Annotated in this window: 93 protein-coding genes, 4 pseudogenes and 1 riboswitch (1 of these 98 running past the window's edge); of the genes and pseudogenes, 42 read left to right on the top strand and 55 right to left on the bottom strand. The window is 64.0% G+C overall.

Annotated features, from left to right (window positions below; translation table 11 throughout):
* Nucleotides 1-274 precede the first annotated feature (274 nt).
* Genes F1735_RS01435 through F1735_RS01420 form a run of 4 tightly spaced genes read left to right on the top strand, consistent with a single transcriptional unit; the run spans nucleotide 275 to nucleotide 4,101 of the window.
* Nucleotides 275-1,375 (top strand): aromatic ring-hydroxylating oxygenase subunit alpha, encoded by a 1,101-nt coding sequence (locus F1735_RS01435; protein WP_167235250.1) that lies wholly within the window; start codon nucleotides 275-277, stop codon nucleotides 1,373-1,375.
* Between the two features lie 9 nt (nucleotides 1,376-1,384).
* Nucleotides 1,385-2,290: a DMT family transporter gene (locus F1735_RS01430; RefSeq protein ID WP_167235249.1), complete on the top strand. Its 906-nt coding sequence runs from the start codon at nucleotides 1,385-1,387 to the stop codon at nucleotides 2,288-2,290.
* A gap of 24 nt (nucleotides 2,291-2,314) precedes the next feature.
* Nucleotides 2,315-3,241 (top strand): DMT family transporter, encoded by a 927-nt coding sequence (locus tag F1735_RS01425; protein WP_229505578.1) that lies wholly within the window; start codon nucleotides 2,315-2,317, stop codon nucleotides 3,239-3,241.
* Nucleotides 3,242-3,249: 8 nt separating this feature from the next.
* Nucleotides 3,250-4,101 (top strand): sulfurtransferase, encoded by an 852-nt coding sequence (locus F1735_RS01420; RefSeq protein WP_167235248.1) that lies wholly within the window; start codon nucleotides 3,250-3,252, stop codon nucleotides 4,099-4,101.
* 27 nt (nucleotides 4,102-4,128) lie between these two features.
* On the opposite strand, the gene F1735_RS01415 is transcribed toward F1735_RS01420, so the two are convergent.
* The 6 genes from F1735_RS01415 to polA all read right to left on the bottom strand — a co-directional run bounded on the left by F1735_RS01415 (nucleotide 4,129) and on the right by polA (nucleotide 10,787).
* The gene (locus F1735_RS01415) at nucleotides 4,129-4,872 is read right to left on the bottom strand and encodes a hypothetical protein (RefSeq protein WP_167235247.1); all 744 of its coding nucleotides are present in this window, start codon (nucleotides 4,870-4,872) and stop codon (nucleotides 4,129-4,131) included.
* Nucleotides 4,873-4,992: 120 nt separating this feature from the next.
* On the bottom strand, nucleotides 4,993-5,265 hold the full coding sequence (locus F1735_RS01410) for a beta/gamma crystallin-related protein (RefSeq protein ID WP_167235246.1): 273 nt from the start codon (nucleotides 5,263-5,265) through the stop codon (nucleotides 4,993-4,995).
* Nucleotides 5,266-5,342: 77 nt separating this feature from the next.
* Nucleotides 5,343-5,609 (bottom strand): beta/gamma crystallin-related protein, encoded by a 267-nt coding sequence (locus F1735_RS01405; protein WP_167235245.1) that lies wholly within the window; start codon nucleotides 5,607-5,609, stop codon nucleotides 5,343-5,345.
* Nucleotides 5,610-5,830: 221 nt separating this feature from the next.
* Complete coding sequence (locus F1735_RS01400) at nucleotides 5,831-6,580, bottom strand: ZIP family metal transporter (protein ID WP_187362569.1); 750 nt, start codon at nucleotides 6,578-6,580, stop codon at nucleotides 5,831-5,833.
* Nucleotides 6,581-6,747: 167 nt separating this feature from the next.
* The gene (locus F1735_RS01395; RefSeq protein ID WP_167235244.1) at nucleotides 6,748-7,995 is read right to left on the bottom strand and encodes a DUF4382 domain-containing protein; all 1,248 of its coding nucleotides are present in this window, start codon (nucleotides 7,993-7,995) and stop codon (nucleotides 6,748-6,750) included.
* Nucleotides 7,996-8,042: 47 nt separating this feature from the next.
* The gene (gene polA, locus F1735_RS01390; RefSeq protein ID WP_167235243.1) at nucleotides 8,043-10,787 is read right to left on the bottom strand and encodes a DNA polymerase I; all 2,745 of its coding nucleotides are present in this window, start codon (nucleotides 10,785-10,787) and stop codon (nucleotides 8,043-8,045) included.
* Nucleotides 10,788-11,242: 455 nt separating this feature from the next.
* On the opposite strand from polA, the gene F1735_RS01385 reads away from it, so the two are divergent.
* The 3 genes from F1735_RS01385 (at nucleotide 11,243) to F1735_RS01375 (ending at nucleotide 13,453) form a co-directional block, all read left to right on the top strand.
* Nucleotides 11,243-11,647 (top strand): hypothetical protein, encoded by a 405-nt coding sequence (locus F1735_RS01385; RefSeq protein WP_167235242.1) that lies wholly within the window; start codon nucleotides 11,243-11,245, stop codon nucleotides 11,645-11,647.
* A 76-nt stretch (nucleotides 11,648-11,723) separates the two neighbouring features.
* Nucleotides 11,724-12,683, top strand: coding sequence for a homoserine kinase (locus F1735_RS01380; protein ID WP_167235241.1), 960 nt, complete (start codon nucleotides 11,724-11,726; stop codon nucleotides 12,681-12,683).
* The gene (locus tag F1735_RS01375) at nucleotides 12,680-13,453 is read left to right on the top strand and encodes a BPSS1780 family membrane protein (protein WP_167235240.1); all 774 of its coding nucleotides are present in this window, start codon (nucleotides 12,680-12,682) and stop codon (nucleotides 13,451-13,453) included. The genes F1735_RS01380 and F1735_RS01375 overlap by 4 nt, the downstream gene beginning before the upstream one ends.
* Nucleotides 13,454-13,492: 39 nt before the next feature.
* On the opposite strand, the gene F1735_RS01370 is transcribed toward F1735_RS01375, so the two are convergent.
* The 5 genes from F1735_RS01370 to F1735_RS01350 form a co-directional block, all read right to left on the bottom strand.
* Nucleotides 13,493-15,802: a UvrD-helicase domain-containing protein gene (locus tag F1735_RS01370; protein WP_167235239.1), complete on the bottom strand. Its 2,310-nt coding sequence runs from the start codon at nucleotides 15,800-15,802 to the stop codon at nucleotides 13,493-13,495.
* A 130-nt stretch (nucleotides 15,803-15,932) separates the two neighbouring features.
* Nucleotides 15,933-17,909: a M56 family metallopeptidase gene (locus tag F1735_RS01365; RefSeq protein WP_167235238.1), complete on the bottom strand. Its 1,977-nt coding sequence runs from the start codon at nucleotides 17,907-17,909 to the stop codon at nucleotides 15,933-15,935.
* Between the two features lie 278 nt (nucleotides 17,910-18,187).
* A complete protein-coding gene (locus F1735_RS01360) occupies nucleotides 18,188-20,935 on the bottom strand; it encodes a class III lanthionine synthetase LanKC N-terminal domain-containing protein (protein ID WP_167235237.1) in 2,748 nt (915 codons plus the stop codon).
* A gap of 8 nt (nucleotides 20,936-20,943) precedes the next feature.
* On the bottom strand, nucleotides 20,944-21,318 hold the full coding sequence (locus F1735_RS01355; protein ID WP_167235236.1) for a hypothetical protein: 375 nt from the start codon (nucleotides 21,316-21,318) through the stop codon (nucleotides 20,944-20,946).
* A gap of 76 nt (nucleotides 21,319-21,394) precedes the next feature.
* The gene (locus F1735_RS01350; RefSeq protein ID WP_167235235.1) at nucleotides 21,395-21,838 is read right to left on the bottom strand and encodes a hypothetical protein; all 444 of its coding nucleotides are present in this window, start codon (nucleotides 21,836-21,838) and stop codon (nucleotides 21,395-21,397) included.
* A gap of 226 nt (nucleotides 21,839-22,064) precedes the next feature.
* On the opposite strand from F1735_RS01350, the gene F1735_RS01345 reads away from it, so the two are divergent.
* Nucleotides 22,065-22,574 (top strand): DUF4240 domain-containing protein, encoded by a 510-nt coding sequence (locus tag F1735_RS01345; protein ID WP_167235234.1) that lies wholly within the window; start codon nucleotides 22,065-22,067, stop codon nucleotides 22,572-22,574.
* Nucleotides 22,575-22,613: 39 nt separating this feature from the next.
* On the opposite strand, the gene F1735_RS01340 is transcribed toward F1735_RS01345, so the two are convergent.
* The 9 genes from F1735_RS01340 to thiC form a co-directional block, all read right to left on the bottom strand.
* The gene (locus F1735_RS01340) at nucleotides 22,614-23,720 is read right to left on the bottom strand and encodes an S-(hydroxymethyl)glutathione dehydrogenase/class III alcohol dehydrogenase (RefSeq protein WP_167235233.1); all 1,107 of its coding nucleotides are present in this window, start codon (nucleotides 23,718-23,720) and stop codon (nucleotides 22,614-22,616) included.
* 88 nt (nucleotides 23,721-23,808) lie between these two features.
* Complete coding sequence (locus F1735_RS01335; RefSeq protein ID WP_167235232.1) at nucleotides 23,809-24,219, bottom strand: response regulator; 411 nt, start codon at nucleotides 24,217-24,219, stop codon at nucleotides 23,809-23,811.
* 2 nt (nucleotides 24,220-24,221) lie between these two features.
* The gene (locus tag F1735_RS01330) at nucleotides 24,222-24,806 is read right to left on the bottom strand and encodes a hypothetical protein (protein ID WP_167235231.1); all 585 of its coding nucleotides are present in this window, start codon (nucleotides 24,804-24,806) and stop codon (nucleotides 24,222-24,224) included.
* Nucleotides 24,807-25,115: 309 nt separating this feature from the next.
* Nucleotides 25,116-25,751 carry an ANTAR domain-containing response regulator gene (locus F1735_RS01325; protein WP_167235230.1) on the bottom strand — a complete coding sequence of 212 codons (636 nt, stop codon included), beginning with the start codon at nucleotides 25,749-25,751 and terminating at the stop codon, nucleotides 25,116-25,118.
* 35 nt (nucleotides 25,752-25,786) lie between these two features.
* Nucleotides 25,787-26,434, bottom strand: coding sequence for a thiamine phosphate synthase (gene thiE, locus F1735_RS01320; protein WP_167235229.1), 648 nt, complete (start codon nucleotides 26,432-26,434; stop codon nucleotides 25,787-25,789).
* 20 nt (nucleotides 26,435-26,454) lie between these two features.
* Nucleotides 26,455-27,192 (bottom strand): bifunctional hydroxymethylpyrimidine kinase/phosphomethylpyrimidine kinase, encoded by a 738-nt coding sequence (gene thiD, locus F1735_RS01315; protein ID WP_167235228.1) that lies wholly within the window; start codon nucleotides 27,190-27,192, stop codon nucleotides 26,455-26,457.
* A gap of 17 nt (nucleotides 27,193-27,209) precedes the next feature.
* A complete protein-coding gene (locus tag F1735_RS01310; protein ID WP_167235227.1) occupies nucleotides 27,210-28,013 on the bottom strand; it encodes a thiazole synthase in 804 nt (267 codons plus the stop codon).
* Between the two features lie 17 nt (nucleotides 28,014-28,030).
* Nucleotides 28,031-28,249 (bottom strand): sulfur carrier protein ThiS, encoded by a 219-nt coding sequence (thiS, locus tag F1735_RS01305; RefSeq protein ID WP_373888449.1) that lies wholly within the window; start codon nucleotides 28,247-28,249, stop codon nucleotides 28,031-28,033.
* Between the two features lie 2 nt (nucleotides 28,250-28,251).
* Nucleotides 28,252-30,165 carry a phosphomethylpyrimidine synthase ThiC gene (gene thiC / locus F1735_RS01300; protein WP_167235259.1) on the bottom strand — a complete coding sequence of 638 codons (1,914 nt, stop codon included), beginning with the start codon at nucleotides 30,163-30,165 and terminating at the stop codon, nucleotides 28,252-28,254.
* Between the two features lie 80 nt (nucleotides 30,166-30,245).
* A riboswitch (TPP riboswitch) is annotated at nucleotides 30,246-30,352 on the bottom strand.
* A 148-nt stretch (nucleotides 30,353-30,500) separates the two neighbouring features.
* Between thiC and F1735_RS01295 the strand changes: the two genes are divergently transcribed.
* From F1735_RS01295 to F1735_RS01265, 7 genes are all read left to right on the top strand, one after another.
* Nucleotides 30,501-31,637 (top strand): MGDG synthase family glycosyltransferase, encoded by a 1,137-nt coding sequence (locus tag F1735_RS01295; protein ID WP_229505577.1) that lies wholly within the window; start codon nucleotides 30,501-30,503, stop codon nucleotides 31,635-31,637.
* A 19-nt stretch (nucleotides 31,638-31,656) separates the two neighbouring features.
* Nucleotides 31,657-32,256, top strand: a complete 600-nt coding sequence (locus F1735_RS01290) for a hypothetical protein (RefSeq protein ID WP_167235225.1) — start codon at nucleotides 31,657-31,659, stop codon at nucleotides 32,254-32,256.
* Nucleotides 32,257-32,323: 67 nt separating this feature from the next.
* Nucleotides 32,324-35,134 carry a valine--tRNA ligase gene (locus tag F1735_RS01285; protein ID WP_167235224.1) on the top strand — a complete coding sequence of 937 codons (2,811 nt, stop codon included), beginning with the start codon at nucleotides 32,324-32,326 and terminating at the stop codon, nucleotides 35,132-35,134.
* 268 nt (nucleotides 35,135-35,402) lie between these two features.
* Complete coding sequence (locus F1735_RS35465; RefSeq protein ID WP_187364116.1) at nucleotides 35,403-36,200, top strand: hypothetical protein; 798 nt, start codon at nucleotides 35,403-35,405, stop codon at nucleotides 36,198-36,200.
* Between the two features lie 106 nt (nucleotides 36,201-36,306).
* Entirely contained in the window at nucleotides 36,307-36,756 is a 450-nt protein-coding gene (locus F1735_RS01275; protein ID WP_166870354.1) for a DUF2147 domain-containing protein, read from the top strand.
* A gap of 7 nt (nucleotides 36,757-36,763) precedes the next feature.
* Nucleotides 36,764-37,441, top strand: coding sequence for a hypothetical protein (locus F1735_RS01270; protein ID WP_167235223.1), 678 nt, complete (start codon nucleotides 36,764-36,766; stop codon nucleotides 37,439-37,441).
* Nucleotides 37,442-37,512: 71 nt separating this feature from the next.
* Complete coding sequence (locus tag F1735_RS01265; RefSeq protein ID WP_187364115.1) at nucleotides 37,513-37,884, top strand: VOC family protein; 372 nt, start codon at nucleotides 37,513-37,515, stop codon at nucleotides 37,882-37,884.
* A gap of 205 nt (nucleotides 37,885-38,089) precedes the next feature.
* Here the strand turns inward: F1735_RS01265 and F1735_RS01260 are convergent, their stop codons facing one another.
* From F1735_RS01260 to F1735_RS01240, 5 genes are all read right to left on the bottom strand, one after another.
* Nucleotides 38,090-39,556, bottom strand: coding sequence for a radical SAM protein (locus F1735_RS01260; RefSeq protein ID WP_167235222.1), 1,467 nt, complete (start codon nucleotides 39,554-39,556; stop codon nucleotides 38,090-38,092).
* Nucleotides 39,553-40,317, bottom strand: coding sequence for a prolipoprotein diacylglyceryl transferase (locus F1735_RS01255; RefSeq protein ID WP_167235221.1), 765 nt, complete (start codon nucleotides 40,315-40,317; stop codon nucleotides 39,553-39,555). Before F1735_RS01255 ends, F1735_RS01260 begins: the two co-directional genes overlap by 4 nt.
* Nucleotides 40,314-40,550: a hypothetical protein gene (locus tag F1735_RS01250; RefSeq protein WP_167235220.1), complete on the bottom strand. Its 237-nt coding sequence runs from the start codon at nucleotides 40,548-40,550 to the stop codon at nucleotides 40,314-40,316. The genes F1735_RS01255 and F1735_RS01250 overlap by 4 nt, the downstream gene beginning before the upstream one ends.
* Before the next feature lie 101 nt (nucleotides 40,551-40,651).
* A complete protein-coding gene (locus F1735_RS01245; RefSeq protein ID WP_167235219.1) occupies nucleotides 40,652-40,879 on the bottom strand; it encodes a hypothetical protein in 228 nt (75 codons plus the stop codon).
* A 58-nt stretch (nucleotides 40,880-40,937) separates the two neighbouring features.
* Nucleotides 40,938-41,393 carry a YaiI/YqxD family protein gene (locus F1735_RS01240; protein WP_167235256.1) on the bottom strand — a complete coding sequence of 152 codons (456 nt, stop codon included), beginning with the start codon at nucleotides 41,391-41,393 and terminating at the stop codon, nucleotides 40,938-40,940.
* Nucleotides 41,394-41,600: 207 nt separating this feature from the next.
* Between F1735_RS01240 and F1735_RS01235 the strand changes: the two genes are divergently transcribed.
* On the top strand, nucleotides 41,601-42,020 hold the full coding sequence (locus F1735_RS01235) for a hypothetical protein (RefSeq protein WP_167235218.1): 420 nt from the start codon (nucleotides 41,601-41,603) through the stop codon (nucleotides 42,018-42,020).
* A gap of 59 nt (nucleotides 42,021-42,079) precedes the next feature.
* The gene (locus F1735_RS01230; protein WP_167235217.1) at nucleotides 42,080-42,274 is read left to right on the top strand and encodes a hypothetical protein; all 195 of its coding nucleotides are present in this window, start codon (nucleotides 42,080-42,082) and stop codon (nucleotides 42,272-42,274) included.
* Between the two features lie 117 nt (nucleotides 42,275-42,391).
* Here F1735_RS01230 and F1735_RS01225 read toward each other — a convergent pair whose 3' ends face one another.
* From F1735_RS01225 to F1735_RS01215, 3 genes are all read right to left on the bottom strand, one after another.
* Nucleotides 42,392-42,985, bottom strand: a complete 594-nt coding sequence (locus F1735_RS01225) for a putative adenosine monophosphate-protein transferase Fic (protein ID WP_167235216.1) — start codon at nucleotides 42,983-42,985, stop codon at nucleotides 42,392-42,394.
* Nucleotides 42,975-43,136 (bottom strand): YhfG family protein, encoded by a 162-nt coding sequence (locus F1735_RS01220; protein ID WP_167235215.1) that lies wholly within the window; start codon nucleotides 43,134-43,136, stop codon nucleotides 42,975-42,977. The genes F1735_RS01225 and F1735_RS01220 overlap by 11 nt, the downstream gene beginning before the upstream one ends.
* Before the next feature lie 339 nt (nucleotides 43,137-43,475).
* A complete protein-coding gene (locus F1735_RS01215) occupies nucleotides 43,476-44,045 on the bottom strand; it encodes a DUF4291 domain-containing protein (protein ID WP_167235214.1) in 570 nt (189 codons plus the stop codon).
* 144 nt (nucleotides 44,046-44,189) lie between these two features.
* Between F1735_RS01215 and yidD the strand changes: the two genes are divergently transcribed.
* A complete protein-coding gene (yidD, locus tag F1735_RS01210; protein ID WP_222852924.1) occupies nucleotides 44,190-44,651 on the top strand; it encodes a membrane protein insertion efficiency factor YidD in 462 nt (153 codons plus the stop codon).
* 1 nt (nucleotide 44,652) lies between these two features.
* Here the strand turns inward: yidD and ruvB are convergent, their stop codons facing one another.
* The 10 genes from ruvB to tyrS form a co-directional block, all read right to left on the bottom strand.
* Nucleotides 44,653-45,717, bottom strand: coding sequence for a Holliday junction branch migration DNA helicase RuvB (ruvB, locus tag F1735_RS01205; protein WP_166870337.1), 1,065 nt, complete (start codon nucleotides 45,715-45,717; stop codon nucleotides 44,653-44,655).
* Nucleotides 45,718-45,906: 189 nt separating this feature from the next.
* Complete coding sequence (gene ruvA / locus F1735_RS01200; protein ID WP_166898459.1) at nucleotides 45,907-46,485, bottom strand: Holliday junction branch migration protein RuvA; 579 nt, start codon at nucleotides 46,483-46,485, stop codon at nucleotides 45,907-45,909.
* A 20-nt stretch (nucleotides 46,486-46,505) separates the two neighbouring features.
* Complete coding sequence (gene ruvC, locus F1735_RS01195; RefSeq protein WP_167235212.1) at nucleotides 46,506-47,042, bottom strand: crossover junction endodeoxyribonuclease RuvC; 537 nt, start codon at nucleotides 47,040-47,042, stop codon at nucleotides 46,506-46,508.
* Between the two features lie 60 nt (nucleotides 47,043-47,102).
* The gene (gene purH / locus F1735_RS01190; protein ID WP_167235211.1) at nucleotides 47,103-48,674 is read right to left on the bottom strand and encodes a bifunctional phosphoribosylaminoimidazolecarboxamide formyltransferase/IMP cyclohydrolase; all 1,572 of its coding nucleotides are present in this window, start codon (nucleotides 48,672-48,674) and stop codon (nucleotides 47,103-47,105) included.
* Nucleotides 48,675-48,781: 107 nt separating this feature from the next.
* Entirely contained in the window at nucleotides 48,782-49,015 is a 234-nt protein-coding gene (locus tag F1735_RS01185; RefSeq protein WP_054266301.1) for a helix-turn-helix domain-containing protein, read from the bottom strand.
* A gap of 94 nt (nucleotides 49,016-49,109) precedes the next feature.
* Nucleotides 49,110-50,135 (bottom strand): tRNA dihydrouridine synthase DusB, encoded by a 1,026-nt coding sequence (dusB, locus tag F1735_RS01180; RefSeq protein WP_167235210.1) that lies wholly within the window; start codon nucleotides 50,133-50,135, stop codon nucleotides 49,110-49,112.
* A 287-nt stretch (nucleotides 50,136-50,422) separates the two neighbouring features.
* Nucleotides 50,423-51,085 (bottom strand): histidine phosphatase family protein, encoded by a 663-nt coding sequence (locus F1735_RS01175; RefSeq protein ID WP_167235209.1) that lies wholly within the window; start codon nucleotides 51,083-51,085, stop codon nucleotides 50,423-50,425.
* A gap of 45 nt (nucleotides 51,086-51,130) precedes the next feature.
* Nucleotides 51,131-51,796: a YbhB/YbcL family Raf kinase inhibitor-like protein gene (locus F1735_RS01170; RefSeq protein ID WP_167235208.1), complete on the bottom strand. Its 666-nt coding sequence runs from the start codon at nucleotides 51,794-51,796 to the stop codon at nucleotides 51,131-51,133.
* A 48-nt stretch (nucleotides 51,797-51,844) separates the two neighbouring features.
* Entirely contained in the window at nucleotides 51,845-52,291 is a 447-nt protein-coding gene (gene dtd, locus F1735_RS01165) for a D-aminoacyl-tRNA deacylase (RefSeq protein WP_167235207.1), read from the bottom strand.
* Nucleotides 52,288-53,553 (bottom strand): tyrosine--tRNA ligase, encoded by a 1,266-nt coding sequence (gene tyrS / locus F1735_RS01160; RefSeq protein ID WP_167235206.1) that lies wholly within the window; start codon nucleotides 53,551-53,553, stop codon nucleotides 52,288-52,290. Before tyrS ends, dtd begins: the two co-directional genes overlap by 4 nt.
* Nucleotides 53,554-53,725: 172 nt before the next feature.
* Between tyrS and F1735_RS01155 the strand changes: the two genes are divergently transcribed.
* Both F1735_RS01155 and F1735_RS01150 read left to right on the top strand, forming a co-directional pair.
* On the top strand, nucleotides 53,726-55,090 hold the full coding sequence (locus tag F1735_RS01155) for a M23 family metallopeptidase (protein WP_167235205.1): 1,365 nt from the start codon (nucleotides 53,726-53,728) through the stop codon (nucleotides 55,088-55,090).
* A gap of 87 nt (nucleotides 55,091-55,177) precedes the next feature.
* Nucleotides 55,178-56,290, top strand: a complete 1,113-nt coding sequence (locus F1735_RS01150) for an anhydro-N-acetylmuramic acid kinase (protein ID WP_167235204.1) — start codon at nucleotides 55,178-55,180, stop codon at nucleotides 56,288-56,290.
* 51 nt (nucleotides 56,291-56,341) lie between these two features.
* Here the strand turns inward: F1735_RS01150 and erpA are convergent, their stop codons facing one another.
* The 6 genes and pseudogenes from erpA to rplM all read right to left on the bottom strand — a co-directional run bounded on the left by erpA (nucleotide 56,342) and on the right by rplM (nucleotide 60,387).
* Nucleotides 56,342-56,704 carry an iron-sulfur cluster insertion protein ErpA gene (gene erpA / locus F1735_RS01145; RefSeq protein ID WP_054266294.1) on the bottom strand — a complete coding sequence of 121 codons (363 nt, stop codon included), beginning with the start codon at nucleotides 56,702-56,704 and terminating at the stop codon, nucleotides 56,342-56,344.
* Between the two features lie 155 nt (nucleotides 56,705-56,859).
* Nucleotides 56,860-56,970 (bottom strand): annotated as a pseudogene (locus tag F1735_RS38180) (FxDxF family PEP-CTERM protein); the annotation flags it as partial.
* A gap of 114 nt (nucleotides 56,971-57,084) precedes the next feature.
* Nucleotides 57,085-57,795: pseudogene (locus F1735_RS38175) on the bottom strand (DUF3466 family protein); the annotation flags it as partial.
* Nucleotides 57,796-58,098: 303 nt separating this feature from the next.
* Nucleotides 58,099-59,136 (bottom strand): N-acetyl-gamma-glutamyl-phosphate reductase, encoded by a 1,038-nt coding sequence (gene argC / locus F1735_RS01135; protein WP_167235202.1) that lies wholly within the window; start codon nucleotides 59,134-59,136, stop codon nucleotides 58,099-58,101.
* A gap of 414 nt (nucleotides 59,137-59,550) precedes the next feature.
* Nucleotides 59,551-59,943 carry a 30S ribosomal protein S9 gene (gene rpsI, locus F1735_RS01130; protein ID WP_054266290.1) on the bottom strand — a complete coding sequence of 131 codons (393 nt, stop codon included), beginning with the start codon at nucleotides 59,941-59,943 and terminating at the stop codon, nucleotides 59,551-59,553.
* Between the two features lie 9 nt (nucleotides 59,944-59,952).
* A complete protein-coding gene (rplM, locus tag F1735_RS01125) occupies nucleotides 59,953-60,387 on the bottom strand; it encodes a 50S ribosomal protein L13 (protein WP_054266289.1) in 435 nt (144 codons plus the stop codon).
* Nucleotides 60,388-60,716: 329 nt separating this feature from the next.
* Here rplM and F1735_RS01120 point away from each other — a divergent pair, with 329 nt between their 5' ends.
* From F1735_RS01120 to F1735_RS01105, 4 genes are all read left to right on the top strand, one after another.
* Nucleotides 60,717-62,156 carry an alpha/beta fold hydrolase gene (locus F1735_RS01120; RefSeq protein ID WP_373888448.1) on the top strand — a complete coding sequence of 480 codons (1,440 nt, stop codon included), beginning with the start codon at nucleotides 60,717-60,719 and terminating at the stop codon, nucleotides 62,154-62,156.
* Between the two features lie 14 nt (nucleotides 62,157-62,170).
* Nucleotides 62,171-62,902 (top strand): ABC transporter ATP-binding protein, encoded by a 732-nt coding sequence (locus F1735_RS01115; RefSeq protein WP_167235201.1) that lies wholly within the window; start codon nucleotides 62,171-62,173, stop codon nucleotides 62,900-62,902.
* Nucleotides 62,899-64,083: an ABC transporter permease gene (locus tag F1735_RS01110; RefSeq protein ID WP_167235200.1), complete on the top strand. Its 1,185-nt coding sequence runs from the start codon at nucleotides 62,899-62,901 to the stop codon at nucleotides 64,081-64,083. The genes F1735_RS01115 and F1735_RS01110 overlap by 4 nt, the downstream gene beginning before the upstream one ends.
* Nucleotides 64,084-64,149: 66 nt before the next feature.
* Nucleotides 64,150-64,572, top strand: coding sequence for an OsmC family protein (locus F1735_RS01105; protein ID WP_167235199.1), 423 nt, complete (start codon nucleotides 64,150-64,152; stop codon nucleotides 64,570-64,572).
* A 164-nt stretch (nucleotides 64,573-64,736) separates the two neighbouring features.
* On the opposite strand, the gene coq7 is transcribed toward F1735_RS01105, so the two are convergent.
* The gene (gene coq7 / locus F1735_RS01100) at nucleotides 64,737-65,381 is read right to left on the bottom strand and encodes a 2-polyprenyl-3-methyl-6-methoxy-1,4-benzoquinone monooxygenase (protein ID WP_167235198.1); all 645 of its coding nucleotides are present in this window, start codon (nucleotides 65,379-65,381) and stop codon (nucleotides 64,737-64,739) included.
* A 28-nt stretch (nucleotides 65,382-65,409) separates the two neighbouring features.
* Complete coding sequence (locus tag F1735_RS01095; protein ID WP_229505576.1) at nucleotides 65,410-65,895, bottom strand: hypothetical protein; 486 nt, start codon at nucleotides 65,893-65,895, stop codon at nucleotides 65,410-65,412.
* Nucleotides 65,896-65,993: 98 nt separating this feature from the next.
* Here F1735_RS01095 and F1735_RS01090 point away from each other — a divergent pair, with 98 nt between their 5' ends.
* The 12 genes from F1735_RS01090 (at nucleotide 65,994) to F1735_RS01035 (ending at nucleotide 81,014) form a co-directional block, all read left to right on the top strand.
* On the top strand, nucleotides 65,994-66,773 hold the full coding sequence (locus F1735_RS01090; RefSeq protein WP_166893154.1) for an ABC transporter ATP-binding protein: 780 nt from the start codon (nucleotides 65,994-65,996) through the stop codon (nucleotides 66,771-66,773).
* A 3-nt stretch (nucleotides 66,774-66,776) separates the two neighbouring features.
* Nucleotides 66,777-67,973 (top strand): ABC transporter permease, encoded by a 1,197-nt coding sequence (locus tag F1735_RS01085; protein WP_167235197.1) that lies wholly within the window; start codon nucleotides 66,777-66,779, stop codon nucleotides 67,971-67,973.
* A 330-nt stretch (nucleotides 67,974-68,303) separates the two neighbouring features.
* Complete coding sequence (locus tag F1735_RS01080; RefSeq protein WP_167235196.1) at nucleotides 68,304-69,194, top strand: ABC transporter ATP-binding protein; 891 nt, start codon at nucleotides 68,304-68,306, stop codon at nucleotides 69,192-69,194.
* 11 nt (nucleotides 69,195-69,205) lie between these two features.
* A complete protein-coding gene (locus tag F1735_RS01075) occupies nucleotides 69,206-72,772 on the top strand; it encodes an ABC transporter permease/M1 family aminopeptidase (RefSeq protein ID WP_167235195.1) in 3,567 nt (1,188 codons plus the stop codon).
* 77 nt (nucleotides 72,773-72,849) lie between these two features.
* Nucleotides 72,850-73,086, top strand: a complete 237-nt coding sequence (locus tag F1735_RS01070) for a hypothetical protein (protein ID WP_167235194.1) — start codon at nucleotides 72,850-72,852, stop codon at nucleotides 73,084-73,086.
* Nucleotides 73,087-73,105: 19 nt separating this feature from the next.
* The gene (locus F1735_RS01065; protein ID WP_167235193.1) at nucleotides 73,106-73,537 is read left to right on the top strand and encodes a hypothetical protein; all 432 of its coding nucleotides are present in this window, start codon (nucleotides 73,106-73,108) and stop codon (nucleotides 73,535-73,537) included.
* Between the two features lie 202 nt (nucleotides 73,538-73,739).
* Nucleotides 73,740-77,198 (top strand): response regulator, encoded by a 3,459-nt coding sequence (locus F1735_RS01060; protein WP_167235192.1) that lies wholly within the window; start codon nucleotides 73,740-73,742, stop codon nucleotides 77,196-77,198.
* Complete coding sequence (locus F1735_RS01055; RefSeq protein ID WP_167235191.1) at nucleotides 77,198-78,025, top strand: CheR family methyltransferase; 828 nt, start codon at nucleotides 77,198-77,200, stop codon at nucleotides 78,023-78,025. The genes F1735_RS01060 and F1735_RS01055 overlap by 1 nt, the downstream gene beginning before the upstream one ends.
* Nucleotides 78,022-78,636: a chemotaxis protein CheB gene (locus F1735_RS01050; RefSeq protein WP_167235190.1), complete on the top strand. Its 615-nt coding sequence runs from the start codon at nucleotides 78,022-78,024 to the stop codon at nucleotides 78,634-78,636. Before F1735_RS01055 ends, F1735_RS01050 begins: the two co-directional genes overlap by 4 nt.
* Nucleotides 78,633-79,811, top strand: coding sequence for a hybrid sensor histidine kinase/response regulator (locus F1735_RS01045; protein ID WP_167235189.1), 1,179 nt, complete (start codon nucleotides 78,633-78,635; stop codon nucleotides 79,809-79,811). The genes F1735_RS01050 and F1735_RS01045 overlap by 4 nt, the downstream gene beginning before the upstream one ends.
* Complete coding sequence (locus F1735_RS01040; protein ID WP_167235188.1) at nucleotides 79,808-80,410, top strand: hypothetical protein; 603 nt, start codon at nucleotides 79,808-79,810, stop codon at nucleotides 80,408-80,410. Before F1735_RS01045 ends, F1735_RS01040 begins: the two co-directional genes overlap by 4 nt.
* Before the next feature lie 79 nt (nucleotides 80,411-80,489).
* A complete protein-coding gene (locus tag F1735_RS01035) occupies nucleotides 80,490-81,014 on the top strand; it encodes a hypothetical protein (RefSeq protein WP_167235187.1) in 525 nt (174 codons plus the stop codon).
* Between the two features lie 61 nt (nucleotides 81,015-81,075).
* Here the strand turns inward: F1735_RS01035 and F1735_RS01030 are convergent, their stop codons facing one another.
* Entirely contained in the window at nucleotides 81,076-81,690 is a 615-nt protein-coding gene (locus tag F1735_RS01030) for a TetR/AcrR family transcriptional regulator (RefSeq protein ID WP_167235186.1), read from the bottom strand.
* A 112-nt stretch (nucleotides 81,691-81,802) separates the two neighbouring features.
* Here F1735_RS01030 and coaE point away from each other — a divergent pair.
* The 3 genes and pseudogenes from coaE to F1735_RS01010 form a co-directional block, all read left to right on the top strand.
* Nucleotides 81,803-82,408: pseudogene (gene coaE, locus F1735_RS36245) on the top strand (dephospho-CoA kinase).
* A 3-nt stretch (nucleotides 82,409-82,411) separates the two neighbouring features.
* Nucleotides 82,412-83,566 carry a pantetheine-phosphate adenylyltransferase gene (coaD, locus tag F1735_RS01015; RefSeq protein WP_167235183.1) on the top strand — a complete coding sequence of 385 codons (1,155 nt, stop codon included), beginning with the start codon at nucleotides 82,412-82,414 and terminating at the stop codon, nucleotides 83,564-83,566.
* Nucleotides 83,567-83,663: 97 nt separating this feature from the next.
* Nucleotides 83,664-84,029, top strand: a pseudogene (locus F1735_RS01010) (alpha/beta fold hydrolase); the annotation flags it as partial.
* A 12-nt stretch (nucleotides 84,030-84,041) separates the two neighbouring features.
* On the opposite strand, the gene F1735_RS01005 reads toward F1735_RS01010, so the two are convergent.
* The 6 genes from F1735_RS01005 to F1735_RS00980 form a co-directional block, all read right to left on the bottom strand.
* Nucleotides 84,042-84,761, bottom strand: coding sequence for a GNAT family N-acetyltransferase (locus tag F1735_RS01005; RefSeq protein WP_373888447.1), 720 nt, complete (start codon nucleotides 84,759-84,761; stop codon nucleotides 84,042-84,044).
* A gap of 93 nt (nucleotides 84,762-84,854) precedes the next feature.
* Nucleotides 84,855-85,244 carry an SMI1/KNR4 family protein gene (locus tag F1735_RS01000; protein ID WP_167235182.1) on the bottom strand — a complete coding sequence of 130 codons (390 nt, stop codon included), beginning with the start codon at nucleotides 85,242-85,244 and terminating at the stop codon, nucleotides 84,855-84,857.
* A gap of 128 nt (nucleotides 85,245-85,372) precedes the next feature.
* Nucleotides 85,373-88,048: a DNA topoisomerase III gene (locus F1735_RS00995; protein ID WP_167235181.1), complete on the bottom strand. Its 2,676-nt coding sequence runs from the start codon at nucleotides 88,046-88,048 to the stop codon at nucleotides 85,373-85,375.
* A 282-nt stretch (nucleotides 88,049-88,330) separates the two neighbouring features.
* Nucleotides 88,331-88,795, bottom strand: a complete 465-nt coding sequence (locus F1735_RS00990) for a DUF494 family protein (protein ID WP_167235180.1) — start codon at nucleotides 88,793-88,795, stop codon at nucleotides 88,331-88,333.
* Between the two features lie 76 nt (nucleotides 88,796-88,871).
* Entirely contained in the window at nucleotides 88,872-90,002 is a 1,131-nt protein-coding gene (gene dprA / locus F1735_RS00985) for a DNA-processing protein DprA (protein WP_167235179.1), read from the bottom strand.
* Nucleotides 90,003-90,009: 7 nt separating this feature from the next.
* Nucleotides 90,010-91,113 (bottom strand): LysM peptidoglycan-binding domain-containing protein, encoded by a 1,104-nt coding sequence (locus F1735_RS00980; protein WP_167235178.1) that lies wholly within the window; start codon nucleotides 91,111-91,113, stop codon nucleotides 90,010-90,012.
* Nucleotides 91,114-91,396: 283 nt separating this feature from the next.
* On the opposite strand from F1735_RS00980, the gene def reads away from it, so the two are divergent.
* Nucleotides 91,397-91,939, top strand: coding sequence for a peptide deformylase (gene def / locus F1735_RS00975; RefSeq protein WP_167235177.1), 543 nt, complete (start codon nucleotides 91,397-91,399; stop codon nucleotides 91,937-91,939).
* Nucleotides 91,940-92,142: 203 nt separating this feature from the next.
* The gene (gene fmt, locus F1735_RS00970) at nucleotides 92,143-93,099 is read left to right on the top strand and encodes a methionyl-tRNA formyltransferase (protein WP_167235176.1); all 957 of its coding nucleotides are present in this window, start codon (nucleotides 92,143-92,145) and stop codon (nucleotides 93,097-93,099) included.
* 20 nt (nucleotides 93,100-93,119) lie between these two features.
* On the opposite strand, the gene F1735_RS00965 is transcribed toward fmt, so the two are convergent.
* A complete protein-coding gene (locus F1735_RS00965; RefSeq protein ID WP_167235175.1) occupies nucleotides 93,120-93,359 on the bottom strand; it encodes a BrnA antitoxin family protein in 240 nt (79 codons plus the stop codon).
* A gap of 257 nt (nucleotides 93,360-93,616) precedes the next feature.
* Between F1735_RS00965 and metH the strand changes: the two genes are divergently transcribed.
* Nucleotides 93,617-97,375: a methionine synthase gene (gene metH, locus F1735_RS00960; protein ID WP_167235253.1), complete on the top strand. Its 3,759-nt coding sequence runs from the start codon at nucleotides 93,617-93,619 to the stop codon at nucleotides 97,373-97,375.
* 110 nt (nucleotides 97,376-97,485) lie between these two features.
* Here the strand turns inward: metH and F1735_RS00955 are convergent, their stop codons facing one another.
* On the bottom strand, nucleotides 97,486-98,658 hold the 3' portion of the coding sequence (locus tag F1735_RS00955) for an EAL and HDOD domain-containing protein (RefSeq protein WP_167235174.1). Its footprint extends 108 nt past the window's final position; 1,173 of the gene's 1,281 nt are visible here — the last part of the coding sequence; its start codon lies beyond the right edge, outside the window — the gene reads right to left on this strand; the stop codon is at nucleotides 97,486-97,488.

The raw sequence follows: 98,658 nt of genomic DNA, 5'->3' as shown, positions 1-98,658 counted from the left end.
AGCGACATCGGTCCGTGTGTCATTCTCGCGTCCAAATATCAAGAGTAAACGCCTTTCTCGGCGAGTTTACAAGCAATATTTACAATCTTTGCTCACCGCGACGTCCCAGCCTTCATGCAATCGCCCTACATTCGCGCGCCGGAGCGAGACGGCAGAGCCTGTTCCGCGCTATAATCGCCGGTTCTGTCCGAAATACCGTATTCCGTCCCTAAAAATACTGGTCTTTGGATTCTTTCTCTTCTTTAGCTGATGCACATATAAAAGGGGGGTTGGGATGTCCGATCTGGCTACCCACGCCAAGCTGGCGCGCTCATGCGCGCAGCTTCCGGTAGATGCTTACTTTGATGAAGCGCTGTTACAGCGCGAAATGCAGCAATTGTTCCAGCATGGCCCGCGCTATGTCGGCCATACGCTGATGGTGCCCGAAACGGGCGACTTTGCCACGCTCGCTTCCGAGAATGAGGGCCGCATGCTGGTGCGCAACGGCAACGGGATCGAGGTCCTGTCGAACGTGTGCCGCCACCGCCAGGCGCTGATGTTCAACGGACGCGGCAACGCGAACAATATCGTCTGCCCGCTGCATCGCTGGACTTACGATCTCAAGGGTGAGCTGATCGGTGCGCCGCACTTTCCGGAAACGCCGTGCCTGAACCTGTCCAAGACCCCTCTGCAGGAGTGGAACGGGCTGCTGTTCGAGCAGAACGGCTACAACGTCATGGACCAGCTCAAGGGCTTGTCGGTGGCGAAGGATGTCGATTTTTCGGGCTATCTGTTCGACCACGTCGAGGTGCAGACCTGTAACTACAACTGGAAGACCTTCATCGAAGTCTACCTGGAGGATTACCACGTCGAGCCGTTTCACGCGGGCCTGGGCGGCTTTGTCAGCTGCGACGACCTGCGCTGGGAGTTCGGGCGCGATTACAGCGTGCAGACGGTCGGCGTGAACCGTGGCCTGGGCAAGGCCGGCTCGCCCATCTACCAGCGCTGGCAGGAACAGGTGCTCAAGTTTGGTGGCGGCGTGCCGCCCGATAAAGGCGCGATCTGGTTCACGCTGTACCCGAACATCATGGTCGAGTGGTATCCGCACGTGCTGATCGTCTCGACCCTGTGGCCGGACGGCCCGCAAAAGACGCGCAACGTGGTCGAGTTCTACTACCCCGAAGAGATCGTGCTGTTCGAGCGCGACTTCATCGAGGCCGAACGCGCCGCCTACTTCGAAACCTGCATCGAGGACGACGAAATCGCCATGCGCATGGACGCCGGGCGCCGCATCCTGCTCGCGCGCGGGGTCAACGAAGTCGGCCCCTACCAGTCACCGATGGAAGACGGCATGCAGCATTTCCACGAGTGGTACCGCAGTAACCTGGCGCTGTAGGGCGCCGATTTGGCCGCGCTCTGGATCCTGCTGGCGAGCTTTTTGTTCTCGCTCATGGGCGCGGCCGTCAAACTCGCTTCGAACGAGTATTCGGTGGCCGAAATCGTGTTCTATCGCGGCCTGGTCGGCATCATCCTCCTGTATTTTTTCATCCGCCACCAGGGCGGCAAGCTGCGCACCGGGCACCTGGGCGGCCACCTGTGGCGCGGCGCGATCGGCGTGGTGTCGCTGTGGATGTGGTTTTACGCGGCCACCAAGCTGCCGCTGGCCACCGCCGTCACCCTCAATTACATGTCGCCCATCTGGACCGCCGTGGCCATGATCGGCTTGGCCTGGTGGCAGGGCAAGGAGCGCATCGCCCTGCCCCTGCTGGCGGCCATTGCGGTCAGTTTCGGCGGCGTGATGCTGGCCCTGCGCCCGGCTTTCGAAGCGCAGCAGTGGTTCGGCGCGCTGATGGCGCTGGTCTCCGGCATGCTGGCCGCCGTCGCCTACACCATGGTGCGGCGCCTGAGCCGCGCCGGCGAACCGGAATACCGCGTCGTCTTCTACTTCTTGGCCGTGAATATCGGCGCCGGCGTGGCGGGCAGCCTGCTGCCGGGCGGCTCGCCCGACGGCGCACCCTGGCATGCCCATTCGCCGCGCGGGGCGGCCCTGCTGCTGTTCATCGGCGCCTCGGGCGTGTTCGCCCAGATGGCGCTCACGCGCGCCTGGCGCACCGGCAAGGTGCTGGTGGTGGCCAACCTGCAATACACCGGCATCGTGTTTTCCAGCGCCTGGGGCATCCTGATCTGGCACGACGTCTTCGACTGGCATGTCTGGCTCGGCATGGTGCTGATCCTCGCCTCCAGCGTGGCCGCCACTTTTTATAATACCGTCACCGAAAAGCGCGCCGCGGCGGCCCGCGCCGCTACGTGACAAGGAACACGTAACAAGGAACCAATGGCAGCAGCACTGTGGATGTTATTTGCCAGCTTCGCCTTCGCCGCCATGGGCGCGGCCGTGAAACTGGCCTCAAGCACGTATTCAACCTCCGAAATCGTCATGTACCGTGGCCTGATCGGCACCGTCATGCTGCTGATCATGGTCAAACACCAGGGCTTGAGCCTGCGCACGGTGTTCATCAAGGACCATCTGTGGCGCAGCTTTGTCGGCGTGGTGTCGCTGTGGATGTGGTTTTTCGCGATCGGCAAACTGCCGCTGGCCACCGCCGTCACCCTCAACTACATGGCGCCGATCTGGATCGCCGCGTTCCTGTTCTGCGCCGGCTGGTGGCGTGCCAAGGACCATGTGGAGTGGCCGCTGGTCCTGGCCGTGATCATGAGCTTCGTGGGCGTGACCCTGGTGCTGCAACCGGCGATCGCGGCCAACCAGTGGCTCGGCGGCGCGGTCGGCCTGCTCTCGAGCGTGATGTCGGCGATGGCCTACATGCAGGTGCGGCGCCTGGGCCAGCTGGGCGAGCCGGAGTTCCGGGTGGTGTTCTATTTTTCCGCGATGACCGCGACCGCCGGCCTGGTTGGCACCCTGCTCGAAGGGCGCGCCGCCGCCGTGCCGCTGTTTACCGCGCACAGCCTGCACAGCGCCGCCCTGCTGCTGGCCATCGGCGTGTCGGCCCTGTTCGCGCAGATCGCCATGACGCGCGCCTACCGCATCGGCAAGGTGCTGGTGGTGGCCAACCTGCAGTACACCGGCATCGTGTTTTCCAGCCTGTGGGGCATGTTGCTGTGGGGCGACAAATTTACCTGGACCGTGTGGCTGGGGATGGCGGTGATTCTTGTGTCGGGCATCGCCGCGACGTTTTACAATACCCGCAGCACGCCGCGCGGCGCCGCCGTCAGCAAGACCGATCCCATCGCAAGCGAACTTTAAGGACGCCCATGTACACGACACTCATTTCCGCAGCCGACCTGGCCGGCCATATCGACAACCCGGCGTGGGTCATCGTCGACTGCCGCCATGACCTGATGAACCTGTCCGCCGGCCGTGAAGCCTACGCCGCCGGCCACCTGCCGCACGCCCTGTTCGCCGATATCGAAACCGCGCTGTCGGGCGCCAGGCGCGGCGCGGACGGCGCGTTTCGCGGGCGCCACCCGCTACCGCTGCGGGCCGACCTGGTCGCCACCCTGCGCAACTGGGGCATCGACGACGACACCCAGGTCATCGCCTACGACGCGCACGGCGGCATGTTCGCCGCGCGCCTGTGGTGGATGCTGCGCTGGATCGGCCATCCGGCGGTGGCGGTGCTCGATGGCGGCATGGCGGCCTGGCAGGCGGCGGGCCTGGCGCTGTCGAGCGACGCCCCGGCGCCGAAAACCGGCAGCCTCACCGAAGGCGCGCCGCTGGTCGCCACCGTATCGGCGGCCGACGTGCTCGATAATGTCAAGACCGGCAACAAGGTGGTGCTCGATGCGCGCGCGGCCGACCGCTTCCGCGGCGAGAACGAAACCATCGATCCGGTGGGCGGGCATATTCCGGGGGCGAAGAATCACTTCTTCAAGGATAACCTGGGGCCGGACGGGCGCTTCAAGGATGCGGCCCAACTGAAGGCCGAACTGGCGCCGCTGGTGGGCGATCCGCACAAGGCCATCATGCAGTGCGGCTCGGGCGTGACGGCCTGCCACAACCTGCTGGCGCTGGAAGTGGCGGGCTTGCCGGGCGCCGCGCTGTATCCGGGCTCGTGGAGCGAGTGGTGCGCCGATCCGGCGCGCCCGATTGCCACCGGGACGTAAAACCAGTCCGGCGCGCCTGACCCAGCCTCAGTCGCCGCCGCAGCCACCGCCGCAACCAGCGTCGCCCGCGGCGGCGCCGCAGTGCGCATCGCTGCCGCCGGCGGCGCGGTCCCCAGGCGCGCTGCGCTGGCGCGCATGGCGCCGGTATTCATCTTCGGTGACCAGGCCGGCCGCCAGCAACAGCGCTGGGCGCAAGCTCTCGGCATAGGCCGGCATGGCCGCCGCGCGCCCGCGCGCGTCGAGGGCGACCGAGGCCACCTCGCCGTTGAACAGGAGGTAGCCGCAGCCGCCCGGCATGGCCAGCACGCGGTCCAGCGCGAACAGGCGCGGCAGGTTGGGGCCGGCCACCGGCATGCGCTCGCTGCGGCGCGCCCGCACCAGGCACACCGCCAGCGCGCGCCCCATGCCGCCGCTCATGTCCTGCGCCTCCACGTGCGGGATGACGCGCCCGAAGTGCTTGCGGCAGAACGCGTTCAAACCGGTCGGCGAGAGGCGCATCCAGGCGTGCCACACCGAGTCGGCCGCCATCGAGGGCAAGCCGCACGGCAGGCCGGCGTCGCGCACGCAGTCGAAAAACGCCATCAGGCCTTCGGCGGCGCGCGCGAAAAAAAAGGCATCCTGTGGGATGCCTGGGAATTCGTGTTGCGCCGTGCGCTTCCAGAAGGGGTAGAGCGTGGCCGGAAGGTCGGCCATCCGGGCCCGGTGCGGCGACTGGTGCGTGAGCCGCGCGGCGCGGAAAGTGTTGATGTGGCTGGTGACGGTACCGAGCATGTTCTCTTTCTCCTTTGTTGTTATTGTATGAGCACAGCCTGGCATACCTGTATGACAGCTTGATGACAAGCGCTTGACATTATTCAGTACTGCGCTTGCCATGTCGATGGCGGCCGCGAATCAGGCCGACATCAGTCGCACCGACGAGATGGAATCGTTGGGAATATCCACCGCTTCGACCCAGGAATAGCGGCCCGGTCCGAATACGCGCGATGCCGGTCCGCGATAATTGCTGTCGCGATAAAATTTCCAGCGGCCGGATACCACGACGAAGGATGATACCTTATCATTAAAGAAATTGTCGTTCGGCGCATTCAAATTTGGCTCCGACCCGTACACATGTTTTTCGCGACCGCGAAAATCGATATGTTGATATAACACGACTTCGGCCATATATCCTCCTTACCAGATAACAGGCGGCAAGCGCAGCCGATACGCGCCACTGCGCTCGCCGCCAGCCAATGCCAGCCTTACACCAGCCGTACCGACGAAATGGAATCGTTCGGAATATTCACCGCTTCCACCCAGTTATACAGGCCCGGCCCGAATACCGGCGAGGCTGGTCCCTGGAAATTGGAGTCGCGATAGAACTGCCAGCGGCCCGACAAGATGACAAACGATGAAATCTTGTCATTGAAAAATTTATCATCCGGTGCATTCAGATTGGTTTCTGAAGTGAACAAATGTTTATGCGCACCGTGATAATTGGCATGCTCAAACAGGACGATTTCAGCCATATATCCTCCTAAACTAGCTACGAGGCAAAAGGTGGTCTCGCTTCACCGGCTTACTGCTTCAGGGATTAGTATAAGGAGACTGGCGAGCTAAACAATAGCGCCGGATTGACATGGACTAAATGCGCTGCGCATTGCCGCCCGAAGTGAATAACAGGAAGAAATTTGATATCTGGAGCGGAATAAACTCCATCGCCAGCGGCAAGAAAATGCCGCTGCGAGGTTTATCGTCCGTTGGTGAGAAACAAGACGATCAACACGCCCACGCCGATCAGCAACACTTGCGGAATGGATTCGCGGACGGTGGCGCGTCTTTGCATCTGCGGCATTAAATCGCTCACGGCAATGTACAGGAAGCCCGAGGAAGCGAACACCAGCACATAAGGAATCAGTCCGCTGGCGCGGTCCAGGGTGAAATAACCGAGCAAGCCGCCAGCCACGGCCATGAGACTGCACAGCAAGTTGAACAGATAGGCGCGGGTGCGCGAAAAGCCGGCATTGAGCAAGACGATGAAATCGCCGATTTCCTGCGGGATTTCATGGGCGATGATGGCCAGCCCGGTCACGATGCCCAGTTCCGGATTGGCCAGGAAGGCGGCGGCGATCAGGATGCCGTCGGTAAAATTGTGCATGCCATCGCCCAGCAGGATCATCCAGCCGGCCTTGCCCGCCTCGCGCTTGTCGTGCCCGTGGGCATGATGGTGACCATCGCCTTCGTGATGGTGCGAATGGCGCAAGATGGCGAACTTTTCCAGCATGAAAAAGGCCAGCAAGCCGGCCAGCAAGGTGGCGAACAGGCGGCGCGGATCGGCGCCCGACTCGAACGCTTCCGGCAAGGCATGCAGGAGCGAGGTCGACAGCATGATCCCGACCGACAGGCTGACCATGCGCTCGACCATCTTCGAGAGCAGGGCGAACGAAAACACCGCGGCGGCGGAAATGCTGAGCACACCCCCGATGGTCGTTGCCAGCAGGATGGAAATGAGGGTCGAATCGATTTGGAAGCCTCTTGAACGACACTTGCGACGGTCGCAAGGCGGGCATTGTACCGCTCCGGAGCGTCTGCCGCCCAGTTCGGCGCCAATGGCGCCGCCTTGCGCCGGGCGGCAAACCCGGCGCAAGGCCTTACCTTACAGGAATGTTACGGCGTCAGTTGCAGGTTGACGTTGGCCTGGTCGCCGTTCAAGACATTGACCGAGGCCACCGATTTAACGCTGTAGCCGGTGGCGACCGCATCGACGCGATAGTTGCCCGCGCCCTGGGTCGGCACGGCGCTGCTGAACACCAGCGGCGTGGTGGCGCTGTAGGCGGCGTACTGCGGCGCGGCGACCGGCAGCGAACCGATCGAATAGGCGCCGGTGCCGGCGGCCGCATCCACCGCCTGGATCGCCACGGTCTTGCCGCTTACCACCGTCTGCAAGGCGCTCACATACGGCTTGATGGCCGGCGCGAGCGGCAGCATGCTGACCGTGCCGCTGATCGAGCGTGTCAGGCTGGCCGGCATGGTGATCGGCGCGGCCACCGAGCCGAGCACGATATTGCTGGCGCCGCCAGGCACGCTCACATTGCCGATCACGGCGGCGGCGCGGCCGGAAGCGACGACCACGACATCATAGGCGCCCGGGTTCAGGCGGCTGATTGCGAACGCGCCGGTGGACGGATTGACCGTGGTGCTGCCGACCACCTTGCCGTTTTGCTGGGCGCTCACCACCGCGCCGCTGGCCGAGAACAAGGTGCTGACGTAACCACTGACGCCGCCGCCGGTGGCGGCCATGGCGCTCACGGCCGGCGTCAGCAGATAACCGCCGCCAGCCTTGTTGACGACCGAACGGCAGGCATCGAAGTCGAGCACCAGGTTGTACGGCTGGCCCGCCACGACCTCGAAGTCGCTGGCGATCTTGACGCCGGCCTGCACCGCCGCCGGGGTTTCCAGGGTCGTTTCCACCTTGGTCGCGCTCGGCGTGACGCTGTTGGCGAAACCGTTGCCGGTATTCGGATCGAGCATCAGGCGCACCTGGGTGTAACGCCCGGCGGGCACGCTGACCGAACCGAGCGGATCGACCACACCATTGATCAGGTTGAGCAGATTGATCTTGCGCGCCGGCGCCAGTACCACCTCGGACCAGCCGGGATCGGCATCGGCCGCGGACGCGCTCTGGTGGACGCGCACCGTCTTGACGGTGACGTTGACGGCGTCGAAGCCGCAGGCCGGGGCATCGGTCAGCGCGATGTTGAGCGTGCCGGCGGTGCCGCCGAGCGTCGGCGGAGAGGTGCCGGGGTTGGTGGAGCCGTTGGCGCCGGGGCTGCCGCCGCCGCCGCCGCAGGCTGTCAGGGCCATGGCGGCCACTACGGTGCTTGCCGTGCCAAGGCGGATAAATGTGCTCTTCATCGTTCCCTCTTTCAGTAGGTAAGTCATTATTTAGTGCTTATTGCTTATTAGTGCGCTTCATCCCAGTTTTTGCCGATGCCCACCTCAGCCAACAGGGGCACTTTCAGGGCCGCCACGCCCGCCATCAACTGCGGCAACCTGGACTTGACCAATTCCAGCTCCGCCTGCGGCACTTCGAGCACGAGTTCATCGTGTACCTGCATGATCATGCGCGTACTGAGCTGCTCGGCCTCGAGCCAGTCCTGCACCGCGATCATGGCCAGCTTGATCAGGTCGGCCGCGGTGCCCTGCATCGGCGCGTTGATCGCGGCCCGTTCCGCCCCCTGGCGGCGCGGGCCGTTCGGGGAATTAATCTCGGGCAGCCACAGGCGCCGGCCGAACACGGTTTCCACATACCCGCGCGCCTTGGCCTGCATGCGCGTGTCTTCCATGTACTGGCGCACGCCCGAAAAGCGCGCGAAGTACTTGTCGATATAGTTTTGCGCCGCCGCGCGTTCGATGCCCAGGTTGGCGGCCAGCCCGAAGGCGCTCATGCCGTAGATCAGGCCGAAGTTGATCACCTTGGCGTAGCGGCGCTGCTCGCCCTGCACCTCGGCCGGCGCCACGCCGAAGATCTCGGCGGCGGTGGCGCGGTGGATATCCTCGCCCTCGGCAAAGGCGCGCAGCATGGCCGCGTCTTCCGAAATATGGGCCATGATGCGCAGTTCGATCTGCGAATAGTCGGCCGAGACGATCACGTTGCCGGGACCGGCGATAAAGGCTTCGCGGATGCGGCGCCCTTCGGCGGTGCGGATCGGGATGTTCTGCAGGTTCGGCTCGTTCGACGACAGGCGCCCGGTCACGGCGACGGCTTGCGCGTAGTTGGTGTGTACCCGGCCGGTCGCGCGGTTGACCATCTTGGGCAGCTTGTCGGTGTAGGTCGACTTGAGTTTCGACATGCCGCGGTATTCGAGCAGGATTTTCGGCAGCGGGAAATCCTCGGCCAGCTTTTGCAGCACCTCCTCGTCGGTCGACGGCGCCCCGCTCGGGGTCTTTTTGATCACCGGCAGCTGGAGCTTACCGAAGAAGATCTCGCCGATCTGCTTGGGCGAACCGAGGTTGAACGGGCCGCCGGCCAGTTCGTACGCTTTCTGTTCGAGCTCCATGATGCGCGCACCGAGTTCGCCCGACTGCACATTGAGTAGCTCGGCGTCGATCAGCACCCCGTTGCGCTCGATCTTGTGCAGCACCACGGAGGTGGGCAGCTCGATCTGGCGATAGATGAAATTGAGCTTCTCGTCGCTCTCGACATGGCCCTTCATGGCCTGGTGCAGGCGCAGGGTGATGTCGGAATCCTCGGCCGCGTATTCGGTCGCGCGGCCCAGTTCCACCTGGTCGAAGCAGATCTGGCCGGCGCCCTTGCCGCATACCTCGACAAACGGAATCGTGGTGTAGCCCAGGTGGCGCAGGGCCATGCTGTCCATGTCGTGCGGCTTGTGCGACTCGAACACATACGACTCGAGCAAGGTGTCGTGCATGATGCCGCGCAGGGTCACGCCATGGTTGGCGAAAATGTGGCTGTCGTACTTGAGGTTCTGGCCAACCTTGGGTTTGGACGGGTCTTCCAGCCATGCCTTCATGCGCGCCAGGACATCCTCGCGGTTCAGTTGTTCGGGCACGCCGGCGTAGCGGTGCGCCAGCGGGATGTAGGCGCCCTTGCCCGCTTCGACCGACAGCGATATGCCGACCATCTGCGCCGTCAGCGGATCGAGCGAGGTGGTTTCGGTATCGACCGACGTCAGCTCGGCGGCATCGACCAGGGCCAGCCAGCGTTCCAGGTCGGCCTCGGTGAGCACCGTTTCGTACTCGCCGCGCATGACCGGCACCAGCGCGCCCGGGAACAAGTCGCCCTCCGGGGAATTGAGCAGCGCGCGCGGGGCGCCCTCGTCATCGCGCTGGACCACTTCGCGCAGCAGGGTCTTGAAGCCATAGCGCTCGAAGAAGGCTTTCAGGCCCTCCTTGTTTTCCGGCTGCGCCACCAGGGTGTCGGCGATCGAGACCATGTGTCCGGCCAGGTCGCAATCGGTCTTGACGGTGATCAGGGCGCGGCCCTGCGGCAGCCACGGGAGCGCCTGGCGCAGGTTCTCGCCGACCGCGCCGCCGATGGAGGCCGCGTTGGCGATCACGCCATCGAGGCTGTCGTGCAGCGCCAGCCACTTGAGGGCGGTCTTCGGGCCGCACTTGGCCACGCCGGGGATATTGTCGACGGTATCGCCGATCAGGGTCAGGTAATCGATGATGCGCTTGGGCGGCACGCCGAACTTGGCCAGCACGCCGGCCTCGTCGAGCTTCTCGTTGCTCATCGTGTTGATCAGGGTGACCTTGTCGTTGACCAGTTGCGCCAGGTCCTTGTCGCCGGTGGAGACCACAGTATTCATGCCCAGCCTGGAAGCCTGGACCGACAAGGTGCCGATCACATCATCCGCCTCGACGCCGTCGACCATCAGGATCGGCCAGCCCATGTGGCGCACCACTTCGTGGATCGGCTCGATTTGAAGGCGCAGGTCATCCGGCATCGACGCGCGCGTAGCCTTATATTCCGGATACATATCGTCGCGAAAGGTCTTGCCCTTGGCATCGAACACGCAAGCGATGAACGCGGCCGGATAATCCTGGCGCAGGCGGCGCAACATATTGACCATGCCATGCATGGCGCCGGTGGGATGGCCATCCGGGCTGCGCAGATCGGGCAGGGCGTGAAAAGCACGGTACAGATAACTGGAACCGTCGACTAACAGCAGGGTATTTTGCATAGTGCCAAAAATGAGGTTGAGCCGGGACAAGAAAGGGCGCGGCAGCGTACCGGTCATTATCGCAGAAAGCGCGTCCGCCCCGAAGCCCGAACCGGGGTCTGACCTCTGACTAGCAACGTTTTGCCCCAGAACCGGGGTCAGAGCTTTAACTTGCAACATATGGCATGGCACGAACTGGGTTTGACCCGTGTCTGGCGCCATTGGACGGCAATTGCTTGCTTAAGCGCTACTTGCACGCAGTTTTGAACCGACATGACTGCTTGCCGCCGTGGTGTTGCTAATTAAAGCTCTGACCCCGGTTATCGGTTTCGGCGGTTTTGTTGCTAATCAGAGGTCAGCCCCCGGTTGCAGGGGAGGATGGCGCGTGCAGGCGTGCCGGGGGCTTTGCGATGTGTTTCCACAGGCGGGGCGGGGGTTTGTTACAATGGACTACACGATCAAAAGGCGACCCTATCATGCTGCGCACTTCCACTTTCCGCAATCTCCTGGCCCTGTGCCTGCTCGCTTCGGCAAGCCTGGCCGGCGCCCAGCAATCGAAGCCGAGCGACGCCCCGCCCAAGCTCGAACGCCTCGACGACGGCAACCTGGCACCCGCCATCGTGGCGCCGCGCGCCAACGAGCCGAAAATCAGCGAGAAACGCGAAAACGGCCGCACCACGGAAGTGAAAGTTAAATCCGGCAAGAGCAGCTATACGATGAAGGGTACCAATCCCGCCGCCGGCAGCTCAGGGCTCGACGCCAACGGCTCATCCCTGCGCGGCCCCCAATGGCAAGTCGGTGAATTCGACCTGAACAAGAAGAAAAAGGCCGCCAGCGAAGCCGCGACTGAAGCCGCACCGGCGCCCGCGTCAAGCAAGTAATCCCCCCATCCGCCCGCGCCCTTCCCTGGCGCGCGGGTAACGATATCGATCGACTTACCTTACCCTTCGCTTTCACATGGCAGTTTTTACCGCGGTCACCCTGGATGACCTGACTTTGTTGTTGAAGAAGTTTCCCATAGGAAACGCCATCGCCATCAAAGGGATCAGTTCCGGCATCGAAAACAGTAATTTTTTCATCGATACGGAGCGCGGCGAGTACGTGCTGACGATTTTCGAGAACCTGACATTCGCGCAGCTGCCGTTTTATCTTCAGCTGATGCGCCACCTGGCCGAGCGCGGCGTGCTGGTCCCCGCCCCGGTGCCGGACCAGGCGGGCGAGCTGGTGGTGCCGCTGCACGGCAAGCCGGCCGCCATCGTCAGCAAACTCGAAGGCAGCTCGCAGATGGCGCCGCAACCGGTCCACTGCGCCGCCGTCGGCACCATGCTGGCGAAGATGCACCTGGCCGGACGCGACTTTGCGCTGCAGCAGCCGAACCTGCGCGGGCTGGACTGGTGGAACGAGACCACGCCGCTGGTACTGCCCTTCCTCGACGAGCATAACGCCCATCTGCTGCGCGCCGAGATGCATTTCCAGAGCGCGTTCGCGGCCTGCGACCATTACCATCGCCTCGGGCGCGGCCCGGTCCATGCCGACCTGTTCCGCAACAACGTGATGTTCATCGGCGAGCGCCTGACCGGTTTCTTCGATTTCTATTTCGCCGGCTGCGACACCTGGCTGTTCGACGTGGCCGTCACCGTCAACGACTGGTGCATCGACACAGGCACCGGCGTGCTCGACGCCGCCCGCGTGCGCGCCCTGCTCGACGCCTACCACGCGGTGCGCCCGTTCACGGCCGACGAGCAAGCCGCCTGGCAGCCGATGCTGCGCGCCGCCGCGCTGCGCTTCTGGCTCTCGCGCCTGTACGACCTCTACCTGCCGCGCGAAGCCGAAATGCTCACGCCGCACGACCCGACCCATTTCGAGCGTATCCTGCGCGAACGCATCGCCACCCCCGCCCCAGGATTGTTCGCATGAGCCGCCTTCCCGCCATCACCGGATGGCACTGGATCAAGCAGGGCTTTGCCCTGTTCCGCAAGCAGCCGGCCATCCTCACGATGCTGCTGTTCGCGATTCTCTTGATGAGCCTGACCCTGGCCACCATTCCCGTGCTGGGGCAAATCCTGACGATGGTGCTGCTTCCCTCGTTCGGCATGGCGATCATGCAGGCCTGTAAGCTGATCGGGCAAGACCAGTCGGTCACGCCCGGCGTGCTGCTGACCGGTTTTCGCCAGCCGGCCCTGACCCGCCTGTGCAAGCTGGGCCTGATTTATCTGTTGATCTCGATCGTGCTCGGCTTGATTCCAGCCTTCATGATCTCGCCCGACTTCATCAAGCAGATGAGCGTGCCGCTGGCCGAACGCGGCGCCATCAAGATCAGCCCGGCCGACATGCAGGTGGTGTTGCTGGCCGGCCTGCTGCAAGGGCTGGCGCTGCTGCTGATGTGCTTTGCGCCGGCGCTGGCCTACTGGCAGCACATGAAACCGGGCAAGGCGACCTTTTACAGCGTGTTCGGACTGTTCGGGGCGATCCGCCCGTTCGTGCTGATGCTCATGGCGTGGGTCGCCATGTTCTTCGGCGCCTCGCTGCTGGTGGGGATGGTGCTGGGCAACAGCAAGGGCGGGCAGATTGCCATCCTCTGGCTGATGCTGCAGTTCATGCTGCTGCTGCAATGCGCGATCTTTGCCGCCTACCGCCAGATCTTCGGCGACCCGTCCCTGCTGCCCACGCAAGTCGAGTCCAAGTAAAGAGCGTGCCGGCGGCCCTGGGTCCGCCGGCCCGCCGCGTCAGCGTCCGACCCGGTCGAGCTTGGCGACCGACAGGTCGAGCACTTTCATGCCGGCCTTGCCGAAATTGATCTGCGCGCGCGCGTTGCTCCCGCCACCCTCGATATTGACAATCACCCCTTCGCCGAACTTGGCGTGCGCCACCGATTCGCCGATGCGCCATCCCGGCCCGTTGCTGGCCGCTTTTTGCGCGATCTGCTGGGCGATCTTGTTGTCCGAGCCGCCGGTAAACTTGGCGTCGTCCCAGCTCGATTTTTTATTCCCGAACCAGTGCGATTGCACGCGCGGCGAAATCCACTTGAGCGCCTCTTCGGGCAGCTCGTCGAAGAAACGCGATTTCATGTTGTAGCGGGTTTGCCCGTGCAGCATGCGCGACTGCGTAAAACTCATGTACAGGCGCTTCCTCGCGCGCGTGATGGCCACGTACATCAGGCGCCGCTCTTCGTCCACCCCATCCATCTCGCGCGAACTGCTCTCGTGCGGGAACAGGCCTTCTTCCAGGCCGGTGATGAACACGGCGTCAAATTCGAGTCCCTTGGCCGAGTGTACCGTCATCAGTTGCAGCGCATCCTGCCCGGCCTGGGCCTGGGCGTCGCCCGCTTCGAGCGAGGCGTGCGACAAAAACGCCGACAGCGGCGACATGACCACGTTCAGGGGCGTATCGGCGTCGATGATCTCGACGCCGTCGCCTTCGACCAGCATCTCGCCCACGCTGGCGTAGGTCTTGGGACCAAGGTAGGCCGGCGCGCCCTGGCCGAAGCCTTCTTCCTGCACGAACTGGGTGGCCGCATTGACCATCTGTTCCAGGTTCTCGATGCGGTCGGCGCCTTCTTTTTCGTTCTGGTAGTGCTGCAGCAGGCCGCTCGCTTCGAGCACCACGCGCACCATCTCGGGCAGCGCCAGTTGCCCGGTCTCGAAACGGGCGCCTTCGACCAGCTTCACAAAACTGTTCAGCGAGGAACCCGACTTGCCCGCCACGTAGGGCACCGCCGCGTACAGCGAAATGCCGTACTGCCCGGCGGCCGCCTGCAGCGCCTCGATCGAGCGCATGCCGATGCCGCGCGTGGGGAAGTTCACCACCCGCAGAAAGGCCGAATCGTTGTGCGGATTGTCCATCAGCTGCAGGTAGGCGATCGCGTGCTTGACCTCGGCGCGCTGGAAGTAGCGCTGGCCGCCGTACACGGTGTACGGCAGGCCGGCCGCGAACAGCGCATGCTCGATCACGCGCGACTGCGCATTGGAGCGGTACAAAATCGCGATCTCGCTACGCAGCGCACCTTCAAGCATCAGGCTCTTCGCTTCCTCGATGATCCACTGCGCCTCTTCCAGGTCGGACGAGGCTTCGTAGATGCGCACCGGCTCGCCGTGACCGGCATCGGTGCGCAGGTTCTTGCCCAGGCGCTTGCTGTTGTTGGCGATCAGGTGGTTGGCGCTGTCGAGGATGTGGCCGTGCGAGCGGTAGTTTTGCTCGAGCTTGATCAGGTTTTCGACCCGGAATTCGCGCTCGAAGGCGCTCATATTGCCGACATTGGCGCCGCGAAAGGCGTAAATGCTCTGGTCGTCGTCGCCCACGGCGAACAGCGCGCCGGCCACCTGCTGGCCCTGCCCCGCCAGCAGTTTGAGCAAGTTGTATTGCAGGTCGTTGGTATCCTGGAACTCATCGACCAGGATGTGCTTGAAGCGCGCCTGGTAATGCTCGCGCAGCGGCTGGTTGCGTTGCAGCAGCTCATAGGCGCGCAGCAGCAGTTCGGCAAAATCGACCACGCCTTCGCGCTGGCATTGATTGTCGTACAGATCGTACAACTCGACCATCTTGCGTTCGATCGGGTCGTGCGCTTCGACCCGGTTGGCGCGCAAGCCCTGGTCCTTGGCGTTGTTGATGAAATACATCAGGTTCTTGGCCGGGTACTTTTCGTCATCGACATTGTTCGCTTTGAGCAAACGTTTAATCATCGACAACTGATCCTGCGAATCGAGGATCTGGAAGGTTTGCGGCAGGGCGCAATCGCGGTAATGGGTGCGCAAGAAGCGGTTGCACAAGCCGTGGAAGGTGCCGATCCACATGCCGCGCGTGCTCACCGGCAGCATGGCCGACAGGCGCGTCGTCATTTCCTTGGCGGCCTTGTTGGTAAACGTCACCGCCATGATCCCGGCCGGCGAGACCTGGCCGGTCTGGATCAGCCAGGCGATGCGGGTCGTCAGCACGCGCGTCTTGCCGGAGCCGGCGCCCGCGAGAATCAGGGCGCTCTGCGGCGGCAGGGTGACGGCGGCGAGTTGTTCGGGATTGAGGTTGTGGAGGAGATTTTGCATCCCATGATTATACCGGCGCGCCGCCATCGGACGGCGACGCTTTCGCTGGCGAACGCGCTTCTCAGCCGCCGGACGCGAGCGGCTCGGGCAAGGCCGCCATCGGCCCATCCACGCTTGGAGCCTGTTCCACTCAGGACGCGCGTGGCCCCGGCACCGGTCGCGCCAGCCCGCGCGCGACGGCGTCGCGCAGCACCTCGCGCATCACGCGCTCGGCCGCTTTGCCGTGCTGGTCCATCTCGCGCCCCAGCACGTTCATCTTTTTACCCAGCGCGTCCATCGGCTTGCCCGCTTCTTTCATTTGCTCGTCGATGGCGTCGAGCGGCGCGCGCGCCTGCTCGATCCTGCCATGCTGGCGTTCGAGCTGCGCGTGCTGCACGTCGAGCTGGCGTTCAATGTCGCTCAGCTTGACATTGAGCTGGTCGCGCCTGGCCGACAACTGCGCGCGGGTGGCGCCGCCGACGTCGTCGATCTGGCGCTCGAGCTGCACGATCTCGCGCTGCAAACGGGCTTGCTGCGGCGCCAGCGCCGCGATCAGGCCGGCGATGCGGCGCGTCTCGGCATGTTCTGGCTGGTCGGCGCCGGCCTTGCGTTCCATCTCGCGGCCCAATTGCTCGACCACCTTGGCGTGCTTTTCCATTTCCTTGCCATGCACCTCCATTTGGGCGCCGAGGCGCTTGAGCGGCGCGTAGGCGACGGACACCCTGGCGATCAGGGCCGGGTCCTGCACCACGTAGGCCTGGTCGCCCTGGCGGAACCACAAAAAGTCCCCCTGGACGGTGTGCTTGGCGGCGGCGATGTCGTCGACATCGCGGCTGTCGCCACTTAACATGCCCTTGCGCTCGGGGCCTTGCACCAGCGCATACGACATCTCGCCAGGACCCTTGGTGATGCTGACGGGAAGACGCGGCGGCGCTGGCGGCGCCGGTGGCGCGGGCGGCACTGGTGGTAGCGGCGCCGCATCCATCGGCGCGGCGGGAACGGCTGCGCCGACGCGCAAAGCCGGGACGGCTGGCCGCGCCGGGGGCGCCGGCGGGGCTGGCGCGATCGCCGGCGCGCTGCCGGCGTACACGGCTGTCGCCGGCGCCAACGGCGCTGTCTGCGCATTGGCGTAAAAGGCGGCGCAGGCGGCCGACAGGCCGAGAATCGGCAGCGCCATTTTCCAGTTCAGTGGTTCGGTATCCGGGCGGACCAGGCGTTTGATGCGGGACATAAGATTTCCTCCGTGAGCCCCATGGGCAAGTTGAGGGGTGGAGAACTGGAACTGGTCCAGTTCGGATAATGCAAGCGCCAGACGCCGCGGTTCGCCGAGCATGCTTGCTGCTAAATCATCTGCAATCTGTTCGCGCTCGATCCGCACCCGGTGCGACAGCCACCACACCGCCGGGTGATAGAACAGCACCATTTCGATCGCGCTCTGGATCAGGTTGACCAGGTAATCGAAGCGCTTGATGTGCGCCATTTCGTGCGCCAGCAGGGCTTCGAGCAAGTCGGGCGGCATGCCGCTCACCAGCGACGCCGGCACCAGGATCACCGGGCGCCACCAGCCGGCCGTGACCGGGCCGGGCAAGTCGCCCACCAGCCCCAGCGCGACCTTGCGCGCGACGCCGAAACGCAGCGCCAGCCGGTCCACCCTCGCCTGCCAGGCGGCGTCGCGCAGGTAGCGGCCCGGTTGGCTGCGGCGGCGCACCCAGGCCAGCCCGAGCATCAGGCGCAACGCCAGCAGGCCGGCGCCGCAACTCCAGAAAAACATCAGCAGGGGCAAGCGCTGCTGCAAGGCCGGTTCCCAGCTGGCGACCTGCGCGGCCAGCATCGGCGCGGCCAGCAGCGGCGCGTCGGCCTCGCCGGCCGGCATGGCGATGGCGCGCAGCGGCAGGATCGTGGTGGCCGCGGCCTGCGCATCGAGCATGCGCTGCACTGTTCCAGCCAGCGGCAAGGCGGCGCACAGCAGCAGCGCGGCGCAGCCGACGGCGTAGCGCAGCTGGGGCCGCGCGCCGCGCAGCAATCCCATGCCGATGGCGGCCAGGCAGCCGATCAACAATCCCTGCCAGACAAAGTCGAGCAAGGCCCAGCCCAGGCTGGGCACGATGACGGCGAGCATGGCGTTCATGGGTGGGCTCCTGCGTGCATGGTCTCTCCGTCAAAGGGTGAATGTAGAATAAAATATCTAGATAATTTTGTCTAGAACTATTTTTCTACTTCCCGGGCAAGCGCGGGCGCGGCCTGGGTGAGCATGACTGTAGAGAGGAGGGGCCGCCTGCTCCAGCGGCAGGCGATGGGCGGTCGATTCCGGGGAACAGGCGACCAAAACGCGTGCCTGGCGCGCAGGCATGCGGCCCAAGCCGGCATTGGTGTCGTCAATGCCGGCTTGGGATAACTTGGGAACAATTACAGCAGCGGAAAGCCGAGCTCCCGGCCGCTGCGGCCAAGGCGCGCCATGAAGTGCGCGATGCCGCCCATGCCGACCATCAGGTCGGCGGTCGGCGCCACCGGGTCTTCCGCCAGCCACACCAGGCTGCCGTCGGCGCAGCGGTGCCCGAGATGCGCGATGGTGCCGGCCAGGGTGGCCGCCTTGTCGCGCCAGGCCGGCTCGCCCAGCGTGTGCGCCGCTTCCAGCAAGATCTCGCCGATCCCCGCCAGGCCATGACAGATGGTGAGGTTGGGCGCGCGCAGATTGCCGTCGATGGCGCCCAGCGCGCGCCGCGCCAGCAGCGCCATGGCCGGGTCCCCGGTATGCCGGTATGCGCGCAGGAAGGCGAGCGCGATGCCGGGCGCGCCGTGGCACCACCAGTTCCACACCGCGCCCTGGCGGTCGCTGTAATGCCACTGCAGCGCCGCCGCGCCATCGGGCGCCAGCGCATGCGCTTCGAGCCAGCGCAAGCCGCGCGCGGCACTGGCGCGGCTGGTCTCGTCATCCAGGCGCGCGCCATGCTCGAGCAGGAAGAACACCATCCCGGCCACGCCGTGGGCAAAGCCGCTGATGGTTTCGCCGGACATGCCGGGCACGCCCTCCGGCATGACCCAGGAGCCGTCGGGCGCCTGGGTGTCGGCCAGGTAGCGCGCGCAGCGGCGCGCCATGGCCAGCGGCGCAGCCGTACACAGGCTGTGCGCGCACAGCATGGCGCCCAGGCCCTGCCCCGCCGCGCCGTGCGTGAGGTCGGGCCAGGTGATGGGCGCGGCGAACACGCGCGCCACAAACTGGTCGATGCGCGCGCTGGCCGGCACCAGCCCGGCATGCACGGCTTCGGCGATGGCGACCGCCACGCCGGCGTCGCCGAAATGCAGGCCGGGCATGCCGCGATCGGGCGTGAGGGCGTCCGACAGCAGCCAGTCCACGGCTCGCTTGAGCGCCGGCGCGGCGTCGTCGATGGCGATGCCGGCACGGCGCAGGCGCGCCAGCGCATACACCACGCCGGCCACGCCGCGATTGGCGCCGCGCCGCAGTTCGTACGAGGAGGCCTGCTCCTGCCCGCCCGCCCCGTTCGCGATCCCCGCCGACAGCCACAGCCCCGATTGCGGATCGCGAAAGGCGTGGCGCAGCAGGCCCAGGCCGGCGCCGTGGGCACAGGCGCCAAAGTCGATGGGTGGCGCCGGCGGCGTGCTGGCCGCGCACGCGCCGCTTGCGCGCAGGCGCGCTTCGTACGCCGCCAGTTGCTGGCCGATGGCGCCCAGGGTGGGCCGCGCCAGCGGATCGTCGTCCACCCCGGCCAATACCACGTTCAACAGCGCCTCGGGCACCGATGCGGCCAGATAGCGCACGTTGCGCATGCGCGAGTCGGCGCGCGCGAACAGGGTGCGGCGCGGATCGAGGCCGGTCAGGGCGAACAGGATCAGCGCCGCCACCGCATGGATATCCTGGGCGAAGGTGGGCGCGGCGCCGGCCTCCTGTTCCGGCGCCATGAAGCCCGGCGTGCCCTTGCCGAACACGGGACTGACGTCGCCCACGTGCTGCGCGATCTCCAGGTCGAGCAGCCAGGTGTCGCCATCGTCCCCGAGCCAGATGTTCGACACGCTCAGGTCGCGATGCACGAAGCCGGCGCCGTGCAGCCGTTCGACGGCATCGACCAGCCGGCGCAGGGCGCCCAGCAGGCGCAGTTGGCCGGCATGCCCGGCCGCGCTCCACGGACCGCGCCGCAGGGTCGCCTGCACCACGCTTTCGAGGTCGGCTCCGGGCAGGTAGGTCATCGCCAGGTAGCCATCGCCGTCGAGCTCGAAGTACGGGTCGCACGCCGGCACCGGCGCCACCCCTTTCAGGCGCGCGTGGATTTCGCCCTGGCGCCGCAGGCGCACCCGGATGTCGCGCCCGTGGATATCGGACAGGCAGTGCTTGCGCCCTTCCTTGATGATCCGTCCCGCCACTTCCCGCTGCGAGCTGGCCAGGATCGCCAGGTAGACGTTGCCCTTGGCGTGCTGCTTGACGACGTCGACCAGCACATAACCGGGGCCGAAGGTCGCGGGGCCGAAGGTCGCGGGGCCGAAGGTCGCGGGGCCGAAGGTCGCGGGGCCGAAGGTCGCGGGGCCGAAGGTCGCGGGGCCGCTGGTGCGGCTGGCGGGGGCCGGCGCGGCTGCGGCGGCGAACGGGCAGGCGGCGAAGGATGGCGGCACGAAGGGCTGGGTGTAGGCGTCGGCAATGAGCTCGCCGGCGCCGTCCCGGATGTACAGGTGGTGCTGGCCGAGCAGGTCGCGCTCGACGATGGTGTTAAAGCCCCCGTAGCGCGCGTACACCAGGTTCCCGAGCGCCATGTCGGAGGTGATCACGGGGCCGTTGAACCCCTGCGTGGCCCGCACCAGCTGGGCGGCCAGCGCGCTGGCGGCGGCGTCGTCAGCCGGGTAGATGGTGCAGAATTTGCCGACCTGGGTGGCGCCCAGGCTGCCTTCGTTGAGCAGTCCCAGGATGGTGGCGTCCCTGGCGATCTTGAAAGGCACCTGGCCGGCCCGCAGGATGGGAACGATGGCGTCGAGCAGGGCGTGGGCCTCGGCCGGCACGCCCGAGACGTGCAGCTTCCAGCCCTGCACGCGGTCGGTGCGGCCGACCTTGAGCCACACGCCGCTGGTCTCGGGCGCCAGGCCGTGGCCACGCAAATGGTCCTGGTAGGAAGGGATGATCGGCAGCGCGCTGTCGGGTGATGGGTTCATGTGGTGGCTCATTTCCAGGCGAAGAAGCGGGATCCGATATTGGTGGTGAAGCCGCAGCTGTCGCCGCAGGTATTGCCGCAACTGAACTCGGTGCAGGTGACGTCGCAGGTCGAGCCACCGCAGGTGACGCCGGCGCAGGTGTACGAGGTGCAGGAGCAGGTGTACTGGGGGCCGCAGGCTTGCAGCAGGCGGTCCCGGTCCAGCAGCGCGGTGGCGTCGGCGATGAACGCTTGCGGATCGATGGCGCGCAGCGCGCGCCGGGTTGGCTCGTCGAGGTAGGCCAGCGTGGCCACTGCGGCGGCGGGATCGGTGAGGAAGGCCTGGAACAGCTGCGCATTGCCGCGCAACTCGCCGACCAGGCGGGCGAAAGTCGTTCTGTCCATGGCGGACTCCTTGTTCGGGTGGTGCGAAGCCGGAAAAAGCGACGCGCCGCAAGCGCGTGACGCGTCGCCGTGGCGCTTAGCGATTCCAGGCTGCCGGATTGATGACCACACCGCCCATATCGGTAAAGTTGGTGGTGTAGCCGCAGCTTTCGCCGCAGGTGTTATCGCAGCTGCTCGAACAGGTATTGCCGCAGCGTTGCAATGCGCTGCCCGCACGCGAGAAGTAGGTGACGGCAGGGGTCGAAATCGCCACCTCGGCGGTCAGGTTGGTGGTGTAGCCGCAGCTGCCGCCGCAGGTGTTGTCGCAGCTGCTCGAGCAGGTGTTGCCGCAGCGTTGCAGGATGCCCAGCGCACTGGCGATCAGGGCTGCCGGGTCCTGGCCGACCAAGGCCCCTTTGGCATGACGGTCAAGATCGCTCACCTGGGCGATGACCGTTTCCGGGGTAAAGATCAGTTGATGGAAAAATGCGGGATCGGCTTTGGCCTTTTCGACCAGACTCTGGAATACTTTGGGATCCATTTGAAACCTCCACAAGACGAAGCACTACAACAGGGGTGCTCTTGCTGCATGGCTACGGACGAACGACACCCCGGGAAGTTCAATATAGGGCGGCGTGGCGGCGAGGTTTTTGATCGTGCCCAAACCCGGACTTGCGTACGAGCGTACTCAGGCTGGGCTACTTTTCAGAGATGGTGGCAGGTCCGTTAGAATGCCTGATTGCACACATTCCATTTGGGAGATGAACTTGGAAACGAACGATTTCTGGAAACTGATCGATGCATCGCGCCTGGCCGCGGACCACGATCCGGAAGCGCAGGTCGACACGCTCGACGGCTTGCTGGCGACTCTGGAAGCGGACCAGATCGTGGAGTTCGATCGTCTGATGGTCGAGCACGTCAATCGCGCGTATCACTGGGATCTGTGGGCGGCGGCCTACATCATCGGCGGCGGGTGCTCGGACGATGGTTTCATGGATTTCACGGGCTGGCTGATCGGCAAAGGCGAGCAGGTATACGAGGCCGCGCTGCGCGATGCCGACAGCCTGGCCGATGTGGTCGGCGAGGCCGATGGCGAATGCCAGGTCGAGGCAATGTTGTACGCGCCCGGCAAGGCATGGGAGCAAAAGACCGGGCGTTCGGGCGACGACTTCCCGCGCCACATGTTCGCGTTCCAGGATGGTCCGCACGGCGAGAGCTGGGACGAAGACGCCGTCGACGCCAGGCTACCGCGCCTGGCTGCGATGTTCAACGGTTAGAGCGCCGGATCGGGTCCGGCCCGGCCGACTTGGCTTGGCCTAATACAGCACCACCGAGCGGATCGACTCGCCGCTCTTCATCAGGTCGAAACCTTCGTTGATGCGTTCGAGCGGCAGGCGGTGGGTGATCAGGTCGTCGATATTGAGCTTGCCTTCCATGTACCAGTCGACGATCTTCGGCACGTCGGTGCGCCCGCGCGCGCCGCCGAAGGCGGAGCCTTTCCATACGCGGCCGGTGACCAGCTGGAACGGACGGGTCGAAATCTCCTGCCCCGCCGCCGCCACGCCGATGATGATCGACTGGCCCCAGCCCTTGTGCGACGATTCGAGCGACTGGCGCATGGTGGTCACGTTGCCGATGCATTCGAAGCTGTAGTCGGAGCCGCCGTCGGTCAACTGGATGATCGTGTCGACCACGTTCTCCACCTTGGACGGATTGATGAAGTCGGTCATGCCGAACTTGCGCGCCATCGCTTCGCGCTCCGGGTTCAGGTCCACGCCGATGATCTTGTCGGCGCCGACCATCTTGGCGGCCTGGATCACGTTCAGGCCGATGCCGCCGAGGCCAAACACCACCACGTTGGCGCCCGCTTCGACCTTGGCGGTAAACAGCACCGCGCCCACGCCGGTGGTCACGCCGCAGCCGATGTAGCAGATCTTATCGAACGGCGCGTCCGAGCGCACCTTGGCCAGCGCGATCTCGGGCACCACGATGTAGTTCGAAAACGTCGATGTGCCCATGTAGTGGAAAATCGGCTTGCCGTCGATCGAAAAGCGGCTGGTCGCGTCGGGCATCAGCCCGCGGCCCTGGGTCGAGCGGATCGACTGGCACAGATTGGTTTTTTGCGACAGGCAGAATTTGCACTGGCGGCATTCGGGGGTGTACAGCGGGATGACGTGATCGTCCTTGCGCAGGCTGGTGACGCCCGGCCCGACATCGACCACCACGCCGGCGCCTTCGTGCCCGAGGATGGAGGGGAAAATCCCTTCCGGATCGGCGCCGGAGAGGGTGTAGTAATCGGTGTGACAGATGCCGGTGGCCTTGATTTCGACCAGTACCTCGCCCGCGCGCGGGCCTTCCAGGTCGACTTCTTCAATCGTCAGCGGCTGGCCCGCCTTCCATGCAATCGCTGCCTTGGTTTTCATGTTGTTCCTGTCCCTCAGATGGTCGGAGCGCCGCAAGGGCGCAGTGTCGCCATCATATCAAGCTGGGGACAAGCGTGCATCTTCCGGGTCAGGCCGCCGTGAGCGCATGCCGCTCCCACAACGCGTGCAACTGCCCGGTCAGGCGCAGCGGCATCAGGGGTTTGGGAATGACGCCGATGGCGCCCACCTCGGCATAACGGGCGATGTCCGCCGCCGCCGTCAGGCCGGTCACGAACAGCGCCGGGGTGTCGGCCAGGTGCGGTATGCGGCGCAGCATGGCCAGGGTCGCCAGGCCGTCCAGTTCCGGCATCATCATATCGAGCAAGATCAGGTCGGGCTTGAAATCCATCGCGGCCAGCAGCGCTTCGCGTCCCGAACCGCAGTCGCGCACCTCGAATTTGCCGATCACCTCCAGCACCAGCTTGGCCGTGGTGCGCACGTGCAGGTCGTCTTCGACATACAAGATCGATTTCAGGCCGTGGCTCGCGTCGCTGTTCATGGCTAATCCCCCGCCGTCATGCACGCAGGGATGCCGAGCATGGCCGCAATGGTGCTCCACAGCTGGCGCGGCGACGTCCACGGCTTGGGCAAGAAGGCGCGCACCGGATCGCGCGCGTCGGGCAGGCGCGCCGAGTACACCAGCAGGGGCGTGGTCAACAGCTCGGGCATGAGCGCGCGGCCGTCGCCGTCGGACAGGCCGGGATCGAGCACCACCAGCGAAAACAGTTCGGTCGCGAGCACGCGGCGCGCCTCGGCGATCGTGCTCACATGGGTCACGCACGCTTCCGGCGCCAACAGCGTGGAGAGCACCAGCGCGGTCTTGTCGTCGCTGTCGATGTGCAGCACGCGTGGCGCGTTGCGCGCAGCGGCAGTGTGGCCGGCGCCGGAGCGCGGACGTGGCCCGAGTTCGAGCGCCGCATCCATCATGGGCGCGGTCAGGTGCGCCGCGTCGGCATCGATGCCGACCGAGGCCGGGCCGACCGGCCAGCGCCGGGGGGTGTGGGAAAACAGGGTGCGGCGCTCGTTCGCGACAATCTGCGCGGGAGCGGCGGAAACACAGAGTTTGTAATTAGCGGTCGCTTTCATGGCGACTTCCTTTCTGAACCGGTTCGATCGATATCCCAAGTCGCAGCGCAACAACAACGCACAGGGCAAAGGCGCAATGACATCGGGGGAACAATCGGCGGAGCTGGGCCGAAAACATCTATCGGCCGCAGGGGAAAGGCGGCGCTGGAAAAGGGCGGACGCGAGCGGGTCAGGGCTCAATCACGCGGGGAACTGTGTGAACAAACTGGAATTCACGCTTTTAGTGTAGCAAACATTTGCCCTACGGGAACAGTCTGCAAGAAATTTTTATGTGAAAGCGTGCGCAATGCGCAACGCCTTCGTGCGCAATCACTTGGCTTTGAGACGATTGGCGAAACCGGAATGCAAACTGTTCAATGTTTCTTCGGCGGCAAGCAGCTGGTCGGCCACTTCGTTGATCTTGCGCCGGCTCGAGCGCGCGTGGTCGCGCAGCACCTCGAAAGCGGTGTTGCGGTCGGTCTGGAATTTGCCCATCAACAGGCCCACGGCCAGGCTGGTTTCGCGTCCGGCGGCCAGCGCCGCGTTCAGGTTCAATTCGGTGCGGCGCAGTTCGCGGATATCGTCGGCGCGCGCCAGGCCCGCCTCGAACGCCGGCATCAGGCGCTCGGCGTCGACCGGCTTGACCAGGTAGCCCAGCGCGCCGTAAGCGGCGGCCTGCCGGGTCGATTCGCTGTCGCCGATGGCCGACAGGAACATGAACGGCACCGTGCTGTGGGTCTTGAGGTGGTGCGCCAGTTCCAGCCCGCTCATGCCCGGCATGGTGATGTCGAGCAGGGCCATGTCCGGCTCGCCGGCGGCGATCTGCTGCAGCGCTTCTTCGCCGGAGGATGCGGTCACCGTGTCGTAACCGGCGTGGCCAATGACTTCATTGAGAAACTGCAGGAGCAAGGGGTCGTCGTCGACGATGAGGATGCGACGTTTCGCGACAGGGGCGGGATTTGGCACGGCAATCCTTTTACGCTGGAAGAAGTGTAAAAAGATTATACGGCCCCGGTCATGTTCGCGCACGTTTTGCGCTGTGCGCCGAACAAGGCATCGAACTGGCGCGCGGCGCACGTCGGATCAAGGCTGGCGTAGACCGAGGTGATCGCCGCCACCATGTCGGCGCCGCGATCGACCAGCGGCGCCGCGTTTTCGGGCGTCATGCCGCCGATGACCACCAGCGGCAGCGCGAGCGCCCTGCGCGCTTCCAGCAAGATATCGGGCGCCGTGATGAAGCTGTAGCGCTTGACCGGCGAGGGATAGAAGCCGCCGAAGGCCGCGTAGGTGGCGCCATCGCGTTCGGCCGCGCGCGCCAGTTCCAGGTCGCCGTAGCAGGAGGCGCCGACGATCTTGCCGGGTCCCAGCGCGGCGCGTACCTGCGCCACGCTGGCATCAAGCCCGCCCACATGAACGCCGTCGGCGCCGAGCGTCAGGCACAGATCAAGGTGGTCGTTGATCACCAGCGGACGACCGTAGCGGCGGCACAACGCCAGCAGCGCCGCGCCCTGGCGCCGGCGCAGCGCCGGGCTGGCGTCCTTGTGGCGGTACTGGACCAGCGCGACCCCGCCCTCGAGGGCGGCGCGGGTGCAATCGAGCAGGCGTTCGGTATCGTCCCAGTTGGGGGTGACAAGGTAAAGTCCTCGCATCGGGAGTGTCGCTTTCAGTTTCATAGTAAGGAAGGTAAGCGCTGTGGAATGCGCTGCCCGGCGCCGATCGAAAACGATTGCGCCAGGCTTTGATGGGTATAGGACTGGCCGCGTTCGAGGGCCTCTTGCATCGATTCGCCCAGCGCCAGGCGGGCCGCGATGGCGGCGGCCAGGGTGCAGCCGCTGCCATGGAACTCGCCGGGCAGGCGCGGCCAGCGCCATTCCTGTTGGTGTTCCGCGCTCTGCCAGCGGTTGACCACATCCGGGCCGTCGCCATGGCCGCCGGTGACCAGCACGTGCGGACACATAAGCCGGCCGAGGGCTTGCGCTTCGCGCAGGTTCGGCACCACCAGAGTGGCCACGGCCAGCAGGGGCGCAAGCTCGGCCAGCGCATCGCCGCGCGAGAGCGCGTCGCCATGGCCGCTGGCCAGCACCGGGTCGAGCACCACCGGCAGCGCCGGGTCACGCTGGCGCAGCTGATTGACCAGCGCGGCAATCGCTTCGGCGTTGGCGCGGTTGCCGGGGATGCCGAGCTTGACGGCGCCAATGGCGACGCTGTCGATCAGCGCCTGCGCCTGGCGCACCAGCAGGGAGCAATCGACCGGCACGATGTCGTACACGCGGTTATGGTCCTGCACCGTCAGCGCGGTGACCACCGGCAGCGCGTGCGCGCCCTGGGCCGCGATCGCGCCCAGGTCGGCCGCGATGCCGGCCCCGCCCGACGGATCGAGGCCGGCGAACACCAGCACCGCCGGCATGCAAGCGCCCTGCCCTGTCACGCGACTTTGCCGGTCACCGGCGAAGACGGCACGGCGGCGAAGCGCCTGGGCATGCGCCCGGCCAAGAAGGCTTCGCGCCCGGCCTGCACCGCCAGGCGCATGGCGCCGGCCATGCGCACCGGATCGCGCGCGCCGGCAATGGCGCTGTTCATCAACACGCCGTCGCAACCGAGTTCCATTGCAATGGCCGCATCCGACGCCGTGCCCACGCCGGCGTCGACCAGCACCGGCACCTTGGCCTGCTCGATAATCAGCTGCAGGTTCCACGGGTTGAGGATGCCCATGCCCGAACCGATCAGGGAGGCGAGCGGCATCACGGCCACGCAGCCGATTTCTTCCAGCAGGCGCGCCTGGATCGGATCGTCGCTGCAGTAGACCATGACGTCGAAACCGTCCTTGACCAGCGCTTCGGCGGCGATCAGGGTTTCGGGCATGTGCGGGAACAGGGTCTTTTCGTCGCCCAGCACTTCGAGCTTGACCAGCTTGCGCCCGCCCAGCAGTTCGCGCGCCATCTGCAAGGTGTACACCGCGTCCTTGGCGTTGTAGCAGCCGGCGGTGTTGGGCAGGATCGTGTACTGGTCGGGCGGCAGCACGTCGAGCAGGCTGGGAGCGTTGCGGTCCTGGCCGATGTTCACGCGGCGGATCGCCACGGTGATGATCTCGGCCTGGGCGGCGTCGGTGGCCGCGCGCGTTTGCGCCAGGTCGCGGTACTTGCCGCTGCCGACCAGCAGGCGCGAACGGTAGGTTTTGCCTGCGATGGTGAGGACGTCGCCGCCCCCGTTGTTGTCGTTCATTTTCATGTCTGCTACCCTTTATGTCAGCCGCCGCCGATGGCGCGCACGATCTCGATTTTGTCCAGCGCCAGCAACGGGCGTTGCCGCCATTGCTGGCGCGGCACCACCTGGCGGTTGACCGCCAGCGCCATGGCCTGCCCCGGCGGCAGGCCAAGTTCCTCGACCAGGTCGAGCAAGGAGGCGCCCGGCGCCACGCGCCGTGCCTCGCCGTTGACTTCGATCTCGATCTTGATCTCGATCACGGTCATACCTTTTTATAGAGCTCGCCGCCCTGGCGCACGAATTCGATGGCTTTCACTTCCATCCCTTGGCGCAGCGCGCTTTGCTCGCTCACGTTCATGCTGGCGGCGTAGTCGCGTACTTCCTGGGTGATTTTCATCGAGCAGAAATGCGGCCCGCACATCGAGCAGAAATGCGCCACCTTGGCCGAATCCTTGGGCAAGGTCTCGTCGTGGAATTCGCGCGCCTTGTCCGGGTCCAGGCCCAGGTTGAACTGGTCGTCCCAGCGGAATTCGAAGCGCGCCTTGGACAGCGCGTTGTCGCGGATCTGCGCGCCCGGATGGCCCTTGGCCAGGTCGGCCGCGTGGGCCGCGATCTTGTAGGTGATGATGCCATCCTTGACATCATCCTTGTTCGGCAGGCCCAGATGCTCCTTGGGCGTGACGTAGCACAGCATGGCGGTGCCGTACCAGCCGATCATGGCCGCGCCGATGCCCGACGTGATGTGGTCGTAGCCGGGTGCGATATCGGTCGTCAGCGGCCCCAGGGTGTAGAACGGCGCTTCGCCGCACTGGTCCAGCTGCAGGTCCATGTTCTCTTTAATGAGCTGCATCGGCACGTGGCCCGGGCCTTCGATCATGACCTGCACGTCGTGCTTCCAGGCGACCTGGGTCAGCTCGCCCAGGGTTTTCAGCTCGGCCAGTTGCGCTTCGTCGTTGGCGTCGTAGATCGAACCCGGACGCAGGCCGTCGCCGAGGCTGAACGAGACGTCGTAGGCTTTCATGATGGCGCAGATGTCTTCGAAATGCGTGTACAGGAACGATTCCTTGTGATGCGCCAGGCACCACTTGGCCATGATCGAGCCGCCGCGCGAGACGATCCCGGTCAGGCGCGAGGCCGTCATCGGCACGTAGCGCAGCAGCACGCCGGCGTGGATGGTGAAGTAGTCGACGCCTTGCTCGGCCTGTTCGATCAGGGTGTCGCGGAAGATCTCCCAGGTCAGGTCTTCGGCCTTGCCGTTGACCTTTTCCAGCGCCTGGTAGATCGGCACGGTGCCGATCGGGACCGGGCTGTTACGGATGATCCATTCGCGCGTTTCGTGAATGTGCTTGCCGGTCGACAGATCCATGACGTTGTCGGCGCCCCAGCGGATCGCCCAGGTCATTTTTTCGACTTCCTCGCCGATCGACGAGGTGACGGCCGAATTGCCGATGTTGGCGTTGATCTTGACCAGGAAATTGCGGCCGATGATCATCGGCTCGACTTCCGGGTGGTTGATGTTGGCCGGGATGATGGCGCGGCCGCGGGCGATTTCTTCGCGCACGAATTCGGCGCTGATGGTGTCCGGGATGGAGGCGCCGAAGGACTGGCCCGGATGCTGGCGTCCCAGCAGCTGGGCGCTGCGCTTGCCCATCGGGCCGGACGCTTCGAGCTCCTGCAGGTACTCCTGGCGACGCAGGTTTTCGCGGATCGCCACGTATTCCATTTCGGGCGTGATGATGCCGCGCCGCGCATAGTGCATCTGCGTCACGTTGGCCCCATCGAGCGCGCGGCGCGGGGTACGCTGCAGCTGGAAGCGCAGTGCGGCCAGCGCCGGGTCGTCCAGGCGCGCCTGGCCGTAAGCGGAGCTGGGTCCGGCCAGTTGTTCGGTGTCGCCGCGTTCCAGGATCCACGGCAGGCGCGGGGTGCCCAGGCCCGAGCGGATGTCGATGGTCGCCTCCGGATCGGTGTACGGCCCGGAGGTGTCATATATATACACCGGCGGATTCGGTTCGGCGCCGAAGGAGGCGGCGGTGTCGGACTGGCTGACGGCGCGCATCGGCACGCGCAGGTCGGCGCGGCTGCCCTGGGTATAGACTTTACGGGAATTCGGAAAAGGCGCAATCGCCGCTTCATCCACCGTAGCGGTGGCGGAATCGAATTTGAGGGGGGCTTTCAGCGGTGCGTTCATGTGGCTCCATTGCGTGCAGGAGCCAGCAAAGGAGTCGGAGCCCGGAATTGCGGCCGTGACGGCGCACCCATGGAACTCACTGGCTTCCCTTCGCTGGCATTATCCAGATCAGGTTCAGAGGGTGTTTCTCACCCGCGCCTCGCTGTTGCGATTTGCAGGACCCCTAGCGTGTGCCGCCTTGCGGCAGCGAGCGCAATTATACCCCTTGATAGGCGGGACAACATGGCTTTTTGGGCAGCTTTTTCAGTCCTGTGGCTGCGGAGATGATAGGCTGTACGCTGTCTCGATCCGGCCGGTCCCGCGCCGCTACCTCAGAAGGAAGTATGAGCAAGAAAATTTTACTGTTAAGCGTTTCCGCCGGCGCCGGCCATATGCGCGCGGCCGAAGCGATTCGCGCCGCCGCCAACGCGGCGCCGGGCGGCATCGAGGCGACCCACCTGGACGTGATGGATTACGTTCCTTCTGCCTTTCGCAAGATGTACACCGAGTTCTATCTGAAACTGGTGAACAAGGCGCCGGCGCTGTGGGGCTACCTGTACCAGGCCAGCAACGATGCGCGCCCGGACAGCACCATGCAGCAGCTGCGGCGCGGCCTGGAACGCCTCAACACGCGCGCGCTGATGAGCGCCATCGAAGAGGCGCAGCCGGACGCCATCGTCTGCACCCACTTCCTGCCGGCCGAAATCCTGGCGCGCGCGATCCGCAAGCGCGGCTTCACCACCCCGGTGTGGGTGCAGGTGACCGACTTCGACCTGCACCGCATGTGGGTACACGAGAACATGGCTGGTTACTTCGCCGGCAACGAGGAAGTCGCCTACCGCATGCGCCGCTGCGGCATTGCGCCCGAACGCATCCACGTGACCGGCATTCCGATCATGCCGGCCTTCGGCCAGGCGCTCGATCGCGCCGAATGCGCGCGCGAATTCGGGCTCGCCCCAAGCACCACCACTTTCCTGCTGATGGGCGGCGGCGCTGGCCTGGGCAGCCTGGACACGGTGGCCGAACGCCTGCTGGCCCTGGAGGGCACGTTCCAGCTGATCGTCTTGGCCGGCAAAAACGCCAAGGCGCTGGCCGCGCTCAAGGTCCTGGCGACGCGTTTTCCGGGACGCTTGCTGGCGCAGGGTTTTACCGACCAGGTGGAACGCCTGATGGCGTGCGCCGACCTGGTCATCACCAAGCCGGGCGGGCTGACAAGTTCGGAATGCCTGGCCATGGGCCTGCCGATGATCGTCAATTCGCCGATTCCGGGGCAGGAAGAGCGCAACGCCGATTACCTGCTCGAACAGGGCGTCGCCCTCAAGGCGGTTGACGGCCCGACGCTGGAATACCGCATCGCACACCTGCTCGCGCATCCCGATCAATTGGCAGCCATGGGCCAACGCGCGCGCGCCCTGGGCCGCGCGCATGCGGCCGCCGATGTCCTCGACCATGTGCTGGCCAGGCCGGCCAGCACGCCATGACCACACTGAAGAACGCACCATGACCAGACTCCTATTTGCCGCAACCATGTTCAGCGCCTGCGCCGGCGCGCTGGCCGGCACCGGCATCGACACCGCCAAACTGAGCGAGACCGAAGTCGCCCTCGCCGACGTCAGCAAGGCCGGCCAGCCCGGCAAGGCCTTCATGGCCGCCACCATCATCAACGCGCCGCTGCCGGCACTGTGTACGATGATCCAGGATTACGCCGCCTACCCCTCCTTCATGCCGAACGTGGACAAGGTGGCGCTCGTGCGCAAGGACGATGCGGCGCAGGTCGACATGACGCTCAAGCTGCCGCTCGGGAAGGTGAAAAAGTACCGCCTGCGCATGGAACCGAAGGTGTCCGCCGCGCAGTGCCAGCTGTCGTGGAAGATGCTGCCCTGGGCCGGCGTGAGCGCCGAGGAGGCGATTGCCGACACCACCGGTTACTGGCTGCTGGCGCCGCACGCGGCGGACAAGAACAAGACCGTGGTCAAGTACATGGTGTACACCGATCCGGGGCCGGTGCCGATGGGACTGGGCTGGATCGTCGACAGCATGAGCCGTGGCAGCATGCCCAAGACGCTGGAAGCGCTGCGCCAGCGCGCCGCCGCCCAATAAACGCCCGTCCCGGCTGCGCCCCGTAGTCCTCTATAATGAACGTTTTCGCAAAAATACACGACAAACCATGGAATTAGACAAATCTTTCGAGCCCGCCGACATTGAACGCTACTGGCGCGCGGAGTGGGAAAAACGCGGCTACTTCGCCGCGACCACCGACGCCGACAAGCCGTCGTTTTGCATCCAGCTGCCGCCGCCGAACGTCACCGGCACCCTGCACATGGGCCATGCGTTCAACCAGACCATCATGGATGGCCTGACCCGCTACTACCGCATGCGCGGCTTCAATACCGCCTGGGTTCCGGGCACCGACCATGCCGGCATCGCCACCCAGATCGTGGTCGAGCGCCAGCTCGACGCGCAAAAAGTGTCGCGCCATGACCTGGGCCGCGAGAAGTTCGTCGCCAAGGTCTGGGAATGGAAAGAAAAGTCGGGCAACATCATCACCGGCCAGATGCGCCGCATGGGCACCTCGCCCGACTGGTCGCGCGAATACTTCACGATGGACGAACCGCGCTCGAAAGTGGTCACCGACGTCTTCGTGCGCCTGTTCGAACAGGGCCTGATCTACCGTGGCAAGCGCCTGGTGAACTGGGATCCGAAGCTGGGCACCGCCGTCTCCGACCTGGAAGTGGTGTCGGTCGAAGAAGACGGCTCGATGTGGTACATCCGCTATCCGTTCGCCGATGGCAGCGGCCATTTGACGGTGGCCACCACGCGTCCTGAAACGCTGCTCGGCGACGTCGCCGTGGCGGTCGATCCGACCGACGAGCGCTACGCGGCGCTGGTCGGCAAGATGCTCAAGCTGCCGCTGACCGAGCGCGAAATCCCGATCATCGCCGACGAATACGTCGACAAGGCTTTCGGCACCGGCTGCGTGAAGATCACCCCTGCGCACGACCCGAACGACTACCTGGTCGGCCAGCGCCACAAGCTGCCGATGATCTGCGTGATGACGCTCGACGCCAAAATGAACGACGAAGCGCCAGAAGCCTACCGTGGCCTGGACCGCTTTGTCGCGCGCAAAAAGATCGTGGCCGACCTCGATGCGCAAGGCTTGCTGCAGGAAGTCAAGCCGCACAAGCTGATGGTCCCGCGCGGCGACCGCACCGGCGTCGTGATCGAGCCGATGCTGACCGACCAGTGGTTCGTGGCCATGACCAAGCCGGCCCCGGAAGGCACTTTCTTCCCGGGTAAATCGATCGCCGAAGTGGCGCTCGACAAGGTCGCCCAGGGCGAGATCAAGTTCGTGCCCGAGAACTGGAACACCACCTACAACCAGTGGCTCAACAACATCCAGGACTGGTGCATTTCGCGCCAGCTGTGGTGGGGCCACCAGATCCCGGCATGGTACGACGATGCCGGCAATATCTTTGTCGCCAAGACCGAAGAAGAAGCCAAGGCCAAGGCGCTGGCGGCCGGCGTGACGGCGCCGCTGCGGCGCGACGACGACGTGCTCGATACCTGGTTCTCGTCGGCGCTGGTGCCCTTCTCCACCATGGGCTGGCCGGAAGAAACGCTCGACCTCAAGACCTTCCTGCCGTCGTCGGTGCTGGTGACGGGCTTCGACATCATCTTCTTCTGGGTGGCGCGCATGGTCATGATGACCGCGCACTTCACCGGCAAGGTGCCGTTCGAGACCGTGTACGTGCATGGCCTGGTGCGCGATTCGAGCGGCCAGAAGATGTCCAAGTCGAAGGGCAATACGCTCGATCCGATCGACCTGATCGACGGTATCGATGTGGAAGCGCTGGTCGAAAAACGCACCACCGGCTTGATGAATCCGCGCGACGCCGAAAAGATCGCCAAGGCCACGCGCAAGGAATTCCCGGCGGGGATCGCGGCGTACGGCACCGACGCCGTGCGCTTCACGATGGCCAGCTATGCTTCGCTGGGCCGCAACATCAACTTCGACCTGGGTCGCGCCGAAGGCTACCGCAACTTCAACAACAAGCTGTGGAACGCCACCCGCTTCGTGCTGATGAACACCCAGGAAAAGGATTGCGGCGTACCGGCCGACGCCGACCTGTCGCAGGGCGACCGCTGGATTTTGTCGACCATGCAGCGCGCCGAGATGGAAGTGGCCAAGGGCTTCGACGACTACCGCTTCGACAACATCGCCTCGGCCATCCACAAGTTCGTGTGGTACGACTACTGCGACTGGTACCTCGAAATGGCCAAGGTCCAGATCCAGCACGGCAGCGAAGGCCAGCAGCGCGCCACCCGCAACACCTTGCTGCGGGTGCTGGAAGTGATCCTGCGCCTGGCGCATCCGATCATCCCGTTCGTGACCGAAACGCTGTGGCAGACCGTCGCGCCGCTGGCCGGCAAAACGCTCAACCCGGCCGGCGATTCGATCATGGTGCAGCCGTATCCGGAAGCCAATCCCGCGCTCATCGACGAGCGCGCGGAAGAGTGGATGGGCCAGCTCAAGGCGCTGACCGACGGCACCCGTACCCTGCGCGGCGAAATGAAGCTGCCGGAGTCGATGCGCGTGCCGCTGATCGTCGAAGCGGCCGACGCGGCCGACCGCGCGCGCCTGGAAAGCTATGCGGCCTACGTGCAGACCTTGGGCAAGCTGTCGGAAGTGAACATCGTCGACACCTTGCCGGAATCGCCGGCGGCGGTGGCGGTGGTGGGCGCGACCAAGCTGATGCTGAAGGTGGAAATCGATGTCGCTGCCGAGCGCGAGCGCATGGCCAAGGAAATCACGCGCATCGAAGGCGAAATCGCCAAGGTACACGGCAAGCTGGGCAACGAGAGCTTCGTGGCGCGCGCGCCTGAGGCGGTGGTGGCGCAGGAAAAAGAGCGCCTGGTCGCGTTCTCGGCCACCATCGAGAAGCTGCGCGAGCAGCTGGCCAAGTTGCCGACCGCGTAAGCTGTTGCAACGGTGCGGCGCGCTTTTGCTTCTCCCGATAGAGCAAAAGCGCGCTGTACGTACTGACTTGTTCCCGTTCAGCGACGCTTGCCGTCGACCGACACCCTGATACCCGGTTCCGTGCGCTCGCGCGGATCTGGCGTTCCCAGCGCGCATAACAACATCATTTAGCGGTTCACGCAGACAAGCAACTTGCACAGCCCGCGGCATGGCCGTGATGGATTTCCATTGGCTGGCGCAGAACGACAATTTTTGAAAGAGGAATACCATGAAACAATCAGCTTATGCCATCGCCCTGTCCAGCGTCCTGATCGCCGGTTGCGGCGGCGGATCGTCCGATCACACTACCACGCCGGCCATGGCGCCGGCGACGCCCGTGGTGGTGGCGCCCGCGCCGGTTCCGGTGGTGGCGCCCGCGCCTGCCCCGGCGCCGGTATCCGGTACGTCGACGTCCGCCTCGCCGTCGTTCGCCGACTGCTTCCAGGTCACGCCTGGCACCCAATACACAACGTCCGATACCTACACCCACGTCGTTGTCCAGGAAATGTTCGAGGGCGTGATGGCCTACGGCATCGTGGAACTGCGCGATAACGGCGCGCGCCGTGGCGGTCCGTATTTCACTCTGGACAACAATGTCTACAGGATGCTCGGTGTAGGCCAGTACGATACGAGCGGCGCCCAGAAAGGCAAGGACGTCTTTTCCAAGGAAGCGTCGTTCCCGCTGACGATGGTTGCAGGCCAGACGGTCATGGCCAACTACACCAACACCAGCACCAGTTGGCACCTCGAGTTCGACAAGTCCGGCGCATCGCGGATCGTCACGAACACCGAGGTCGAGACACTGTCGGACGAATTGACCTTCGTCGGCTTCGACACGATCACCGTCGCCGGACGCCAGTTCGCCAACGCCTGCAAGATTGCCTTCCCTGGTTCGGTGGCAGGCCAGGTGTCGATGACGTGGCGCGCCAAAGGCTTCGGCTGGATCCGCACCGAAGAGCAGACCGCCCAAGGCGCGCTGGTCCCCGGCACGCGCGTCGAGATCGTCAAGATCATCGCGGCGCCCTGAGCCGTTCCGGTAAACCCCACACAAGCTGATACAAAGTTGTGGGGTCAGTGCAAAGCCAGTTTGCTACACTAGCAACGCTGCATACACTAACAATACTGGAGACACCATGAAAGCACTGACAACAGCCACCCTGATCGCCGCCATGCTGGCCATGACGCCGGCAATGGCGCAGGAAACAGCGTCCCCGGTCGGCCTGTGGAAAAACATCGATGACGTGACCGGCAAGCCGAAGGCGCTGATCCGCATCAGCGAGAACAACGGCGAGATCCAGGGCAAGCTGGAAAAACTGTTCCGTCCCGAGGGCACCGAGCAAAATCCCAAGTGCAACAAGTGCGAAGGCGTCAACAAGGACCAGCCGATCCTCGGCATGACTTTCATGAGCGGCCTGAAAAAAGAAGGCGACGAATACACCGGCGGCCAGATTCTCGATCCGGACAACGGCAAGGTCTACAAGAGCAAGCTGAAAGTCGTCGAAGGCGGCAAGAAGCTCAACGTGCGCGGCTATGTCGGCATGCCGATGTTCGGCCGCTCGCAAGTTTGGGTGCGCGAAGAATAAACACGCCGTGAAATCGGTCCTCCTGCTCTCCCTGTCGGCGACCGTGCTCGCTTGCGCCGCCGCCCCTGCGGTATCGAGCGAGCCGGACATCGGCGGGACCTTCCTGCTGGCGGGCGACTACCATGAGGGAGAAGCGCCGGTCCATCCCGGCGCCGGCTGGCTGGCGCTGGCGCCCGTCGGCAAACGCTGGGAACTGCTCCCGGCCAAGGTCAGGAGCACGCGCTTCGAGGACACCATCTCCGATGAACCCGGCCAGCGCACGGGCGTGCGCATCGCATCGAGCCGGAAAAACGCGCTAGCCCTGCTGCGCCTGCCCTACCTGACCCCGGGTCCGCTCGAGGTAACAGACAACGAGACCGGAGAAAGCGGCCCGCTGATCGAGGCCGGCAGCCCGGTCGATATCAGGTTCAAGGGCCTTGATTTCCGCATCGAGACGAAGAACAAGCGGGTTTTCCTGGTCAAGGGTGCGCAGCGCACGCCACTCAAGGAACTGCGCGTGGAACCGGGCATCGAGGCCAGTGTGAGCCTGCAATGGGCCGGCGACCTCGATCGCGACGGCGAACTCGATCTGCTGATGGGCTACTCCGGGAACAACTCGTCGGGTTCTTGCTTGTTCTTGTCGGCGCAAAAGGCCAAAGGCTTCTTGCTGAAACACATTGCCTGCCACGGAGGAATTGGTTGTTGAGGCCGCGACGGCGCTTGCCCGCGCATTGCCATTCAATTATGATTGAATGATTGTAACGACATGGAGAGAGCATGATCATCGACCATCTTGGCTTTTCGGTTAGTAACTATGACGAGAGCAAAACCTTTTTCAGCAAGGCGCTCGCGCCGCTGGGCATTTCGCTGGTAATGGAATTCAAAGGCTGGGCGGGGCTCGGCAAACATGGCAAGGCCGAAATCTGGTTCGGCCAGAGCGGGCCGGCGCCGGGCCCGATGCACATCGCCTTCGCGGCCGAGAGCCGCGAGCAGGTGCGCCAGTTTTACGCCGCCGCGCTCGAAGCGGGTGCGAAGGATAACGGCGCGCCAGGCATCCGCGCCCACTACCATCCGGACTATTACGGCGCCTTCGTCATCGGACCCGATGGCCACAATATCGAAGCGGTGTGCCACACGCCTGACGCCTGACGGCCAGGCCCTCCTGTGTCACGCATGAGAAGGCGTCAGCCCGTCCCGCAGCGCGAGCGCGACATCGCTCTTTCGACCGCGTTCACTGGATCGAGGCGGCCATCCGCCGCACCCGCCGGGTGTTCCTGGCGGCGGCGCTGACCATGGCCGTTGCCGGCGCCGGCCTGGCGCTGTACGCACCCGGAGCGCATTCCGTCCGTGCGGTTTACTGCGCGCCGATCGGAATGACCTTGCGCACGCTTGTGCGCTGCGCGGTCTGCTGCGCGATGCTGGCGCGGATCGTGGCCAATTGCTCGCCGCTGCGGTACAGCAGGTTATAGCTTTCGAACGGGATCATCTTCCCGTCCGGCTGCGCAAAGTGGATGCATGATTTTTTCAGCGCGCGCACGTCGAGCGAATACGCGTCCATGAACTGCACGATCAGCACGCGGAATACATTGTCGTAACTGAGGCCGGCCGGCGCGTCGATCAGCGGCAGGCAGCACATCAACTCCGACAGGCAGTTGGCCTGCGACTCGGGCGAATGATTGGTCGCGAACAGTTTGAAGATGTGCTCCTTCATGCTCTTTTTCAGCGTCTCGTCGCGTTCGAAGACGATGGTGTTGCTGCTGCCTTCGACCAGCGTTTTCGGATCGAGGTAGCGCGTCAGCGGCACCACCTGGCCGGCCGTCTTGAGCGCGTACGCCATGGCCAGCGTATCCGGATTGCATGGCACCGGCACGATATCGGCCAGCGTGAACAGGGACGTCTGTTCGGTGATCTTGCGGCGCACTTCCGACACGGTCAGCCGGTGCATGCGTGGATCGTAGCGTTCCACCCGCCCTGCATCCTGGATCGGCTGCAAGGTCACGCCGCGCACGCAGGGCTGGGTCAGCGCGAAGTCGATGATGGCGCCGATTTCGTCGTCGTTGAGGCCCTTCTTGAGCGTGACCACCAAGGTGGTCGACAACTGCGCCGCGTTCAGGTTGGCCAGGGCTTGCGCGCGGATGCGGGTCAGGTCGGCGCCGCGCAGCGCCTTGTGCACGTCGCTGCGCAGGGAGTCGAACTGGAGGTACACCTCGATGCCGGGCGCGTAGGTGGCCAGGCGGCGCGCGAAGGCCGGGTCCTGCGCCAGCACGATGCCGTTGGTGTTGACCATCACGTGCTTGATCGGGCGCGCCTTGGCCGCGTCGAGAATGTCCCAGAAGCGCGGATGCAGGGTCGGCTCGCCGCCGGAGAGCTGCATCACGTCCGCTTCGCCCTCGTTGGCGACGACCGCATCGAGCATCTTGATGATGTCCTCGAAGGATTTGTGCAGTTCGCGGTGGGTGCCGCTTTCGGCGTAACACACGGGGCAGTTCAGGTTGCAGTTGTCGGTGATTTCGACGATCGACAAACAGGAGTGCTGCATGTGGTCGGGGCACAGGCCGCAGTCGTACGGGCAGCCGTATTGCATCGGCGTGTTGAAGGTCTGCGGCATCTCGGGATGCTTGACGAAGACTTCGCGGCACAGGCGGTAGTAATCGACATCGTCGCTCACCAGCACCCTTTCGGCGCCGTGCGCGCTGCACCATTTGTCCATGAAGACCTCGCTGCCCTTGAAGATGATCTTGGCCTCGACCGGATGCAGGCAGGTGGAACACACCGAGGTGGTGGTGTCGTAAAACAGGTAGGGTCGGATTTTCCGGCTCATGGTTCGATCGCTTTCAGTGGCGCCGGCCCGCCGAGCTGCCTGGCGAGTAAAGGGAGATAGCAAAGTAGCGCGGCCACGCACACCAGTTGCACGCCGCCCAGGCCCGCGCCGTAATCGTAGCGCAGCGGCTTGATGGCGTCGACGGCCAGGCGCCAGAGCAGGTAGCCGGACAAGAACAGCTTGAACATCAGGCCCGGCTTGTCGCGCCAGCGCGCGCGCAACGCCAGCAGCAGGCCGCCCCACGCGAGCACGAACAGGATGTCATACAACTGGGTGGGGTGGCGCGCAATGCCGTCGCCGAAATCGACGCCCCACGGCAGCGCGGTGGCCTTGCCGTAAGTGCCGTCGTTCAGGCCCGCGAGAAAACAGCCGACGCGCCCGAGCGCGATGCCGGCCATCAGCGGCAGCACGAACTGGTCGCCGGTGGAGTGGCGCTGGCCGGTTAATTTCTTGGCGATTTCCACACCCAGCAAGCCGCCGAGCAGGCCGCCGACAATCGACGTTCCGGACATCCAGACGCTGATGGTACCCGCTTGCGCGGCCCACAGGTGCGGGTACTCGATCCAGAACACCAGCTTGTTGCCGATGGCGGCGCCGAGGATGCAGCCGATGACCACAGCGTAGCCGCTGTTGCTCAGGATACCGCTGGCGCCGGCACGCGCCCGCTGGCCCCGGTACAGCTGCATGCCGACGGCAACCGCCGCCCATTCGAACAGCAGGTGTACGGCATGGGCGACGCCGGGGGATAGGGGCAGCGTCATTGCTCCGACTGCGGCGGCGCTGGCGGCGCGCCTGTCTTGCGCAAGCGGCGGTAGATACCCCAGCCGAGCATGGCGGAAAGGGTCACGCCGATGAGCCCGAAGACGAGCAATTCGTTCGGCGCTGCCGCAGGTCCCGAGTGTGCGGCAAGAAACAGCCCGAACACGCCACACGCGCCGATGCCGACCATGGCGATCAAGGCAATCAACAAGCCGACGGCGCGTAGAAAGGACACAGCTGCCTCACGAGAAAATGTGCGTTCACGATGGGGACCTCGGAAAACCTACTGCGCAGCGCTACGGTTTTTCGAGGTCCCCGATGGTAGCGAAGGCCGGCTCACTTAGCGGGTGCGCCGAACGCTCTATACAGCTTTCTACCAAGAAACCAGGCAAGCGTGGCGCAGATCGCCAGCCCAGCCAGGCCCATGAAAAAAGTCTCATCGAACATGTTTGCCGCATCGGTGTATGGCCGGAAACCGATCATCACGCCGAGCACCCCGCACAAGCCGAAGCCGACCATGGCGAGCACGGCGACCAAGATGCCAACAATACGTAAGACCTTCATGGTGACCTTTGCAGAAGTCGTCGTTGTTCGTTGAAACGTGCCGTGATTGTACGCCGGTTCAGGGGCGTTTGACGTGGCGCGCCAGGTGGCGGTCGAGCTGGTTGGCGAAGTTCTGGCGGTCGGCCTGGCCGAAGGGCGCCGGGCCGCCGGTGTCCACGCCGCTGCCGCGCAATTCATCCATGAACTTGCGCATGGTGAGCATCTGGGCGATGTTGTCGTTGGTATAGAACTCGCCGCGCGGGTTGAGCGCAAAGCCGCCCTTGAGCAGCACGTCGGCGGCCAAGGGAATGTCGCCCGTCACCACCAGGTCGCCTGGATGAAGCAGGCGCACGATTTCGGCATCGGCAACGTCGGCCCCGGACGGCACCTGCACCGCGCGCACGAAGCGCGACGGCGGCACCCGCATGAGCTGGTTGGCGACCAGGGTCACGTTCAGTTGCAGGCGCTCGGCCACGCGGTACAGGATGTCTTTGATCACGACCGGACAGGCATCGGCATCGACCCAGATTTGCATCATCTTCAGTTCTTTCTTGACGGGTTGGCAGCGGGTCCGCGCAGTATAGCGCCTCGCCTTGGCGCGCCGCCTTGGCGCGCCGCCTTGGCGCACCCCGTTGGCACCGCATTGAAACATGTGTTATGTTTCGACAAGTTTAATAAAAATCATGCAATTTTTCCTTTGAACCATGCCGGACACGAGTCCGTCGCATCATGCGGAGTCCGGATGTTACTTCTACAGGCGCTCGCCTTCCTGGCGGGCCTGGCGGCCCTGTTCGCCACTTCGCTGACCTTGCTGCCGCCGGCGCAACTGCATCCGTTTGCGGGCGGCGCGACCTTGCTGGTCATGGGCGCCGGCATTCTCGCCTTTGCTTGCGGATACTTTTTCTTCGCCGTGGTCGGTTATCGGACCCTGCGTTCGGCCTGGCGGCGCACACTGGCGGTGCTGATCGTCCTGTTTCAATTGATCGCGGGCGGCGCCATGATCTACCGTTATCCCGAGCCTGCCGTGCTGGGGGTAATGCTGCCGCTGCTGTGCGTGTCGATCTTCCTGTTCACGTCCTTCGTGTGGCCGGCCAAACGCGACCCGGGCTATCGTCCACGACGCTGGCGCGAGCGGGCCGACCAGATGCTGCCACCCAAGTAAGCGCGCTTGATACGCGCGCGCTTGCAGGTCATACTCGACGATCTGCGACAATAACGGGCTTGCCTTTCATGAAAAATCCTCTTCTCACCGCTGTGGTGTGCTTCCTCCTGGCCAGCGCGCTGTTTTTTGCGCTGTCGTCGAAGGAATATGCGGCGGGGTTTGCGCTGGCGGGGATGTTTTTCGCGCTCACGGCGGGGAAAAAATTCCTGATGCGAAACCGGAAAAATCCGCCATCATCCGATGCGCCCGACTGATCAATCAGTGAGATCACCACGTCCAAACAATGGCGTGCCAATATTCTGCCGGCGTCGCGTCGTCAATCACATGTCAGACCTGGCACCGTTACCGTTCGCGGTGCTTTGCCAAGTGGCTCAAATCGACGTGAGAGCGCGATCGAGGAGATCGGTTAGAGATTGAAGCCGGCAGTTGTAGGCGGCGATGTTGGCTTCCCCCCATTCCGTGCGGCCAATAGGTTCCCAGCGCAGCGCATAGCCGGCATTGATGCTGATCACTTCAAACAGCAAGCGCTGCGCACGTCCATTGCCATCTCGAAATGGATGGATGACGTTGAGTTCACAGTAATAGTGTGCCAATCGGCCTGCGAACTGCGCACGTGGCAGTCCGGCGAGATAGCCTTCTTGCTCAAGCTGCCGGAACAGCTTTTCCGCTTCAGGCTCGACGCGGGATACGTTCGCGAACCGGGTGTTGCCCTTGCTGATATCGACCGTCCGCAGGTGCCCAGCCCAGCCATAGATATCTTGAAACAGATGAAAGTGAATGTGCCGCAGCGCTGCCAGAGAAATATCATCGAAGTTGGGTTCGTACTGCTCAATGCGCGCCTGCGTCAACTCAATTTCAGCCTGCTCCAAGCCCGGCCCATCGGTGATACCCAGCTTATTAATCAGCACATCAGCGTTCGGATAGCAGTATTGCGTATCCGTACCCGTACCGTACTTATCTGACATGCTTTTTCTTGGGTGTGGCTTCGGCGGATGCCTCTGCAGGCTTGCTGACGCCTATGGAACGTTGAGCCAGTCCTTCGAGGCGAAGGCTGGCCCGATAGTTTTCAGATCGCAATTTCAGAAATACCTGGCGTTTCATTTCATTAGTCAACATTCCCACACTCCCTCGCGTTCATGCGCCGCCCTGCGGATATTGTACCTGATGGCCTGCGCCGTCTGGCCGCTGCTGGTCCCGCCGCACTGAGTACCTGTGGAGACTTGTTGGACCATGTACCCATTCGGCTGGCCCGTCTTCAAAGCCGGCAGGGTGTGCGTACACCACGCATCAACAATAAGCGCGCAGCGCCCGGCTCCCTTACTGCGACGGCTGCAAAGCAATCATCATCGCCATGCCCGCCAGCGCCGTCATAAAAAATAGTACAGCTAACTTCAAGATGTCCAAGCAATTTTCCTTCCCTGTTTGCGCCAGCCCGGCGCAGGGCCCCCACCCGGCCTATCGATACACCCGCTCCACCGGCAGCCTGGCGCGCGCCTCATCCAGCCGCCCCGCCTGCACCAGCGCATGGATCTCGTGCGCCAGCGGTGTCACGTCGGTGATGGCGCGGATCCACTGCGTGACGTACAAGCTCACCGCCTCCTTGCCCAGCCCGATCTGGATCGAGCGGTACCCCAGCCTGTGCAGGTGCAGGTCGCGCTCCGGGTCCCACTGAATGCGCACCGGATACCGATCCTTGTTGACCCCGGCATCCCCTTCCGCATGGCTCAGGCAACCGTGCTCCAGCGCCCATGCGAACCCGTCCCGGCTGATATCGATCGCCAGGATGCGCCGCTGCCCGTCATCCTTGAAACCCCAACCGGCGCGATACATCATCCACAAAAACGACGGCTTGATCCAGGTCATGCGCTCCATCTTGAATGGCGGCGAAACGAAGGTTCCCCTGGCCAGCGCGGCCTCGGCAACCTCGTCCGAATAGGCCTGGTAGACGCGGATGGTGGCGTCGTCATACACGGCGCGGATCTGGCGCTGGGGCACCTCCGGCGTCTCCTCAATGGCTGCTTGCATGCGATGACTCTCCTGTTTTACGGTAGATAAACATCGTAAATACCTGCTTGTTCTGGAAGAGTCGGAAGGACATACTCCCAAAAAACATTGTTTCCTGAAATCAAAACAGGCGCCGCGTCCAGCGTTGGCGACATGCCCACCATGATGAAAACACTCGCACTCTCGGCGATCGGTTTCTACCAGCGCCATCTGTCACCCTACAAGGGTTTTTGCTGCGCCTACTGCGCCTACACGCGCAACGCCAGTTGCTCGGCCTTCGGCGCGCGCGCCATCCGCCGCTATGGCGTGTGGGATGGCATGGCGGTGCTGCGTGGACGGCTGCGCAAATGCGGCCTTGCCTACCGCCGCTATCGCCCGCCTCCAGCGCCGCCAATGCGCCCGCTGCTGGTGCGGCCAGGCCAGGCCGGCGATTGCGTGCCTTGCGACTGCTCGGTCGACCTGCCCTCCCCCGGCGACGCCTGCAACGCCTGCGACACGGTATCCGATTGCGTCGACGCCAAAGACTGCTGGGACTGGTGGAAGGATCGCCGCAAACAGCGGGAGGAAGAAGAACTGATCTACATTCCACCCCAGTCCGACCGGCGCGGCCGGCGCGACCGGCGCTGATTTACGGCGCCAGGTTGTCCCACAAGTCGCCCGTCGGGCTGGTGCGCGGGGCGGCCAGGCCGAAGTGCTGGTAGGCCAGCGGCGTGGCGATGCGTCCGCGCGGGGTGCGCTGCAAATAGCCCTGCTGGATCAGGTACGGTTCCAGCACGTCTTCGATGGTATCGCTCTCCTCGCCGATGGCCGCCGCCAGGTTGCCGATGCCGACCGGCCCGCCGCCGAACTTGAACAGCACCGCTTCGAGCAGTTTGCGGTCCATCACGTCAAAACCGACCGAATCGACATCGAGCATGACCAGCGCGGCGTCGGCCATCGGCTTGGTGATTTCGCCGGTGCCCTTGACTTCGGCGTAATCGCGCACCCGCCGCAGCAGGCGGTTGGCGATACGCGGCGTGCCGCGCGCGCGCAAGGCGATTTCGCGCGCGCCTTCTTCGACGATCGGCGCGTTGAGCAAGGACGCGCTGCGCGTGACGATGCGGGTCAGTTCCGCCGTGTTATAGAATTCGAGCCGCGCCACGATGCCGAAGCGGTCGCGCAGGGGATTGGTCAGCATGCCGGCGCGCGTGGTCGCGCCCACCAGCGTAAACGGCTGCAAGTCAAGCTTGACCGAGCGCGCCGCCGGCCCTTCGCCGATCATGATGTCGATCTGGTAGTCTTCCAGCGCCGGATACAAAATCTCTTCGACCACCGGCGAGAGGCGGTGAATCTCGTCGATGAACAGCACGTCGTTCGCTTCGAGATTGGTCAGGATCGCGGCCAGGTCGCCCGGGCGCTCGAGCACCGGGCCGGAGGTCTGGCGCAGGTTCACGCCCATCTCGCGCGCGATGATGTGCGCCAGGGTGGTCTTGCCCAGCCCAGGTGGCCCGAACAGCAAGGTGTGATCGAGCGCTTCGCGCCGCTTGCGCGCCGCCGAAATGAAAATCTCGAGCTGGCCGCGGATTTTCTCCTGGCCGACGTATTCGTCGAGCTGCTTGGGCCGCAGCGCGCGTTCGATCGCCTCTTCATTGGGCGACGCCGGCGTGGGCGCGATGATGCGCTGCTCGCTGAAGTCGTCGGTCTGGATACTCATGAATGCACCTTCGGGTAAATGTGATTGCAGCTAAAGCTCAGCCTGTTGAATGGCGTCGAACTACCTTCCGTCATTCCCGCGAAGGCGGAAATCCAAGGCACCGTCGCTCAGCAAAGATGCCTTGGATTCCCGCCTTCGCGGGAATGACGAGGCTGAATTTCGGGGCAAATATGGCTTAACTTAACAGCATTAACCTTTGGACAGCGCCTTAAGCGCGAACTTGATGCCGTCCGAGACGGTGCTGCCGGCCGGCATATTGCGCAGCGCGGCAGTGGCTTCCTTGTCAGAATACCCCAAGGCCAGCAGCGCATTCAAAATGTCAGATTTCGCATCGTGCTGCACCACGCCGCCGACCGAGCCGAGATCGGCGCCGAGCTTGCCCTTCAGTTCCAGCAGCAAACGTTCCGCCGTCTTCTTGCCGATGCCGGGCACCTTCACCAGGCGCCCCGCTTCCTGCAAGGTTACGGCCTGCGCCAGGTCGTTCACCGTCATGCCCGACAGGATCGACAGCGCCGTGCGCGCACCCACGCCGGTGATCTTGATCAACTGGCGGAACACGGCGCGCTCGGCCGCATTGCCGAAGCCAAACAGCAAATGCGCATCTTCGCGGATCGCCTGGTGCGTAAACAGGGTCACTTGCGCGCCGAGGGCGGGCAAGTCGTAGTAGGTACTCATCGGGACATCGACTTCATAGCCGACGCCGTTGCAATCGATCAGCAACTGCGGCGGATTTTTTTCGAGCAAAACTCCGGAAATACGTCCGATCATGGGAACACCTTCAAGCGAGGTTAAACGAGACGGCCGCGCTTCATGCGCAGGCCGGAAAGCGAAGGCGCCAGCGCGCCGATCAGCGCCAGCGCATCGATACTGTTGGCATGGCAGATGGCCACCCCGAGCGCGTCGGCGGCGTCGCTGCCGGGCAGGCCGGGCAGCACCAGCAGGCGCGCCACCATTTGCTGCACCTGCTCCTTGGCCGCCTTGCCGTGCCCGGTGACCGCTTGCTTGACCTGCAGCGCGGTGTACTCGGCCACCGACAGGTCGGCGCCAACCAGCGCCGTAATGGCGGCGCCGCGCGCTTGCCCGAGCAGCAAGGTCGATTGGGGATTGACGTTGACGAAGACTTTTTCCACCGCCGCGCAGTGCGGCTGGTAGGTGCGCACGAGCTCGGCGATCCCGTTCAGGATCACCTTGAGGCGGCCGGGAAGCTCGCCTTCCGATACCGTCTTGATGGTGCCGGAGGCGATGTAGCGCAGCTTGTTGCCCTGCTTTTCGATAAGCCCGAAGCCTGTGGTGCGCAAGCCCGGGTCAATGCCAAGAATAATCATGGACGAATGGTATACCGCCGGAGAAACTTCGGTATACCAAACTTGCGCACCGCGTCGATATTAATGACGGAAATGGCGCGCGCCGGTGTACAGCATCACCACGCCGCGCTCGTCGGCGGCGTCGATCACTTCCTGGTCGCGCATCGAGCCGCCCGGATGGATCACGCAGGTCGCACCGGCGTCCACCACCACATCGAGGCCGTCGCGGAACGGGAAGAAGGCATCCGACGCCACCGCCGAACCGGCCAGGGTCAGGCCGGCGTTCTGGGCCTTGATCGAGGCGATGCGGGCCGAGTCGATGCGGCTCATCTGGCCGGCGCCCACGCCCAGGGTCATGCCCTTGGCGCAGAACACGATGGCGTTCGATTTGACGAACTTGGCTACGCGCCAGGCGAACATCATGTCCTGCAATTGCTGCTGGGTCGGCTGCTTCTTGGTGACCACGCGCAGTTCTTCCAGGCCGACATTTTTCGCGTCCGGCGACTGCACCAGCAGGCCGCCGCCGACGCGCTTGACGTCGAACGGGCTATTGGACGAACCGAGCGCAATTTCCAGCAAGCGCACGTTCTGCTTGGCCGCCATGATGGCGCGCGCTTCGGCGCTGAACGATGGCGCGATCAGCACTTCGACGAACAGCTTGGCGATCGCTTCGGCAGTCTTGCCGTCGAGTTCAACGTTCAGGGCGATGATGCCCCCAAAAGCGGAGGTCGGGTCGGTCTGCAAGGCGCGGCTGTAAGCGTCCAGCGCATCGGTGCCGATTGCCACGCCGCACGGATTGGCGTGCTTGACGATCACGCAGCCGGCCGGCTGGCCCAGGCCACCAAGCGACTTGACGCATTCCCACGCCGCATCGGCGTCGGCAATATTGTTGTACGACAGTTCCTTGCCCTGCAATTGCTTGTAGGCGGACAAGGAACCGGCGGCCGGCGCCAGGTCGCGGTAGAACGCGGCCGACTGGTGCGGGTTTTCGCCGTAGCGCATGTCCTGCACTTTTTCAAACGTCATGTTCAGGGTTTGCGGGTAAGCCGCGCGGGTGGCGTGTACCTTGTCTTCGCCCAGGCTGGTCAGGTAGTTCGTGATCGCGCCGTCGTATTGCGCGGTGTGAGCGAACACTTTTTTGGCCAGGCGGAACTTGGTGTCGTAAGGCACTTCGCCGGCCGTCACTTCCGCCAGCACCTGGGCGTAGTCGGCCGGATCGCAGATGACGATCACATCCTTGTGGTTCTTGGCGGCCGAGCGCAGCATGGTCGGGCCGCCGATATCGATGTTTTCGATCGCGTCTTCCAGCGAGCAATCATCCTTGGCCACGGTGGCCTGGAACGGATACAGGTTGACCACCACCATGTCGATGGTCGGAATGTCGTGCTCGCTCAGCTTGGCGACGTGCTCGGGAAAATCACGGCGCGCCAGGATGCCGCCGTGAACTTTCGGGTGCAGGGTCTTGACCCGGCCATCGAGCATTTCGGGAAAGCCCGTGTAGTCGGCCACTTCCGTGACAGGCACGCCTTTATCGGCCAGCAACTTGGCGGTGCCGCCGGTGGACAGGATGCCGACGCCGAGCGCGGACAACGCGCGTGCAAAGTCGAGCACGCCGGTCTTGTCGGAAACGGAAATGAGGGCTTGTTTGATCATGGTGAGTGGCCTGGTTGTGGAGTATTCGGTGTTTGCACTGGCGCACCCCTCGGGCGCGATGGGCTCGCGCTCGATAGCACGGCCACTCAGTGTGTGCTAATGACTCATTACAGCAATCCGTGTTCCTGCAATTTCTTCCGCAAGGTATTGCGGTTGATGCCCAGCATCTGGGCCGCGTGCGACTGGTTGCCTTCCGCCCGCGTCATGACGACTTCGAGGATCGGCTTTTCGACGGTGAGGACCACCATGTCGTAAATGTTCGATGCCTGCTGCTCGCCCAGGTCGTTGAAATACTCTTCAAGACTTTTCTGGACAACTTCCTGGATACTTTCTTTGCTCATATGATGTTGGTGCTTTTCTGCGGATTAAATGTTTCGCCGCGGCTCTGCAGGCAGCGGTCGTTCCGGTATGTCGTCTTGCTGGCTGTGTGCCGGGTCAGGCTGCCAATGCTACTTGAGCAAGGCCCGCGGGCCGGTATTGTAACCGTTCGCCATGAATGTGTTGGGTTTCAAAAAACGCATCGACGGCGCGCAGCTGCGCTTCGGTCGATTCGAGCAGGTTCATTTGCTGGCGGAATTCTTCCCCGCCGATCAGGTCGCGTACATACCAGCCGATATGCTTGCGCGCCGTGCGCACGCCCAAAAACTCGCCGTAGAACGCGTAATGCGCCTGCAAATGTTCGTGCATCAGCGCGCGCACTTCTTCCACGGCCGGCGCCGGCAGGTGCAGGCCGGTGCGCAGGTAATGATCGATTTCGCGGCAGATCCACGGCCGGCCCTGGGCCGCGCGCCCGATCATCACCGCGTCCGCCCCGGTCACCGCAAGTACATATTTGGCTTTTTCGGGGGTGGTGATGTCGCCGTTGGCCACCACCGGAATGGATACCTGCGCCTTGACGGCGGCGATGGTCTCGTATTCGGCGTCGCCGCTGTAGCCGTCGGCGCGGGTACGGCCGTGCAGGGTCAGCATGCGAATGCCGGCCTGTTCGGCGATGCGGGCGATGCGCAGGGCGTTCTTGTTCTCGCGGTTCCAGCCGGTGCGAAATTTCAGGGTGACCGGCACGTCGACCGCGCGCACCACGGCATGCAGAATCTGTTCGACCAGGTCTTCGTGCTGCAGCAAGGCCGAACCGCACCAGCTGTTGCACACTTTCTTGACCGGGCAACCCATGTTGATGTCGATGATCTGGGCGCCGCGGTCGACATTGAATTTGGCGCAGTCGGCCAGGTCTTGCGGGTCGGCGCCGGCGATCTGGACCGCTTTCGGCGCCATTTCGCCTTCATGGTCGGTGCGGCGCGAACTTTTTTCGGTGGCCCACAGGCGCGGATTCGAGGCAGCCATTTCGGACACCGCATAGCCAGCGCCCAACTGCTTGCACAGTTGTCGGAAAGGACGATCCGTCACGCCCGCCATGGGAGCAACGAAAACATTATTGCGCAGCAAGTAAGGACCAATTTGCACGGGCGGGACGCTCTGAGTTTGCGGGAACCCTCTATTTTACCCGAAGTGCTGCTCAATTAATAAGCACTATTTTTCATTTGACAGCACTGCACGGCCACAAAAACCGGATCGGAAAGGCTTGACACGGCTAAGAGCCTATGTCGGTAGGCCGGGGGAAGCAGGGGGCGATGCATGGCAGGGGCGGGCAAGGCGCGAGGAGGCCGCATGGCTAGCCATGCAACGACGAACAACGCAGCCCCCGTCTGCCAGGCGCGCCAACTGCGACTCCGGCCTACCGAGATAGGCTCTTAATTAAGCTCGTCGAGCACCTTCGGCTGCAAGTGTCCGACCTCGCCCCAGCTGACGAGGCTCAACTTGCCGTCACGTACCCGGAAGCGGTTGATGCTGGCGTTAAGAACCGGAAAGTCGCGTGGCGTTTCCAGCGACAGGCCCAGCGCAGCGCGGTAGGCGCATTCGAGCACGCCGCCGTGGGCCACCAGGGCCAGGGTCTGGCCGGGGTGGGCGTCGCCCCACTGGATGACGGCGGTCACGGCGCGCTGGTAAAACTGGCGGAACGTTTCGGCCACGCGCGCGCCGGACGGCATCGGCGCATCGATCTCGCGCGCCTGCCAGGCGGCGAACTCGACCGGAAAGCGCTGTTCGATCTCGGCGTACAGCAAGCCTTCGAAGCCGCCGAAGCAGCGTTCGCGCAGCTGTGGATCACGCCGGACTGTTGCGTGAACCAGCGGCATGGCGCGCGTGCGGGCCACGGCGTCGGCGGTCAGGGCGGCGCGCTGCAGGTCGCTTGAGACGACCAGGTCGATCCGCTCGCTTGCCAGGGCCTCGGCCGTGGCGGCGGCCTGGCGCAGGCCCTCGTCGTTGAGGGCGATGTCGATATGGCCCTGGAGGCGGCGTTCGGCGTTCCAGGCGGTTTCGCCGTGGCGGATGAGAATGATAGTGGTCGGGGACATGGGTAAGCCGGACACGCCGTGCCCGGACTGGAAAAGTTGCGTTCTTTAAGGGACCAGGGTGGCCGCGAGTTCGGGGTTGAGCGAATACACGCCGACCATCTGCGCCTCGTCGAGGATATGCCCGCGAATGGCCAGGCGCGCCTCGGGGCCGGTAAAGCGCCCTTCGAGCGCCAGGCGCGGAATATCGAGCGCGTAAATGCAGAACAGATAGGTATGCACGCGCATATCGTTCCATGGCGGACAAGGTCCATCGTAACCGTAAAACTCGCCCGCCATGCCCGGATCGCCCACAAACCACGTGGTGTAATCGTTTACCGCCTGGCGCAACTGATGCTCGGTGCCGTTTTTGATGGTAAACGGCAGCAGCGGCCCCGGTTTTCCGTGCGGCGTGACCCCTTCCGAGAACTTGCCTTCGGCAACTGAGCGCATGGCGACGGGAATATCGACCAGGGTCCAGTGATAGAAATCGGCGCGCGGCAACTCTTCCGCCACCACCACGCCGTCTTGATTGACATTGTCGCCGACCGTGGGCGCGTCGATATCGTAGCAAAACAGGATCAGCGACTGGGTGCCGGTGGGCACGTCGTCCCAGGCCAGGTGCGGGTTGCGGTTGACGGACAAGCGGGTGTGCGCGTCCGGGTCGATCGTGGCAAAGGCGCACGCTGCTGGAATCAGGCCGCCATCGGTAAAGGAATCACTCCAGAGTCTCATCGCAACCTCCTGCACTGATGATATTGACCACAAACGGCCCGCTTGGTTTCATTTTGGGTGTACTTGCAGCCAGAAAGTGACCGGTCCATCATTCGTCAGCGACACTTTCATGTCGGCCCCGAACTGGCCGGTTTCGACCACAGGGTGGCGGGCGCGGGCCTGGCGCACCACATGCTCGAACAGGCGCAAGCCATCCTGCGGGCTGGCGGCCGGGGTGAAGGACGGCCGCGTGCCCGACTTGGTGTCGGCCGCCAGGGTGAACTGGGGGACGATCAACAGGCCACCGTTGATGTCGGTCACGCTGCGGTTCATCTTGCCGGCCTCGTCGCCGAACACGCGATAGCCCAGCAATTTGCTCAGCAGGGCGTCGGCTTCCTTCTCGCTGTCGCCCTTTTCGGCGCACAGCAAGACGAGCAAGCCAGCCTCGATGGCGCCGATGGTGGCGCCGTCGACCACCACCTTGGCGTGGCTGACCCGTTGCAGCAGCGCGATCATGCGGTGAAGGTCACGCGCAGGAACTTGCGGCGGCCAACCTGCAGCACGAAACTGCCGGCTTCGATTTTCAAGGCCTTGTCGCTGACGACGGCGCTGTCGATGCGCACCCCGCCCTGCTCGACCATGCGCATGGCCTCGGAGGTCGACGCGCACAGCCCGGTTTTCTTGAGCAGGTGGGCAATCCCCATTGGCGCGCCATCGACCGTCATTTCAGGCGCATCGTCGGGAATCCCGCCAGCCGAACGGTTGACGAAGTCCGCCAGCGCATCCTCGGCCGCCTGTGCCGAATGGAAACGCGTCACGATTTCTTGCCCCAGAGCCACTTTAGCATCGCGCGGATTGCGCCCGCCGTCGATTTCCGCCTTGAGGGCGGCGATATCGGCGATCGAACGGAACGACAACAACTCGAAGTAACGCCACATCATCACGTCCGAAATGCTCATCAGCTTGGCGAACATGGTATTGGCCGGCTCGGTAATGCCGATATAGTTGTTCTTCGACTTGGACATCTTGTCGACGCCATCGAGTCCTTCAAGCAGCGGCATGGTCAGGATGCACTGCTGTTCCTGGCCGTAATCCTTCTGCAGCTCGCGGCCGACCAGCAAGTTGAATTTCTGGTCGGTGCCGCCGAGCTCCAGATCGGCCTTCAAGGCGACCGAATCGTAACCCTGCATCAAAGGATAAAGGAACTCATGGATCGATATTGGTGTCCCACTCTTGAAGCGTTTGGTGAAGTCGTCGCGCTCCATCATGCGGGCAACGGTGTAACGCGAGGACAACTGGATCATGCCGCGCGCGCCGAGCGGGTCGCACCACTCGGAGTTATAGCGAATTTCCGTGCGCGACGGATCGAGCACCAGCGAGGCCTGCTTGAAGTAGGTCATCGCGTTTTCTTCGATCTGTTCTTTTGTCAGCGGCGGGCGCGTGACGTTGCGGCCCGACGGATCGCCGATCATCGAGGTGAAGTCGCCGATCAAGAAGATGACCTGGTGGCCGAGGTCTTGCAACTGGCGCATCTTGTTCAGGACCACGGTGTGGCCCAGGTGGAGGTCGGGCGCGGTCGGGTCGAGGCCGAGCTTGATGCGCAGCGGCGTGCCGGTTTTCTCGGAACGGGCCAGCTTTTGCGCGAACTCGCTCTCGATCAGCAGCTCGTCGACGCCGCGCTTGGTGATGGCCAGCGCTTCCAGCACGGTGTCCGTCAGCGGCAGTACAGGTGACCCTTGCGCAGGGGCGGCAGGCTTGGAGGTGGCAGGTGTTGTCATAGGTGCTTTGTAATAAATCTGTAGCAAAGTGTCGAAATTGTTGGGAAGATTCAAAAGTTTGATATACTGCTCGATCCGATTAATCTTGCCCAATGAAAACTAAACAAAACAATAACAAGAAATAGTTCAGTGCTCAACGCGAATGTTCAAGCGGCAAATTTTAACTGATTGCATGAACCCTACAAACAAATTCACAGGCAAACGCTTGACCGGCCTGCTAGGAACAACGCGAAAGTCGCGCATCATTGGCGCTGGCGCAGTCTTTCTTGCAGTGTGCGCATTTGGTGCCGCGGGCGTAGCGCCCCTGGCCCCTGATGCGTCCGACCTGCCGGTCAAATCGATCGCAGAAAATCTGGAACTGCCGAACCTGGCCGACCAGATCGCTGCGCTGCAGAAGGACGACCAGCAATTCATCCACGAAGAGAAGGTGCGTCCGGGCGATACGCTCGCCGCCCTGCTCACCCGCCTCGGCGTGGACGATGCCGCCGCCGTCAACTTCATCAAGTCCGATAAAGTCGCCAAAGCCGTGATGCAACTCAAGACCGGCAAGCGGGTCCAGGCGCAAACGGATGAAAACGGCGAACTGCAATGGCTGCGCGCCAGCGTCGTCGACGGCCGCGACAACCCGGTCAAACAGATTTCGATCACCCGCACCGGCGACAAGTTCAGCGCCGAGGAAGCCCCGGCCAAGCTCGAACGCCGGGTTGAAATGCGCGCCCGCGAAATCAACAACTCGCTCTACTCGGCGACCGACGCCACCACCGACGGCGGCAAACTGCCCGACGTGATCGTCGCCCAGATCATCGAAATGTTCTCCACCAGTATCGACTTCCGTTCCGACCTGAAACGCGGCGACCGCTTTAACGTGGTCTACGAAACCTTCTGGCAAGACGGCGAAATGGTGCGCGCCGGCCGCATCCTGGCGGGCGAATTCGTCAACCGCGGCGTGACTTACCAGTCCGTCTGGTACGAAGACCCGATCAGCAAGCAGGGCGGCTACTACACCTTCGACGGCAAAGCCCTCAAAAAAGCCTTCCTCAAGTCCCCACTCGAATTTTCCCGTATTTCCTCCGGTTTTTCGATGCGCACGCATCCGATTTCCGGCGCCTGGAAAGCCCACAAGGGCGTCGATTTCGCGGCTGCCAACGGCACCCCGATCCGCGCGTCCGGCGACGGCGTGATCGACTTCGCCGGCGTGCAGGGCGGCTACGGCAACCTGGTCAGCATCAAGCACTGGGCCAACTACACCACCGCCTACGCCCACATGAGCCGGTTCGCACCAGGCCTGCGCAAGGGTAGCAAGGTCAGCCAGGGTGATGTGATCGGTTATGTCGGCTCGACCGGCTGGTCGACCGGCGCCCACCTGCACTACGAATTCCGCGTCAACAACGAAGCCGTCGATCCGATGTCGATCAAGGTCCTGGCGCAAGCGCCAATGACGCCGGCCGAACGCGCACGCTTCCAGATCGCTGCGGGCGACATGTCGCACCGCTTCGCCCTGCTGCGTCCGACGACCGCGTCGAACATGGCGCGCTGAAGCGTTAGCACGTACCATACGAGGGCAGGCGCCGGATCATCGGCTCCTGCCCTTTTTTTCGCCTGCGTTTTTTGGATTGGAACACACATGAGCACAGATGCGGCCCTGCATTCGACCCTCTACATCGGCATGATGTCCGGCACCAGCATGGATGGCGTCGATGGCGTGCTGGTCGATTTTGGCGGCGGCGCCATGCGCACCCTGGAAGCGGCCTTCGTGCCATTTCCAGACGCCCTGCGCGCCGACCTGATGGCCCTGCAAAGCAGCGGCGACAATGAAATCGCGCGCGAAGCGCTGGCCGCCGCCCACCTGGCCGGCTGCTACGCCGAATGCGTGGCGGCCCTGTTACCAAGCGCCCCCGGCCCGGTGCGGGCGCTGGCCGCGCACGGGCAAACGGTGCGCCACCGTCCCGAGCTCGGCTACACGCGCCAGATCAACCACCCCGCCCTCTTGGCCGAACTGACCGGGATCGACGTCATCGCCGACTTCCGCACGCGCGACGTGGCCGCTGGTGGCCAAGGCGCGCCGCTGGTGCCGGCCTTTCACCAGGCCTGCTTCGGCCAGGCCGGCCAGACGCGCGTGGTGGTCAATATCGGCGGCATCGCCAATATCAGCGTGCTGCATGCCGACGGCACGGTCAGCGGCTTCGATACCGGTCCCGGCAATGTGTTGATGGATCACTGGATCGGCCTGCAGCAGGGCAAGGCCTACGACGCCGACGGCGCCTGGGCGGCCAGCGGGCAAGTCGATCCGACCTTGCTCGGCATCTTGCTCGACGAACCGTACTTCCGCCTGGCGGCCCCGAAAAGCACCGGGCGCGACCTGTTCCACGCCGACTGGCTGGCGCGCGGCCTGGCGCAGGCGCCGTCGATGCCGCTTGAAGACGTGCAGGCGACCCTGACGGCGCTGACGGCGACCACGATCGCGCGCGCCATCCACCAGCAGGCCAGCGAGGTCGAGGCGGTGTATGTGTGCGGCGGGGGGGCGTACAACGGCGCGCTGCTGCGCGAACTGGCGCGAGCGCTGGGCGGCAAGACCAAAGTGGAAACAAGCGACGCCCTGGGCGTGGCCCCGAATCACGTCGAAGCGCTGGCGTTCGCGTGGCTGGGCTACCGTTTCACAAGGCGCGAAACGGGTAATCTGCCCCAGGTGACGGGAGCGAAGGGACCCAGGATCCTGGGCGCCCTGTATCCTGCGTAAGCCGGCAGGCGGCCGTGACGGCTGCCTGCGCTGACGCGCTTTACCCGGCGTTTATACCGAGAACGACGAACCGCAACCGCAGGTCGAGGTGGCGGTAGGATTCTTGATGACGAACTGGGCGCCTTCGAGGTCATCCTTGTAGTCGATTTCGGCGCCGACCAGGTACTGGTAGCTCATCGAATCGATCAGCAGTTGCACGCCGTTCTTGACCATGGTGGTGTCATCTTCGTTGACGATTTCGTCGAAGGTGAAGCCGTACTGGAAACCCGAGCAGCCGCCGCCCTGTACGAAGACGCGCAATTTGAGGTCGGGATTGCCCTCTTCCTCGATCAGCTGTGCAACCTTTTGCGCGGCGCTATCGGTAAACACGATCGGGGCCGGCATCACTTCTGGCATTTCAGCAACTGCATTCATTTGGAACTCCTACGGGGGAACGGATATGAGTCATTATAGACTGTTGGGACAAGTCACGCTCATCGACCACTGCCGGCGACCGTGAAATGCAACACCCCGGCGCGGGCCGGGGCGGTGCTGCCAGTGTACCTACAATGCGGCCATTCGGCCCGATGTCAAGCTGCAGCCTTGCGCCGGGCGCGACGGCGTGCGCAAACCCCGAGCAAACCGAGGCCGGCCAGCATCATGGCGTAGGTTTCCGGCTCCGGCACCGGACTGAGCACCACCGTGCCGCACACGCCGAGCTTGCACGCATCGGCCAGGATCAGGCCCTTGTCGTTGATGCTGTAGGTGGCCTTGATGATCCAGTTGGCGCTCGGATCGACGGCTGTGTCGAGCTGCAGCAACTGGCCGTTCTGATAAATGAAGCCGCGGGTCTGGCCGTTGGCGTCGGCGCCGTAGCCGACGATCTGGCCCAGCTCATTGATATCGACCGCGTTCGAACTGCCTTGCGCGCCCCAGCCCAGGTCGGTCATCGCGCCATTCGCATACACAAAGGCCGATTTCACGTAGCCGTATTCGTCACGTGCGGACTGGCCGATGACCAGGCCGGCATCATTGATATCGTTGGCCAGGCTGCTGCTGCCGCCGAACGTGCCCAGGTCGCTCATACGGCCGTTCTGATAAATGAAGGCGCGACTGTCGTGGCCGGCGTTTTGAGCGGTGCCCACGATGGTGCCGCCGTTATTGATGGCGGCGGCGCTGCTTTCGGTGCCGCCCAGGGTGCCCAGGTCGCGCATCTTGCCGTTGGCATAAATAAATGCGTGGCTCGCGAAGCGGGGATAGCCCGGCTCGCCGCCGGGAATGCGGATATTCGTGCGCGATTCGCCCACGACCGTGCCGGCGTCGTTGACGCCGTTGGCGAAGGTCGTCAGGCTGGTGTAATCGCTGCCGAGCGCGCCGAGCCGGGTGCTCGTGCCGTTGAAGGTCAGATAGCCATCGGCGTTCGGGTAATCGCGTGCCGTGGTCCAGTATTCATAGCTGGCGATATGGCCGGCCTTGCTGATGGCCAGCACGGCGCCGCTGGGCGCCGGACTATCGCTCACATGCATCACGTTGACCTTGCCATTCGAATACGACGCCGAAAAGCCCATGGACTCCCCGTACAGGGCGCCGCCATTGTCGATCAGGCGCCAGCGATCCCAGTTACCGGTGTTGAGCATGGTGACGGAATAGGAAGGGGAAGCGGCGAACACGGGGGCGGCAAATATGCCGAGCACGAGGGCGGACAACAGGGAACGGCCGAAGGTCATGTCAGTCTTTCTATGATGGATAAATACATCCATCATAGAGACTTGATGACGAATTGGAAAGCTTAATTAAAGTTTAATCTTCCCGGCGGCGCTGGCGAGACCTTACGGCAGCAGCGCCACCTGTTGCAAGCCCAGCGTCTCGTCCAGGCCGAACATCAGGTTCATGCACTGGACGGCCTGGCCGGACGCGCCCTTGACCAGGTTATCCTGGACCACCAGGATCACCAGGGTATTGCCGTTGTTCGGCCGATGCAGCGCCAGGCGCAGCATGTTCGAACCGCGCGTCGAGCGGGTTTCCGGATGCGAGCCGAACGGCATGACATCGACGAAGGGCGCGTCCTTGTAGGTGCTTTCGAACAATTCCTGCAAGGCTTCGTTGCTGATATCGGTGGTCAGGCGCGCGTACAGGGTCGAATGCATGCCGCGGATCATCGGCACCAGGTGCGGGGTGAAGATCAGGTTGACTGGCAAGCCGGTAAAACGCTGCAGCTGGGCCACGGTTTCCGGGGTATGGCGATGGCCGGACACGCCGTAGGCCTTGAAATTATCGCTCGACTCCGAGAACAGGGTGCTGATTTCCGCCTTGCGGCCGGCGCCGGACACGCCCGACTTGGCGTCCGCGATCAGGGCGCTGGCGTCGATCAGGTTCGCCTTGAGCAGCGGCACGAAGCCCAACTGCATCGTGGTCGGATAACAACCCGGATTGGCGATCAGGCGCGCATTCTTGACGGCTTCGCGGTTCAATTCCGGCAAGCCGTAGACGGCCTCTTCCAGCAATTCCGGGCAGGTATGCGGGATTTTGTACCACTGCTCGAAGGTTTCCTGGTTTTTCAGGCGGAAGTCGGCGGCCAGGTCGATCACCTTGACGCCGGCGGCCAGCAGGGCCGGGGCCTGGGCCATGGCCACGCCATGCGGGGTAGCGAAAAAGACCACATCGCACTTGCTCAGGTCGACCTTGTCGGGGGCGGAGAACGCCAGGTCCACCTTGCCGCGCAGCGAAGGAAACATATCAGCGACGGGCAAGCCATCTTCCTTACGCGAGGTAATCGCGGTCAGCTCCACATCAGGGTGGACCGACAGCAGTCGCAGCAATTCCACGCCCGTGTAACCCGTACCGCCGACGATGCCAACTTTGATCATATGTATTCCTTGAAAGTAAATGGTGGGCCATGCCCGAAAGATGGTGATTCTAACAGCGCCCGCAAAACGCTGCGCAGCGCTGGACAACGCCAACCCGCGCCAACCGGGGTCAGAGCTTTAATTAGCAAGATTGTTAAACCGGGGTCAGAGCTTTAATTAGTAAGATTGTCGAGGATTATTGCGACATCAGAAACAGATCAGCACGGACAAGTTCAACATGCCGCCAACCTGATGCAATTGCTGCGGATGGGGACCGCCCGAGCAATAGTTCTCAGCATTTTCATGAAATGCAGTAAATAGTTGCAAGTAAAAGCTCTGACCCCGGTTGGGGCGGCATGAAACAAAAAAGCCGCGCGACTTCGCAGTCGGCGGCTTTTTTGACGGCGGCGCACCGAAGTGCGCGCCAGAGGCGAATTAACGCTTCGAGAATTGCTTTGCGCGACGTGCTTTGCGCAGACCAACTTTTTTACGCTCGACTTCACGTGCATCGCGGGTAACGAAACCGGCACGTGCCAGGTCGCCCTTCAACGATGCGTCGTAGTCGATCAATGCACGGGTGATGCCGTGACGTACCGCGCCAGCCTGGCCGGACTCGCCACCACCGTGAACGTTGACCTTGATGTCGAAACGCTCGACATTGCCGGTCAGTTCCAGCGGTTGACGGATGACCATCAGGCCCGTTTCGCGCGAGAAGTAGTCAGCGGCTGGTTTGCCGTTAACGATGATTTGGCCGGTGCCAACTTTGATGAAGACGCGAGCGACTGCACTCTTGCGACGGCCGGTGCCGTAATTGTAGTTACCGATCATGTCAGCTCCTTACTTGAACAGCACGAGTGCTGTAGGTTGCTGGGCAGCGTGCGGGTGGGAACCTTCCGCGTACACTTTGAGCTTCTTGATCATGGCGTAGCCAAGCGGGCCTTTAGGCAGCATGCCCTTGACCGCTTTTTCAAGCGCGCGACCAGGAAAACGCTCTTGCATTTTCTTGAAGTTGGTTTCGTAGATACCACCTGGGTAGCCCGAGTGACGGTAGTACGTCTTCTCGGTTGCCTTGGTACCGGTCACGCGCAGTTTGCCTGCGTTGATCACGACGATGAAATCGCCGGTGTCGACGTGAGGAGTGAATTCGGGTTTGTGTTTGCCGCGCAACCGGAGTGCCACTTCGCTGGCAACACGTCCGAGGATCAGATCCGTCGCGTCAACCACGAACCAATCGCGCTGGACTTCATGTCCCTTAGCGGAAAAAGTTTTCATGTTGACTTCCTAAATATAAAACTTATTAAATCGCTCAAATGGTGGTTCCGCTCATGCTACCCGCGGACTCTGCCTTATTGTCTTTTCCTGAGCAAACGGAAAGCCGGCTACTATAGCGCACTTTCCATAGCCGGGTCAAGCCCCTCAAGCACCGTTCCGGTGATGCCGAAATGACATCGGCGCCATCCCTAGATAAATCGCAAATTGCCTGGGAGCAGCGCGCCCTAGACTGCACCACAGTCGCTCATTTAATTGACGGGGAAAAACTTTCTTGACCACTGAAACAATGTCAACCTACTATGTCTGCGCGCTTATCGTCGGGAGACCTCGTGATATTGAAATACTGCCTTGCCGCTTCATTGATGTCCCTGCTGTCGACCTTGGCGGCGCCCTGCCTGGCCGACGCGCCCCCGCCGGCGCGCATCTGCCACCTGCCCGGTGCCGAGGAAGGCTTGCGTTGCAGCACCTTGAACGTGCCGCTCGACTACCAGCAAAAAACCGGCCCCGCCCTGCCCTTGCACATCACCGTGGCCCCGGCCTTCCGCGAATCGGCGCGGCCCGACCCCGTGTTCGTGCTGGCGGGCGGTCCCGGCCAGGCCGGCAGCGACGTGCTGCCGGTGCTCTATTCCATTTTCCGGCGCGCGCGCGCCACCCGCGACATCGTCTTCATCGACCAGCGCGGCACCGGCCTGTCCGGCAAGCTCGACTGCGATGAGGAAGACTTGCCCGACAATCTCAGCGACGACGAGCAGAACGCCGCCATACGCCGCTGCCTGGCCGGCGTGCGCGCGCCGCTGGCGGCCTACACCACCGAGAACGCGGCGCGCGACATCGAGCAAGTGCGCCTGGCGCTCGGCTACCGGACCATCAACGTCTGGGGCGCGTCCTATGGCACGCGCCTGGCCCAGGCCTATGCGCGCGCCTTTCCCGACGCCGTGCGCAGCCTGGTGCTCGACGGCGTGGCCGCGCCCGACCAGATCATCCCGGCCGGCGGACGCGACGGCCAGGCCGCGCTCGACACCCTGTTCCGCCAGTGCGCGGCCGACCCCGGCTGCAACCAGGCCTATCCCGCCCTGCGCAGCGAGTTCAGCAGCCTGCTGGCCAGGGTCAGCGCCACCCCGGTGCAACTGAACCTGCCCAATCCGCGCACCGCCGAGCCCTTGCAGATGAGCATGACCAAGGAACGCTTCCTGAGCACCGTACACAACGTGCTGTATTCGGCGCTCGACGGGCGCCGCCTGCCGTTCCTGATCCACAGCGCCTGGCAGGGCCGCTGGGCGCCGTTCGTGGCGCGCCGCAATGTCGGCGCCGACCTGGCCGGCGAAGGCGGCACCGCGCTGGTACTGCACATGGCGGTGATCTGCGCCGAAGACTATCCGCGCATGACTCCGCAATTGCTGGCCGAGGACGCCAACAATTCCTTCCTCGGCAGCGGCCGGGTCGGCCAGTTGATGGAGCAGTGCAAGTCGCTCAAGCTGCCGGCCGTGGCGTGGCGCACGCCGACCCCGATCCTGGCACCGGCCTTGTTGCTGTCGGGCGCGCTCGACCCGGTCACGCCGCCGCACCGCGCCGAGGCCGCCGCGCGCCACATTCCGAAGGCCCAGCACCTGGTGGTTGCCAATGCCGGGCACGGCATCTCCTCGCTCGGCTGCGCGCCGCGCCTGCTGCGCGAGTTTCTCGACGCCCCCTCCAGGCAGGTCGCCGCCGCCTGCCTGCGGGAGATCCCGGCCGCCAATTTCCAGGTCGGCAGCGCCGGTCCGCACCCTTAAGCACCGAGGCCACGATGATTGTTGTAGACGATGTAAAAAAACAATTCGGCGCCTTGCAAGCGCTGGGCGGGGTCAGCTTCGCCGCCGCCGACGGCCAGATCACGGCCCTGCTGGGACCGAACGGCGCCGGCAAGACCACCCTGTTGCGCCTGCTGGTCGGCCTGCTCAAGCGCGACCAGGGCAGCATCAGCATCGGCGGCATCGATCCGGCCGTCGATCCGATGGCGGTGCGCAAGGATATCGGCTTCCTCACCGACCAGTTCGGCCTGTACGAGCGCCTCAGCACGCGCGAATACCTGGCCTATTTCGGCGAACTGAACGGCATGACCCTGCCCGCGGTCCAGCGCCGCATCGACCAAGTGGCCGACCTGCTGGTCATGCACGACATCCTGGAGCGGCGCGGCAAGGGGTTTTCTCAGGGCCAGCGCATCAAGGTGGCGCTGGCGCGCACCCTGCTGCATCAACCGCGCCACCTGCTGCTCGACGAACCGAGCCGCGGCCTGGACGTGATGAGCACGCGCGCCCTGCGCACCGCGCTGGCCGCCCTGCGCCGTGAAGGTTGCTGCGTGATCATGGCGACCCACGTGATGCAGGAAGTCACGCACCTGTGCGACGACGTGATCGTCATCGCCAAAGGCCATACGGTGGCCCAGGGCTCGCCCCAGGAACTGTGCCGCCGCACCGGCATCAGCAACCTGGAAGACGCCTTCGTCAGCCTGGTCGGCGAAGAAGGAATCTCGACATGAAGCCGGCTTTCCTGATCGTTTTTCTCAAGGAATTCAAGGAAACGCTGCGCGACAAGCGCGCGCTCGGCCTGCTGGCCCTGTTCACCTTGATGTACCCGCTGATGCTCGGCTACATGCTGAACCAGCAGATCAAGCGCGCCACCCAGTCCGAACGCGAGGGCATGGAACTGGCCGTGATCGGCGCGGCGCGCGCACCGAACCTGATGGCGCAGCTCAAGCAAAAGAACATCACCGTGCAAGAGGCCGGGGAGATGGATGAAGACGCCATCGGCGCGCTGCTGCGCACGCGCAAGGTGGTCGCGCTGCTGCGCCTCGATCCCGAGTTCGGCGAACACTACCGGGCCATGCGCCCGGCCAGTATCGAGCTGTGGTACGACTCGGCCAGCGACAACAGCCAGCGCCAGCGCGATGTCGAGGAAGTGCTGCAAAACTACAGTTCGAACATCAGCAGCGCGCGCCTGCTGGCGCACGGGGTCTCGCCCGCCATCATGACGCCGATTCGCCTGCAGCGCTACGACACCGGCAGCACGGCGGCGCGCTCGGCCGGGCTGATCGGCGCGATTCTCGGCTTCCTGTTTTTCCCGGCGTTCATTTGCGGTTTGTCGGCGGCGGTCGACAGCACCGCCGGCGAACGCGAGCGGCGCTCGCTCGAAGTGTTGATGGCGCAACCGGCCAGTCCCTGGTCGCTGATCACCGGCAAGTGGCTGGCGGCCGGTTCGCTGGCCGTGATCGGCATCACCCTGGAACTGGCGCTGGCGCACGCGGTGCTGTCCTGGCTGCCGCTGGAAGAAATCGGCATGAGCTGGCGCGTCACCTCGGCCCAGCTGGCGTGGGTGTGCCTGGCCACCCTGCCGCTGTCGCTGCTGGCCGCCGGCCTGCATATTGCGCTGGCGATGAATGCGCGCTCGTTCAAGGAAGCCCAGAGCATCCTCAGCCTGGTGACCCTGATCCCGATGCTGCCCGGCCTGGCGGTGTCGATGCTGGAATTGAAAACGGCGATGTGGATGTATGTGGTGCCGATGCTGTCGAACCAGACCCTGCTGCGCGAACTGGCCAAGGGGCAGGAACTGGGCGTGCTGCCCTTCGTGCTGACCTTTTTGAGTTCGATGCTGCCGGCGCTGGGCGCGGTGGCGTTCGCCAGCTGGCGCATGAAAAGCGAGCGCTACGTGCTGTCGGTGTAGGGCTGGCGGGCAAGGCCGGCGCGGCTCCATTACAATAGGCCGGGAACGCACTCATCGGAGAATGAAATGGAAGTCACAGTCAGCTGGAACGGCCCGTCGGGCATGAGTTTTCGGGCGCAAACGGGGTCCGGCCACATGGTCAGCATGGATGGCGCGCCCGAGGGCGGCGGCCACAACCTGGCGCCGCGACCGATGGAAATGGTGTTGCTGGGGACCGGTGGATGCACGGCGTATGACGTGGTGTTGATCCTCAAGCGCGGCCGGGAAGAGGTGCGCGGCTGCGACGTGACGCTCAAGGCCGAGCGCGCCGAGACCGATCCCAAGGTGTTTACCAAGATTCATTTTCACTTCACCGTGACCGGGAAGAACCTGAAGCCGGGGACGGTCGAGCGCGCGGTGAGCCTGTCGCACGACAAATACTGCTCGGCGTCGATCATGCTGGCCAAGATGGCCGAGATCACGCATTCGTTCGAGATTGTCGAGGGCTGAGCCGTTTAGCCGTTTAGCCGTTTAGCCGTTTAGCCGTCGTCCCCGCGCAGGCGGGGACCCAAGTTCGTGCCGATGCCAGCGGCGGATCAGCAAACTTGGATCCCCGCCTGCGCGGGGACGACGGGGCAAGGTGCTCATTATTGCGGTATGGTGCGCCGCTGGCCTCAAACGTAATACGCGGTCGTCGTCATCACCTTCGCCATCGCTGTCATCAGCCCGCGCACCGGCGGCGGCACCGCCACCGCGCCCAGCGCCTGCGCGGCCGCCCCGTGCGCGATTTCGTCGATCCGCATCTGCTCCACCACCGCGCGCGACTTGGCGTCCTGCGCCGGCAGCAAGTCGAGATGGCTGTTCAGATGCGCCTCCACCTGGCGCTCGGTCTCGACCACGAACCCCAGACTGCGCGCGTCGCCCAGTTGCGCCGCCACCGTGCCGAGCGCGTACGCGCCCGCATACCACAAGGGATTGAGCAAACTCGGGCGCGAACCGAGCTCGGCCAGCCGCTGGGCGGTCCACGCCAGGTGATCCTCTTCCTCGCGCCCCGCTTCGGCGAACTGGGCGCGCATTTCCTCGGTCTTGGCAAAGCGCGATTGCGAGTTGTACAGCGCCTGCGCGCACACTTCGCCCACGTGGTTGACGCGCATCAGGCCGGCGCTGAGGCGCTGTTCGGCCTCGTCGAGCTGGCCGTCGTCCGCGTGCGCCGCCGGGGTCGGCCGCGATGCCGAAGCCACGCCCGCGATCACGCGCAGGGCCTTGTCCATGCTGACGATCAGCTGGTCGAGTGGATGGATGGATCGTTGTGCTGACATGCGCTGCCCCGGTGGCGATAAAACACCATTATAGGACTTCCGGCAGTGCCGGGGCGCCGGCCGCCGGGGCGCCGGCCGCCGGGTCGCCGGCCGCCGGGGCGCCCTCGCCCGCCTGGGCCTCGATCCAGTCGAGCAGCGGCCCGCCGGGATCGATCCCGGAAATGTTTTTCGCCACGCCCAGGTTCAGCTGCAACAAAAACGGAATGGTGTCGGACGGCACGTCCGGGCAATGCACGCCGAACGCGGCGATAAACCGGCTCGAGGACACCACCGGCACCACTTTCGCCCCGCTCATGAACTGCAGCACGCTGGTAATCGTGTGGCCCTTGCCGATGGTATGGTAAATGAACTGGTTGAAGTCCCTGTCGACTTTCTTGAAATCGATGGTCTCGGACGTCATCAGCCCGGCCAGGTAGTACAGGCCGAGGGTGACGCGGAAGTATGCGGTCCACTCGGCCGCGTTGCGCCCGCTGCTCGCGACGGCAAGAACTTTTTCTTTGATGGCACTGTCCATGGGCCCATTATCCACATTTCCGACCCGCTGTGGCGGGCTGCCGTGCTTGCGGCGGTGAATTTGTGCTGCTACCCTCACACTTTGAGAGAAGGAACCCGATGATCGAGGTGAAACACCTGGCCAAGCGCTTCGCCGCGACGGTACACAAGGAGCGGCGCGCGCGCCAGCGCGACGTGCGCGAGAGCGATGGCTGGTTCCATGCGGTGCGCGATGTCAGTTTTTCCTGCGCCCCCGGCGAAGTGCTGGGCCTGTTGGGGCCGAACGGGGCCGGCAAGACCACCACCTTGCGCATCCTCTCGACCGCCCTGCGTCCCGACGCCGGCAGCGCCTTCATCGACGATATCGACATCGTGGCCGATCCGATCCGGGCGCGCCAGCGCGTCGGTTTCCTGTCCGGCAGCACCGGCTTGTACGGGCGCTTGAGCGCGCGCGAAAATGTCGAGTATTTCGGGCGCCTGCACGGCATGGCCCCGGAGCGCCTCAAAAAGCGCTGCGACGCCTTGTTCGAGCAACTCGACATGCACGCCTACGCCCACAAGCGCGCCGATGATCTGTCGACCGGCATGAAGCAGAAATGCGCGATCGCCCGCACCGTGGTACACGAGCCGCAGGTGGTGATCCTGGACGAACCGACCACCGGGCTCGATGTGATGTCGGCCCGTGTGCTGCTCGAATTTATCGCCAGCTACAAGGCGCTGCGCATTCCCCTGATCTTTTCCACCCATCACCTGCACGAGGTGGAAAAACTGTGCGACAAGGTCTGCATCATCAACCACGGCCGCAGCGCCTTCAACGGCAGCGTGGCCGAGTTGCGCGAACTGGGCGGCAGCCACGATTTGTACGATGCCTTCGTGCATATCGTCAACCAGGAAGGCTGAGCCATGTGGACCGTGTATTTCAAGGAATTGCTGGAACTGCTGCGCGACCGCAAGACCTTCATCTTCACCCTGCTGCTGCCGATCATCGCGATGCCGATGATTTTCGGCGGCCTGGCGTACCTGTCGTCGACCATTTTCAAGAAAGCCCAGCACAAGGAACTGAGCTACGCCATGTTCGGCAAAGAGCATGCACCGGGCTTGAGCGAGCGCTTCCAGCGCGAAAAAGGCTTGCGCGAGGTGGCGCTGGCCAATGAAGGCGCGATCAAGGCCGCCATCGACACCGACCGCATCACCTTCGCCATCGTGATACCCTCCGGTTTCGAGGATGCCTTGGCGGCGCACCGCCAGGCCCGTGTCACTTTGCACTACAACAACGCGGTGGCGCTCGACATGACCCACAAGCGGGTGGCGGCGGTGATCGAGGCGCACAACGGGGCGCTGCGCGAACAAGCCCTGTCGGCCATGAACATGAGCCGGGCCGAGCTGCGCTTTGCGCTCAATCCGATCGAACTCGACGAACTGTCGACCGCCGGCACGCGCGAGCGGATGGGCGCGCTGGTGGGCGGTTTTCTGCCCTACATCCTGCTGATGGTGTGCCTGATGGCGGCGATGTACCCGGCCATCGACCTCGGCGCCGGCGAGAAGGAGCGCGGCACCCTGGAAACCTTGCTGCTGGCCCCCATTTCGCGCACGGCGCTGGTGCTGGCCAAGTTCCTGGTGCTGTTTACGGTGGGGCTGACGTCGGCGCTGCTGATGGTGGCCAGCATGGGGCTGCTGCTGGCCGTGTTCGGCGGCTCGCTCGAAGGCGGCCTGGCGCAGATGGTGCGGGCGATCGGCGCGCGCGACCTGGCGATGGTGGCGCTGATGCTGGTGCCGACCGCGGCCATCTTTGCCTCGATCCTGCTGTCGATTTCGATTTACGCGAAGAGTTACAAGGAAGCGTCGGGCATGATTTCGCCGCTGATGATGCTGTTGATCGTGCCGATCGTGGTAGCCATGATGCCGGGGGTGGAGCTGAACTGGTTCTGGTCGATGGTGCCGCTGACCAATGTGTCGCTGGCCATGAAGGAACTGGTCAAGGGGACCATGGATTACCGCATGTTTTCGGCGATCTTGCTGTCCACCACCCTGATCGCGGGAGCGCTGCTGGCGTGGTGCAGGTGGTGGTTCAACCGGGAGGAGGTGTTGTTTCGGAGTTAAGGTCTGAAGGTGGCGATCGGCGAACCGGGAACAAACCTCGTGACGTTAGCGAAAATGGCTTTCTCACCACCGCACTCAAAACCGTCTTTCCCGCGCAGGCGGGAAAGACGGTTCTAAAATTGGCGGCAAAAGCAAGCGCGCGTTGTCGCTACCTAAATACCCCCCCTACTCAGACAATCCCCACCCCCCCAATTGTGCAATCTGAGCCCATCAAAACGCCGCGCGTCGCAACAGGCGGCCCGTGTCCACTCAAATTTTATACAATGCAACTCTAGAAGTGCGCCCGGCTACCCGCCGAACGTACGCACAGCACCGTATCAGGAGTCAGGCATGGAATTACGCATCAGGAATTTATCCAAGACCTACGCCAATGGCGTAGTTGCCTTGGATAAAGTTACCCTCACCATCCCCAGCGGGATGTTCGGCCTGCTCGGCCCGAACGGGGCGGGCAAGTCGACCCTGATGCGCATCCTCGCCACCCTGCAGGAATGCGACGCCGGCTCGGTCTTCTTCGGCGACCTCGACGTGCTCGACGACAAGGACGATATCCGCCGCCTGCTCGGCTACCTGCCCCAGGACTTCGGCCTGTATCCCAAGGTCACGGCCTACGAACTGCTCGACCATTTCGCCGTCCTCAAGGGCCTCTCGCAACGCACCCGGCGCCGCGAAGTGGTCGATGGCCTGTTGCAGCAAACCAATCTGTTCGAAGTACGCAACCAGCGCCTCGGCACGTTTTCCGGCGGCATGCGCCAGCGCTTCGGCATCGCCCAGGCCCTGCTGGGCGACCCGCAACTGATCATCGTCGATGAACCGACCGCCGGCCTCGACCCGCAGGAACGGGTGCGTTTCCACAACTTGCTCTCCGACATCGGCGACGACAAGACTGTCTTGCTCTCGACCCACATCGTCTCCGACGTGTCCGACCTGTGCGCCAACATGGCGATCATCAACAAAGGCCACGTGCTGCTGTGCGGCGAGCCGCAAAAGCTGATCGACGATATCGACGGCAAGATCTGGGCGCGCTTCGTCGCCAAGCACGAACTGGCCCATTTCCAGCAAGAACACGCCGTCATCTCGACCCGCCTGCTGACCGGCCGCACCCTGATTCACGTGTATTCCGAGCAAGATCCGGGCGAAGGCTTCGCGCCGGCCGCCGGCGATCTCGACGACGTCTACTTCGCCACCATCGCCGGACGCCACGTCGCGGCCAGCAACTGTTGAAGGTGGCGTCCATGTTGGCAATCGCACTGTTCGAAGCGCGCCAGCGGCTCAAGCTGCTCTCGACCTGGGTCTACTTCGGCATGTTTTTCGCGCTGGCGCTGCTGTGGATGGCCGCCGCCGGCGGGGTCTTCAAGGAAGCCCAGATCACCTTCGGCGGGCGCCTGTTCATCAACGCCCCGCGCTCGATCTCGCTGACCGTCGCCTTCCTCGGCTGCCTGGGCGTGATCGTGATGGCCGCCATGATGGGCCGCTCGGTGCAGCAGGATTTCGAATACGATATGCACCATTTCTTCTTCAGCGCGCCGATCGCCAAGCACGATTACGTGTTCGGGCGCTTTTTCGGGGCCGCGCTGACCCTGGCGGTGGTGTTTTCGAGCATCGTGCTGGGCGCCTGGCTGGGGACCTACATTCCCGGCATCGAAGCCGACCGGCTGGGGCCGTCCGGGGCCTGGATGTACCTGCGGCCCTACCTGTTCCTGACGCTCCCCAACATCTTCATCTTCGGCGCCATCTTCTTCGTGCTGGCCGCGCTGACGCGGCGCATGCTGCCGGTGTACGTGGCCAGCGTGGTGATGATGATCGGCTACATCGTGGCGCCCTCGCTGGCGCGCGACCTCGACTACAAAACCCTGGCCGCGCTGATCGACCCCTTCGGCACCACCGCCCTGATCCGCATCACCGAATACTGGCCCATCGCCGAGCGCAACAGCCGCGCGATTCCCTTCGACGGCGTGTACCTGCTCAACCGCGCGCTGTGGTGCGGCTTCGCGCTGGTGGTGCTGCTGCTCGGTTACTGGCGCTTCCACTTCATCGGCGGCGCCGCTGCCCGCCCGGCCGGGCGCGCGGAAGGCGAGGCCGCCCCGCGCCTGTCCAGCGTGGCCACGGCGACCCAGGAAACGCCCGACTTCCTGGGCCGCAGCCTGGCCCTGTTGCTGCTCAAGTCGAGCTGGCTCAACTTTCGCGAATCGGTCAAGGATGTGTATTTCGCGGTGATCGCCCTGGCCGGCGTGCTGGCCGTGTTCGGCGCCTCGATCAACCTCGGCTCCATGTACGGCACCAACACCTATCCCGTCACCTACCAGGTGCTGGAACTGATCAGCGCCGCGTTTTCGCTGTTCATGCTGGTCGTCACCACCTTTTACGCGGGCGAGCTGGTCTGGCGCGAACGCGAAGCGCGGGTTGGCCAGATGCTCGACGCCCTGCCGCTGCCGAGCTGGCTGCCGATGCTCTCCAAGCTGTTCGCCCTGATCGGCCTGCAAGTGCTGATGCTGGTGCTGGTGATGATTTCCGGCATGCTGATCCAGCTGTTGCGCGGCTACTTCGCCATCGACGTTGGCCTGTACCTGCACAGCCTGTTCCTGATCCAGCTGCCGCAATACGTGCTGGTGGCGGTGCTGGCGATCGCGCTGCAGGTGCTGATCAACCAGAAGTACCTGGCTTACTTCGCCATGATCTTGTACTACTTCGCCACGATCACCTTCGGCTCGCTCGGCCTCGACCATCCGATGCTGCTGTACGGCACCTCGCCCTCCTTCATGTATTCCGACATGAACGGCTACGGCCACTTCCTGGTGCGCGAACGCTGGTTCGAGCTGTACTGGGGCGGCGCGGCGCTGATGCTGCTGGTGGCCTCGCTGGTGTTCTGGCCGCGCGGCTTCAACGCCGAACTGGGCAGCCGGATCCAGCTGGCGCGCCGCAACCTGAGCCTGCCGGTGCTGGCCACCTTCGGCGCCGCCCTGGCGCTGTTCCTCGGCAGCGGCGCGGTCCTCTACTACAACCTGCACATCGAAGGCGACTACCAGACCGCCTGGCAAAAAGACCAGGGCCGCGCCCAGTACGAACTGCGCTACAAGAAATATGCGGCGCTGGCCCAGCCGCGCATCAGCGCGGTCGACCTGAAAGTGGCGATCGTGCCCGAACAGCGGCGCCTGACGGTGACCGGCGTCTACCAGCTCGACAACAAGAGTACGGGGCCGATCGACCGGGTGTTCCTCAGCCAGGACCGCCTGTCCAGCCTGAAAGTGCGCTTCGGCCAGAAAATCACTGCGCTGGTAAGCGACCGCGAGCGCGGCTTTTACGGCTACCAGCTGAGCACACCATTGCTGCCGGGGCAGCGCCTGGCGCTCGAATTCGATGTCGAGTTCGAAGCGCGCGGCATCCTCGGCCTGGAATCGGACACGCCGGTGCTCAGCAACGGCACCTTCTTCAACAATAGCCAGCTGCCGCGCATCGGCTACCAGGCGGCGGCCGAGCTCGAGAACGACCGCGACCGCAAGCGCCACGGCCTGGGGCCGCACGCGCCGCTGCGCTCGCCGCTCGATCCGGTCGGGCTGGCGAACCACTACCTGGGCCAGGATGCCGACTGGATCGATTTCAACGCCGTCATCAGCACCAGCCCGGACCAGCTCGCGATCGCTCCCGGCACCCTGGAAAAGGAATGGATGTCGGCCGGGCGGCGCTACTTCCATTACCGCATGGACAAGCCGATCCTCAACTTTTACGCCTTCCAGTCGGCCCGCTACGAAGTCCGGCACGACCGCTGGCAGGATGTGACGATCGATGTGTTTTACCATCCAGGGCACGACTTCAACGTCGAGCGCATGATCCGCGGCGTCAAGGCCGGGCTCGAATACAACTCGAAGCATTTCAGCCCCTACCAGCACAAGGTGCTGCGCGTGGTCGAGTTTCCGCGCTACGCCGCGTTCGCCCAGTCGTTTCCCGGCACGATCCCGTTTTCCGAGAGCGCCGGCTTCATCGCCCGGGTCGACGACAAGCATCCCAAGGATATCGATTACCCCTTCTACGTGGCCGCGCATGAAGTGGCGCACCAGTGGTGGGGACACCAGCTGGTGCCGTCGAACACGCGCGGCGCCACGGTGCTGAGCGAAACCCTGTCCGAGTACGCGGCCCTGATGGTGATGAAGCAGCACGCCGGCCCGGAACGCATGCGCCGCTTCCTGCGCTACAACCTCGACAAATACCTGATCGGGCGGGCGCTCGAAACCAAGTACGAGTTGCCGCTGGCACAGAACGAAAACCAGAGCTACATCCATTACCACAAGGGTGCGCTGGCCATGTACCTGCTGCAGGATGTGCTGGGCGAAGCGAAGGTCAACGCCGTGCTGCACGAGCTGCTCACCAGCCACGCCTTCCACGGCGCGCCGTATCCGAGCGTGCTGGCGCTGACCGACGCCTTGCGCCGCGCCACCCCGCCCGAGCATGCCTACCTGATCGACGATCTGTTCGACCATATCGTGCTGTATGAAAACCGCGCCATCAGCGCCAGCGCGACCAGGCGCGCGGACGGCAAGTACGAGGTGCTGGTGCGCGCCAGCGCCGTCAAGCAGCGCGCCGGCAAGCTCGGCGATGAAACCGACGTGCCCTTGAAAGACGTGATCGAGTTCGGCGTCGACGACAAGGATGGCAAGCCATTGCTGCGCGAACGGCGCGTGGTCGAGCGCAATACCGTCAGCGTGAGCATGGTGGTGGGCACGCGACCGTACAAGGCGGGAATCGATCCGGATAACAAGCTGATCGACCGCAAGCCGGGCGATAATATGATCGAGGTGGAGCAATAGCGCGCGGCCAAAACAGCAGACTGCGGGTGATACACTATCTCTCGACATCCCTCCTCTCTTTTGCACCCGAGACCACGATGAAGACCACGATGAAAAAAAAACCGAGTACGCCTGTGGCGGCATCGCCATCTCCGCGCATCGCGCCAAGCAAAAATATCTTTACGGAGCGACTCAAGTCTGCTGCGCCACCCGACACCGAGGAGGAATGCCTGACGCCGGAAGAGTTGACATTCCATCTTGCGCTTAGTGCCGAGAACGGTTTCTCGATGGAGGCGGCGCTGGAGCGTCTGTTACAAAAGAAACACGCGAAATAGACGCCCTGAGAATCGGCTCATGAAGATTCACATCGCCAGTGATCTTCATCAGCGATTCGCGTCTTTGGGGGTAAGCCTGGATCGGCTGGTGGACGCCTTCGAAAAATGGAAAAGCGATCCAGACGGACGGCAAACCCTGGTTTTTGGCAGAGACATTGCTAATACAGGGTCCCGGTATGTCAGACACGTTCATATGATTCCAGTCAACCTCGTGGACGATCTGGCAGTATGGAAAAATATCTACGCAAAGAACAAAAAATTCAAGAGTAACCGACCTCAACTTAGCGATCGTTACTTGATCTATGCAGACGGTGGCCGCTACGGATATCTGATCATCGACATGATCAATGATCCCGGAGCCCATGAAATATGGACTGCCAGATTCAAGAGAGTCCGCGATGAGTGGGAGGAAATCGCGTCAGATTTCGTCTGTCTCGGAAAAATACCTTAGCCGCCTCACCCTACTTTCCCATTCCGCTTGCTCTTACGGCATGCGACGAAGTGAGGCACAGAGCTGATGCCAAACCAGTGGACTAAGGAACATCGTGCCTGAACGGCGCCAGCCACCTGACACAGGTACAAGGTCCACCCCGAATCTTGCGCGACAAATATTTCTTTTCGTATAAACTTCCACCTTTTCCGTGGAAGCTAGCATGCCCAGCGCAAAAACGATCGACCAGACCAGCTTTCGCCGTATCCTCGCCCGCAACGTCGCGTTGCCGCTGGCGATAGGCGTCGGCAGTGCGCTCATTTTTGTCGCCGTCATTTCTTACCTGCTGTCGGTCCTGAGCATGGTGGAACACACCGAGAGGGTGATCGGGCACGCCAACGAGGCGGCCAAGCTGTCGGTCGACCAGGAATCGGGCTTGCGCGGCTATTTGCTGAGCAACGACGAAACCTTCCTCGCCCCGTACACGCTGTCGAAAGGCAAAGCCGCCGCCACCATGGAAGCGCTGACCAAGCTGGTGTCGGACAATCCGCCCCAGGTCGCGCGCCTGCGCCAGATTGCGGCCATGCAAGAGCAGTGGGAGCTCTACGCCAACAATGCGATCGCCCTGCGGCGCGCCAACAGCGACGTCATTACGCTGGTGCGCAGCGGGCGCGGCAAGGTCGCCTTCGACGAAATCCGCACCACCTTCAACGAGTTCCTGGCGGTCGAACAGCGCCTGCTCAAGCAGCGTAGCGACAGCGCCCAGAGCGTCACCCGCTGGGGCGTGGCCCTGTACCTGCTGGCCAGCCTCCTTCTGTCGGGCCTGCTTGCCTACTTCGGCCGGCGCGAGCTGATGCGCCTGTCGGAGGTGTTCGGCGACGCCATCGACCAGCACCGCACCCACGGCGAAGCGCTGGAACGCCAGGCCTGGCAGCGCAGCGGGCAAACCCAGCTGGCCGAACGCAGCATCGGCCACAACAGCCTGCCGAGCCTCGGGCGCGCCGCGCTCGATTGCATGTCGGAATACACCGGCGCGGCCGTGGCCGCCCTGTACGCGCGCGAGGAAGACGGCAGCCTGCGCCGCATCGCCGGATACGGCATGAGCCGCGAAGAACTCGAGCGCGACGTGCGCTACAACGGCGCCGACACCCTGGTCGGCCAGACCTTGCTGTCCAGGCGCCCGATCGTGATGGGCACGCTGCCCGACCATTACCTGAAGGTCACCTCCGGCATCGGCAGCGGCAGCCCGCGCCACCTGGTCCTGATCCCGCTCGATAACGAGGGCGCGCCCAATGGCGTGGCCGAATTCGGCTTTCTCAACGAGCCGCGCAAGCGCGACCTGGAGTTCCTGGAACTGGTCGCGCCGAACATCGGCCGCGCCATCGAAGCGGCGCTGGCGCGCCGCCGCCTGCACGACGCGCTGGCCGAAACCCAGCAGCTCAACGAAGAACTCCAGGTGCAACAGGAGGAACTGCGCACCGCCAACGAGGAACTCGAAGAGCAGTCGCGCGTGCTGGAAGAATCCCAGACCATCCTCGAAAACCAGAAGGCCGAACTGGAACAGACCAACGAGCGCCTGGCCGAACAGGCCAACGCGCTCGATGAAAAGAACGGCGCCCTGGGCGTGATCCAGCACGAACTCGAAGAGCGCGCGCTCGACCTGCAGCGCGCCAGCAAATACAAGTCCGAGTTCCTGGCGAATATGTCGCACGAACTGCGCACCCCGCTCAACAGCTCCCTGATCCTGTCCAAGCTCTTGTCCGAAAACCCCAAAGGCAACCTGGAGCCGGAGCAGATCCAGTTCGCCAATACCATTTACGCGGCCGGCAACGACCTGCTCAACCTGATCAACGATATCCTCGACATCTCCAAGGTCGAAGCGGGCAAGCTCGAACTGACGCCGGAAGATATCGCCCTGACCGACCTGGCCGACGCCATGCGCCACACGTTTGCGCCGCTGGCCGGCCAGAAGCGGCTGACGTTCACGTCGCAGGTTGCGGCCGGCGCGCCGCTCACCCTGCACAGCGACGCCCAGCGCCTGCAGCAGATTCTCAGGAACCTGCTGTCGAACGCGCTCAAGTTCACCGACACCGGCGAGGTTTCGCTGACCATCGAAGCGCGTCCCGACGCCATGCTGGCCTTTGTGGTGCGCGACTCGGGCATCGGCATCGCCGCCGACCAGCACGCGATCATCTTCGAAGCCTTCCGCCAGGCCGACGGCACCACCAGCCGGCGCTACGGCGGCACGGGCCTGGGCCTGTCGATCTCGCGCGACCTGGCGGCCCTGCTGGGCGGCTCGATCGTGATCGCCAGCTCGCCCGGCCAGGGCAGCACCTTCACCCTGCTGTTGCCAGGCGCGCTGCCGGCCAGCACCCCGGGCCTGCCGCAAACGGTCGCCACGACGGCGCCGCGCACCTCGCTCTCGCCAGCGGCGGAGCCAGCGCCGGCGGTGCGCGCGCCGGTGTTCGCCGACGACCGCGGCCACGCCGTGGCGGCCGGGCGCAGGGTGCTGGTGATCGAAGACGACGCCACCTTCGCCCGCATCCTGTTCGACCTGGCGCACGAGCTGCACTACCGCTGCCTGGTCGCGCACAGCGCCGCCGACGGCCTGCAGGCGGCCGACGAATTCCTGCCCGACGCCATCCTGCTCGACCTGGGCCTGCCCGACGGCTCCGGCCTGGACGTGCTGCAAAAGCTCAAGGACAATCCGCGCGCGCGCCACATCCCGGTGCATATCGTCTCGGCCAACGACCGCGCCGAAGCGGCCATGCAGCTGGGCGCGATCGGCTACGTGATCAAGCCGGCCACGCGCGACCGCCTGAAACAGGTGTTCCAGACGCTGGAAGGGAAATTTACGCAGAAGATGAAGCGCGTGCTGCTGGTCGAGGACGACGAGCGCCAGCGCGAGAGCGTGGTACACCTGATCGACGACGCCGATGTCGAGATCACCGCCGTGGCCACCGGCGAAGAAGCGCTGGCGCTGCTGCGCGCGTCGGTCTACGACTGCATGATCATCGACCTGAAGCTGCCCGACATGCAGGGCCATGACCTGCTGCGCAAGATGGCGGCCGAAGAAATCGTCTCTTTCCCGCCGGTGATCGTCTACACGGGGCGCAACCTGACGCGCGCCGAAGAAGCGGAACTCCTTAAATATTCGCGTTCGATCATCATCAAGGGTGCGCGTTCGCCCGAGCGCCTGCTCGACGAAGTCACGCTGTTCCTGCACAAGGTCGAATCGCAAATGTCGGTCGAGCGCCAGAGCATGCTGAAAACCGTGCGCAGCCGCGACCGCGTGTTCGACGGCCGCCGCATCCTGCTGGTGGACGATGACGTGCGCAACATCTTCTCGCTCACCAGCGCGCTGGAACAGAAAGGCATCATCGTCGACGTCGGCCGCAACGGCTTCGAAGCGCTCGAACGGCTCGACCAGATTGCCGACATCGACCTGGTGCTGATGGACGTGATGATGCCGGGCATGGACGGCCTGGAAGCGACCCGCCGCCTGCGCGCCGACCCGCGCTTTGCCAAGCTGCCGGTGATCGCCATCACCGCCAAGGCCATGAAGGACGACCAGGAACAGTGCATGAAGGCCGGCGCCTCCGACTACCTGGCCAAGCCGATCGACCTTGACCGCCTGTACTCGCTGTTGCGGGTCTGGCTGCCGAGCATGGAGCGACTCTGATGAATGCACCGGACAGCATCACCATCGAGCTGCGCCTGCTGATGGAAGCGATTTACCTGAAGTACAGCTACGACTTCCGCGACTACTCGGGCGCCTCGCAAAAGCGCCGCGTGCATCATGCGCTGCACCAGATGGACTGCGCCAGCATCTCGGAACTGCAGTCGCGCGTGCTGCACGATCCGGACGCCTTCATGCAGCTGTTGCAGTACCTGACCATTCCGACCAGCGAGATGTTCCGCGACCCGTCGTACTTCCAGGCCCTGCGCGAGCATGTGGTGCCGCATCTGCGCACCTATGCCTCGCTGAAGGTCTGGATCGCCGGTTGCAGCACCGGCGAAGAAATCTATTCGATGGCGATCTTGCTCAAGGAAGAAGGACTGCTGGAGCGCTCCATCATCTACGCCACCGACATCAACCCGCATTCGCTCGAACGGGCGCGCAAGGGCGTGTTCGCGCTTGAGCGCATGCGCGCCTACACCGCCAGCTACCAGATGGCCGGCGGGCGCGCGGCGTTTTCCGATTACTACACGGCCGCCTACGACGGGGCCCTGTTCGACCGTAGCCTGGTGGAAAACGTCATCTTCGCCGACCATAGCCTGGCGACCGACAGCGTGTTCTCCGAAACCCATTTGATCAGCTGCCGCAACGTGATGATTTACTTTAACCGCAAGCTGCAGGATCGCGCCCTGGGCCTGTTCCACGAATCCCTGTGTCACCGCGGCTTCCTGGGCCTGGGCAGCAAGGAGAGCCTCGACTTCTCGTCGCACGCCGATGCGTTCGAACCGCTGGTCAAGGCCGAGCGGGTATTCCGCAAGGTGGCGCCATGAGCGCCATCCATGCGAATGTCAACGCAGGGCTGCTGGCCGGGCGCACCATCGACGCGGTGGTGATCGGCGCGTCGGCCGGCGGCATTGACGCCCTGCTGCGCATTCTGCCGGCGCTGCCGAAACACTTCGGCTTTTCGGTGACGGTGGTGCTGCACCTGCCGGACGACCGCGACAGCCGCCTGGCCGAAGTCTTCCAGCAGCGCCTGGCGATGCCGGTGCGCCAGGCCGACGACAAGATGGGCGTGGCGCCGGGCACCGTCTATTTCGCCCCGCCCGGCTACCACCTGTCGGTCGAACGCGACTTCAGTTTTTCGCTGAGCCAGGAAGACCCTGTACACTTCTCGCGCCCTGCGATCGACATCCTGATGGAGTCGGCCGCCGACGCCTGGGGCAAGCGCCTGGCCGGCATTTTGCTCACCGGCGCCAGCGCCGACGGCGCCGCCGGCATGGCGCGCATTGCCGCCTGCGGCGGCCTGACCGTGGTGCAGGACCCTGAAGACGCCGAAATCGCCACCATGCCCCTGGCCGCGATCCGGCTGCGCGCCCCCGACGCCGTACTGCCCGTACACGCGATCGGCGCGCTGATGATTGCGATGATGGAGAACCAATGAAGAGCGACCAACAAAAAATCAAGCTCCTGATCGTCGACGACCTGCCCGAGAACCTGCTCGCGCTGAGCAAGATCATCGAACAGGACGACCGCATCGTCTACCAGGCCAATTCGGGCGAGGCGGCGCTGTCGCTGCTGCTCGAACACGACTTCGCGCTGGCCATCCTCGACGTCATGATGCCGGGGATGGACGGCATCGAACTGGCGGAACTGATGCGCGGCACCGAACGCACGCGCAACGTGCCGATCGTGTTCGTCAGCGCAGCCGGGCGCGAACTCAATTACGCCTTCAAGGGATATGAAACGGGCGCCGTCGACTTCCTCTACAAGCCGCTCGACATCGCGGCCGTCAAGAGCAAGGTCAACGTGTTCGTGGCCCTGTGCCAGCAGCGCAACGAGGTCAAGCGCCAGGTGGCCGAACTGGAAGAGGGCCGGCGCGAGCTGCGCGCCACCCAGGTCGAACTGGAACGGGCGGTGAAGATGCGCGACGACTTCATGTCGATGGTCGCGCACGAACTGCGCACGCCGCTCAACACCCTGTTTTTGGAGACGCAATTGCGCGGCATGCAGCTCGACAAGGGCAACATGGCCGCCTTCAGCGAAGATAACATGCGCAAGATGGTGGCGCGCGACGGGCGCCAGATCCAGAGCATGATCCGCCTGATCAACGACATGGTGGATGTCTCGCGCATCCGCAGCGGCAAGCTGTCGATCCGCCCGGCCGAAACCGAGCTCTCGGCGCTGCTGGCGCGCATCGTCAGCGACCTGTCGCAGCGCACCGAGGCCGCCGGCGGCACCATCGAACTGCATGCGCCGGAACCGGTGGCGGGCGTGTGGGATGAATTCAGGGTCGAACAGATCATCATCAACCTGCTCACCAACGCGCTGCGCTACGGCGGCAGCAAGCCGGTGAAAATCAGCCTGGAAGCACGCGACGGCATGGCGAGCATCGTGGTGCGCGACCAGGGCGTGGGCATCGCGCCGGAAGACCAGCTGCGCATCTTCGCGCCGTTCGAACGGGCCGGCACCAAGGACGTGCGCGAGGGCCTGGGACTGGGCCTGTACATCGCACGCCAGCTGGCCGAGTCGCACGACGGCTCGCTCGATGTCGACAGCGCGCCGAACCAGGGCGCAGCGTTCCGCCTGGCCTTGCCGCTGGCCGGATCGCACGCATGATGGTGCCGGCCCCGTACCACGGCCTGTGGCGGCGCGAAGGCATCTGGCGCACCGACGGCAGCAGCGACACCAGCACGCTGGTGCTGTGGTTCCAGTCGGCGCGCTGGCACATCGACTCGCGTGGTTTTGCCGGCAACACCGTGGTCGACGGCGCGCGCTGCGAGTGGCGCCCCGAGATCGCCTCCCCCGCCCTCGGCCCCGGGGTCGATGCGGGCATCATGCGCTTCACCGATGCCGATACGGTGGAAGAAACCGGCATCGACGGCAGCTACCGCGAACTGTGGCGACGCATCGATGCCGGTCCGGTGCGCGCGCTGCGCCTGGAAGACGATCGCGGCGCCCAGGCCTGGCTGATGACAGGAATGGACTGGCTGGCGCTGGCGCACGGCAGCCCCGATGCGCGTCGCCAGGGCGCGCACGCCAGCGAATTTGTCTTCGCCAGGGGGGCGGGCGATGCCTGGGTGGTGGCTGCCGCCAACCTTGCGCAGCACGCGGGCCGCACCATCGCGTGGCCCGCGCGATCGTGGCGTACCGGCGAGCAGGTGGTCTTGCCGCTGGCCGCGGCGCGCCCCTGGCGGATAAGCCAGCTCGAACCTTGAGCCGGCCCATGTGCCTCCATGTATAATTGACATTAACTTTTTGTCAAACTTGTACCATATTCACTATGAGGCTCATCTGATGTCTACTGCATTTTTTGGCGTAATGATCGGCGCGGCAGCCGTGGCATGGTATCAATACAATAAGACCAAACGCAGCGCGGCAGCAGCGCCGGCGGGGACGGCAGCCCCGGCGTCCCCCGCCTCGGCCGGCTTCGCCGCTGCGCTGGCGACTGCAAAAGCGGTGTATGCAGCCGACGAGGGACGCGAACCGATTCGCCAAACCGACTACCTGAAGTTACTCGAACTGTTCGAGTCGCTGCTGGGATTGACGACCACGGTGCCGCACGCCCTCGATACCGATTTGCGCCGCAATCTGCCCGGCACTGGCATGGACGGCATCGATGCAAGCGTCGATCTGCGCGGCCGCATCGGCCAGGCGCGCCGTTTCCTGGACACGCATCCCGCAACGGCAGCCATGGGCGCCGGCGTCTTGCAGAACATCGATGCCGGCCTGGGCATCGTCCCGGCGGGAGCGCCGCTCGAGGCGCTCAAGAGCGCCTCACTGCCGCTGCTGGCATCGATCGGTGCGAAAAACATTCGCTAGAAGTCCGCGCGGCTGAAGCAATGGAGGCGAAACGGGTGGCCGGCGACGCACCCGGCCAGGCTCATGCCGCCTCCGATGGCTCGGCATCGATAAACCGGCGCACCATGCCGGTCGCCAGCGGCGCCGCATACCCCATCGGCATGCACGCCGGCGCGGCGCTGGCCAGCTGGAAGCTCCCTTCCATCATGGCCAGCAAGGCGGCCGCCAGCGCCGCGACGTTGGCCGTGGTCTTGCCGTGCGCGGCCAGGCTGGCCGACAGCAATTCCCGCGCCAGCATCGACTCCGCCGCCAGCGCCTGCTGGTAAGCCAGGCGCACCTCGGGCTGGCGCACCGCTTCCGCGCCGATCACCACCCACGCCGCCACGGCGCTGGCGTCGGCCCCTTCGCCCAGTCCGAGGCGCGCCTCGATGTAGGCGCGCAGGCGCGCATCGGCGTCTCCGGCGTCCTGCGCAAAAACCAGGTAGCGCGCGTGCGCGGCCGCCGCCAGCGCGTTTACCAGCGCCAGCAGGATCTCGCCTTTGCTGTGAAAATGGTAATGCAGCAGGCCGGGCGTGAGGCCCGCACGGCGCGCGACCAGCTGGACGGTGGCCTTTTCGTAGCCATGTTCGGCCATCGTATCGCGCAGGGCGTGTACGATCTGCGCGCGGCGCTGCTCGGAATTGGGCTTTCTCGACATCGTTGGCGGCACTTAAATTGGTTGAACGACCAAATTATACTTGTTTTCCTCGGCCGCTTTCGCTAGCCTAGTCATATTGGGTGAGCAACCAAACAATCGAACGGAGCATACGATGAGCGTAACTCCCCCGAAGGTACTGATGCTGACCGGCGGAATCGGCAGCGGCAAGTCGACCTTCGCGCGCGCTTTCGCCGCGCTGGGCGTGCCCTGCATCGACGCCGATGCGCTGGCGCGCACGGTACATCAGGATCCGGCGCATCCTGCCACGCTGCGCATTGCGCGCGCCTTCCCGCAGGCGATGGCGGCCGATGGCAGCCTGGCGCGCGGCAGCCTGCGCAACATCTTCGCGCGCGACCCGGCCGCCAACGAGGAACTCAAACGCCTCCTGCGCCCGGCGGTGCTGGCGCTGGCCGAAGCCTGAACAGGCCGGCAGCAAACGCCGTACGTGGTGTGGGAATCGGCGCTGGCGACCGACCAGACCCTGCCCGCGGCGCGGGTGCTGGTGATCGATGCGTCCGACGACACGCGCGCCGCGCGCATCGCCCTGCGCAATCCCGGCTGGACGCCCGAACAGGTAGCCAGCATTATCGCCATGCAGCCGCCACGTGCCAACTACCTGGCGCATGCCGACGACGTGGCCGGCAACGACGGCGCCCCGGACGAGGTGCGCACCCTGACCTTGCAACTGCATCGCCGATACACCGACCTGTGGAGCTGAACCTTGAAAAAAATCGCATTCTCCGGCACGCTCGACCCGATCACCAATGGCCACCTGTGGGTGATCGGCGAAGCGCGCGAGCTGGCCGACGAAGTCGTTGTGCTGATCTCCGAAAATCCCTTAAAAAAGCCGCAGTTCGACGTCGCCTCGCGCAAGGACATTGTCGAACGCAGCGTGGCCGCGCAAGGGTGGACCAATGTCAGCGTGGTGCTGGTGCGCGGCGACTACACGGCGCGCGCAGCCAAGCGGCTGGGCATCGACTTCCTGATTCGCGGCATCCGCAACACCTCCGACTTCGATTATGAAAACCTGATCCAGCAAGCCAACGTCGATGTGCTGCACGGCGCGAAAACGCTGTTCGTGATGCCGCCGCGCGACCTGGGGTCGGTCAGTTCGAGTTTTGTGCGTGGCTTGCAGGGACCGGTCGGCTGGCACTGGACCACACGCCAGTTCATGCCGGCGCCGGCCTACGCGGCGTGGATACTGGACTGGCTGCGCAAGGACTGGGACAGCCTGTGGCCGGTCGACGACGCCAACGCCGCGGCCTGGTTCGCGCGCCTGACCGGCGAGAGCGCGTACGGCTCCGGCGCGCGGCCGTACCACAACCTCGATCACCTGGTGCACGGGCTGACCGAGATCACGGTGTGGGCGGCCAACGCCGGCGCCGGCGCGGCGCGGATGGCGGTGCTGAAAAAGGCATTCTGGTTCCACGACGCGGTGTATGGCGGCGGCAGCGGGGCCGGATCGAACGAGGAACAGAGCGCACAGCTGTGGCTCGCCTCAGGCCTGGACGGCGGTGCGGTAGCGGTTGAAGTGGCGAGCCTGATCCGCGCCACCGAGCACCTGGCGCCGCTGGCGTCGCGCCATGCGCTGCAAGACGTGATGCAGGGCGTGGACCTGGCCATCCTGGGCCAGGCCGCCGATGTCTACGACGGCTATGCGCGTTCGGTGCGGGCCGAGTACCGGCATATCGAGGAGATCGATTACCTGGCCGGGCGCGAACGCATCCTGGCGCATTTCCACGCGCAGGCTGTCGCCGGCACGCTGTATCCGGATGCGTACTTCGCGGACCTGTACAAGGAGCGCGCCCGCGATAACCTGGCGCGCGAACTGGCAATGCTGCGCGAGCGCCAGTCGTTTGCGGGCGAATCTCCCTAAGGCATAATCAGCAGCGCGCCGACGCGCGATGGCGTTGCGGGCTAAACTCGCCACTCGCCACTCGCCAAGGAAGTCTTCCGATGCCTGCCCGTTCCAGTATGTCGAATGGGTGCAGATGCTGGCCGGGATGAACCGCGGTCCGAGCAAGCAGATCGTGGCGTGGAATTCGGCGCTGATATACGACATGATCTACACGCAGCCGGTCGTGCATGAATTTCCGCTATTGAAGATGCCGACCCTGCTGCTGATCGGCGAGTATGACAATACCGCCATCGGCAAGGTCCTGGCCCCACCGGAACTGCGCCCAAGGCTGGGGAACTACCGGGTGCTGATGAAGCAGGCCGCGCAAAACATACCAAAGGCGACCCTGGTGTCGTTCGCGAAGCCCGGTCACGCGCCGCAGATGCAGGACCCGGACGCGTTTCATGCGGCTTTGTTGAAAGGAATGGCCAACGCGAAGTAGCCGCCAGCCGCGCTAGCGCGTGGCCAGTACGGCCGTGGAATACGGCGCCAGCACGCGCCATCCCAGGGCCAGGTAGAGCGAGCGTCCCGCCTCGGTTGCGACCAGCAGGCGCTCGGACACGCCGCCCTGTTGCGCCAGCGCGTCCAGCGCCGCCATCAATGCACTGCCGAGGCCTTGGCGTTGATGCGGGGCGAAGGTTTCGATGCGGTCGAACACCGCGGTTGTGCCATGCACCACCACGCGCCCGATCGCGGCCGTCTGCCCCGCCGCATCCACCACGCGGATCACGCAGGCGCCGTGTTCCTTACCGATGCTGGCTTGGTAGCCCGCAGGTAGCGCGCCAGGGGCGCGCATCGCCGTTCGATGCGCCATGAGATAGCGCGCAGCTTCGATCTGCCAGTGCGCGGGAAGCGCAAGCCGCAGCCGGTCGGGATCGACCGCAGCTTTCAGGTAAACGCAGGGCGCGTGGATCTGCGCTGCGCATTCGCGCAGTGCGCACCCGGCGTCGACGAAGACATGACGGCGCAGTTGATCGGGCCATCCGACATCGACCACCAAGCCACCGCCGTGATGCCGTGGCGGCGGCAGTCCGCGCGCCAGGCTCCATCCGGTTAGCCAGCGCTCGAGAAGGCGCAGATCAAGCGCCATTGCACGCTTCCCGGTCAGGGGGGGGTACACGTCGACGCAGAACAGGTCAAGCTCTTCCAACAGCGCGTGTGCGTGATTGTTCACGATGCGTGGTGGGTCGGATGATCGATTGGCTTATTGTATTCGACGTCGTATCCGCCAAGATCGATGCCACGTCGTCACAGCGATCACTACAGATCAGTCAACGCGCAAGCCGCATCCGCCGGCCACCCACGACGGCAAAGACGAACCGACTGGCTCCATGTCGTCGGGATCCATGCTTCCCATATCGACCAGGCATACCTCGCCAGAGGCCAATGCCAGCACGAGCGCTCGTCCCCCGCTGTCGTCGCCAATGGCAAGATAGCCTGGCGCGTATTGTTCGATTTCAATGGTCTCATTGCGTTCGAATAATTCTTCGACCGGATACACCACCAGGCCATTGTCGAACCGCATACCGTTCGCACACGCAAGCAGCTCCCGATACGCATCGGGCAAGCGCATGCCCAGTTGCGCTTCGACCTGCTCGATCGCCGTCCGGGCGGCGGGCGGATTGATGTGGCGAGCGCTCAGGCGATCGATGTTCATGGCAGTTCCTGCAATGGGGCCCCGGTGCGGAAAATGCAAACGGGCCCTGCTGCAAAAGCCGCGATGCGGTTTCTACAGCAGGGCCCGTGTCCGAATGTCAGACCTGACACCGGGTGGGGTGCGGCGGATTATTCTTCCGCGACCACTTTCTTGACGGCGGCTTTTTTGGCCGCCGGTTTTTTGGCGGCCGCCTTCTTGGCAGGCGCTTTTTTTGCCGCCGCCTTCTTGGCCGGCGCGGCTTTTTTCGCCGTGGCCGGCGCCGCTTCGTCGCCACCTTCCGGGTCGGCTACCGCCGCAGCCTTGCCTTTGGCCGGCGCTTTGGCCTTGCGTTCCTCGAACTCGAAGCTGATCTTGCCATCCTTGCCCTTGACCAAAAACGCCTTGAACGGACGCCGCGTGCGCTGCGACACAAAACCCGGCATCAGATCGGTCTTGCCGTCGTTGAGCAGCTTGACCATTTGTTCCGGCAAAATTTCTTGCTGCAAGATGATGCGGCCGCTGCGGAAGTCGCAAGTCTTCGGCTTGGCCACGCTGTGCTCGCACACATACGCCAGGCCCATCTCGAACACGCCGCCGGCGCATTTCGGGCACGGTCCGAGCGCGGTCTGGCCGGTGAAGTCGACGCCTTCGCCATCTTCGCCACCGTCATCGTTCTGGCCGAAATCAAATTCAAGCTTGCAATTTTTGATGTCTTCATCGCGCACGATGCGCAAAATGGCGGCAAACGGACGCCCCATTTTCGAGCGGAATCCCTGCATCGGGCCGATCGTGCGTTTTTCCAGCAACTCTTCAACTTCGGCAATCTCGAACTGGCGGCTGCCAGGCGTCTTGCTCATGTTGAATTCGCATTTGGTGCAGGCGAAACGACGGTAGTTTTCCTTGACCACGCCGCCGCAGTTCGGGCACGGCGTGTGCAGGGTCGCGTAGTCACCCGGAATCGTATCGTTGTTGTATTCCTTGGCGCGCTTGACGATGATTTGCGTCATCTGGGCAATTTCACGCATGAACTCGTCACGCGAAATCTTGCCCTTCTCCATTTGCGACAGCTTGTATTCCCATTCGCCGGTCAGTTCGGGCGCGGTCAGCTCGTTCACGCCGAGGCCGCGCAACAAGGTCATCAGCTGGGATGCCTTGGCCGTCGGAATCAGTTCTCGCCCTTCGCGCAACAGGTAGCGCTCGCCCAGCAAGCCTTCGATAATGGCCGCGCGCGTCGCTGGCGTGCCCAGGCCCTTGCCGGCCATGGCGTCGCGCAGTTCGTCGTCGTCGATCAGCTTGCCGGCGCCTTCCATGGCCGACAGCAAGGTCGCTTCCGAGTAGCGCGCGGGCGGCTTGGTGACCAGGGCATTCGGGCTGACTTTTTCGGTCTGCACTTTTTCGCCCTTGGCTACCGGCACCAGGTTGCCGCCGGTGTTGTCGTCCTTGTCGCTGTCGGTCGAGGCTTCCTTGCCGTAGATCGCCAGCCAGCCCGGATTGGTCATGACCTTGCCTTCAGTTTTGAACTGGTGGCCGGACACTTCGGTAAAGCGGGTGGTGACCTGGAATTCGGCAGGCGGGAAGAACACGGCCATGAAGCGGCGCGTCACCAGGTCGTACAGTTTCTGTTCCGGCTCCGATAAATTCTTCGGCGCCAGGGTGGTCGGAATGATCGCGAAGTGATCCGAGATCTTGGTGTTGTCGAAAATGCGCTTGTTCGGCTTGACCCAGCCCTTGTCGCTGATCTGCTTGGCGAACTGGTGATAGTTATTGTTCTCCGCCAGGCTCACCATGGTGTCCTTGACGGTGTTGATGTAGTCTTCCGGCAGATGGCGCGAGTCGGTACGCGGGTAGGTCAATACCTTGTGCTTTTCGTACAGCGCCTGGGCCAGTCCGAGCGTGTTCTTGGCCGAAAAGCCGAACCGGCCGTTCGCTTCGCGCTGCAGGCTGGTCAGGTCGAACAAGGCCGGCGCCATCGAGGTGGTCGGCTTCGATTCTTCCGTTACATTGCCCTGGCGGCCCTTGCAGGCCATCGCGATGCTGTCGGCGGCCGCGCGGCTCCACAGGCGCTCGGAGCGCTTCTCGGGGTCGTTCTCGTCCTTCTTGAAGGCCTGGTCGAGCCAGCGCCCTTCGTAGATACCGGCGGCGCACACGAACTCGGCGCGCACTTCCCAGTAGTCGCGCGAGATGAATTTCTTGATCTTGTCTTCGCGCTCGACCACGATCGACAGGGTCGGCGTTTGCACCCGGCCCACGGTGGTCAGGTAAAAGCCGCCTTCCTTCGAGTTGAAGGCGGTCATGGCGCGGGTGCCGTTGATGCCGATCAGCCAGTCCGCTTCGGAGCGGCAGCGCGCGGCGTCGGCCAGCGGCAGCATTTCTTCATCGCTGCGCAGTTGCGTGAAGCCGTCGCGGATCGCGCCCGGCGTCATCGATTGCAGCCACAGGCGCTTGATCGGCTGCTTGGCCTTGGCGTTTTGCGCGATCAGGCGGAAAATCAGCTCGCCTTCGCGCCCGGCATCGCATGCGTTGATGAGTTGGGTGACATCCTTGCGCTTGATCAGCTTGTTCAAGACCTTGAGGCGGGCCTCGGTCTTGGCGATCGGGTTGAGCGCGAAATACGGCGGAATCATGGGCAGGTGGGCAAAGCTCCACTTGCCGCGCTTGACGTCGTGCTCTTCCGGCACCGCGATTTCCAGCAGGTGGCCGACGGCCGACGACAGGACGTACTCGTCCGATTCGAAGTACTCATCGTGCTTGGTGAAGCCGCCCAGCGTCTTGGCGATATCGTTCGCGACGGAGGGCTTCTCGGCGATGATGAGGGTTTTGGTCATAGGTTTTCTCGTCGTACTATATTAAGTGGTTCGGCCCGCGCATCATACATGCTTGGCCGCAGCAGGCGGGATTTTGCCGTCCCTGATATCGAAATTGTAACAACCCGATAGAGCGGCCAATGATAAGCGGGTTGCCGGGAAATCCGCAAGTAGCCACTGCATGCCAAAAGCCAGAATCGTGCCGGCAGCGGGGGAAAGCGTTGCTTGGAAGGGAAAACGGGACGCCGCCGGCGCGGGCCGGACGGCGCGGCCGAACGGCGCGGCCGAACGGCGCGGCCGGACTCAATGCAGCAAGCGCGGGGCCTGCTCGTCGTCGGAGCCGAACAGGTCGTCGAACATCAGCGCGTCCGGTTCCTTCCCCTGGCTCCACAACAGCATCAACACGATGATCTTGAGCTTGCCGAGGCCCACCGGCGACTCTTCCAGCGCCAGCGCGCGTTCGATCACGATTTCGCGCTGCACGGGGCTGAGCACGCCCGCGCTTTCGAGGAACTGGATGAAGCCGACCGCCGAACTGCCCAGGGCGTCGTATTCGCGCTGCACGTAAAAGCGCGTGCCGCTCGAGGTGAACGCCAGGGTCGCTTCGGCGCCCGCCATTTCGGTCAGGTCGGTCAGCCACACGAGCGCTTCCGAGATCTCGACATCGTCGAAACCGACAGCAGACAGCTTACGCGCCAACGCGGCCGGCTCGGGGCAGGCATCGGGGCGGTAGTACGTCTCGTAAAGGTAGACCAGGATATCGAACATGGCTCTACTCTATCAGTTAAGTTCGTTAAAACACAAGCCCGTCCGTGCGCCTCTTGCGCCCCGCAGAGCCGATTTTTTAGCGCTTTACACGCTGGAACAATCCGCCCGGCAATCGTTCGAGATGACCGGCAAGTTCCAGCGCCAGCAAGCGGCCCGCCAGCGCCGCCGGATCGCTGCCGACCAGCGCGCCGAGCGCATCGGCGCCGACCGGATCGTAGCCGAGCGCGTCGAGCAGCGCGCGCTGCGCGGCGGGCAAGGATGCGCTGCTGTCGGCTTGACGCGCCAGGGTGGCCAGCGGCGCCACGCGCAGCGGGATCAGGATGTCGTCGACGCAGTCGACCAGGGTGGCGCCCTCGCGGATCAGGCTGTGGCAGCCTTTTGAGAGCGGCGCATGGATCGAGCCGGGAATGGCGAACACGTCGCGGCCCTGATCGAGCGCCAGCCTGGCCGTGATCAGCGAACCGGAGTTGGCGGCCGCCTCGACCACCAGCACGGCGCAGCACATGCCGCTGATCAGGCGGTTCCGGCGCGGGAAGTTGGCGGGCGTCGGCCCGCTGCCGAGCGGGTACTCACTGACCACGCAGCCCTCTTGCGCAATGCGGCGCGCCAGCGCTTCGTTGCGGCTCGGATAGATGCGGTCGGCGCCGGTGCCGGTCACGGCCACGGTCGAGCCCGGACCGCGCAAGCCGCCCTCATGCGCGCTAGCATCGATCCCGAGCGCCAGGCCGGACACGATGGTCAGGCCGGCCGCGCTCAGCGCGCTGGCGAAGGCGCGCGCATTGGCCGCGCCCTGCCCGGTCGCATTGCGGCTGCCGACGATGGCCACGGCCGGCGCCGACAACAACGCGACCCGGCCGCACGCGTACAACAGCAGCGGCGGCATGGCCAGCTCGCGCAGCAGCGGCGGAAAAGCGGGGTCGTCGGGGGTGAGTAGGTGGTGGCTGGGGTCGGCCAGCCAGTCGACTACGGTGTCGAGGTAGGCGGCGCAAGCGTACGGCATCGGCTCGCACAAGGCGCGCGCGACGCTGTCGGAGACAATTGCGCGCAAGGCCAGGTGGGAAGCGCTGAAGATGGACTGCGGGGTGGAAAAGCGCGCAAGCAGGCGCTGCGCCGTCACGGCCCCCACGCCCGGTGTTTGCTCCAGGCGTACCCAGGCAGCCAGGCGCGCGGCCTGGCTGAGGGGGTTGGCGGGGTCCGTGTCTTGCACGGCGGTATTACTCCGGTGATCTGGCCACGTCGCCGATTTTCACCGGGTCGGTTACCTGCATGATCAAGCCGTACGATACACGGTTGAACACACGGAAAATGAACAAGGTGCCGGACTGCTCGTCAGGCAACTTGATCATCGTTTTCTCGGTGCCCAGGATGCCTTTTCTCGGCGCGCCCGGGTCGGCCACCGTTCTGCCCAGAGTGTACAACTGCAGCACGGTGCCGACATCGATTCCGTCAAGCTTGCCGCGGTTAACGCTCACTACCTGGTTCTGGCCGGCATGGGTCACGCCCGAATAGATGCCCATGATGCGCGCGTCGACCCGTTGATCGGGCGGGTGCGGCATGTAGTTGCGCATGACGGTCGGCGGCGCCGGAATCAACAGGTCGCCCACGCCGATTTCCTGCTTGGAACTGGCCACCACGAAGGTGTGCGCGTCGACGCCCGGCCTGGCTTCGGCGAACAGCTTGGCCGTGCCCAGGTACACCGCTTCATAGGCGAGCAGCTTGCCGGTTTCCGGATCCTTGAGCGGGGTGCCCGGACGGAATACCTGGAAGGAACTGCCGCCCTTGAGGTCGCCGCGCACATAAATCTTGTCGTCCTGGCCGAGGAAGACGTGCCCATCCTGGGCCGCGGCGATGCGCGGCGAGCCCTTCAGTTCGTCGGCTTCGACGATCAGCGGCTGCGACAGGAACGGCTCGATCACGCCGGCCGGAATGGCCTGGATCGCATCCTTGCCCAAGCCTTCGGTACGGATCTGGGGCGACAGGCGCAAGGTGCCATTGGCGCTGCCCGAGCCATCGCCGCTACCCGGACGGGACAGCGACAAGCGGTTGTTCTTGCGGTCGAAGTACACGATCTGACCCGGATAAATCCAGTGCGGATTGCGGATTTCTTCCTTGTTCAAACCCCACACCTGGGGCCAGCACCACGGGTGCTGCAAGAACTTGCCGGAAATGTCCCACAAGGTATCGCCCTTGACCACCACGTGCTGGTCAGGAGCGTTGGGCCGGAATTCGCAGGTGGCCGCTTGGGTCGGGGCTGCGAGCAGTCCCGCAAAAAGCGCCACAACCGCTACGCGGACGCCGACTGTGCTAAAATTTTTCATTGAGATGTCCGTAAAGTGCGGCATTAACACGGAATTGCTAGCTGGACACGTCACCTTGCCAGCCACAGCGCAAGAGACAGCGCGATTTAACGCTACCCTATCGACGATATCGATGATAAGGCTTGCCGAACTGGATCAAATTCTGCACATAAATCCTTGAACTAGCAAGAAAAACCATGCTCAACCCGGTTGCGGGTCTGTTGTGTTTTTGTTGTGTTTTAGAATTCTTATGCGTATGAGCACTTGAAATTATCACCGAATTGTTATCGAAATTACTAGACCTATGGCAATACTGAATATTCTCCGCTACCCAGACGCACGCCTGCACAAGGTGGCCAAGCCGGTCACCGAATTCGGCGAGCGCCTCAGCAAACTGGTGGCCGACATGGCCGAGACCATGTACGACGCGCCCGGCGTGGGCCTGGCCGCGAGCCAGGTTGACGTACACGAGCAACTGATCATTGTCGATACGTCCGAGACCAAGGACGACCTGCGCGTCTTCATCAACCCGCAGATCATCTGGGCCAGTGCCGAAAAGCAAGTCTACGATGAAGGCTGCTTGTCGGTGCCGGGCATTTACGACGGTGTGGAGCGCCCTGCGCAAGTGAAGGTCAGCGCGCTCGACGCCAACGGCAAGCCGTTCGAATTCAGCGCCGATGGCTTGATGGCGGTCTGCATCCAGCACGAGATGGACCATTTGATGGGCAAGGTGTTCGTCGAATACCTGTCGCCGCTCAAGCGCAACCGGATCAAGGCCAAGATGCTCAAGGAAGAGCGCGGGATCGAACGCGAAGCGGCGTTGCGGGCGGCGGGTCGCCGGCACTAAAGGCGGGCGGCCAGCCGTCGCCGTCCTCGTCGAACCGTCGTTCCCGCGAAGGCGGGAACCCAAGTCCGTTGCCCGGTCCCCGGCTGCGCCGATCACTTGGGTTCCCGCCTGCGCGGGAACGACGGTTTTTCGCGTTGCTGCCGTGTTCTGCGCTGATGGCGGCCAGTCCGTTTGTACTTTGAACTGTTTAACCCAGGAACCCCATGAAAATCATCTTCGCCGGCACGCCGGAGTTCGCCGCCGTCGCCCTCCAGGCCCTGCATGAGGCCGGCTTCGAGATTCCGCTGGTGCTGACCCAGCCCGACCGTCCCGCCGGGCGCGGCCTGCAATTGCACGCATCAAGCGTCAAGCAATACGCCCTGGCCCACGGCATCGAGGTGCTGCAGCCGCTCTCCCTGCGCCTCGACAGCAAGGACCCCGAACGCGCCGCCCAGGCCGCCGTCGCGCACGCACGCCTGCTGGCCACCGACTACGACGTGATGGTGGTCGCCGCCTACGGCCTGATTCTCCCGCGCAGCACGCTCGACATCAAGCCCTGCATCAATATCCACGGTTCCCTGCTGCCGCGCTGGCGCGGCGCCGCGCCGATCCACCGCGCCATCGAAACGGGCGACCTGGAAACCGGCGTGACCATCATGGAGATGGAAGAAGGCCTCGACACCGGCCCCATGCTGCTGATGGAAAGGGTGGCGATTCTGCCGACCGACACCACCGCCACCCTGCACGACACCCTGGCCGCCCTGGGCGCGCGCATGATCGTCGAGGCCCTGCGCGCGCGCGCCGCCGGCGCCCTGCACCCGGTGCCGCAGCCGGCCGACGGCGTGACCTACGCCGCCAAGATCAGCAAGGAAGAAGCGGCGCTCGATTTTTCCCTGTCGTCAAACGAGCTGGCCCGCAAGATCCGCGCTTTCAACCCCTTCCCCGGCGCGCACACCGAGCTCAACGGGGTAATCATCAAGATCTGGGGCGCCGAAGCGCTGGAAGCGGGCAGCGATGCGCCGCCGGGACAGGTGCTGGCGGCCGACGCCCAGCACGGCATCATCGTCGCCTGTCGACAAGGCACCTTGCGCCTGACTGAACTGCAAAAACCCGGCGGCAAGCGCTTGCCTGCGGCCGAGTTTCTTAAGGGATTCCCTTTGGACGGACTCAGCCTGGACTGAGCCACCCTGCCGGCGCCAGCTTATTGCTGGCCTGCGTCGCGCTCGGCCTGCTGCGCTTGCATATGTTCGCGCAAGATCTGGTTGATGCGGGTCTGGTAACCCGGACCTGCGGACTTGAACCATTTCAGCATATCCACATCGAGGCGGATCGTGACGATCTGCTTGAGCGGCGCGGCGGCCGATGGGCGCGCAACGGTGCTGGCGTCACCGTTCTGCATGGATGCTGGCTCGGACCAGCTGGTTTGAAAATCATCGTTCATGTTTGTGTTCCCCGTAAAGACGCACTGCGGCGTCATCGAAGCGATTGTCGTCTTCGCATGTAACGCAAAGATTGCAGACACCTCACGTTTTGTATCGTCTTGTATCAAGTCACTATTTAAATACAAAACGATACAAAGCGAACTCATCAATTGCCCTCCGGGAAACCAAACGCGTACGATGCCGTATAATTTTAGACCCGGTCCACACCGGTTCCGACCCGCCCATTGAAAGCACAATCATGACTACCCATCCCGCCATGTCCACGACTGAAACCCGGCTGCGCGACATCCTGTCGCGCCGGATCATGATCCTCGATGGCGCGATGGGCACCATCATCCAGCAGTACAAACTGGACGAAGCAGCCTACCGCGGCGGCCCGGACGGCAGGTTTGCCGGTTTTGCGGCCCCGGCCGGCAGCGGTGCGCGCGAGCTTTTCGTCAAGGGCAACAATGAATTGCTGACCCTGACCCAGCCGCACATCATCGGCGAGATCCACGAGCGCTACCTCGCCGCCGGCGCCGACCTGATCGAAACGAACACCTTCGGCGCCACCACCATCGCCCAGGACGACTATCACATGGGCCACCTGGCGCGCGAGATGAACGTGGCCGCCGCCAGGCTGGCGCGCGCCGCCTGCGACAAGTACAGCACCCCGGACAAGCCGCGCTTCGTGGCCGGCGCGCTCGGGCCGACCCCGAAAACGGCCTCGATCTCGCCCGACGTGAACGACCCGGCCGCGCGCAACGTCACCTTCGACCAATTGGTCGCCGCCTACCACCAACAGGTGGGCGGCCTGGTCGAAGGCGGCTCGGACGTGCTGCTGGTCGAAACCATCTTCGACACCCTCAACTGCAAGGCGGCGCTGTTTGCGATCGACCTGTATTTCGACGAGAATCCGGCCATCGAACGGCTGCCGATCATGATTTCCGGGACCGTCACCGACGCCTCGGGACGGATTTTGTCGGGCCAGACTGTGCCCGCCTTCTGGAACTCGGTGCGCCACGCCAAGCCGCTGACGATTGGCCTGAACTGCGCGCTGGGCGCGGCCCTGATGCGCCCCTACGCTGAAGAACTGTCGCAAATTGCCGACACCTTTGTCTGCATCTACCCGAACGCCGGCCTGCCCAACCCGATGAGCGACACCGGTTTCGACGAACTGCCGGCCGACACCTCGTCGCTGCTGCGCGAATTTGCCGACAGCGGCTTTATCAACATCGCCGGCGGCTGCTGCGGCACCACCCCCGACCACATCAAGGCGATCGCCGACATGCTGGCCACCACCGCGCCGCGCGCGGTCCCAAGCATCCCGGTGGCGCAGCGCCTGTCGGGCCTCGAGCCGTTCACCATCGACCAGGACTCCCTGTTCGTGAACGTCGGCGAGCGCACCAACGTGACCGGCTCCAAGGCCTTTGCGCGCATGATTCTAAATGAGCAGTACGACGAAGCGCTGTCGGTGGCGCGCCAGCAGGTGGAAAACGGCGCCCAGGTCATCGACATCAACATGGACGAGGCGATGCTCGACTCGAAGGCGGCCATGGAACGCTTCTTGAACCTGATCGCGTCCGAACCGGACATTTCGCGCGTGCCGATCATGATCGACTCGTCCAAGTGGTCGGTGATCGAAGCGGGCCTCAAATGCGTGCAGGGCAAGGCCATCGTCAATTCCATCTCGATGAAGGAAGGCGAAGAAGAATTCATCCGCCAGGCGCGCCTGTGCCGCCGCTACGGGGCCGCCGTGATCGTGATGGCCTTCGACGAACAGGGCCAGGCCGATACCTTTGCGCGCAAGACCGAGATCTGCGCGCGCGCCTACAAGGTGCTGACCGAACAGGTGGGCTTCCCGCCCGAAGACATCATCTTCGACCCGAACATCTTTGCCATCGCCACCGGCATCGAAGAACACAATAACTACGCGGTCGACTTCATCAACGCCACGCGCTGGATCAAGGACAAGCTGCCGCACGCGAAAATCTCGGGGGGCGTCTCGAACGTGTCGTTCAGCTTCCGCGGCAACGACCCGGCGCGCGAAGCGATCCACACCGTGTTCCTGTACCACGCCATCAAGGCCGGCATGACCATGGGGATCGTCAACGCCGGCATGATGGGCGTGTACGACGACATCGCGCCCGAATTGCGCGAGCGGGTCGAAGACGTGGTGCTGAACCGCCGGATTGATTCCACCGAGCGCATGATCGAGATCGCCGGCACCCTGAAGGCCGGCGACAAGCAGGATGTGCAGACCCTGGCCTGGCGCGAAGGCACGGTGCAGCAGCGCCTCTCGCACGCGCTGGTACACGGCATCACCCAGTGGATCGTGGAAGACACCGAAGAAGCGCGCCAGGAACTGCTGCACAACGGCGGGCGCCCGATCCACGTGATCGAAGGAGCGCTGATGGACGGCATGAACGTGGTCGGCGACCTGTTCGGACAAGGCAAGATGTTCCTGCCGCAGGTGGTGAAATCGGCGCGCGTCATGAAGCAGGCCGTGGCCCACCTGATTCCCTTCATCGAAGAAGAAAAACTGCTGGAAGAAAAACGCACCGGCATTGTCGCCAAACCGAAGGGCAAGATCGTGATCGCCACCGTCAAGGGCGACGTGCATGACATCGGCAAGAACATCGTTTCCGTGGTCCTGCAGTGTAATAACTTCGAAGTCGTGAACATGGGCGTGATGGTGCCCTGCTCCGAAATCCTGGCGCGCGCCAAGGTCGAAAACGCCGACATGATCGGCCTGTCGGGCCTGATCACGCCGTCGCTCGAAGAGATGGCCCACGTGGCCAAGGAAATGCAGCGCGACCCGCACTTCCGCATGCTGAAGATTCCGCTGCTGATCGGCGGCGCCACCACCAGCCGCGCCCACACGGCGGTCAAGATCGCCCACAACTACGACGGTCCCGTGGTGTACGTGCCGGACGCCTCGCGTTCGGTGTCGGTGGCGCAGTCGCTGCTCACGCCCGAGAGCCGCGACCAGTACATCGACGACATCGCCCAGGATTATGTGCGCATCCGCGAGCAGCACGCCAACAAGAAAGCGCTGCCGATTTTGTCGCTGGCGGCCGCGCGCGCCAACAAGATGGCGCTGGCGTTCGAGCCGGTGCGGCCCAAATTCATCGGCCGCCGCGAATTCAAGAACGTCGACCTGGGTACCCTGGCCAGGTATATCGACTGGGGTCCGTTCTTCCAGACCTGGGACCTGGCCGGTCCCTTCCCCGCGATCCTGAGCGACGAGGTGGTCGGCGAAGCGGCCTCGAAGGTATTCGAAGAAGGCCAGGCGCTGCTCAAGAAAATCATCGAGGGGCGCTGGCTGACGGCCAACGGCGTGGTGTCGCTGATGCCGGCCAACAGCGTCAATGACGACGATATCGAGGTCTATACGGACGACACGCGCGCCACGGTGGCGTTCACGTATTACGGTTTGCGCCAGCAGGGCGTGAAACCGCTGGTCGATGGCGTGCAGCGCCCGAACCAGTGCCTGGCCGATTTTATCGCGCCAAAAGCGTCGGGCATCAAGGATTATATCGGCATGTTTGCGGTGACCAGCGGGCTGGGAATCGAAAAATACGAAAAGCGGTTTGAAGATGCGCACGACGATTATTCGTCGATCATGCTCAAGTCGCTGGCGGACCGCTTGGCCGAAGCGTTCGCCGAATACATGCACGAGCGCGTGCGCACCGACTTGTGGGGGTATGCGGCGGGCGAGAACCTGACGAATGAAGAGATGATCGGCGAGCGCTATGCGGGGATTCGCCCGGCCCCCGGTTATCCGGCCTGCCCGGAGCATACGGTGAAAGCCGCGATGTTCAAGGTGCTGCAGGCGCAGGAGATCGGCATGGAATTGACCGAGTCGTTCGCCATGTTCCCGGGCGCGGCGGTATCGGGTTTCTATTTCGCGCACCCGGAAGCGAAGTATTTCGTGGTCGGGAAGATCGGCGAAGACCAGTTGAACGACATGGCCAAACGGCGTGGCGTGCCGAAAGAAGACCTGGAACGCTGGCTGGCGCCGAATTTGTCGTAGCAGCGCGTCGCTGCTGCGACGCAGGCAGGCAACACACCTTGCCATCGTTGCGGCAATCGCCGCGTCGTTCCCGCGCAGGCGGGAACGACGCGGCGCCCGGCGAATCGTGCTCAGATCGCGTAACGCACCACCTTGTCGCTCCACTCGAAGGCAGCCACTTCCAGTTCGATCAGTTCTTCGCTGGAAATCGCCAGTTCGCGCAGCGCGGGCAGCACCTGCTCATCCGACTCTTCCATGCGCTCGATGCACTCGGCCAGGTGCAACAGGTCGCCGAAAAAGCCGCGGCGCCCCAGCAGCGCGTGTACTACCTCGTCGATGACGGGAATCTGCTCGACGATGACCGTCATCGGCATCCCGAACAAGGCATCCATCAGCGACATGATGCCGACGGTGAAGGCGATCTCGGCCACGTTGCGCTGGCCGGGACGCAGGCGCTGCGCCAGCAATTCGAGCAGGCGCCCGCGCGTGGTGGCAAGCAACAACAGCGGCGTCATGCTGTTGCCGCCGCGCGAAGGCTCGGCGTACAGCATGATCTGCAGCCAGCGCTGCAACTGGCGGCGGCCGAGAATGGTCACCGCCTGGCTGATCGAATCGATGCGGTGGCGCATGCCGATGGCGGGCGTGTTGACCAGGCGCAGCAGGTTGAGCGCCAGGGTCACGTCGCGCTTGACCGCCCGTTCGATCTCGATATTGTCGGCGTCCGAAGTCACCAGGCCCATCAATTCGAGCAGCGCCAGCTGGGATGGCGACAGCTTGCGCCCGCTGATCACGGCCGGCCGGGCAAAATAGTAGCCCTGGAAATAGTCGAACCCCAGGCCGAGGCAGAGCTCGAATTCCTCGCGCGATTCGACCTTTTCGGCGATCAGCTTCTTTTTTTCGCGCTTGAAACGGGGCGCGGCTGCAGTCAAGCCGGACAGCGGCATGGTGCGCACGTCGAGCTTGACGTATTCGACCATTGGCAACAGCTGTTGCACTTCGGGCGCATCGAGGCGTACATCGTCGAGCGCAAAGCGAAAGCCGTGTGCGCTCAGGTCGGCAATACGGTCGAGCAGCGCCTGCTTGACCACCATGCTCTCGACGATTTCCAGCACTACCCGCTCGCGCGGAAGGAACACGAAAATGTCGCTCATCAGCACTTCAGCGTCGACATTCAGGAAACCGAGCGCATCGCCGATGACTTTTTCCAGGCCCAGCTGGGCGGTGTGGGCAATCACGGTGGCGGTGGCGACGACATCGTTGTCGATCTCGGCCGATTCGCCTGCCGCGTTGCGGAAAAGCATTTC

The sequence above is a fragment of the Massilia genomosp. 1 genome, from assembly GCF_011682185.1.
GTDB lineage: Bacteria > Pseudomonadota > Gammaproteobacteria > Burkholderiales > Burkholderiaceae_D > Telluria_A > Telluria_A rubra.
Note: the sequence above shows the minus strand (reverse complement) of the source record. Positions and strands in the feature narration are given on the sequence as shown.

Excerpts from the sequence above, each read along its gene's own strand:
- F1735_RS01435 (WP_167235250.1), top strand. The coding sequence starts at position 275 with ATGTCCGATCTGGCTACCCACGCCAAGCTGGCGCGCTCATGCGCGCAG.
- F1735_RS01425 (WP_229505578.1), top strand. The coding sequence starts at position 2,315 with ATGGCAGCAGCACTGTGGATGTTATTTGCCAGCTTCGCCTTCGCCGCC.
- F1735_RS01420 (WP_167235248.1), top strand. The coding sequence starts at position 3,250 with ATGTACACGACACTCATTTCCGCAGCCGACCTGGCCGGCCATATCGAC.
- F1735_RS01415 (WP_167235247.1), bottom strand. The coding sequence starts at position 4,872 with ATGCTCGGTACCGTCACCAGCCACATCAACACTTTCCGCGCCGCGCGG.
- F1735_RS01410 (WP_167235246.1), bottom strand. The coding sequence starts at position 5,265 with ATGGCCGAAGTCGTGTTATATCAACATATCGATTTTCGCGGTCGCGAA.
- F1735_RS01405 (WP_167235245.1), bottom strand. The coding sequence starts at position 5,609 with ATGGCTGAAATCGTCCTGTTTGAGCATGCCAATTATCACGGTGCGCAT.
- F1735_RS01395 (WP_167235244.1), bottom strand. The coding sequence starts at position 7,995 with ATGAAGAGCACATTTATCCGCCTTGGCACGGCAAGCACCGTAGTGGCC.
- polA (WP_167235243.1), bottom strand. The coding sequence starts at position 10,787 with ATGCAAAATACCCTGCTGTTAGTCGACGGTTCCAGTTATCTGTACCGT.
- F1735_RS01385 (WP_167235242.1), top strand. The coding sequence starts at position 11,243 with ATGCTGCGCACTTCCACTTTCCGCAATCTCCTGGCCCTGTGCCTGCTC.
- F1735_RS01380 (WP_167235241.1), top strand. The coding sequence starts at position 11,724 with ATGGCAGTTTTTACCGCGGTCACCCTGGATGACCTGACTTTGTTGTTG.
- F1735_RS01375 (WP_167235240.1), top strand. The coding sequence starts at position 12,680 with ATGAGCCGCCTTCCCGCCATCACCGGATGGCACTGGATCAAGCAGGGC.
- F1735_RS01370 (WP_167235239.1), bottom strand. The coding sequence starts at position 15,802 with ATGCAAAATCTCCTCCACAACCTCAATCCCGAACAACTCGCCGCCGTC.
- F1735_RS01365 (WP_167235238.1), bottom strand. The coding sequence starts at position 17,909 with ATGAACGCCATGCTCGCCGTCATCGTGCCCAGCCTGGGCTGGGCCTTG.
- F1735_RS01360 (WP_167235237.1), bottom strand. The coding sequence starts at position 20,935 with ATGAACCCATCACCCGACAGCGCGCTGCCGATCATCCCTTCCTACCAG.
- F1735_RS01355 (WP_167235236.1), bottom strand. The coding sequence starts at position 21,318 with ATGGACAGAACGACTTTCGCCCGCCTGGTCGGCGAGTTGCGCGGCAAT.
- F1735_RS01350 (WP_167235235.1), bottom strand. The coding sequence starts at position 21,838 with ATGGATCCCAAAGTATTCCAGAGTCTGGTCGAAAAGGCCAAAGCCGAT.
- F1735_RS01340 (WP_167235233.1), bottom strand. The coding sequence starts at position 23,720 with ATGAAAACCAAGGCAGCGATTGCATGGAAGGCGGGCCAGCCGCTGACG.
- F1735_RS01335 (WP_167235232.1), bottom strand. The coding sequence starts at position 24,219 with ATGAACAGCGACGCGAGCCACGGCCTGAAATCGATCTTGTATGTCGAA.
- F1735_RS01330 (WP_167235231.1), bottom strand. The coding sequence starts at position 24,806 with ATGAAAGCGACCGCTAATTACAAACTCTGTGTTTCCGCCGCTCCCGCG.
- thiE (WP_167235229.1), bottom strand. The coding sequence starts at position 26,434 with ATGCGAGGACTTTACCTTGTCACCCCCAACTGGGACGATACCGAACGC.
- thiD (WP_167235228.1), bottom strand. The coding sequence starts at position 27,192 with ATGCCGGCGGTGCTGGTGTTCGCCGGCCTCGATCCGTCGGGCGGGGCC.
- F1735_RS01310 (WP_167235227.1), bottom strand. The coding sequence starts at position 28,013 with ATGAAAATGAACGACAACAACGGGGGCGGCGACGTCCTCACCATCGCA.
- F1735_RS01295 (WP_229505577.1), top strand. The coding sequence starts at position 30,501 with ATGAGCAAGAAAATTTTACTGTTAAGCGTTTCCGCCGGCGCCGGCCAT.
- F1735_RS01290 (WP_167235225.1), top strand. The coding sequence starts at position 31,657 with ATGACCAGACTCCTATTTGCCGCAACCATGTTCAGCGCCTGCGCCGGC.
- F1735_RS01285 (WP_167235224.1), top strand. The coding sequence starts at position 32,324 with ATGGAATTAGACAAATCTTTCGAGCCCGCCGACATTGAACGCTACTGG.
- F1735_RS35465 (WP_187364116.1), top strand. The coding sequence starts at position 35,403 with ATGAAACAATCAGCTTATGCCATCGCCCTGTCCAGCGTCCTGATCGCC.
- F1735_RS01275 (WP_166870354.1), top strand. The coding sequence starts at position 36,307 with ATGAAAGCACTGACAACAGCCACCCTGATCGCCGCCATGCTGGCCATG.
- F1735_RS01265 (WP_187364115.1), top strand. The coding sequence starts at position 37,513 with ATGATCATCGACCATCTTGGCTTTTCGGTTAGTAACTATGACGAGAGC.
- F1735_RS01260 (WP_167235222.1), bottom strand. The coding sequence starts at position 39,556 with ATGAGCCGGAAAATCCGACCCTACCTGTTTTACGACACCACCACCTCG.
- F1735_RS01255 (WP_167235221.1), bottom strand. The coding sequence starts at position 40,317 with ATGACGCTGCCCCTATCCCCCGGCGTCGCCCATGCCGTACACCTGCTG.
- F1735_RS01245 (WP_167235219.1), bottom strand. The coding sequence starts at position 40,879 with ATGAAGGTCTTACGTATTGTTGGCATCTTGGTCGCCGTGCTCGCCATG.
- F1735_RS01240 (WP_167235256.1), bottom strand. The coding sequence starts at position 41,393 with ATGCAAATCTGGGTCGATGCCGATGCCTGTCCGGTCGTGATCAAAGAC.
- F1735_RS01235 (WP_167235218.1), top strand. The coding sequence starts at position 41,601 with ATGTTACTTCTACAGGCGCTCGCCTTCCTGGCGGGCCTGGCGGCCCTG.
- F1735_RS01225 (WP_167235216.1), bottom strand. The coding sequence starts at position 42,985 with ATGTCAGATAAGTACGGTACGGGTACGGATACGCAATACTGCTATCCG.
- F1735_RS01220 (WP_167235215.1), bottom strand. The coding sequence starts at position 43,136 with ATGTTGACTAATGAAATGAAACGCCAGGTATTTCTGAAATTGCGATCT.
- F1735_RS01215 (WP_167235214.1), bottom strand. The coding sequence starts at position 44,045 with ATGCAAGCAGCCATTGAGGAGACGCCGGAGGTGCCCCAGCGCCAGATC.
- yidD (WP_222852924.1), top strand. The coding sequence starts at position 44,190 with ATGAAAACACTCGCACTCTCGGCGATCGGTTTCTACCAGCGCCATCTG.
- ruvB (WP_166870337.1), bottom strand. The coding sequence starts at position 45,717 with ATGAGTATCCAGACCGACGACTTCAGCGAGCAGCGCATCATCGCGCCC.
- ruvA (WP_166898459.1), bottom strand. The coding sequence starts at position 46,485 with ATGATCGGACGTATTTCCGGAGTTTTGCTCGAAAAAAATCCGCCGCAG.
- ruvC (WP_167235212.1), bottom strand. The coding sequence starts at position 47,042 with ATGATTATTCTTGGCATTGACCCGGGCTTGCGCACCACAGGCTTCGGG.
- purH (WP_167235211.1), bottom strand. The coding sequence starts at position 48,674 with ATGATCAAACAAGCCCTCATTTCCGTTTCCGACAAGACCGGCGTGCTC.
- F1735_RS01185 (WP_054266301.1), bottom strand. The coding sequence starts at position 49,015 with ATGAGCAAAGAAAGTATCCAGGAAGTTGTCCAGAAAAGTCTTGAAGAG.
- F1735_RS01175 (WP_167235209.1), bottom strand. The coding sequence starts at position 51,085 with ATGTCCCCGACCACTATCATTCTCATCCGCCACGGCGAAACCGCCTGG.
- F1735_RS01170 (WP_167235208.1), bottom strand. The coding sequence starts at position 51,796 with ATGAGACTCTGGAGTGATTCCTTTACCGATGGCGGCCTGATTCCAGCA.
- dtd (WP_167235207.1), bottom strand. The coding sequence starts at position 52,291 with ATGATCGCGCTGCTGCAACGGGTCAGCCACGCCAAGGTGGTGGTCGAC.
- tyrS (WP_167235206.1), bottom strand. The coding sequence starts at position 53,553 with ATGACAACACCTGCCACCTCCAAGCCTGCCGCCCCTGCGCAAGGGTCA.
- F1735_RS01155 (WP_167235205.1), top strand. The coding sequence starts at position 53,726 with ATGAACCCTACAAACAAATTCACAGGCAAACGCTTGACCGGCCTGCTA.
- F1735_RS01150 (WP_167235204.1), top strand. The coding sequence starts at position 55,178 with ATGAGCACAGATGCGGCCCTGCATTCGACCCTCTACATCGGCATGATG.
- erpA (WP_054266294.1), bottom strand. The coding sequence starts at position 56,704 with ATGAATGCAGTTGCTGAAATGCCAGAAGTGATGCCGGCCCCGATCGTG.
- argC (WP_167235202.1), bottom strand. The coding sequence starts at position 59,136 with ATGATCAAAGTTGGCATCGTCGGCGGTACGGGTTACACGGGCGTGGAA.
- rpsI (WP_054266290.1), bottom strand. The coding sequence starts at position 59,943 with ATGATCGGTAACTACAATTACGGCACCGGCCGTCGCAAGAGTGCAGTC.
- rplM (WP_054266289.1), bottom strand. The coding sequence starts at position 60,387 with ATGAAAACTTTTTCCGCTAAGGGACATGAAGTCCAGCGCGATTGGTTC.
- F1735_RS01115 (WP_167235201.1), top strand. The coding sequence starts at position 62,171 with ATGATTGTTGTAGACGATGTAAAAAAACAATTCGGCGCCTTGCAAGCG.
- F1735_RS01110 (WP_167235200.1), top strand. The coding sequence starts at position 62,899 with ATGAAGCCGGCTTTCCTGATCGTTTTTCTCAAGGAATTCAAGGAAACG.
- F1735_RS01105 (WP_167235199.1), top strand. The coding sequence starts at position 64,150 with ATGGAAGTCACAGTCAGCTGGAACGGCCCGTCGGGCATGAGTTTTCGG.
- coq7 (WP_167235198.1), bottom strand. The coding sequence starts at position 65,381 with ATGTCAGCACAACGATCCATCCATCCACTCGACCAGCTGATCGTCAGC.
- F1735_RS01095 (WP_229505576.1), bottom strand. The coding sequence starts at position 65,895 with ATGGACAGTGCCATCAAAGAAAAAGTTCTTGCCGTCGCGAGCAGCGGG.
- F1735_RS01090 (WP_166893154.1), top strand. The coding sequence starts at position 65,994 with ATGATCGAGGTGAAACACCTGGCCAAGCGCTTCGCCGCGACGGTACAC.
- F1735_RS01085 (WP_167235197.1), top strand. The coding sequence starts at position 66,777 with ATGTGGACCGTGTATTTCAAGGAATTGCTGGAACTGCTGCGCGACCGC.
- F1735_RS01080 (WP_167235196.1), top strand. The coding sequence starts at position 68,304 with ATGGAATTACGCATCAGGAATTTATCCAAGACCTACGCCAATGGCGTA.
- F1735_RS01075 (WP_167235195.1), top strand. The coding sequence starts at position 69,206 with ATGTTGGCAATCGCACTGTTCGAAGCGCGCCAGCGGCTCAAGCTGCTC.
- F1735_RS01070 (WP_167235194.1), top strand. The coding sequence starts at position 72,850 with ATGAAGACCACGATGAAAAAAAAACCGAGTACGCCTGTGGCGGCATCG.
- F1735_RS01065 (WP_167235193.1), top strand. The coding sequence starts at position 73,106 with ATGAAGATTCACATCGCCAGTGATCTTCATCAGCGATTCGCGTCTTTG.
- F1735_RS01060 (WP_167235192.1), top strand. The coding sequence starts at position 73,740 with ATGCCCAGCGCAAAAACGATCGACCAGACCAGCTTTCGCCGTATCCTC.
- F1735_RS01055 (WP_167235191.1), top strand. The coding sequence starts at position 77,198 with ATGAATGCACCGGACAGCATCACCATCGAGCTGCGCCTGCTGATGGAA.
- F1735_RS01050 (WP_167235190.1), top strand. The coding sequence starts at position 78,022 with ATGAGCGCCATCCATGCGAATGTCAACGCAGGGCTGCTGGCCGGGCGC.
- F1735_RS01045 (WP_167235189.1), top strand. The coding sequence starts at position 78,633 with ATGAAGAGCGACCAACAAAAAATCAAGCTCCTGATCGTCGACGACCTG.
- F1735_RS01040 (WP_167235188.1), top strand. The coding sequence starts at position 79,808 with ATGATGGTGCCGGCCCCGTACCACGGCCTGTGGCGGCGCGAAGGCATC.
- F1735_RS01035 (WP_167235187.1), top strand. The coding sequence starts at position 80,490 with ATGTCTACTGCATTTTTTGGCGTAATGATCGGCGCGGCAGCCGTGGCA.
- F1735_RS01030 (WP_167235186.1), bottom strand. The coding sequence starts at position 81,690 with ATGTCGAGAAAGCCCAATTCCGAGCAGCGCCGCGCGCAGATCGTACAC.
- F1735_RS01000 (WP_167235182.1), bottom strand. The coding sequence starts at position 85,244 with ATGAACATCGATCGCCTGAGCGCTCGCCACATCAATCCGCCCGCCGCC.
- F1735_RS00995 (WP_167235181.1), bottom strand. The coding sequence starts at position 88,048 with ATGACCAAAACCCTCATCATCGCCGAGAAGCCCTCCGTCGCGAACGAT.
- F1735_RS00990 (WP_167235180.1), bottom strand. The coding sequence starts at position 88,795 with ATGTTCGATATCCTGGTCTACCTTTACGAGACGTACTACCGCCCCGAT.
- F1735_RS00980 (WP_167235178.1), bottom strand. The coding sequence starts at position 91,113 with ATGAAAAATTTTAGCACAGTCGGCGTCCGCGTAGCGGTTGTGGCGCTT.
- def (WP_167235177.1), top strand. The coding sequence starts at position 91,397 with ATGGCAATACTGAATATTCTCCGCTACCCAGACGCACGCCTGCACAAG.
- fmt (WP_167235176.1), top strand. The coding sequence starts at position 92,143 with ATGAAAATCATCTTCGCCGGCACGCCGGAGTTCGCCGCCGTCGCCCTC.
- F1735_RS00965 (WP_167235175.1), bottom strand. The coding sequence starts at position 93,359 with ATGAACGATGATTTTCAAACCAGCTGGTCCGAGCCAGCATCCATGCAG.
- metH (WP_167235253.1), top strand. The coding sequence starts at position 93,617 with ATGTCCACGACTGAAACCCGGCTGCGCGACATCCTGTCGCGCCGGATC.